This is a genomic window from Pararoseomonas baculiformis (assembly GCF_017813395.1).
In the GTDB taxonomy this organism is placed as follows: domain Bacteria; phylum Pseudomonadota; class Alphaproteobacteria; order Acetobacterales; family Acetobacteraceae; genus Roseomonas; species Roseomonas baculiformis.
This window is the reverse complement of the sequence record NZ_JAGIZB010000006.1, coordinates 1-110,299: the sequence shown is the minus strand read 5'-3', so window position 1 is coordinate 110,299 and position 110,299 is coordinate 1. Positions and strand designations below refer to the sequence as shown.

Genomic DNA, 110,299 nt, shown 5'->3' with positions numbered 1-110,299 from the left:
GGCACGGCCCGCACCATCTCCGTGTCCACATAGCCCGGCGCCACGGCGTTCACCGTGATCCCGACGCGAGCGCCTTCCTGCGCCAGCGCCTTGGTGAAGCCATGGATGCCGGATTTGGCGGCAGCATAGTTCACCTGCCCATACTGGCCGGCCTGGCCGTTGATGGAGCCGATATTCACGATCCGGCCGAATTTCCGGGCCGTCATCCCATCCCAGACCAGCTTGCACAGGTTGAAGCAGGAGCCGAGATTCGTATCGATCACGTCGTCCCACATCTTCCGGTCCATGCGCTTCATCGTGTTGTCGCGCGTGATGCCGGCGTTGTTCACCAGGATCTCGACCGGTCCCACCTCCGCCTCGATCCGGCGAAGGGCATCTGCGCATTGCTCCCAGTCCGAGACGTCGAATTTGTAGGTCGGGATGCCCGTACGCTCGGTGAAGGCGCGGGCCGCCTCCTCATTCCCCGCATAGGAGGCGACTACCGTTCGTCCAGACCGCTGCAGGTGTTCGCTGATCGCGGCCCCGATACCACGCTGACCACCGGTGACGAGTGCGATACGTGCCATTCGGAGGGCCCCTTTTCCGCCATTGGTCTCCCAATTTCCAAGCTGACCCTCCCGATACGCCCCATCAAGAGACAAGCGCGCAACATCGCACTGCACAAAGCCGATTTTGCGCAATATCCCGTCTTGCGCCGGTCGGGCCGCCCGGAAAGGGCCGGGAAAATCACCGGAAGGCACAAGGAGTTCTGGCCTTGGCCGCCCGCGCGGGTGTAGGACGCCGCCCGCTAAGACCCGCTCCTTCAGGATCACGTCATATGGATACCCCGATCGCCGCCGTGCTCTGGCCCGACCATGCACGGCGCGACATGGCCGCCCTGACGCGGCTGATGGCGCATCTGGAGCGCTGCTGCCTGGAGATGGGGGCCGAGGACGCGGCGGCCCATCTTGCCGAAGCCGCGGCCTGCCTGGCGCATGAGGGCGCCCAACGCCGCCTGGCGGCCTGAGATTATCTGAGCGATCTGCTGGTTCCCGGAGAGGGCTCTGCCCTCTCCGGACCTCACCCGCCAAGGGCCTGAGGCCCTTGGAACCCCGTCTGGCTGCCGCGGATACGATGCAAGCAGGGGTTTCTGAGCCCTTATCCTGCCCTTGCAGTCGCCTCCGGTCATCGACCGGAGGCGCACCGTCAGCCGGGCTTTTCCAAACATCTAAAAGAAGATGATGGTGAGGGGGCCGGGGAGAGGAAGAATTCCTTCTTCCTCTCCCCGGGACAGACCACCGCTACCCGATCAAGGAAACAGGCGGGATCAGGCCTCCATCCCCGCTGTCTTCAGCAGGGTGGCGAAGGCCAGCTGCATGTCGTGCAGGCTCTGGTTCGGCTCCACATCCACCCATTCGTCCAGCGAGTGTGCTCCTGCCCCTGCCCCGGCGGAGAGGGCGATGCCCGGGATGCCCAGGGAGATGGGGATGCTGGCATCGGTGGAACTGGCCACTGTCTTCGGCGCGAAGCCCAGCGCCTTCGCGGCCGCCATGGCATGGGCCACCAGCTCGCTGCCCGTGTCGATCGCCCCGGCCGGGCGGTCGCCGATCTTCTTCCACTCCACCGTGACCGGGCCCTTGGCCGTGCTGCGGGCGGCATTCTCGCCCTCCACCGCCTGCTCCACGATCTCCTTGAAGGCGCGGTCGATGCGGGCCAGTTCCTCGGCGCTGTCCGAACGCAGGTCCACCTCCAGCCACACCTCGTTGGGGATGGAGTTCACCGAGGTGCCGCCGCCGAGCACGCTGGCGCTGAAGGTCGTGCGCGGCTGCTTCGGCACTTCCATCCGCGAAAGCCCGGCCATCGCCTCCGCCAGCGCGAAGGAGGGGCTGACCAGGCCGAAATCCATGAAGCTGTGCCCGCCGGGGCCCCGGAAGGTCAAGCGGTAGCGGAGCGAGCCCGTGGCGCCGGAGACGATGGTGCCCATGCCCATGGGCCCTTCTACCGAGATGAAGGCGGCGATCCGCCCGGCATAGCGCCCCTTGGTGAAGAGGAAGCGGATGCCGCGCAGGTCGCCCAGCCCTTCCTCTCCCACATTCCCCACGAAAAGGATGTCGTGCTTCGTCCTGATGCCCGCCGCATCCATGGCGCGGAGGAAGGCAAGGTTCATCGCCAGGCTGCGCGTGTCATCGCCAATGCCCGGCGCGTAGAGCCGCGTGCCCTCGCGCCGCACCTTCAGGTCGGTGCCGGGGGGGAAGACCGTGTCCAGATGCGCCGCGACGACGACCAGCTGGCCATTGCCCAGCCCCCGCCGCAGGCCCATCACATTGCCCTCGGCATCCATCTCGCAGTCCTCGAGGCCGGCCTCGCGCAGCATCTCGAGATAGGCCTTGCCGCGCTCCTCCTCCTGAAAGAAGGGGGCGGGAATCTCGGTGAGGCGGATGGTCTCCTCGACAAAGCGCTCATGCCCGGCCGCGAGGTGCCGCAGCGCCTCCTGATAGGCTTGGCTCTTCATCACCTGCTCGACCATCGGCATACCCCTTCGCGGAACGGGGTGCCCCATGCGACGCGCGGCGCGCCTTGTCCAGATGGGGCCGCCGCCGCGCACGCGGGGCATGCGACCAAAGCGCGGGCCCGGTGTTCTGCTCATTCAACCGGTGATCACGGAAGAAGCCATGAGCGAGGGCGTCCTCGACCAGCCATGCAGCCCCGAGATGGCGGAGCAATACGCGGCCCTCGGCCGCTTCGTCACGGTGTTCGAGGACACGGTGAACCTGGTCCGCACCGCGACGATCGGGCTGCTCGCCTCCAACCGCCGCTCCGAGAAGCTGGTCAGCATCGCCTTCCACAGCAGCGTCATGACGGCGGCGCCGCTGTTCCAGGTGTTCCGGGCGGTGGTGGGGCAGATCGCGACCGATGAGGCGTTCGGCTACCCGAAGCAGCAGGGCCAGGACATTCTTTCCGTGATGAACCAGATCGCCGGCGCCTTCGACGCGATCCAGCAGACCCGGAACAGCCTGCTGCACGGCACCTGGGAGGTGGGCTGGTGCGGCGAACCCGGGAACGGCCTGGCCGTCTTCTCCGTCACCCGGCTCAAGCCTTCCCGCACCGGCCTCAGCCGGGCCGAAGTGCCCTCCAGCCCGGAGGAGCTCACGGAATGGGGCGACCGCTGCGTCGCCCTGCAGGTGCTGATCGAGCGCGTGGTCCAGGCGGTGGCCACCCATCCCGTGCCGGAGCTGGAAAGCCTCTTCACCAGGACCGAGCAGGGATGGCTGCCCAGCACAGGGCGCGAGGACCCGTCCTAGAGCCCCATCGCCCGCCGCGTCGCCTCGAAGAGCGGGTTCCCCGGCTCGCCGAAGTCGAACACCAGGTCGAAATGGTTCGATCCGGGCCGGGGCGGCACCAGATCCGCCGCGCAGCCCGCGCCGCGCAGCGCGGCGGCGAAATCCACCGTCTGCCGCTTGAACTCGGCCGTCTCGGTGTCGCCATGGGCCAGCACCACCGGCAGGCCGGAGGGCAGGGGAAGCAGGGCTGGGCTGTTCCGCGCCGCACCCTCGGCATCCAGCGACATCCAGCCATTGATATGCGTGTGCGGGATGGGCGTGAGGTCGAACAGCCCGGAGAGCAGCGTCGCCCCCGCGATGGGCCGCGCCGGTAGCCCCATCCCCGCCTGCCATCCCGGCGCCATCAGCATCGCGGCCAGATGCCCGCCCGCGCTGCTGCCGGCCACATGGATGCGGGACGGGTCGCCGCCGAAGCGCGCGATGTTCCCATGCACCCAGGCCAGGGCACGGCGGCATTCATCCACGATCCGGTCCAGCCCCGCCGCCGGGGCCAGGCTGTAGTTCACCGACACCACGCATGCCCCCGCCGCCACGAAGCCGGGCGCCATGGAACCGGAATCCGCCGCGTCCAGCGCGCGCCAATAGCCGCCATGGATGAAGACCAGCACCGGCGCGGGGCCCGAGGCGGCGGGATAGACATCCAGCCGCTCCGGCTCGCCCGGCCCATAGGCATGGGTGGACCAGGGCAGCACCGCCTTCGCCGCATCCGTGCGCGCCCGGTATTCCGCCAGGATCTCCAGCACATCCGGCGTGGTGGCGCGGGCATTGTACTCGCGGTCGAGCACTGCCGCATCCATGCCGCGATACAGGCTCACACGCCGATCCAGGCGCGGACGCGCTCATGCTCGCGGTCCAGCTCCGCGCCCGTGCCTTCCCAGACCGTGCGGCCCTTCTCCAGCACGGTGTGCCGGTCCGCCAGGCGCCGCAGCGCGGCCAGGGTCTTGTCGATCAGCAGGATCGCCTGCCCCTCCGCCTTCAGCGCGGCCAGGGTCGCCCAGATCTCGGCGCGGATCACGGGCGCCAGCCCCTCCGTCGCCTCGTCCAGGATCAGCAGATGCGGGTTGGTCATCAGCGCGCGGCCGATCGCGAGCATCTGCTGCTCGCCGCCCGAAAGGGTGCGGGCCGATTGCCCCGCACGCTCCTTCAACCGGGGGAACAGGGCGAAGACCCGCTCCAGCGTCCAGGGATGCGCCGCCTTCTCCCGGTCCGCGGCGGTCGCGACGAGGTTCTCGCGCACGGTCAGCGTCGGGAAGACCTGCCGCCCCTCCGGCACCAGCCCGATTCCCCGCCGTGCCACGCCCTCGGGCGGCAGGCCGGAGACGACGGCGCCCCGGAACTCCACCCGCCCGCCGCGCGGCGGGTTCAGCCCCATGATGGCGCGCACCGTGGTGGTCTTGCCCATGCCGTTGCGGCCGAGCAGCGTCACCACCTCCCCCCTGCCGATACGCAGGTTCACGTCGAACAGAACCTCCGCGCCGCCATAGCCCGCGCGCAGCCCTTCCACGAGCAGCATCAGACGCGCTCCTCCTCGGAGAGATAGGCGGCGCGCACCGCGGGGTCCTGCCGGATCTCATCGGGCGTGCCGGAAGCGATGCAATGGCCATAAACCAGCACGGAGATGCGGTCGGCCAGGCTGAACACCGCATCCATGTCATGCTCCACCAGCAGCATGGGGATGCGCCCCTTCAGCCCGCGCAGAACCTCGGTCATGCGCAGGGATTCGCTGGCGCCCAGCCCGGCCATGGGCTCGTCCAGAAGCAGCATGCGCGGCCCGGAGGCCAGCGCCACGGCCAGCTCCAGCTGCTTGCGCTCCCCGTGCGAGAGATCGGCCACCGGCAGGCTCCAGCGCGCGGGGGGCAGCCCCACCCCTTCCAGCGCGGCCCGCGCCGGCCCGCGCAGCCGCGCATCGCCGAAGGCATCGCGCCAGAAGCGGAAGGAATGGCCGGCGCGGGCCTGCACGGCCAGGGCCACATTGTCCTCCGCCGTGTCGTCCTCCAGCAGCTGCGTGATCTGGAAGCTGCGGGACAGGCCGCGGCGCACGCGGGCCGGGGTGGAAAGCCGCGTCACATCCTCGCCCAGGAAGAGGATGCGGCCCGCATCGGGCGTGATCTCGCCCATGATCTGGCCGATGGCGGTGGTCTTGCCCGCGCCATTCGGCCCGATCAGCGCGTGCAACTCGCCCGGCATCACCTCGATCGAGAGGTCGTCGGTCGCCGTCAGCCCGCCGAAGCGCTTCACCAGGTGCTGGACGGAGAGAACCGGTTCAGCCATGGGCCGCACGCTCCGCCACGGGATCGCCGGGTGGAAGTTCCCCGGATGGAAGTTCCTCGGGTGGAAGCGGCTGCGCCTGGTGCTGCCTGGGCCGCCCCGCCAGCCGCCGCAGCCCGCCAAGGATGCCGCCCCGCGCGAACAGCACCACAAGCAGCAGGATCGGGCCGAGGATGAACTGCCAGTGCTCCGTCAGTCCGGAGAGCGTGTATTCCAGCGAAACAAGCGCCGCCGCCCCGACCACCGGGCCGAGCAGCGTGCCCAGCCCGCCCAGGATCACCATCACCATCAGCTCGCCGGACTTGGTCCAGTGCATCATGTCCGGCGAGACGAAGCGCAGGTAGTTCACCATCAGCGCGCCCGCCATGGCCGCGCCCATGCCCGCGATGGTGAAGGCGGCGAGCTTGTAGGGATAGGTCCGCACCCCGATCGCCGCCATGCGCCGCTCCCCCTGCCGCACCCCGGCGAGGATGCGCCCGAAGCGGGACCGCCCGATGCGGTCCATCAGGAAGAGCCAGAGCGCCAGAAGCCCGAGCGCGATCCAGTAGAGCGTCGCCGGATCGCGCAGGTTCATGCCCAGCACCGGCACCACGCGGCGGATGGCAAGGCCATCATCCCCGCCATAGGCCTTCAGCGAGACGAAGAGGAAGTAGAGCATCTGCGCGAAGGCGAGGGTGATCATGATGAACTGCACCCCGGCCGTGCGCAGCGACAGCGCGCCGATGATGGCCGCCCCGATGCCGCCCGCCAGGATGGCCACCGGCATGGTCACGAGCAGGTCGTTCGAACCGGGGATGAGGCCGAGGAAGGGCTCGCCCGAGGCGTAATGGGCATAGAGGATGCCCACCGCATAGCCGCCCAGCCCGAAATAGGCCGCATGCCCGAAGGAGACGAGCCCGCCCTGGCCGAGGATGAGGTTCAGCGAGGAGGCGGCGATCGCGTAGATCGCGATGCGCGTGGCCAGGCCCACCGTGGCCGGGCTGCCCAGCAGGGGCGCCACCACCGGCACCAGCGCGGCCAGCGCCAGCAGCAGCACGGCCCAGAACCGTTCGTCGCGCCAGAGCCTATGCATGGGCGGGAAACAGCCCGCGCGGCTTCACCAGCAGCACCAGCGCCATCAGCAGATAAACCCCCATCGAGGCGAGCCCCGCCCCCAGCGCATCCGCATCCGGCCCCGCCATCACCTGCCGCAGCAGCCCCGGCACATAGGCGCGCAGCAGCGTGTCCACGACGCCCACCAGGATCGCGCCGAACAGCGCGCCCCGCACCGATCCGATGCCGCCGATCACCACCACGACGAAGGTGGTGATGAGGATCTGCTCCCCCATGCCCACCTGCACCGAGAGGATCGGCCCCGCCATCACCCCCGCCAGCCCCGCCAGCAGCGCGCCCAGCCCGAAGACCAGCGTGTAGAGCAGCCGCACATCCACCCCGAGCGCCCGCACCATGTCCCGGTTCGTGGCGCCGGCCCTCACCAACATGCCGATCCGCGTGCGCTGGATCAGAAGGTAAAGGCCCAGCGCCACCAGCAGCCCCACCGCGATGATCAGCAGGCGATAGACGGGATAGTCGATCCCGGGCAGCACGCGCACCGCACCGCGCAGCCCATCCGGCACGTTCACGAAAAGCGGCTGCCGCCCGAAGAGCAGCACCATGCCCTCGTTGAAGAACAGGATCAGCCCGAAGGTGGCGAGAACCTGGTCCAGGTGGTCGCGCGCATAGAGCCTTCGCAGTGCCAGGTATTCCACCGCCATGCCTGTGAGCGCGGCGGCCGCAAGCCCCCCCAGCAGGGCAAGCAGGGCGGAGCCGGTGGCGGAGGCCGTGACCGCCGCCGCATAGGCCCCGACCATGTAGAGCGAGCCATGGGCGAGGTTGATCACGCCCATGATCCCGAAGACCAGCGTCAGCCCGGCCGCCAGGAGGAAGAGCGTGACGCCAAGCTGGACGCCGTTGAGCAGCTGCTCCAGCAGAAGCGCCACGCGGCCCTCCTCAGAAGCGGCACTGGGACGCGTAGGCGTCCCCGTGGTCGGTCAGCACCTTGTCCTTCGTCACCAGCGCGGGCTTGCCGTTGACGTTCTCCACCTTCAGCGCCCACCAGTCCTGCACCGGGTGGTTGTTGGCGCCGAAGGAGAACTTGCCGCGCGTGCTCTGGAAATTCGCAGGCTTCATGGCGCGGTAGAAGGCCTCGGTGTCATCCACCTTGCCGCCCGTGCCCTTCAGCGCGGCGCCGATCGCCAGCGCCGTGTCATAGCCCTGCTGCCCGTAATAGGTGGGCATGCGGTTGTACTTGCGCTGGAAGGCCTCGACGAAGCGCTTGCTGGCCGCGTTGTCGAAGTCGCTGTTCCAGTGGCTGGTCACGTTGATGCCCAGCGCGCTCTCGCCCACCGCGTTCAGCGTCGTGCTGTCCATGGAAGGGGAGGCGAGGGTCATCGGCACATTCGCCAGCAGCCCGGCCTGGACATATTGCCGCAGGAAGGCGATGCCGAGCCCGCCCGGATGGAACTGGTACACGCCGTCCGGATTGGCGGCGCGGATCTGCGCCATCTCCGCCGCGTAGTCGGTCTGGTCCAGGCGGGTATAGACCTCGCCCACCACCTGCCCCTTGTAGAGCCGCTTGAAGCCGGTGATCGCATCGCGCCCGGCCTGGTAGTTCGGCGCCAGGATGAACATGCGGCGCTGGCCGAGATTGGTGGCCAGCTGCCCCGCGCTCTCATGCAGGCTGTCATTCTGCCAGGCCACGGACCAAAAGTTCTTGTGGCACTCCCGCCCGGCGAGGTTGGAGGGCGAGGCATTGGGCGAGACATAGATGCCGCCCGCATCCAGCACGTCCGGCGCCACGGCGCCGAGCACGTTGGAGAAGACGATGCCCGTCAGCAGCTTGATGCGCTCGTTCTTCATGAAGCGCTCAGCGATCTGCTTGCCCTGGCCCGGGCGCAGCGCGTCGTCCTCCACCATGACCTGCACCTGGGTGCCGCCGAGGGTGCCGCCCTCCATCTCCATGGCCAGCAGGAAGCCGTCCCGGATGTCCTGGCCAAGATAGCTGCCCGGGCCGGAGAGGGAGGTGATCATGCCGATCTTCAGCGGCGCGCCCTGCGCGATGGCGGGGCGGGCAAGCGTTGCGGCGCCGAGCCCGAGAGCGGCGCCCGAGGCCAAAAGGCCGCGGCGATGCAGAACCATGGAAGCCTCCGTGTCGTTTTGTTGAAGCCTAAAATAGTTTTCGCGCGTCAGTCCACCCGCGCTTTCGAAACCCGGACGAGTTCCCGCTTCGCCTCGAAATCCGCAGCCACCAGCGCCACCGATGCCTCCGGCGTCGCGGCATGCACCGTGTAGCCATTGGGCGTGAGGTGCCGGTCGCGGATCACCGGCTCCTCCAGCGCGGCGGCCACGTCCCGCTGGGTGCGCGCCAGCAGCGCGGGCGGCGTGCCCGCGGGTGCGAAAAGTCCGAACCAGGTGCGTGGGTCGATCTCGGGATAGCCCGCCTCGATCAGCGTCGGCACGTCCGGCAGTTGCGGCAGGCGGGCGGGCCGCCCCACGGCCAGGGCGCGCAGCTGCCCCGTCGCCAGGAATTCCCGTGCCGAGGCCACGCCCGCCAGCGTGCCCTGCACCTCGCCCGCCACCGTCGCCAGCACCGCCGGCGTCAGCCCGCGATAGGCCACCTGGGTGATCTCCAGCCCCTCGCGCGCCTTCAGCGCCTCGAACAGAAGATGTGGCTGGCTGCCCGGGCCGTAGGAGCCGTAGTTCAGCGCCCCCGGCCGCGCCCGGGCCGCCGACACCAGCCCCGCCATGTCCCGCACGGCCACGCCCGGATGCACCAGCACCATCTGGTGCACGTCCAGAAGGTAGGAAACGGGAACCAGGTCCCTCATCGGATCATGCGGCAGCCGCGCATGCATATGCGGGTTCGCCGTGACCGAGGCGTCCGAGGTCATCAGCAGCACATGCCCGTCCGGCTGGGCCTTCGCCACCGCATCCGTGCCGGGGATGGTCGCGCCGCCCGGGCGGTTGTCCACCGTGACGGTCTGCTTCCAAACCGGCGTCAGCCGGTCCGCCAGGGCCCGCGCCAGCGCATCCAGCCCGCCGCCGGGCGGGTAGGGCACCACGATCCGCACGGGGCGATCCGGCCAGGCAGGCTGGGCCAGCGCCGGGGCGGCCAGCAGGGGGGCGGCGAGGAAGAGGCGTCTCGGGATTGGCATGGCCGGGACAGGTTATGCAGGTTCCAGGCCGGGCCATAGGGGGAAGGGCGGCAACCGGGAAGGAGAGGCAATCCTCCCTCCCGGATCCTCTCGTCTTTCCCTACCGGGCCACCGCGAAACGCGGGGCTGGGATCATCACCAGCCCAGATGCCGCTCCAGCGCCGCCAGCGTGGCCGCCGGCGCCTCCAGCTTCGCCAGATGCCCCACGCCCTCCTGCACCTGCAGCGCCGCGCCCGGAATCGCGTCCGCCAGGGCGCGGCTGACATCGGGCGGGTTCACCCGGTCCTCGCTCCCCACCAGGATGAGGGTGGGCGCCGCGATGCGGGGCGCGAAATCCAGCGTATCGGTCACGTCGCTCGCCCGCGCGGAGCGGAGCAGGCCCTTCGCATGGGTGGCGGAAAGGGTGTGGCGCACCCATTCGCCCACGCTTTCCGCCGTGCCGGGCGCCACGAGGTTCCGCCACCGCTCCCGCGCCAGGGCCATGCCGCCGGCCGCGATGGTGTCGCGCCGCATCGCGAGCATGCGGTCCCGCTCCGCCTGCGGTTTCCAGCGCTGCCCGCGGGAGGAGCCCAGCAGCGCAAGCCGCCCGACCCGCGCCGGATGCTCCGCCGCCATCACCGCCCCGATCATGGAACCGAAGGATGAGCCGACGACATGCGCCCGGGAAACGCCCAGCGCATCCAGCAGCGCGACAGCCACGCGCGCGTAATCGGCCGCTACCGGAGCATCCGAGGCAAAATCGGCGGAGAGCCAGTAGCCCGGCGCGTTCCAGGCGATCACCCGCGCGCGGCGCGCCAGGGCGGGAAGGATGAAGCGCCAGCCCGTGGAGTTGGAGCCGATGCCATGCATCAGCAGCACCGTCTCCGGCCCCTCGCCCGCTTCCATGAGGGAAAGTCGCCCATGCTCCAGCCCCAGCGCCGCCGCATCCAGTTCGGCGAAGCGGGTTTCGGGAAGGGGAGGGGCCTCGGTGCCGTCGGGGTGGCGGATCACAGGCTCGCCCAGCCCTCGGGCGGCGTCTTGCCCGGATGCAGCGTGCCGCAATGCGGGCAGGTCCGCTTCTCCTCGCTGGCATAGAACTCGGCATAGAGGGGCGGCAGGTCCTTCACGATGTCCTTCACCACCAGCTCGATGCGGTGGACCCGGCCGTTGCACGTGAAACAGTACCACTCGAAGGCGTCCTTCACGCCCTCCGGCCGGCTCCCCTCCACCACCAGCCCCACGGAGCCGGGCTGGGGGCGCTGGGGCGAATGCGGCACATGGGCGGGCAGCAGGAACACCTGTCCCTCCCGGATCGGAATGTCCTGGATCCTGCCATCCAGGTGCACCTTCAGCACCATGTCGCCGCGCAGCTGGTAGAAGAACTCCTCCACCGGATCATCGTGGAAATCCACGCGCTGGTTCGGGCCGCCGACGATCTGCACCACCGTCTGCGCATCCTCGAAGAGCAGCTTGTTGCCCACGGGCGGCTTCAGCAGATGCTCGTTCTCGGCGATCCAGGCCTTGAAGTCGAAGGGCTTGCGCATGGCGGCTACTCCGCCGCCTGGCGGGCGGGGAGCCTGAGGCCGCAGCCGGCGAAGGCGGCGCGGGTGGCGGCGCGCTCGGCCTCGGTCAGCGGCAGCATGGGGCGGCGCACCGGCCCGCCGGCCTGGCCCAGCAGCTCCATCCAGTATTTCGTGTGCGCCTGCGGCTTGCCGCCCGGCCTGGTGGAGCGGATGGCCTGCCGCACCGGCGCCAGGCTCGCGAAGACCCGCCGCGCCTCCTCCGCCCGCCCGGCGAAGGCGAGATCCGTGTATTCCCGCATGCGGGTATCCGCCGCCGTCTGCAGCATCGCGGGGGGCGAGGAGCAGAGATAGAGCCGCCAGCCCAGCTCCAGGATGTTGTCCAGCCACTCATCCTCGCTGGCCGTGCTGACCAGCAGCGCATCCCCGGCCCGGCGGGACAGCTCCGCATACATCTCGCGCGGCACGGAGTACTTGATGGCCACCACGCTCGGGTTCTCCGCGATCTTCAGGCAGAGATCGGGGCTCATCAGGTAGCCGCTGTCCGGATGCGACCAGAGCGCGATGCCCAGCCGCGTCCGCTCGCTGATGTGGCGGTAATACGCCACCAGCGTCTCGTCCCGGTCATGCAAGAAATGCAGCACCGGGGCGTGCACCACGATGAAATCCGCCCCGCATTCCTCGGCATGGGCGGCCAGCTCCAGCACCGTATCCAGGTTCTGGTCGGAGCAGGACATGATGGTGCGCTTCCCCGTCTCCCGCGCCACCTCGGCGGCGATCGAGAAGGTCCGCTTCCGCTCCGCCACGGACATGGAGAAGAACTCGCCCTGCTTCCCGGCGACGAAGACCCCGTCCACCCCCAGATCGGTGAACCAGTGCCGGAGATTCCCGCGGAACCCTGCCTCATCCAGGGAGAGGTCATCGCGGAAGGGCGTCGGCGCCGCGCACCAGATCCCCCGCAGATGCGCCCGGGCGAATGCCTTCGCCCCGGCCCGGTCATAGCTCCCGCTCATCGCACCGCCTCCCGCTCAGGCCGGGGAGCCTATCGGCAGGGAAGCCCTCCCGGAAAGCCCATCTGAACCTTGGAGCCTTCCAAGGTTTCTGCCCAGGGTTCCACATTCCAGATGCAACCCGCGCCTCGCCGCGCCACTATCAGGGGCTGAACCGGAGGTGCCGTTGGACGCGATCCTGCTGTTGCTCGAACTGGCCGGCGAAGCCGCCCTCCTCCTCTTCGGGCTGCACCTCGTGCAACGCGGGGTGGATCGCGGCTTCGGTGCCCAACTCCGCCGGGTGGTGGCGGTGACCCTGGGCTCCCCGCTCCGCGCCTTCTTCGCCGGCCTCGGCATCACCGCCGCGTTGCAGAGCAGCACCGCAGCCGCCCTGATGGTGGGCGGCCTGGCCGCGCGCGGCACGCTGGGGCTGGAACCGGCCCTTGCCGCCATGCTCGGCGCCAATATCGGCACGGCGCTGATCGTGCAGCTTCTCTCCTTCGACGTCCGCGCGGTCTTTCCCGCCCTGATCCTGCTGGGCTGGGTCGCCTATCGCCGCCCGTTCACCCGCCAGCGCGAAGCCGGGCGCGCCATGATGGGCCTCGGCCTCATGCTGGCCGCCCTGCACCTCATGCTGGAAAGCATGGCGCCCCTCCAGGCCTCCCCGGCCTTCCGGGAGGTGCTGCACCTGCTGGATGGCGCCCCCGCCCTGAACCTCATCGCCGCCGCCCTCCTTGCCTGGGCCATGCATTCCTCCGTCGCCGCCGTGCTGCTGGTCGGCTCCCTCGCCGGGGCCGGCGTGCTGGGGCCCCAGGCGGCGGTGGCCATGGTGGTGGGCGCCAATCTCGGCAGCGCCATCACCCCCGTGCTCGCGGCCCGCGGCGATGCGCAGGATCTCTCCCGCCAGCGCATGCCCATCGGCAACCTCGCCAACCGCATCGCCGGCGCGGCCCTGGCCATGGCCCTGCTCGGCCCCTTCACCGATGCCCTGCGCGCCATCGACCCGTCCCCGGTGCGGCTGGTCGCCAACGCCCACCTCTCCTTCAACCTCGTCCTCGCCCTGGCGACGCTGCCCTTCCTCGCCCCCTTCGGGCGGTTGCTGACCCGCCTTCTCCCCGCGCCTCCCGCCGCCGCCGATGCCGCCGCCCCGCGCTACCTGGACCCCGAGGCCGTCTCCACCCCCGCCGTGGCACTGAGCAACGCCACGCGCGAGGTCCTCCGCATCGCCGACGAGGTGGAGGCCATGCTGCGCGACGCCGCCGCCGCCCTGCGCGGCGGGGATCCGGACCGTGCCAGGGCCACCGCCCGGCGCGACGACGTGGTGGATGGCTTGCACCGCGCCGTGCACGCCTATCTCGCCACCCTTCCGCGCGAAACCCTGGCCGACCCGGAGGTGGCACGGCTGGAGCAGATCCGCGACGTCACCATCATCCTCGAACATGTGGGCGACATGGTGGAACGCGGCCTGGCCCGGCATGCCAGCCGCGCCGCCCGCCGCGGCACCGCCCTGCCGCCCGCCCTGGCGGAGGAACTCGCCGCCCTCCACAGCCGCGCCATCGCGCAGCTGCGTCTGGCCTTGGCCGTCTTCATCGGCCAGGACCTCGGCGCCGCCCGGCAACTGGTGCTGGAGAAGGAGGCCTGGCGGCAGGCCGAACGAGCCGCCGCCGCCCGCCTCGGCCGCAGCGCCGACGAAGCCTCGGCCGCAACCGCGCGGCTCGCCCTCGATGTCACCCGGGACCTCAAGGGCATCGCCGGCCATCTCGCCGGCATCGCCCATCCGCTGCTGGAACGCGAGGGCATGCTGCGGGTCAGCCGGCTGCGCGCGACGCCGGCTGCCTAGGGTTCGGGTAGCCCTGGGGAAGCGCCGTCCCGAGAGCCAGCGGCACGGGGGCCGTGCCGGTCCCCTGAGGCCACGGACCTCAGGCGCATCACCGCCCCAGCACTGCCAGCAGCGCCGCCACCTTCTCCGGCGGCAGCTTGCGGATGGAATCAGCCAGCCGGTTGGCCAACTCCGTCGCCTCGGGCGAGAGGCCGCCCGTATTCAGCACGACGCGCGGCCGCGAGATCTGGGCCAGGCGCCGCAGCTCGTCCGCATCGTCCCAGATCAGTCCGAGATACTCGCAGACCTGGTGCACCAGCCCCACCGAGGGCGCGCCGCGCCGCCCGTGCTCCAGCGCGGAGAGATAGGCGGAGGAAACCTGCATGGCCGCCGCCATCTCGGCCAGGGTCACGCCCCGCACCTCCCGCCACTGCCGCAACCTGGCGCCGAAGGGCGTCATGCTAGCGGCGGCGGCGCAACAACAGGTGCACGGCGCCCGTATTGGCGCGATGCGGATGCGCCGCACCGAGGATGAGCGGCCGTAAGGAGGGCAGGTTCAGCCAGTGCGGCAATTCCCGGCGTAGGATGCCGCCCTCGCCGCTGCCCTTGCCGGTGACGATGGCCACGCAGCGCACGCCATCCGCATGGGCGCCGCGCAGGAAGGCGATGGTGGCGCCATAGGCTTCCTCGGCACGGCGCCCATGCAGGTCCAGCGTGCGTTCCGGGCGCGTCTTGCCGCGGCGCAGCTCGCGCCAGCGCTTGTCGTCCATCCCCGCGCCGGGTTGGCCCACCATCACGGGCGGAATCACCGGCGGGGCTTTCGGCCGTGCCGGCGCGGGCGCTGCGGCGGGCGGCGGGGCCGGTTCGGGTGGCACGGCGGGCGGAGGCGGCGGCGGTGCCTCGCGCCCCGGCAGCGCCTCCACCGCGTTCAGCGAGAGATAAGCCTGCCAGAGCGCCTTCTCGGCGGAGGAGACAATGCGGGCGCGGCGGGCCATCAGTCCGCCGGGTTGGCGATCTCGCCCGGCCTGGCCACGGGTTCCCGCGCCGCGACGGGGCGCGGATCGGCAACCTCCGAGAGAAGGGTCTGCGCGGCGGGCTCGTCCTCCACCAGCACCACATGAAGGCGCCGCGGCCCATGCGCGCCCAGCTCCAGCGTCTGCTCGATATCGGCGGAGCGGGAGGGACCCGTCACGAACATGATGTTGCGCGGCATGAAGCCGCCCGAGGGCTCCGCCCCACCGCGTTCCGCCCGCAACCGGTCCCAGGCTTCCTCATAGGCCCCCACGATCGCGGAGGCGCGGATCACCGCGATCTCGGTCTCCGGCAGCAGGTTCAGCGTGGTCGGGCGGGACGGATCGGAGGGGAACAGCAGAGTCCCCGTCTCCGCCACCGCGGCCCAGGCATGCTGGACCGAAACCGCGTCATCCGCCCGTGCGCGCCGCGCCTCGAATTGCAGCATCGGCCGGTCGGACCAGGGCAGCTCCACCAGCTCCGGATGCGGCGCCATGACGAAGCGCGGCTCCAGGTTCTGCGCGGCCAGGTAGTCCGCCACGGCCGCGGGCACGGAGGCGGCATCCGGCACGCGCTCCACCGTGCCGAACTCCTTCTCCACGTTCCGCACGAAAAGGGCGATCTGCTCCGGCCGGGAAACGCGGGACCGCGCGGGGATCAGGTGCCGCGGATGCGTCGCCAGCCGCCCGTCCAGCATCGCCTTCTGGTCGGCGGGCAGCGGCCCGCGCTTCAGGCCGCGCCGGATGGCGCCGAGGATCTCGTCGCGGCTGCTCATCGGCGCCTCTGCATCGCGGCATAGCGCGCCATGAAGGTTCCCCCGGGTTCCGGCGCCGGAAGGTCGCGCCCCCTGGTCCAGCCCTTCGCCAGCGGCAGGCTGCGGAACCGCCCGGAGCCGCGCCCCAGCAGCGCCAGCGCGCCCATGCCGATGCGGGACGCGGCGCGATACCAGCCCGGCCGGCGCGCGAACCAGGCCCAGACGCCCAGGCCGCGGCGGAAGGTCCGGGGCGTCAGGTGCCGCTCGAACTCCCGTTCCCGCCAGTGCCGCATCATCTTCGGCAGCGGGATCTTCACCGGGCACACGCTCTCGCAACGTCCGCAGAAAGTGGAGGCGTTGGGAAGGTGCCCCGCCTTGTCCACCCCCACCAGCGAAGGCGTCAGCACGCTTCCCATCGGCCCCGGATAGACCCAGCCATAGGCATGGCCGCCCGTCACGCCATAGACGGGGCAGTGGTTCATGCAGGCCGCGCAGCGGATGCAGCGCAGCATGTCCTGGAACTCGGTGCCGACCATGTTGGAGCGGCCATTGTCGATCAGCACCACATGGTACGCCTCCGGCCCGTCCAGGTCGGCCTGGCGGCGGATGCCGGTGGAGAAGGTGGTGTAGACCGAGAAATCCTGCCCCGTCGCGCTGCGCGCCAGAAGCCGCAGCAGCGATGTGCAATCCTCCAGCGTGGGCACCACCTTCTCGATGCTGGCCAGCGCGATATGCACGCGCGGCAGCGTCTGCGTCAGGTCGCCATTGCCCTCATTCGTGACGATGACGGAGGAACCCGTCTCGGCGATCAGGAAATTGGCGCCGGTGATGCCGACATCGGCGGCCAGGAAGCGCTCCCGCAGCTTCTGCCGCGCCTCCACCATGATGTCCCGCCGCTCGTTGAACACGCGGTCTTTCGGCAGGTCCGTATGCGCCGCGCGGAAGCGCTGCTCCCAATCCTCCCGGTTCAGGTGGAAGGCGGGCGCGATGATATGGGAAGGCGGCTCCTTCACCAGCTGCAGGATGTACTCGCCCAGGTCTGTCTCGACCGGCGTGATCCCGTTCGCCTCCAGGTGCTCGTTGATCCCGATCTCCTCCGAGATCATGGACTTGCCCTTGGTCACCGTCCTCGCATCGGCGTCGCGGCAGATCCTCAGCACGGTGGCCCGCGCCTCGGCGGCGTCCCGGCACCAATGCACCTGGCCGCCATTGGCCACCACGTTCCGCTCGAACACCTCCAGGTAGTGGTCCAGGTTCGCGAGCGTGTGGTTCTTGATGTCCCGCCCGATCTCCCGCAGCCGCTCGAACTCCGGCAGGGCGGCGACGGCCATGCTCCGCTTGGAATGGAAGCCGGAGCCGCCGCGCTTCAGGGCCTTCTGCAGCCCCGGATCCGCAAGGGCCCGGGCGGCGCGACGCTTGAAGTCTGGGGAGGTGAGCGCGACCATGCCCCCTATCTAGCGCGGCACCCCCTGCGGCGGAATGGCCCCCTGGTGCGGGAATTGCTTACTATGCGCCCCGTTCAGACCATTCGAGAGTTCCCGATGCACCGCCGCTCCCTGCTCGCCGCCTCGTCGCTCCTGGCGGCCCCCGCCTTCGTCCCCGGCCTGGCCCGCGCCCAGGGCGCCTCCCGCGCCGGCACGCTGCGCGTGGTGCCGGAAACCCTGACCACCATCCTGGACCCGCATTTCACCACCAGCTTCACCACGCGGGACTTCTCCTACCTCGTCTACGACACGCTGCTGGCGGTGAACGACAAGTGGGAACCCACTCCCCAGATGGCCGAGCGCTGGGAGGTGAGCCCAGACGGGATGGAATACCGCTTTACCCTGCGGGAAGGCCTCACCTTCCATGACGGCACCGCCGTCACCGGGGAGGACTGCGTCGCCAGCCTCCGCCGCTGGGGGGCGCGCGATGCGCTGGGCGGTACCATGCTGCGCGCCACCGAGACCCTGGACGCCCCGGATCCGCGCACGCTCCGCATCAAGCTGAAGCAGCCCTTCGGCCTTGTCCTCCAGGCCCTGTCCAAGCCCGGCGCGATGGTCCCGATGATCATGCCGAAGCGCCTGGCCGAGACGCCGCCGAACCGTCCGGTCACCGAACCCATCGGTTCCGGCCCCTACAGGTTCGTGGCCGCCGAATACCGCCCTGGCGATCGCATCGTCCTCGTCCGCCATGAAGGCTACAGGCCGCGCACCGAGCCCTCCGCCTGGGCCAGCGGCGCCAAGCGCCCGACCTTCGATCGCATCGAGCTGATCGCCATGCCCGATGTCTCCTCCCAGGTCAGTGCCCTCTCCACCGGCGAGGTGGATTACCTGGAACGCCTGCCCGCCGATGTGCTGCCCATCCTCCGCCGCAACCGGGATGTGAAGGTGCAGGTCGTCTCCCCCTTCGGCTACCAGGGGCTGATGCGCTTCAACCACCTGCAGCCACCCTTCAACGACGTGCGGGTGCGCCGCGCCGTGATGATGGCGGTGGACCAGGCCGACTACCTGCCCGGCGTCGCCGGCCTGCCGGAATACGGCCGCGAATGCCGCTCCATGCTCGGCTGCGGCACGCCCTACGAGACCACCGCCGGCATGCCGCTGAAGCCGGACATGGAGGCCGCGCGGCGCCTGCTGCGGGAGAGCGGCACGGATCTTTCCAGGCCCGTCGTCATCCTCCACCCCGCCGACGCGCCCGGCATCGCGTCCCTCGGCCTCGTCACCCAGGACCTGCTCACCCGCCTCGGCTTCACGGTGGACCTGCAGAGCATGGACCTGAACACCTTCTTCGGCCGCCGCACGCGCCCGGAGGGCTGGAACCTCTTCCACACCACCAACACCGTGCCGGACATGCAGACGCCGCTGCAGAACCCCTACATGGACGGCGCCGGCGCCCCCGCCGGCTTCGCGGGCTGGCCGCAGGACGAGGGCGTGCAGCAGGCCCGCGCCGCCTTCGCCGGCGCGACCAGCGAGGAGGAGCGCAAGCGCGCCGCCGAGGAAGCGCATCGCCACGCGGCGGAAGCGGGCTTCTACATGCCGCTCGGCCAGTTCGTCGCCGCCTCCGCCTGGCGCGCGGAGCTGACCGAGGTGCCGATGGGCCCGGCCATGTTCCTCTGGAACATCCGGCGGGGCCGCTGATGCTCAACTTCTCCGACTGGCTCGACCTTGTTCCCAAGGTCGAGCTGCATTGCCACATCGCCGGCGCCATGCGCGCCACCACGCTGCACGAGATCGCAGGGGCCAATGGCGTGCGCCTGCCGCGCCCGGCCGAGACGCTCTACCAGTGGCCGGATTTCTACGGCTTCCTCGAAGTCCTCCGCCTCGGCGCCCTCGCGGTGCGGCGGCGGGAGGATTTCGAACGCGTCGCCTATGAGTGCATCGAGGACATGCACCGCCACGGCAATGCGCGGCATGTCGAGATCTTCTTCAACCCGCACTACTACACGCCCAATGGCGCGACCTATCCGCTGATCATGGAAGGCCTCGCCGCCGGGCTGGAGCGCGCCGAGCGGGACTTCGGCGTTTCCTCCCTGATGATCGCCTGCATCGACCGCAGCGTCTGCCTTCCCAGCGAGGCGCTGGAGATGCTGGACTGGATGGCGGCCCACCCGCATCCCCGCGTGGTGGGCATCGGGCTGGACGGCGCCGAGCGCGCCGGCCCGCCCCTGGTCTGGGTGGAAGCCTGGCGCCGCGCGGGCCGCGCCGGTTACCGCCGCACCGCCCATGTCTGCGAGGACAACCAGACCCTGTTCGAGGGCCCGCCCGCCCATATCACCCATTGCCGCGATGCGCTCGGCTGCGACCGGCTGGACCACGGCTACAACATGCTCGCCGACCCCGCGGTCGTGGCGCGCATGGCGCGGGAGGGCACGCCCTTCACCATGGCCTGCTGGTCCTCCATCCTGCCGAACCGCATCCCGCGGCTGGACCGCATCCGGCGCATGTTCGAGGCGGGGCTGAACATCGTGCTGGGCACGGACGACCCCACCATGTTCGCCACCACCATCGGCCATTCCTGGCGCCAGGTGTTCAACCACACGGGCTGGGGCATCGCCGAGGCGCGCAGGCTCAGCCTTGCCGGGGTGGAGGCCTGCTGGCTGCCGGAGAGCCGGAAGTCGGCGCTGCGGGCGGAATTCCAGGCCGCGCTGGACGCGCTGGTACCCGCGCTCGATCCCTCGGACCGCAAGCTGGATCTCGCGATCGAGCGGCCGCGCCCGGACTGGGGCTGACGGCGCGCCGCTTGCGCGCCTCCGGCGCTGGGCTAGAGTTCGGGAAGACACGGCGGATCAGGAAGTTGAATGGGCATGCCTTCGTCTCCTCGGGAACGCGAGGCGAATGGGCAGCGCGACGTCGGCGCCGTCGTCCATGCCGTGGCGATCCTGCGCTACATCGCCACCGCGCCCGCGCCGCTGGGCGTGGCGGCCATCTCCCGCGGCACGGGTGTCAGCGTCAGCACCTGCTTCAACATCCTCCGCACCCTCTCCCGCGCCCGCTTCGTCTCCTTCCACGAGGACGACAAGACCTATGCCCTGGGGCTGGGCGTGGCGGAGCTGGCGGCCGGCTTCCTCGGCATCAGCCATGCCGAACTGCTCCGGCCGGAGCTGAAGCGGCTGGCGCTGAAATACGGGATGCTGATCGTCCTATGGCGCGTGACGGAGGATGGCCACATCGTCCTCGCGGACCGCGCCCACAACCCGCTCGGCGTCCGTGTGGAGATGTCGGTCGGCATCCGCCTGCCCATGCTCATCGGCGCCGTGGGCCGCTGCATCGCCGCCGCGCTGGACCTGCCCGAGGACGAGCTGCGCCGCCGCTTCGCCGCGCTGCGCTGGCAATCCCCGCCCAGCTTCGAGGCCTATCGCGCCGAGGTGCAGGTGGCAGGCGCGGCGGGCTGGAGCATGGATGACGGCCAGCTCTACCGCGGCGTGGTCACCATCGCCTCCATCGTGAAGGATGCCTCCGGCCAGCCGCGCTTCGGCCTCAGCGGCATCACCATCGCGGCCCAGCATGAAGCCGCCATCTTCCCCCTGCTCGGCGAGGAACTGCGCGACCTCGCCAGCCTCATGGAAAAGACCCTCTTCCCGCGTCCAGGCGGCATTCAAAATGGAGAATAGCATTCCTGATTAGGAATGACATCGCGCGCGGGCTGAAGCAGGATCGCCCGATGTGAACCGGCCGGACAAGGCCGGCCAGGAGGGAGAAGCGATCATGAAGAGGTTCGACCGCCGCACGGGGCTGCGGGCTGGCGCGCTGGCCCTGGGCGGCCTGGCGATGCCGGGCCTGCTGCGTGCCCAGGGCGCCTGGCGGCCCACCCAGACCATTCGGATCGTCGTGCCCGCGGCGGCGGCCGGCACCACCGATATCATGGGCCGCCTTCTCGCCGCCTTCCTGCAGGAACGCCTGGGCCAGCCCGCCGTGGTGGAGAACCGCTCCGGCGCCGGCGGCACCATCGGCACGGCGGAGGTGGTGCGCGCCCGGCCGGATGGGCACACGATCCTCGTCGGCAATATCGGCCCGCAGGCCATCGCCTACTCGCTGTTCCGCAACCTGCCCTACCGGCCGGAACAGCTGACGCCGGTCTCGAACATGATCCGCGGGCCGAACGCCCTGATGGTGCACCCTTCCGTCCCCGCGCGGACCGTGCCGGAATTCGTGCAGTACCTGAAGGAGAAGCAGGGGCGCCTGAACTACGCCACCTCAGGCCCCGGCCAGTCCGGGCATCTCGCCAATGTCTGGTTCCAGCAGCTCACCGGCACCCAGGCCACCGCCGTGCATTTCCGTGGCGCCGGCCCCGCGATGCTGGGGCTGATCGCCGGGGATGTGGAATTCTCGGTCGATAACCTGACCACCGCGGTCGAACAGATCCGCGGCGGCAAGGTGCGCGCCCTCGCCGTTACCAGCGCGGACCGCAACGCCCAGATCCCTGAGCTTCCCGCATTGCGGGAAACCATGCCGGAACTCGCGAACTACGACGTGAGCACCTGGTTCGGCGCCTTCCTGCCCGGCGGCGCGCCGGAACCGGTGGTCACCACGCTGAACGGGGAGATCAAGGCGTTGCTGGAACTGCCCGCCACCAGGCAGCGCTTCGCGGAAATGGGCGGCGTGCCCGCCTATGGCACCCCGGCCGAATACGCCGCCTTCGTCCGGGCCGAGACCGAGAAATGGGGCAATGTGGTCCGGCGCGAGGGGCTGCAGCTGGACATCGGCTAGAAAACGGGCTGTCGAACGGTACCGGAGGCTGGCGAAGCCCCTGGTACCGGATGACCTCCCGGCGCGGAGATCGGACCGAACCCGGCAGGCCCGCTCCCCGTCAGGTGAACCGGCGCCGCACCCCGGCAAGTCCCAGGAGACCCATGCACAGGAGCGCAGCACTGGCGGGCTCCGGCACAGCAGTCGTATCCACCCGGGTCACCGTCACGATGCCGCTGGACTCGCACCAGGGTGACTCAAAGCAGCCTAGTGGACCATCGGAATGGGCCAGCAGGTTGTATCCCTGCACGCCGAGGCCAACAAACGGGCCGATGTCGACCTGCACGTCGTTTTCCTGGTTGTTCAGGTAGAACCCGCCGAACAGGCTGGCGAAGGTACCACTGCCCCCGCGCCCGATGCTGATCGCAGCCGCAAAGCCACCGTCGGGGTGGCGAATCTGCAGGATATCCTCCAGGTCGTAGTCCCAGACGACCCGCGGGCCAGACCCGTAGTCGGTGACAAAGCGAATGCCGAAGGCTTCCATCCCGTCCGGTGCCGAAACCTGGTCGGGCCAGGTGTTGCTGCCGCTGTTCAGGGTGAAGTTGAAGCCTCTGTCCCAGACATCGTCCCGCACCACCATCTGTGCGGAGAAGGTGAGGTTGCCGGGATGTGGCCCTCCGCTGGGACCCATCGTCGGCCCCACCTGCGTCCAGTTCACGATCACGGCCGCGTCGGCCGGCATGGCCGCGCCACTCCCCAACGCCATGCAGGCTGCCAGACAAAAGGCGAGGCCGGATTTGAGCACCCGCCCGGTTGAAAGCGTCATTCCTGTCGTCCCCCTCGCAGCCGCGCCGACCCGCGCCGCTCCAGAAAGACTCACCGGTGCAAATTCAGGACCAGTTCTGGCGGAGTAGAATGTTCAAATACTTGCCGGCCGTACTTCCAGCCTGGCAGCCGTGACCTGTAAAGTATTTCACGACGATCTATCCGCCGCGCCCTTGCCAGCGCTGTAGGCGGGCCCGTCCCGATCGCCAGGCTCCAGGTGATGCCGTCGGGGTTCCGACAGGCCCGGGGGAGAGAATCCCTTCTCTCCCCCGGAGCCATCAGGCCGGCACGAGCGGGCACCCGCCTTCCGAGAGGGGGCGGAAGGCCTCGGCCGCCGGCGTGGTCTTCACAAGCTTCAGAAGGTCCCAGGGCCCGCTGCTCTCGGCGGGCGCCTTGGCTTCAAAGAGATGCACGTCATGCAGGTGCCGGCCATCGATGCGGATGCTGCCGGCGCCGAAGGCATCGTCATCCGTCGGCATGCGGCGCATCACCTCCAGCACCGCGCGCCCGGATTCCTTGGCGCGGGCGGGGCCGATCTCCGCCACCGCCTTCAGGTAGTGCGTCACCGCCGAATAATTCCCGGCATGGGTCTGGTTCGGGTAGTTGTCCGGCGTCTTCGGCAGCACGCGCCGCGTGAAGGCGCGGGTGCGATCATTCAGGTCCCAGTAGAAGCACTCGGTCAGCAGCAGGCCCTTCGTCGTCTCCAGTCCCAGCGACTTCACGTCGTTGATGAAGCCGATGGTGCCCAGCAGCTTCTGCCCGCGGGACACCAGGCCGAACTCATGCGCCTGCTTCACGCAGTTGATCAGGTCCGCGCCCGCATTGGCGAAGGCCACAACCTTCGCGCGGCTGCGCTGCGCCTGCACGAGGTAGGAGGAGAAATCCGTCGTGCCGGGGAAGGGGTGGCGCACCGTGCCAACCACCTTGCCGCCTTCCGCCTCCACGAATTTCGTGACGTCGCGCTCCATCGAATGGCCGAAGGCCATGTCGGCGGCGATGATGAAGAAGGTATCCGCCCCCGCCCGCACCGTCGCCACGCCCGAGGAACGGGCGAGCATGTAGGTGTCGTAGGTCCAGTGGATCGTGTTGGGGCTGCAGGCCTTCGCGGTCAGCTCCGATGTGGCGGCACCGGTGTTCAGGTGGATCTTGTCCCGCTCCCGCACCAGCCCGTTCAGGGCCAGCGCGATGGAGGAGTTGTTCACCTCCAGCACCACGTCCACCCCGCCCCTGTCGAACCATTCGCGCGCGACGGTCAGGCCCACATCCGCCTTCTGCTGGTGGTCCGCCTGCACCACCTCCACCGCGATGCCGCGCTGGAGAAGACCGGAATCCTCCACCGCCTGCCGCACGCAGGCCACGGCGGTGGGGCCGGAAAGATGCCGGTAGGGACCGGAGAAATCCCCCAGCACCCCAAGCCGTATGGGCTGCGCCTGCGCCCTTGCGGCGCGGCCGGCCAGCGGGACCACCGCCGCGCCCGCGAGAAGTTGCCTGCGATGGATCATTCCCGTCGTCTCCCTCATGCGTGGTGGCGTCGCGCCGGTTGGTCCCGGCTTTTCACGCGGCGCCGCCGGAAGACCCGGCGGCGGCCGGCAGGCTAGACCGGATCCCAGGAGAACACGTCCGGGCTGCGGTCCAGGGGCAGGAACTGCCCGCGCAGAGCCGGCATGGCGTGCTCGGCGATCAGCTCCGGCGTCCAGCCCTCGCTGCGATGGCTGCTGCGGATCGGCCGTGGCTGGCTGAAGAGGAAGATCTCGTTGTTGCGCGCCGCGAAGACCTGCCCGGTCACGTCCTTCGCCGCATCGCTCGCCAGGAAAACGGCCAGCGGCGCGTTCTTCTCCGGCGTCATCCGCTTCAGCTTCTCCACGCGCTCCTTCTGCTCCGGCGTCTCGGCCGGGATGGAGCTCGTCATGCGGCTCCAGGCGAAGGGCGCGATGCAGTTGGAACGAACGCCGAAGCGCTGCATGTCCAGCGCGATGGACTTGGACAGCGCCACGATCCCCAGCTTCGCCGCCGAGTAGTTCGCCTGCCCGAAATTACCGATCAGGCCCGAGGTGGAGGTCATGTGCACGAAGGCACCCGAACCCTGGGCCCGGAACGGCTCGGCCGCGGCGCGGGAGACGTAGAAGCTGCCGTTCAGATGCACGTCGATGACCGCGCGCCACTCCTCCGGCGTCATCTTGTGGAAGATCTGGTCCCGCAGAATGCCCGCGTTGTTCACCACGATGTCCACGCGCCCGAAGGCATCCATGGCGCTGGCCACGATCCGCTTCGCGCTTTCCCAGTCGGCCACGCTGTCGGTGTTGGTCACCGCCTGGCCGCCGCGCTGCTCGATGATCGCCTTGGTCTGCTCCCCCGGCGTGGCGGATTGCTCGCCAATGCCGGTGAGCGAGGCACCGATGTCGTTCACCACCACCTTCGCGCCGGCCAGCGCCATGGCCAGCGCGATCTCCCGCCCGATCCCGCCACCGGCGCCGGTGACGATCGCGACCTTGCCTTCCAACATGGGCATTCTTCGGTTCTCTCTCAGGCCGGGGTGAACATGGGGATGGGCTGGCCGCCCTCGCTGTCCACGAAGGTCAGGCGCACAGCCTGTCCCACCTGCAGCGCCTCGAAGTCGCAATCGACGATGTTCGTCATGATGCGCGGCCCCTCGGCCAGCTCGACATAGGCGATGACATAGGGCGTCTTCGCCCGCATCACGCTGTAGGTGTAGATCGTGCCCTGGCCGCTGGCCGGCACGAACTCCACCTCTCCCTCATCGTCGAAGGGATCGACCGGGCGCGGCGGGTAATGGTGCTTGCCCGTCTTCGTGTTGCGCCCGATCAGCAGCTTCCCCTCCTTCGCCGCGTCCCAGAACACGCGGGTGGACGGATCGGGGGTGGGGGAGGGCGGCACGCGCCGCGCGGTCTGCTCGCTCATCGCTGTCACTCCCTCTCCAGCACCAGCGTGGCGCTGCCATGTCGCGTTCCCAGCGATCCGCCCGTGCCATGGGCCAGCGCGAGGTCGCAATTCTTCACCTGCACCGCCGGATGCGCCTCCCCGCGCAGCTGTCGCACCGCCTCGATCACCTTGGTGATGCCGCCGCGGTTCGCCGGGTGGTTGTTGCAGAGCCCGCCGCCATCCGTGTTGAAGGGCAGCTTGCCCACGCCGCTGATCAGGTTGCCATCCTGCACGAAGCGGCCGCCCCCGCCCTTCTCGCAGAAGCCCAGATCCTCAAGCTGCATCAGCACGGTGATGGTGAAGCTGTCATAGATGCTGGCGTACTTCATGTCCGCCGGCTTCACCCCGGCTTCCTCGAAGGCACGGGCTCCGGAGAAGCGGGCGCCGCTATAGGTCAGGTCCAGCTGCCCGCCCATCTGGTGCTTCAGCGCCTCGCCGGCGCCGCGGATGGTCACCACGGGGCGCTTCAGGCTGCGCGCGATCTCCGGCCGGGTGACAACCAGCGCACCGCCGCCATCGGAGATGACGCAGCAATCCAGCCGGTGCAGCGGGTCCGCCACCAGGGGGGAGTTCACCACCTCCTCCACCGTCACCACCTTGCGCAGCATCGCGTGCTCGTTGTGCTGGGCATGGTGGCTGGCCGCCACCTTCACCCAGGCCAGCTGCTCGCTGGTGGTGCCGAACTCATGCATGTGGCGCTTGGCGCACATGGCGTACATGTTCGCCACCGCCGCGCCATAGGGGTATTCGAACTGCACATCCGGCTGGGTGGGGTTGCCGGCGCGCGGCGCCGTGCCGGTCGCCTGCCCTTCCGAGCGGGGCCGCCCGGCCAGGGTGATCAGCGCCACGTTGCACCTGCCCAGCGTGATCGCCTCGGCCGCATGGCCCACATGCGCCAGATAGGAGCTGCCGCCGATATCCGTGGAATCCACATGCCGCAGCCGGTCCAGGCCGAGATAGTCGGCCATGCTGAGCGGTCCCATGCCGGGCGCGTCGCCGGCACAGAAATAGCCATCCACATCGGCCCGCGTCAGCCCCGCATCGCGCAGCGCGCCGAGCGCGACCTCGGCATGCAGCTGCGCGGTGCTCTTGTCCTCGGCCTTGCGGGTCGGGTGCTCATAGGCACCGGCGATGCAGGCCTTCCCTCTGATGCTCAAGCGCGCTCTTCCCTCTCTCTGTATGCCGTCATTCCACCACCATCCCGCTCACCCGCGCCACCTCGGCCCAGCGGGTGATCTCCTCGCGGATGAAGGCGGCGAAGGCCTCGGGCGTGGTGCCGCCCTGCGGGGTCAGGCGCGGCGGCTCGGCCGCGAATTCCCGCATCTTCGCGATCCATTCGGGGTCGCGCGCCACCGCGTCGATCTCCCGTCCCATCCGCGCGATGATCGGCGCGGGCGTGGCGGCGGCGGCCTGCACGCCGAACCAGGCGGTGGCATCGAAATCCGCGATCCCGGCCTCGTGCAGCGTGGGCACCTCGGGCATCACCGGCGAACGCTCCCGGCTCGTCACGGCCAGCGCCCGGATCTGCCCATTGCGGATGAAGCTGAGCGCCGAGGGGATGTTGTCCATCCCCAGCTCGATCCGGCCCGCCACCAGTTCCGTCAGCATCGGGCCGGAACCGCGATAGGGCACGTGCTGCAGCTTGATCCCGGTGCGGGTCGCCAGGAATTCCATGCAGGCATGCGGGCTGCCGCCAGAGCCGGAACTGCCATAGTTCAGCCGCCCGGGCTGGCGCTTCGCCGCCGCGATCATCTCCTGCGCGTCGCGGATCGGCTGATCCTTCGCGGCAAGCAGCACATTCGCCACGCGGATCACCAGCCCCACCGCCGCCAGATCCTGCGGCTTGTAGGGCATGCGCGGCCCATAGACGGCATAGTTGATCGAGGCCGTGCCGATGGAGGCCATCAGGAAGGTGTAGCCATCCGGATCCGATTTCGCGACCGAATCCGCCCCGATATTGCCGCCAGCGCCGGCCCGGTTCTCCACCACCACCGTCTGCCCCAGCCGCGCGGAAAGGCGCTCGGCCAGCAGCCGCCCGATCAGGTCCGTCGTGCCGCCCGGCGGGAAGGGGATGATGAGGCGGATGGTCCGCCTGGGCCAGCCGGAATCCTGCGCCGTGGCCGGGCCGGGAAGAGCCAGACCGGGAAGGGCCAGGGCGGTGCTTCCCGCCAGCAGGCCACGACGCGTCAGATCGATCGCCATCTCGTTCTCTCCTCCCGGCGGGAGGCCTTGTTCACGGCCTCTTCCGCCCCTGTTTCAGCCGGGCAACTCCAGCACGTTCTTCGCCAGGATCCCGCGCTGGATCTCGGAACTGCCGCCATAGATCGTGGTCGGCCGCGCCTCGATGAACTGGCCGGAGGGATGCAGGTCCCGGTTGCCGCCCATCGGCTCCAGCAGCCCGGCATTCTCTCCCGCGATCTCCAGCATCAGCTCCGTGATGCGCTGGAACAGCTCGGCCTGGTGCAGCTTCAGCATCGAGACATCCGCCCCCAGCGTCTCGCCCCGGCGCAGGATGGCCACATAGGTCTCGTAGAGGTCCTTGTGGTCCTCCAGGTCCATGCGAAGCCTGGTGTAGCGGTCCTGGAAGTCCGGCTCGTCGAACACGCCCATCCGCTCGGCCAGCATCTTCAGCCGCGCCAGCGCATAGCCGGATTGCCGCGGGGAGCCGAGGAAGATGCGCTCGAAGCCCAGGAGCGCCTTGGCCATGCTCCAGCCCTTGTTGGGCTCGCCCACCAGGTTCTCGCGCGGCACGCGCACATTGTCGAAGAACACCTCGCAGAACTCGTCATGCAGGCCGAGATTGATGATCGGCCGCACGGTCACGCCCGGCGATGTCATGTCGATCAGCAGGAAGCTGATCCCCTCCTGCTTCTTCCCGCCCTTGTCGGTGCGAACCAGGCAGAAGATCCAGTTCGCGTCGGTGGCCAGCGTCGTCCAGATCTTCTGGCCGTTCACCACGTAGTGGTCGCCATCCAGCACCGCTTCCGTGCGCAGCGAGGCCAGGTCCGATCCCGCGCCCGGCTCGGAATAGCCCTGGCACCAGATATCCTCGCCCGCCAGGATGCGCGGCAGGAAGCGCTGCCGCTGCTCCTCCGTGCCGAAGCGGATCAGCAGCGGCCCCAGCATGATCACGCCATGGTCGGGCAGCCGCGCCACGCCATGGCGCTCATACTCCTCGATCAGGATGATCTGCTTCGAGGCGCTGAGGCCCATCCCGCCATATTCCCGCGGCCAGCCCGGCGCCACCCAGCCCTTGGCGCGCAGCTTCTCGAACCAGGCCTTGCCCTGGTCCCAGTGCAGCCGGTGCGCCGGGTTGCGCAGCTCCGCCGGAAACTCGCTCTCGACGAAGCGCCGCACCTCCGCGCGGAAGGCCTCGTCGCTCAGAGCATTGAGGTCGGTCATGCCTCGTCCTCCCGCGCCTCGGCCGCGAAGCGCCGCCGATGCAGCGCCGAGGGGCCGAATTGGTTCGCCAGCACCATGGTCTTCCGGAGATAGAGGCCGATATCCGCCTCATCCGTGTAGCCGATCCCGCCATGCAGCTGGATCGCCTGCCGCGTCACCAGCATCGCGGCATCCGAGGCGCGCGCCTTCGCGCGGGAAACCGCCGCGCGCCGCGCCGCGCGGTCCGCCCCGCCATCCAGCAGCGCCGCCGCCGCCTCCACGCTCGCGCGGCTCAGGGCAAGCTGCACCTTCAGGTCCGCCGCGCGATGCTGCAGCGCCTGGAAGCTGCCGATCGGCTTTCCGAATTGCTGCCGCGTCCGTAGATAGTCCAGCGTCAGCGCGAAGGCCTGGTCCATCACGCCCAGCAGGCAGGCGGCGGTGGCCAGCGCCGCCTCGTCCAGCGCCAGTTCCAGCGCCCCGCCCACATCCTCCGCGATCACCTCGCCGCCCGCCGGGCGCAGCGTGCCGTAGAAGGCGCCATCCTGGGTCTTCTCCAGGGTCAGGTCCGCGCCCTCGCGCGGCTGCAGCCGAAGCGACAGCCGCCCGCCCTCGCGCACCGGCACCAGGAAGGCCTGGGCACCGCCAGCCTGGGGAATGAACACCCGCGCCGCATCGGCCGTGCCCGACGCCTCCAGCATGCCGGCGGCTTCCTGCCAGGCCGTCAGCACCAGCTGATCGCCCCCAAGCAAGGCATCCAGCGGTCCCTCCGCCCCGGACGCCGCCCCGGGCGCTGCGAGTAGCGCGGCGGAGAGTGCGGCCGGGATCAGCGGCTCCGGCGCCAGCGCCGCGCCCATCTCCTCGGCCAGGGCGCAGAACTCGCTCATTCCCAGCCCGGCGCCGCCCCGGGATTCCGGCACGCGCAGCCCGATCCAGCCCTGCTCGCCCATCTGCCGCAGCACCGCCGGGTCGAAGCCCGGTTCCTTGAAGCGAAGGGCGCGGATGCGCTTCCGGTCGCCCCCGCGCGGCGCGATGCCTGCCGCGCTCTCACGGATCATGCGGATGGACTCCGCCCGCTCCTCCACGCCCTCGCGTTCCAGAACCTCGCTCATCCGAACACCGCCGCGCCGTTGTTCACCACCACCACGTCGCGCTCCACCACCCGCGCCCGGAAGGCGCCGCTGCGCCAGATCTCCGTGCGAATGGTCTCGCCCGGGAAGACCGGGGAGGAGAAGCGCAGGGACATGCTCTTCATCGATCCCGCCTCGTAATGCCCGAGCTCCCGCAGCAGCGCATGCGTCACCACGCCCAGGGTGCAGAGCCCGTGCAGGATGGGCCGCGGAAAGCCCGCGCGCGCCGCCACGTCGGGATTCGAATGCAGCGGGTTGTCATCGCCGTTCAGCCGGTAATACAGCGCCTGCTCCGGCCGGGTGGGCAGGTCCACCGTGATATCGGGCGCGCTCTCCGGGATGGGGTTCACCGGCTTCACTGGGCCTGATGGGCCGCCGAAGCCGCCATCCCCGCGCAGGAAGGTCGTGCTGCCCGTCACGGCCAGCAGCGTGCCATGGGTGTCGCGCAACTCCTTCTCGGAGTAGAGCAGCGCGCCCTTGCCCTCGCCCTTGTCCACCAGCCCCGTCACCCGCGTGCGGCCGATGATCTCGCCTTCGATGGGCAGCGGCGCATGCAGGGCGATGGACTGCTCGCCATGCACCACCTTCACCGCATCCACCCCCGTCTCGGGATTGGAAACCCAGAAGCCCGGATGCGCCAGCACCACGGGCATGGAGGGCAGCACGCGAAGCGCCTTGTCCTGGTCCACATAGTCCAGCTGACGCTTGTCCATCGGGTCCTGCCCAAGCCCGACGGAGAGCGCGTAGAACACCACGTCCCGCGGGGTCAGGCGCTGCCGCACCTCCGGAATCCGGTAGTTCAGCAGTTTCTCATATTCGATCACGCCGCATCCTCCGCGATGTCGATCACCGCATCGGCCGCGAAGGCGCCCTGGCCCTCCGGCATGGCAAAGACTGGGTTCAGGTCGATCCCCGCGAGCCTCGGCCCCGCCTGGTGCGCGAAGACCGAAAGCCGCGAGAGCATGCGCGCCAAGGCCGGCACATCCGCTACCGGCCGCCCGCGCGCGCCCAGCAGCAGCGGCGCCCCGCGGATGGAGCGGATCATCGCCTCCGCCTCCGGCTCCCCGAAGGGGCAGCGGCGGAAGGACACGTCCTTCAGCACCTCCACGAAGATGCCGCCCAGCCCGAACATGGCCACCGGCCCGAAGACGGGATCGCGATGCACCCCCAGGATGCACTCCACCCCGCCCGAAAGCTGCTTCGCCACCAGCACGCCCTCGATCCGCGCATCCGGCGCGGCGCTGGCGGCCCGCTGCAGCAGCAGCGCGAAGCCGTCCCGCACCGCCGCGGCGTCGGAGACACCCAGCAGCACGCCGCCGATCTCCGACTTGTGCAGGATGTCCGGCGAAAGGATCTTCAGCACCACCGGGAAGCCCAGCGCCTCCGCCGCGGCCACCGCCTCATCGGCCCTCGCGCAGGCCCGCTCCGGCGCGGCCTCGATCCCGGCCCTGGCCAGGATGCGCTTCGCCTCCGCCTCGCTCGGCGTGGTGGCCGGTAGCCCGAAACCGGGCAGGGCAGGGGGCGGCGCGGGCCGGTCCGCCGCGAAGGCATCGCCGAAGCGCCCCATCGCATGAATCGCCGCCACGGCGCGGGACGGATCGGCGAAGACCGTGAACCCATCCTCCTCGAATTCCCGGATCTGCGGTGGGTCCGCCAACACCGAAAGCACCAGCAGACGGTCCGGATAGGCCGCCCGCAGCCCCCGCAGCTCCTCCCGCAGCCGCGGCGTGATGGAGGGCGCGCCGCCCGCATGGGTGAAGAACAGCAGGATGGAGCCATAGCCCCCATCCCGGATCAGCGAATGCCCGAACCGCGTGACGAGGGAGAGGTCGTTCAGCACCTGCGCCGTGCAATCCACCGGGTTCGCCGGCGCGCAGAAGGGAAGGTCGCGCCGCAGCACCGCCTGCGCATCCTCGGGCATGGGCGGCATGGGCAGCCCCGCCGCCTCGGCGGCATCGGAGATCAGCACCCCCGCCCCGCCGCTCACCGTCAGCACGCCCAGCGTGTTGCCGGCGGGATAGACCTTCCGCACCGCCAGCCGGGCGACATCCAGCAGCTCCTCCGTGGTCCGCGCGCGCACCACGCCGAATTCCGCCAGCACCGCATCCGTCACCGCGTCGTCACCGGCGATGGAGGCGGTGTGGGACCGGGCGGCGGCGCTGCCCACCTCGCTGCGCCCCACCTTCATCATCACCACCGGCTTGCGATTCCGCCGCGCCAGGTCCAGCGCGGCCAGGAAGCTCCCGGCATCCCGGATCCCCTCGGAATAGGCGGCGATCACCTCCGTGCCCGGGTCCTGCGCCATCCAGCCGATGAGGTCGCCGACATTCAGGTCGGCCTCGTTCCCCGTGGTGACGCTGCAGGAGATCCCCATCCCCTCGTCCCGCGCCATGCTGAACAGATGCATCCCATAGGCGCCGGACTGGCTGGCGATGCCGATCGGGCCGCTGTTCGGGTAGCCCCGCTCCAGGGAGGAGGTGAAGGTGCCGTAGAAGCCGTTCGCCGTGTTGAACAGGCCCAGGCTGTTCGGCCCCAGCAGCCGCATCCCGTGCCGCCGCGCGATCTCCAGCAGCCGGGCCTGCGCCTCCGCCCCTGCCTCGCCCAGTTCGGCGAAGCCGGCGGTGAACATGATGGCGGCCTTGGTTCCGCGCTCCGCCAACTCCCGCGTGGCCTGCTCGGCCGAGGCGGCGGGCACGGCGATGATCGCGGCGTCCGGCGCCTCCGGCAGCTCGGCAATGGAGGCATAGGCCCGCAGCCCCTGGATTTCCGGGCGGTTCGGGTTCACCGGCAGGATACGGCCCTGATAGCCCCGCTCCAGCATGGCCGCGATCGGCCGCCCCCCGATGCGGGAGGCATCGCCAGAAGCCCCGATCACGGCGACGGAGCGCGGCGCCAGCAGCGCGGACAGCGCATCCAGGGGCAGGCCGGGGCTGGGTTCCGCGTAGGGCAATGCGTCCATTCCTGTCCTCGGAGGAAGGCCATGGCACGGCCCTCATCCGCTCCTCCCATTCCCTCGCCTTTGCGGCGTTGCGGGGGAGACTAGCCAGCTTCGCGGAGGCATTCAACGCCGTGAAAGGCATTCAAGATAGGAAAATGCATCCCATGGGAGCTTCGGCGCGGAACCGGAAACGAAAAGGCCGCCCTCCCCGGCAAAGGGGAGGGCGGCCTTTCGAAAGCCATCTCCGGAAAGGCCGGAAGCAGCGCCCCCGGGGCCGGAATGCTCAGCCGGCGATCCGCACGGCCCGGCTGCCCGTGCCGGAATACATGGCCTGGTCACGGGCCAGCGTCTCCGCCTCCACCCGCTTGGCCTCCCGCGCGCGGAACTCCGCTAGCTCCGCCTGCGCCGCATCGCCGGCCCGGATCCGGGCCCGCGCGCGGCGGCGCGAAGGCCCGCCCGCCGCCCAGGCGATGAAGGCGCCCAGCAGGAAGGCCAGCGCCGAGATCAGCAGCACGGCCAGGGCCAGTGGCGTCTGCCAGGTCAGGTCGAAGGGCCAGAGCCCGACGGAAACCGGCTGCATGTTCGACACGGCGAACAGCACGAGCAGGATCAGGAGCGGGATGATCAGCAACCAGCGCCACATGCGGCGGGAACTCCTCAGTCAGCCGCCCGCACGGGGGCGGACCGGCGGGGTTGCTGCAATGGGCCCCCATTCACCCGTTCGCGCAACTCCTTGCCCGGCTTGAAATAGGGAACGGCCTTGCCGGAAACCGCAACGGCCTCGCCCGTGCGCGGGTTGCGGCCCGTGCGGGCATCGCGCTTCTTGGCCGAGAAGGCGCCGAAGCCGCGCAGCTCCACCCGGTCCCCACGGGCGAGCGCGGTCGTGATCTCCTCGAAGATCGTGGCGACGATCAGCTCCACATCCGGCTGGCGGAGGTGCGGGTTGGCCGCCGCCAGTGCCGCGATCAGTTCCGACTTGGTCATCGGGCGCGCGGATCCCCCAGCCTTCTCAATGACGGTAAGGCTGCCAAAGCGCCCAGGCGCCGTCAACGCCCAGCCCGCCGCCAACCCCTTCTGAAATCAGGCTTTTCACCGAATCGCCCAGCACCGTGGCCGCCGCGGCACCAAAGGCTTCGCCCAGGGCGGCGCCGAAGGTGCGCTCCCGCAGGTCCCGGGCGCGCAGGTCCCGCACGGGTAGCCCGGCATCAATGCCATGCGTGCCCGCCAGATGGGCCCGCGCCTCCTCCTCCCCGCCAATGGCATCCACCAGCCCGGCGGAGAGCGCCTGGCGCCCGGTCATGATCCGCCCATCGGCCAATGCCCGCACCCGCTCCTCCGGCATCCGCCGGCCCTCGGCCACCATGCGGACGAACTGGGAATGCAGGTCCTCCACCACGGCGCGCAGCGCGGAACGGCCCTCGTCGCTCAGCGGGCGGAAGGGGCTCGGCTGGTCCTTCAGCGGGCCGGAGGTGATGGCCTCCGCCCGCAGGCCCAGCATCCGCATCGCCTCCTGCGCATCGAAGGATTGCAGCAGCACGCCGATGGAGCCGGTCACGCTCCCCTCCCGCGCGAAGATGCGCTCGGCCGGCATGGCGATCATGTAGCCCGCCGAGGCCGCGGTGCCCCCGAACACGGCGACCAGCGGCTTGGCCTGGCGGAAGCGGGCCAGCGCGGCGTGCAGCCCCTCGCCCCCGGCCACGGTGCCGCCGGGGCTGTCCACCCGCAGCACCATCGCCCGCACCGAATCGGATTCCGCGGCCTTGTCGATGGCCTCCAGCAGCTTGCGGTCATCGGTGATGGTGCCGGAAACGGTCAGCCGCAGCACATGCGGCCCCCGCAGCCCACCCAGCCCCGGCGCATCCAGCCCGGCCCCGGAAAACCCCAGCGCCAGCACCCCCAGCAGCGCGACCACCGCCAGCCCGCGCCAAAGGGCCCGGCTCCGCTTCAGCCGCCGCCGGTCAAGCAGCAGGTCGGCCTCCAGCCCGCCGGCGGAAGGCGGCGGCCCTGCCTGGGCCGGCTGGGCCTGGGACTGGGTCTGGGGGGATGGCGCGGGCCAGGGGGACGGATTTGCCATGGCCTGTCTATGCGGCAGCACGGCCCGCCGCGCCAGCACGTTGCATGAAGCGTTCCGGAACGCGCGCTTCGTCACGTGACATGGGATGGCCCCGGGCCCTACCATGGAGGCGCCTCGAACCGGAACAGCCACCGGGCGTTCTGAAATCCCCGCAACGTGGCCAGCCCGCGGGGCGGACTGAAACCTGACCGGGACCACGCCCATGCGCCCCCTCCTGCTTGTCCTGCCAGCGCTCTTCCTCGCCCTTTCGGCCACCCCCGGCATGGCCCAGGCGCAGCTCCGTTCCCGCGCCATCGCCAATGCCGTCACGCCCCCCTCCACCGGGAACGCAACCTGCGACGACGCCGTGGCTGCCTGGCGCGCCTGCATCTCCGCCTCTCCCAAGCCCCCCGCGGACAAGGCCCAGGCGAATACCGAGGTGGACAAGTTCGTGCGCGACGTCTTCGACGCCCGCGGCCCGCACCGGGACGACCTGATCCGCGCCTGCGGCCCCACCGCTTCCGGCTATCGCCAAATGGTGGAGAACGGCACCTGCGCCGCCAACATCACCGGTGCCCGGGACGACCAGGCCACCCGCGTCGGCGCTCCCGCCGGCGCGGTCGCGGCCCAGCGCCGTGCGCAGCGCTGAGGCGCCCGGAAGCCCTCGGCCCTTCCCTTAACGAAAAGGGGCCTCCGGCATGTGCCGGAGGCCCCTTTTCCGTCTCCGCCGCGGCCCCGCTCAGGCCGCCTGCTTCGTCCGCGCCAGCCCCAGCCGGTCCCACACCGCCACCAGCGCCCGCGCCAGATGCGCGATCTCGGCATCGCCATGCAGCGGCGTGGGGGTGATGCGCAGCCGCTCCGTCCCGCGCGGCACGGTTGGGAAGTTGATCGGCTGGATGTAGATGCCGTGCTCCTCCAGCAGCAGCTCGCTCGCCTGCCGGCAGAGCGTGGCATCGCCCACCATCACTGGCACGATATGGCTGGGGTTCTCCATCACCGGCAGCCCCTCCGCCCGCAGCGCCGCGCGGGTGGCGCGGGCGCGCTCCTGATGCGCCGTCCGCTCGCTGTCCGAGGCGCGGAGATGCCGGATGCTCGCCAGCGCCCCCGCCGCCACGGCAGGGGTGAGGGTGGTGGAGAAGATGAAGCCCGGCGCGAAGGAGCGGATGGCGTCGATCAGCACCCTGCTGCCCGCCACATAGCCGCCACCCACGCCATAGGCCTTGCCCAGCGTGCCCTCGATCACGTCGATCCCCACGCCGTCCCGCGCCGCCACCCCCGCGCCGCCGGGCCCGTAGAGGCCGACCGCATGCACCTCGTCGATATAGGTCAGCGCGTTGTGCCGGCGGGCCAGCTCGGCGATCGCGCGGATCGGCGCGATGTCCCCGTCCATCGAATAGACGGATTCGAAGGCCACCACCTTCGGCGCCTCCAGCGGCAGCTCGGCCAGCAGCTCGGCCAGATGCGCCACGTCATTGTGCCGGAAGATCCGCTTCGGCCCGCGCCCGTTCCGGATGCCCGCGATCATCGAGGCATGGTTGTCCGCATCCGAGAGGATGGTGGCGCCCAGCAGCGTGGCGAGGGTGGAGAGCGCCGCCTCATTCGCCGTGAAGCCGGAGTTGAAGACCAGCGCGGCCTCCTTGCCATGCAGGGAGGCCAGTTCGGCCTCCAGCGCCACATGGTGCCGGCCCGTGCCGGAGATGTTGCGCGTGCCGCCCGCGCCCGCCCCATCCTCGCGGATGGCCGCGATCATGGCCTCCTGCACCTTCGGGTGCTGGCCCATGCCCAGGTAGTCGTTGCTGCACCACACCGTGACCGGCCGCCCATCGGCGCGCAGCGCCCTGGGGAACTGCCCGGCCTGGCGGGCGAGGGTGAGGAAGTGGCGGTAGCGCCCCTCCGCGCGCAGCGCGTCGAGATGGGCGGCCAGGAGGGCGTCGTAGTCGGGCATGGCGGTGATATGGGGCCGGCGTTCGTGTTTCGCCCCTGGGGTTAGGCCCCGGCCGCGGCGGAATCAATGATCCCGATCAAGCCATGGGCTTTCCGTGCGAAAAAGGGCCGGGACATCCTCCCGGCCCTCTTGGCCGCCTCAGGCGGCCTCGACGCACATGGCAACGCCCATGCCGCCGCCGATGCACAGCGTCGCCAGGCCCTTCTTCGCGCCCTGACGCTTCATCTGGAACAGCAGCGTGGTCAGCACCCGCGCGCCCGAGGCCCCGATCGGATGGCCCAGCGCGATGGCCCCGCCATTCACGTTCACCTTGGCCGGATCCCAGCCCAGGTCCTTGTTCACCGCGCAGGCCTGGGCCGCGAAAGCCTCGTTGGCCTCGATCAGGTCCAGGTCGTCGATGCTCCAGCCCGCCTTCTGCAGCGCCTTGCGGGACGCCGGGATGGGGCCGGTGCCCATGATGGAGGGATCAACCCCCGCGGTGGCCCAGGAAACGATCCGCGCCAGCGGCGTGATGCCGCGCTTGGCCGCCTCCGCCCCACGCATCACCAGGATCGCCGCCGCGCCGTCATTGATGCCGCTGGCATTCCCGGCGGTGACGGAGCCCTCCTTGTTGAAGGCCGGGCGCAGCTTCTGCAGCACCTCCAGCGTCGTCTCGGGCTTCGGATACTCGTCATTCTCCACCACCGTGTCGCCCTTGCGGCCCTTCACGGTCACGGGGACGATCTCGTCGCGGAAGCGGCCGGCCTTCATCGCCTCGCCCGCCTTGCGCTGGGAACGGGAGGCGAACTCGTCCTGCTGCTCGCGGGTGATCTGGAACTTCTCGGCCACGTTCTCGGCCGTCTGGCCCATGTGATAGCCGTGGAAGGCATCCCACAGCCCGTCCCGGATCATGGTGTCCACCATGGCCAGGTCGCCCATCTTCTGCCCGGCGCGAAGCTGCGCGGCATGGGGGGCCTGGGTCATGCTCTCCTGCCCGCCGGCCATCACGATGGCCGCGTCGCCGGTCGCGATCTGCTGCGCCGCCAGCGCCACGGAACGCAGGCCCGAGCCGCAGAGCTGGTTGATCCCGAAGGCCGTCCGCTCCACCGGGATGCCGGCCAGCACCGAGGCCTGCCGCGCCGGGTTCTGCCCCGCCGCCGCCGTCAGGACCTGGCCGAGGATCACCTCGTCCACCTCCTCCGCCGAAACCCCGGCGCGTTCCAGCGCCGCCTTCATGGCGATGGCGCCCAGTTGATGCGCTGGAAGGGTGGAGAAGACCCCGTTGAAGCTGCCCACCGGCGTGCGAGCGGCGGAAGCGATGACGATGTCGTCCATGGGAGGCATTCCTCTGACGTTCGTTTGGCCCGATGGTGCGCGCTGGGCCCGGGGCACGCAACAGGTAGGGGCTCGGGTGGCCTTATGGGAGGCGTCGCCTCCCCGGGCCGCAGCATTCGGGCCCGCGGATATGCCGGAAGCGGCGTTTCCCCGGGGCCGCTAGTCCGGCAAGCTCCCATCCGCCTTCAGCACCTCTCCCGCCAGATACAGGCTCCCGCAGATCAGCACCCGCCCCGGCGGTCCCCCGATCCCGGCCAGCGCATCCGCCACGCGCGGCCCCACCCGCGCGACGCCGCCGGAAGCCGCGACGATCTCCTCCGGCTCCACGGCCAGATGCTGCCCCGGCTCCGCCACGGCCCAGATGCTCGCGGCATGGGGCAGGAGCGGCGCCAGGAACTCCGCCACTGCCTTGGACTTCTTCATCCCGACCACCAGGTGCAGCGGCCGGTCGGACCAGCCCCGAAGCTGCTCCGCCAGGGCCTGCCCCGCGCCGGGGTTGTGCCCGCCATCCAGCCAGAGCTCCCACCCCTCGGGCAGGCCCGCGGCCAGGGTGCCCTGCAGGCGCTGCAGCCGCGCGGGCCAGCGGGCGGCGGCCAGCCCCCGGGCGATAGCCTCTTCGGTCAACCAGGCCGGGTTCCAGGCGCGCAGGGCGGTGATGGCGATGCCGGCATTGTCCGCCTGGTGCGGGCCGGGCAGGGCAGGGCGCGGCAGGCGCAGCGTGCCGCGCGCATCGCGGTAGAGCAGCCCATCCCCCGCCCATTCCGCCTCCCAGTCCCGCCCTCGGGCGAGAAGGGGGGCGCCATGCCGCGCGGCCTCCGCCTCCAGCACTTCCAGCGCTCCGGGCGGCTGTGTGCCGGTGGCGGCGGGGATGCCGGGCTTGATGATCCCGGCCTTCTCGGCGGCGATCTTCGCCAGCGTGTCCCCCAGGAAATCCATGTGGTCCATGGAGATGGAGGCAATGGCGCAGGCCGCCGGGCGGTCCACCACATTCGTCGCGTCGAAGCGCCCGCCCAGCCCCACCTCCAGCACCAGCAGGTCGGCCGGCACCCGGCTGAACAGCAGCAGCGCCACGGCCGTGGTGATCTCGAACACGGTGATGGGCTCGCCGCCATTGGCGGCCTCCACCTCCTCCAGCGCGGCCGCCAGCACCTCCTCCTCCACGATCCGCCCGGCCAGGCGGATGCGCTCGTGGAAGCGCACCAGATGCGGGGAGGTATAGGCATGCACCCGCTGCCCCGCCGCCTCGGCGATGGCCCGCAGGAAGGCGCAGGTGCTGCCCTTGCCGTTGGTGCCGGCCACATGGACCACGGGCGGCAGGCGCCGCTCCGGATTGCCCAGAGCATCCAGGCAGCGCTGCAGGCGGTCCAGGCTGAGGTCGATCAGCTTCGGATGCAGCGCGTGCAGCCGGTCGATGATCCTCTCCGCCCGGCCGGCGCCGGGTTCGGCCCGCAGGCCCGCCGGGGCGCCCCAGGGAGTGGAAGTGCTGTCAGCCATGGCCGGCATCCCGGTTCGTGTCGGGGCCGGCATCCCCGGCCGGTAATGCCCCGCGCCGGGCGCGGGGCCGAAGCGCCCTATTCGGCGGCCGGAACGGGCGCCGGGGCCGGCGGCGCGGCGGGCTCCTCCGCCACGGCCGGCGCGGCCGGGCGCAGGAAGCCGATCAGCCTCGCCAGCGTCGCCTTCATCTCCTGCCGGCGCACGACCATGTCCAGGATGCCGTGCTCCAGCAGGTATTCCGCCCGCTGGAACCCTTCCGGCAGCTTCTCGCGCACGGTCTGCTCGATCACGCGGGCGCCCGCGAAGCCGATCAGCGCGCCGGGCTCGGCGATCTGGATATCCCCCAGCATGGCGAAGCTGGCCGTCACGCCGCCCGTGGTGGGGTCGCAGAGCACCACGATGAAGGGCAGCCCCGCCTCCTTCACCATGCGGGTCGCGATCACCGTGCGCGGCAGCTGCATGAGGGAAACCGCCCCCTCCTGCATTCGCGCCCCGCCCGAGGCGGTGAAGACGATCAGCGGCGCATCCTGCAGCACCGCCAGCCGCGCGGCGGTGACGATCCCCTCGCCTACGCCCGCGCCCATGGAGCCGCCCATGAAGGCGAATTCGAAGGCCGCGGCCACGGCCGGCCTGCCCTCGATGGTCCCGTGCGCGACGGCGATCGCGTCATCCATGCCCATCTTCTGCTGCGCCTCGCGCAGCCGGTCCCCATAGCGGCGGGAATCCCGGAAGCGCAGCGGGTCCGCCGGGGCGCGGGGCAGCTCGATCCGCTGCCAGCCCGGGTCGAAAGTGTAGTCCAGCCGCCGCTGGGCCGAGATCCGCATGTGGTGCCCGCATTTCGGGCACACATGCAGGTTCCGCTCCAGGTCCTGGTGGAACACCATCTCCCCGCAATGCGGGCACTTGATCCAAAGGTTCTCCGGCACGTCGCGCTTGGTGCCGAACAGCGTTTGAATCTTGGGCAGCGCCCAGTCGGAGATCCAGTTCATCCGTAACCCTATCCGCTGCCCATCCACGGCCCCGGCCCCGCCGGAGGCGGGCCACAGGAAACCGGGCCGGCCTTCCGCCCGCGGGGCGCCAGCGGGCGGGACGTAGGCGCGTCGGGCCGGGCAGCGCAAGAGGCCTTCCCGCCCGGCATGGCCAAACCTCGGCCAGGGCATGGACCAATCCGGGCCTTGTCGCGTTATCCTGCTGCCCATGGCGTCCGATGACCCCTACCAGACCCTCGGCGTGAGCCGGACCGCGGATGCGGAGGAGATCCGGAAGGCCTTTCGCAGGATTGCGAAGGCCAACCACCCGGACCTCAACCCCGGCGATGCGGCGGCGGAAGCCCGCTTCAAGGCCGCCAACGCCGCGCATGACCTTCTCTCGGACCCCGCGAAGCGCGCCCGCTTCGACCGGGGCGAAATTGATGCCTCCGGCCAGGAGGTGCCCCCCCGCGGCTATTACCGGGACCATGCCGAAGCCGACCAGGGTGCCCGCTACCGGGGGACCGGCGCGGGGGCCGACCCGTTCGGCGGCATGGGTGGCGGATGGGGCGGCGCCGGCGGCGGCGCAGGCCTCGACCCGGAGGATCTCGAGGAGATCCTCGGCATGTTCCGCGGCGGCGGCATGGACACGGCCCCCCGCCGCGGCCGCGATGCGCGCTACCGCCTGGCCGTGGATTTCCTGGATGCCGTGAACGGCGCCACCCGCCGCCTCAACCTGCCCGATGGCCGGGACCTGGATGTCCGCATCCCGCCGGGGCTGGAGGATGGCCAGGTCCTCCGCCTGCGCGGGCGGGGCGGGCCAGGGCTGCAGGGCGGCCCTGACGGCGATGCCCTGATCGAGGTGGAGGTCCGCCCCCACCCGTTCTATGCGCGCGATGGCCGGGACCTCCGGATGGAGCTTCCCGTCACCCTTTCCGAAGCCGTGCTGGGCGCCAGGATCCCCGTGCCCACCCCGCGCGGCGAGGTGATGCTCACCATCCCGCCCCGCTCGGATGCCGGCACGCAGATGCGCCTGCGCGGCCGCGGCGTGGCCGCGGCGGGCGGCAGCCCCGCCGGCGACCTCATCGTCACCCTCCGCCTCGTGCTCGGCACGGTCGATGACCGGCTGGCCGAGTTCCTGCGCGGATGGAAACCGGAGAACCCCACCGATCCGCGAGGCGAGATGCGGAGGCGTGCATGATCACCTTCGAGGCCGTGCTGCTGCGCGTCTCTGGCCTGGATCCCGCCCGGCTGGAAGCCTGGATCGCCGAGGGCTGGGTCCGCCCCGAACGGCACGAGGGCGGCTATGTCTTCCAGGAGATCGACGTGGCCCGATGCCGCCTCATCCTGGAACTGCACGAGGATCTGGAGGTTAACGAAGCCGCCATGCCCGTCGTGCTGAACCTCCTGGACCGCCTGCATCAGGCCCGCCGCCAGCTCCGCCGCGTGGCGGAAGCCCTGGAACAGACCCGGGCCCAGCATGGCTGAGGCAGTGCTCCCCGATCTCCCGGGCAGCGTCGGTGCCCTCTCCGCCGCGCTGCTCGGCTCGGCCCTCGATGTCGCGGGCCTCGCGGTCATCATCACGGATGCCGCGCTGGACCCGCCCGGCCCGTCCATTCGCTACGCCAACGCGCATTTCGAAGCCATCACCGGCTATCCCGCCGCCGAACTGCTCGGCCAGACGCCCCGCATCCTTCAGGGCCCGGGCACGGACCAGGCCGAGCTGGATCGGCTGAGGAGGGATCTGCGGGAAAGGCGGCACTTCATCGGCGCCACGCTGAACTACCGCCGGAACGGGGAAGCCTATCGGAACCAATGGGTGGTGCTGCCCATCCTCGGCCTCGATGGCGCCGTCACGCACTGGCTCTCCATCCAGCGCGACGTCACGCGGGAAGGGCAGCCCCATACGGGCGCCGAAGCCCTGCGCCAGCGCACCGAAGCCCTTCTGGGGAGCATCCGCGCCATCGCCGCGCGCACCCTCACGGCGCCGGAGGAGGAACGGGCCTTCGGAGGCCGCCTCGCCGCCCTCGGCCGGGCGCAGCGCCTCGCGGGCGCCGATCTCTCCGCCCTGGTGAGAGGTGAGGTCGAGCCGCTGCGCCACCCTGGCGCCGCTGCCCGGACCGGGGGACCGCCCGTGTCCCTTCCGCCGGGCATCGCCGAGCCGCTCGCCCTCGCCCTGCATGAGCTCGCCGCCCATTCGGCGCGGCAGGGTGCACTGGCCTCCCCCGAAGGCGATCTCTCGATCACCTGGGCGCTCGAGGGGGAAGGCCCCGAGCGCCATCTCCGCCTCCGCTGGGCCGAGCGCGGCGGCACGCCGCCCGGCGGCGCCTGGCCGATGATCGAGGAGGCCCTCGTCTTCGCCCTGGGCGGGCATGCCAGACTCGGCACCGAGGATGGCGGCCTGACCTGCGCGATCAGGCTGCCCCTGGGGGGATGATCCGGGCGGCAGCCCGCCTCAGTTCGCCGCCCGCCGCGTGCCCAGATAGTCCCGCACCGTCTGCCACGCGACCGTCTGCAGGAAGCGCGCCGTCTCCGGCTCCAGCCCGGCCGTGTAGCGGTTCCCTTCGGGCGAGGTGCCGAAGATCGCGGCATAGGTGGTGGTCGCCGCCAGATAGGTGCCGGCCAGGCTCGGATGCCGCTTGTCCGCCACATAGAGGTTCAGCTCCGGCCGCTCCCGGATGCTGCGCGCGAAGGCAAGGCCGGCGGGGATGACGAGGGCGTCGTTGTCGTTGCCCGCGCGCGTATAGGCCTCGGCCAGCTGCTCGGTCATCTCGGGCTTGTCGGCATAGGCCCAGGACATGAAGAACACGGGCTTCGCCCCGTGGCGCCGCACCGTCTCGCTGTGCCGCTTCGCATAGTCGGTGAAGACGCTGCCCAGGCGCGGATGGATGGGGCACTGGCTGCAATCCATCATCACCGCGATGTCGAACAGCCGCGCGCGGTTGTTGAAGACGATGTTGTTGTCGTTGTCGAAGGAATAGGAGCCGAGGGCGTTCGGGCGGAAATAGGATTCCACGTCATGCCACTCGAAGCCCGATCCGCTGATGGTGACCGAAACGCCGGAGAAGGGCCGCCTCTCGCCCGCGCCGGTGATCAGGCTGCGCAGATGCCCGTGCATCGAGTTGTTGTAGTAGAAGAAGCTGTTCCCGATGAAGATGGCCGAGGCCGGCCGCTCATCCAGCGCCTGCACGCTGGGCCTGGTCTGCTGCGCCTGGGCGGCGCCTGCGCCGAGGAGCAGTGCGGCGGCGAGCACGAGCCGGCGCGCGATGGTGATCCTGGACATGAATCTTTCCTCTCCGATGCGCGCCTTCGCGCACGCTCCGGGGGATTAAGGAACCGCGCCGCCCGGCCGTCCAGGGCCTTCGCGCGGCCCTGGTGGCGGGCCTATCCTCCGCACCGGGCCATGCCCGCCCCCGAGGGAAACCCGCCGTGAAACTGCCCGAACTGCCCTTCACCGCCGTCCACTGGGATGCCCTCCCGGCCAGCGAGCATCCGGGCGAGACCGGCTCCGCCACCTGGCGCACCCTGAACAACGGCGATGTGCGGATGCGCGTGGTGGAATACACGCCGGGCTACCTGGCCGATCACTGGTGCGACCGCGGCCATGTCCTCTACGTGCTGGAGGGCGAGCTGAAAACCGAGCTGAAGGACGGCCGCGTCTTCACCTTCGGCCCGGGCCAGGGCTACACCGTCTCGGATTTCGGCGATGCCGCGCACCGCTCCTCCACGGAGACCGGCGCGCGGCTCTTCATCGTGGACTAGCCCGCTATCGCCAGCGCCGCGGGCCGAGGCCGAGGGAATCGGAGCCGCTGCGGCCATCCCCGGGCGCCTGCGCCGCGTCCCCGCGATAGCCGAAGGACGAATCATCCCGGCGGTCATCGGCCTGGCCCTGGTCCCGCCAGCCATCGTGGCGGTTGCCATCGTACCGGCCGCCATCCGGGCGGTACTCGGCCGAATCCTGCCGGCGATCCCGGAAATCCCAGCCATAGGACCGTTCGCCCGGCTGGATGGCCTGGGGCGGGTAGGGCGAGCCGTAGAGGCGCCGGTCATCATAGCGCCGGTCATCAGGGCGCCGGTCCTCGAAGCGCCGCTCGCCGAAGCGGTCATAGGGCGATCCATAGGAGCGGTACCGGGGATCCGGCTCCCGCCAGGAAAGGGAGCCGCCATCCGGCCGGCCCGGCGGCACGACATAGGCACCGCTCGCCGGGGGCACCACATAGGTCGTGTAGGGTGCGACGGGCTGCCCATAGGTGGGCTGCTGGTAGTAGCTGCCCGCGTAGTACTCGCCCTGCAGCTCCGGCGCGCAACCCGCGAGCAGGGAGCCGGCTATGGCAATGGCGGGAAGAACCCTGATGCTGCGCATGGCGGCCTCCGCGGAATGAGACGTCTCCCCAGCGAAACGCCCCACCCCGCGCGCAGTTTTGGAGAGAGAAACCGGCGGACTTATGGCCCGATTGTGGTGCTCGTCATGATCATGGGCGGCCACCGCGCGGCGGCGGCTCCTGCGCCGAGTTGAAGCGCACCCAGCCCGGCACCTGCGCCTCCAGGTTCACCTCGCGCCATTTCGGGTGGCGCGGCGGCTGGAGAAACCGCTCGAAGCGGCTGTGCAACGCATCCACGAAGCCCGCCACCTTGCGGAACCGCTCCGTTCCCGGTGCCCAGGCATAGACAGCCATGACGGCACCCACCGCCAGCGTCTCGACCGGCGCATCCTCGGGGATCAGCGCGGGATACTGCTCATGCGTGAGGCGGGAGGGCAGGTAGGTCTCCATCAGCGCCGCGGCCATCGGCAGCGGCAGGAAGCGCAGCCCCGCATCGGCCGTCAGCCCTCCGAAGAGCCGCGCCGGCTTGCCCGCCACATAGACCAGCGCCGCGATCTCCCCGCGCTTCAGCCGCTCCAGCGCCGTGTCCTGCGGGTCATGCACGAATTCGGGCGCAATCCCCAGCGCCTCGAAGATCAGGGAGGCGGTCATGGCCGTGCCGCTGCCCGTCACGTCCACGTTCACGCGCTGCCCCGCGAGATCCTGCACGCTCCCGATCCCCGCGCGCACCAGCACATGCACCTCCTCGTCATAGAGCTTGGTGATGTACTGGATCATCTGCGCCACGCCGGGAAACATCCGCCGGCTGCGCACATAGGCGAGCGCGTCGGACTGCACGATCCCGATATCCACGCCGCGCACGAACATGATGTCCGAGATGTTCTGCACCGAGCCCCGCCCGATGATGGGCAGCACGCGCAGCCGCTCGCCATCGTCCAGCACCGCCGCCAGGTCCGCGGCGATGCGGATATAGGTCCCGTCCACCCCGCCCGAGACCACCCCCACCGTGCCCGCATTGGCCCGCGCTACCATCGCCGCCAGGCTGGCCCCCTGTGGCGCGGACGGCGCCTGCGCCTCCGCGTGCCGCAGGGCGGGCAGGGCAAGGGCGCCCGCCAGCAACAGGCCGCGCCTCGTCGGGGTGATGGTCATCCTCACGCTTCTCCCTCTTGGCGGCTGGTGGCCGCTCATCTTCCCCCGGGCAGCCGGCGCAGAAGGGCCGCCGCCGACGGATCGCCCATCTGGATGGCGCGGCGATACCAGCTGGCCGCCTGCGCCGGATCCGGGCGCAGGCCGCGCACCCGCAGCTCCGCCAGCACGGCCGGGTCGTAGCTGCGGCCCATCCCCGTGGCGGCCGGGGCACTGCCCGCCGTGGCCGCGCGCTCATAGAGCAGCCGCGCCGCCGAGACGTCGCCGATCGCCATCAAGGAGTCCGCGCGCCGCACCAACGCTTCCAGCAGCGCCGGCGACAGGGCCGCGGATGGGGGAGATGGCGGGCGAGGAGCCGCGGGCGCGGGCCCGCTCCGCACCGGCGGGGCCTCCGGCCGGGCCTCCGGCGCGGGGGCGGCCTGCATCGCCGCCGGCGGAGCCTCTGGCCGCACCATGTCCTGGGCCGGTGCGGCCCGCTCCGGTACAGCCGGGGCTTCCGGCTGAACCCCTTCCGGCGCCGCCTCAGCCTGCACCGCTGCCGGCGGCGTTTCCGGCGCCGTTTCCCTCGCGGCCGGAGCTTCCGGAGGAGCGACCTCCGGTCGAACCCCTTCCGGTGCAGCCTCAACCTGCGCCGCAACCGGCGGAGGCTCTGGCACCCTGTCCTCCAGGGCCGGAGCGGCCTCCACAGGCAAGGCCGGAGCCTCCAGCTGAGCCCTCTCCAGTTCGGCCTCGACCTGCGCCGCTACGGACGGCGTCTCAGGCGCCATCGCATCCGAGACGGGCGCGATCTCCGCCGGTCCAACCGTGGATTCCAGCTGAGCGCTCTCCAGCGCGGCCTCGACCTGCGCCGCTACGGACGGCGTCTCAGGAGCCATCGCATCCGAGGCGGGCGCGATCTCTACCGGCCCGACCGTGGACTCCGGCTGAGCCGTTTCCGGCGCGGCCTCAACCTGAGCCACCGTCGGCGGAGGCTCTGGCGCCCTGTCCTCCGGGGCGGGCACGGCCTCCACCAATCCAGCTGGAGCTTCCGCCAGAGCTTCTCCCGGTGCGGCCTCGGCCTGAACCGACACGGGCGGAGGCTCATCGGCGGGCTGCGCCTCTCCCCGCACCGGCGGAGCCTCTGCCGAAGCATGGTCCGCTCCGGGTCCGACACCCGCCGATGCCGCTGGCCCCTGCGGCTCGATGCCCTCCGGCTGCACATCCGCGCTGGTGAGCCCGGCCTGCATGGAAGGAATGGGGGCTGCGGCCACGGGCTCCCCGGGCGGAAGATCCGCCCGCATCATCTCCTCCGGCCCGGGAATGGCCGATGGGTGCTCCTCCGGCACGGCCAGCGGCACGGCAGCCGGCAGGGGCGGATGCTCCGGACGTGGCAGGCTTCCGGGCAGGGCAGGGGCCGGCGGCTCCGGTGGTGGCGCCATGGCCGCGACCGTCAGCGGCAGCGAAGCCGCTGCCGGTCCCGGGCGCTCCGGCGCGACCGCGGGCACATCCTCGTCCTCCCCTGGCAGCGCGGCCGCGACGGGCGGTTCCGGCGGGGACGGAACAGCCGCCTCGGGAGCCGGGGAGGGCGTCGTCAGCCTCTCCAGGAGCGGCAGGGCGGGCCGGGGAGGAATCTCAGGCTGAGGCACGGACAGGGCCGCCGGGGCAGGCGGCTCCGCGACGGAGCGCTCGACGACCGGTGTCGGCGCCGGCGGGGGCACCTCGGCCAGCTGCCGCCCGGCCGGACCCCTGGCCCAGACCCATCCCAGGCCACCGCCGGCCAGGACCAGCACGGCCAGCAGCCAGGGCAACATCCGCCCGGGCCGGGATGGCGCGGCGACCTCCGCCAGAACAGGCGGCTCGATCGATGCCACCTGTTCTGGCCCGGCTTCCACCGGCACCGGCACCGGCACCGGCACCGGCACCGGCACCGGCACCGGCACCGGCACAGGCGGTGCGGCCGCTGCCGGCACGGCTTGCGCCACCTCCACCGGCACAGGCGGTTCAGCCACGGCCGGTACGGGCGGATCGGCCCGCACCGGCACAGGGGGTTCGGCCAAGGCCGGCACGGGCGGGCTGGCCTGCGCCGGCAAGGGAGGTTCGGCCACGGCCGGTATGGGCGGCCCGGCCTTCGCCGGCGCGGGCGGTGCTGCCTCTGCAACCAACGCCCGTGCGGGCAGGACAGGGCGCGGCGGCTCCGGCTTCCTGGGCAGCTGCTTCACGCTATCCAGAAGCGCCCGGACCCGATCCATCCAGCCTGTATCCTGCCCGGGCGAGGGCTCGGTCGCGAAGGCGGAATCCAGGATGACGGTCAGTCGCCAGAGATCCGCCTCGGACAGGGACCGATAGACCACGGGCGGCACGGGCGCCCTCGGATACCGCGCCCGATAGGCGCGCAGGAAGCGCTCGGCGGCCTCCGGAACCGCATCCGGCGCCACATCGACCAGCGCCACCCCGTAGTCCCGGTGCAGAAGGGCAAAGCGAACCGTGCCGGGTGGATATCCCGCCTCGCCTCTCAGGCGGATCGGTGAATGCACCTCCCCACCCCAGGCCTCCAGATGCGTGTCGGAACGCTCATCCAGGCGGGGGTGGGTGGCCATCATGACCGCCCGCATCCCTCAGCAACCCGGGATGCAGGCGGGCCGGAAACCCGGTCATACGGGTTGGCGGGGCGGCTGTGCTTCAGGGACAAACAGGCCATGATGGGGAGCTACCATGCCATTCTGATGGCGACCTTAGCCTAATTTAATAGAACGGGTCGATGACGCAGAGCCCCAGCGACCTGTGCCCCATAAGCCTCACCCGCGCGCGCCGCGAACCCCCTCGGCCAGGGCGCGAACGCCATCCAGCACGGCGCGCACCGTGCCCTTGGTCGCCCGCCCCTCGGCATCCAGCGTTCCCGCCAGGATCTCGATAAGGGAGGAGGCGACCACCGCCCCATCCGCCACCTTCACCGCATCCGCCGCCTGCTGCGGCGTGCGCACGCCGAAGCCGATCGCGATCGGCAGGTCGGTCGCCGCCCGCACCTTGGGGATGGCCGCCGCCAGGTCCGCCGTATCGGCCGAGCGTGTGCCGGTGATGCCGGTGATGGCGACATAGTAGATGAAGCCGCTGGCACCATCGAGCACGGTGGGAAGCCGGCTCTCCAGCGTCGTCGGCGCCACCAGCCGCACCATGTCCAGCCCATGGGCGAAGGGCTGCACCTCATCCGCCTCCTCGGGCGGCATGTCCACGATGATCAGCCCATCCACGCCGGAGCAGCGGCAATCCTCGCAGAAGCGCTCGGGGCCATAGGCGAGGATGGGGTTGAGATACCCCATCAGCACCAGCGGCGTTTCCTCGTCGTCGCGCCGGAAGTCGCGCACCATGGCCAGCGCCCCGGCGAGCGAGCCGCCCGCCTTCAGCGCGCGCTGCCCGGCCTTCTGCACCGTCGGCCCATCGGCCGCCGGATCGGTGAAGGGCACGCCGATCTCGATCAGGTCCGCCCCCGCGCCGGGCATGCCGCGCAGGATGGCCATGCTCGTCGCCGGGTCCGGGTCATAGGCCTCGAGGAAGGGCATCAGCGCTCCGCGCCCCTCGGCCCGCAGCTTGGCGAAGCGCCGGGCGATGCGCCCGCCCGGCACCGGATCGACGCAACCCGCCGCCGCGGGTTCGATGGTCGTCGTGCTCACAGATCCACCCCCATATGATGGGCCACGGTGAAGATATCCTTGTCGCCGCGCCCGGAGAGATTCAGCACGATGATGCTGTCCTTCGGCATGGTTGGCGCGCGCTTGATCACCTCGGCCAGGCCATGGGCGGATTCCAGCGCGGGGATGATCCCCTCCAGCTTCGAGCAGAGCTGGAAGGCATCCAGCGCCTCGTCATCGGTCGCCGCCGTGTATTCCACGCGCCCGATCTCGTGCAGCCAGGAATGCTCCGGCCCGATGCCCGGGTAATCCAGGCCGGCGGAGATCGAATGCGCCTCGGTGATCTGCCCGTGCCGGTCCTGCAGCAGATAGGTCTTGTTCCCGTGCAGCACGCCCGGCGCGCCGCCATTGATCGCGGCGGCGTGCTGGCCGCTCTCGATCCCATGGCCGGCCGCTTCCACGCCCACCAGCTTCACCTCGGCATCGTCGAGGAACGGATGGAAGATGCCCATGGCGGAAGACCCGCCGCCCACGGCGCAGACCACCACGTCCGGCAGCCGACCCTCGATCGCCAGGCATTGCTCCTTCGTCTCGTCGCCGATCACGCACTGGAAGTCGCGCACCATCTGCGGATAGGGCGCGGGGCCGGCGACGGTGCCGATGCAGTAGTAGGTGTCGTGTACATTCGCGACCCAGTAGCGCAGCGCCTCGTTCATCGCGTCCTTCAGCGTCGCCGCGCCGGATGTCACGGCATTCACCTCCGCGCCGAGCAGCTTCATGCGGAACACGTTGGGCCGCTGCCGCTCCACATCGGTCGCGCCCATGAAGACGGTGCAGGGAAGGTCGAACAGCGCGCAGGCAGTGGCCGTGGCCACGCCGTGCTGGCCGGCGCCGGTCTCGGCGATGATGCGCGTCTTGCCCATGCGCTTCGCGAGCATGATCTGCGCGAGCACCGCGTTGATCTTGTGCGCGCCGGTGTGGTTCAGCTCCTCGCGCTTGAAGTAGACCTTCGCACCGCCGAGATGCTCCGTCAGCCGCTGCGCGTACCAGAGCGGGGAGGGGCGGCCGACATAGTCCTTCAGCAGCCGTCGCCACTCGCGCTCGAACTCCGGGTCCTTCCGCGCGGCCTCGTAAGCCTCCTGCACCTCGGTGATGTTGGGCATCAGCGTCTCGGCCACGAAGCGGCCGCCGAAATCGCCGAAGCGGCCCCTGACGTCGGGACCCATGCGGAGGCTGTTGGGAAGAGGCTTGTTCACGGCGGGGTTTCCCGTCTCTGGCTGGCCCGGAAGAAGGGCGGCGAGTCCTTTAGCGCGCGGCGGAGATGTGGTCACGCCGCCGCTTTGCGAGGGGGCCATCGAAGGGCGGTGACGCCCAGCCCCGCCAGGATCAGCCCCATGCCGGCCAGGCGGATGGGCCCGAAGCTCTCCCCGGTGACCAGATGGGCTGAAAGCGCCCCGGTGATGGGCACCAGCAGGGCGAAGGGTGCAACCGTGGTGGCGGGGTAGCGGGCCATCAGGAAACCCCAGATCCCGTAGCCCACCGAGGTAGCGAGGAGCGCCACGTAGAGGATCGCGGCAATCCCGTTCAGGTTCAGGCCGGCCAGCGCATGGGTGATCTCCGCCGGGCCCTCGATCAGCAGGGAGAGGGCGAGGAGAGGCAGGATCGGCACGATCCCCAGCCAGGACATGAAGGCCAGCGGCCCGCCGGGGGAGGAGCCCGCGCCGCGCAGCAGGACATTTCCGAAGGCCCAGCTGGCCGCCGCCGCGAGGCAGAGGGTGAGGCCGAGGCTCGTCATCCCCGCCGTGCCGGCGGTGGTGCCGATCAGCGCCAGCCCGGCGAAGGCGATGGCCATGCCGGCGACGGAGCGGGCCCCGGGCCTTTCCCGCAGCATGGCGGCGGCGAAGAGGGCGGTGAGGAAGGCCTGGGATTGCTGCGTGACCGAGGCGAGGCCCGGCGGCATGCCCGCCGCCATGCCGGTGAAAAGCAGGGCGAACTGCCCGACAAAGAGGAACATCCCGATCGCCAGCATCCGCCCCAGCGGGATCTTCGGCCGGGGCAGCCAGAGGGCGGGGATGGCAACCACCATGAAGCGCAGGGCGGCCATCAGCAGCGGCGGCAGGCCGGATTCCAACCCGATCCGGATCATGACGAAGTTGAAGCCCCAGAGCGCGGTGGTGAGGAGCGCGAGGGCGATATGGCCCGGCTTCATGCCCCCTGCGCCGCGTGGAGGAAGGCCGCGATGCGGGCAGGGTCCTTCACGCCCCGGGCCTTCTCCACGCCGGAGGAGACATCGACGCCAGGGGCGGCGGTGGCGCGGATGGCGCCCGCCACATTGTCCGGCGTGAGGCCGCCGGCGAGGAGCCAGGGGCGGGGGATGGGGCGGTGGGTGAGGAGGGACCAGTCGAACACCGCCGCGTTGCCGCCGGGGATGGTGGCGCCGGGCGGCGGCTTGGCGTCGAGCAGGAAGCGGTCCACCGCCGGGGCATAGGCATCGAGCAGGGCGAGGTCGGCTTCAGTGGCGATGCCCAGCGCCTTCATCACGGGGCGGCCGAAGCGGGCGCGGATGGCGGCGCAGCGCTCCGGCGTTTCCTCCCCATGGAGCTGGAGAATGTCGAGCGGGACGGCTTCGAGCGTGGCGGCGAGGGTGGCGTCGTCGGGATCGACGAAGAGGCCGACGCGGAGGGGGGAGCCCTCGGCCGGGAGGCGGGCGGCGAGGGCGGCGGCCTGGGCCGGGGGGATGGCGCGGGGGGAAGGCGGGAAGAAGACGAGGCCGATCATGTCGGCCCCGCCTGCCACGGCGGCGTCGAGGCCGGCGGGGTCGTTCAGGCCGCAGATCTTGGTCAGGGTCATCGGTGCAGGCTTGCCGCGATGGCGGCGGCGGCGGCGGCGGGGTCGGGGGCGGCGGTGATGGGGCGGCCGATCACCAGCCAGTCGGCGCCGGCATCGGCGGTTTCCTCAGGCGTCGCGATACGGGACTGGTCGCCGGCCGCGCTGCCGGCGGGGCGGATGCCGGGGACGACGAGGAGGGGCCCGGCGCCATGGGCGGCGCGGATGAGGGGGACTTCGCGAGGGGAGCAGACCAGGCCGTCTGCGCCGTTTTCCAGGGCCAGGCGGGCGAGGCGGAGGACCTGCTGGGCGGGGCCGCCGGAGACGCCTGTCGTGGCGAGGGTGGCGGCGTCGGTGCTGGTGAGGACGGTGACGGCGAGGATGGCCGGGCGGTTGGGGCCGAATTCATCGGCGGCGCGGCGGGCGGCTTCCACCATGGCGGGACCGCCGGCGGCGTGGATGGTGAGCATGGCCGGGGCGAGGGCGCAGGCGGAGCGGACCGCGCCGGCCACGGTGTTGGGGATGTCGTGGAACTTGAGGTCGAGGAAGACCGGGCGGTGGCGCGCGATGCGGGCGACCGCGGCGGGGCCGTTGGCGACGAAGTATTCGAGGCCGAGCTTCAGGCAGCCCGCGTGGGGGGCGAGGGCGGCGGCCCAGGCCTCGGCCTGATCGGGGGATTGGGTGTCGAGGGCCGCGATGATGCCGGCGCGGTTGGGACGGTCGATCATGGCGGGGGCCTCCTCAGCCGCCTGGATAGCCGGGCGGCGGGGGAAGCGGGAGGCATGGGCGGGCATGGCGCCCCCGCGTGAATCGGGGTTTGGATGCGCGCCGCGTCCCGGCGGGGGCGCGGCGCGCGGGGCATCAGAGCTCGCCGCCCTTGCGGCCGGCCATGGCGCCGAGGCGCAGGCGGAGGGCGTTGAGCTTGATGAAGCCCTGGGCGTCGAACTGGTCGTAGGCGCCCTGGTCTTCCTCGAAGGTGACGTGCTTCATCGAGTAGAGGGAGTTGGGGCTGCGGCGGCCGGTGACGATGGTGTTGCCCTTGTAGAGCTTGAGGCGGACTTCACCGGTGACGCTGGCCTGGGAGGCATCGGCCATGGCCTGGATCATGCGGCGTTCCGGGGCGAACCAGAAGCCGTTGTAGATCAGCTCCGCGTAGCGGGGCATCAGGCTGTCCTTGAGGTGGGCGGCCTCCCGGTCGAGCGTGATGGATTCGATGGCGCGGTGGGCGGTGTGGAGGATGGTGCCGCCGGGGGTTTCGTAGGCGCCGCGGGACTTCATGCCGACGAAGCGGTTTTCCACCAGGTCCAGCCGGCCGATGCCGTTTTCCTTGCCGAGGGCGTTCAGCCGGGTCAGCAGGGTGGCGGGGGACATGCGTTCGCCGTTGATGCCGACGGCGTCGCCGCGCTCGAACTCAATGACGATTTCCGTGACCTTGTCCGGCGCATCCATGGGGGAGAGGGTGCGCTGCCAGACGATCTCGGGCGGTTCGTCCCACGGCTCCTCAAGCACCTTACCTTCGGAGCTGCTGTGGAGGAGGTTGGCGTCCACGGAGAAGGGGCTTTCGCCGCGCTTGTCCTTGGCGATGGGGATCTGGTGTTCTTCGGCGAACTGGATGAGGCGGGTGCGGGAGGTGAGGTCCCATTCGCGCCAGGGGGCGATGACCTTCACGTCCGGCTTGAGGGCGTAGTAGGCGATTTCGAACCGGACCTGATCGTTGCCCTTGCCGGTGGCGCCGTGGCTGACGGCATCGGCGCCGACCTTTTCGGCGATCTCGATCTGGCGCTTGGCGATGAGGGGGCGGGCGATGGAGGTGCCGAGGAGGTAGCAGCCTTCATACTGGGCGTTCATGCGGAACATCGGGAAGACGAAGTCCCGCGTGAATTCCTCACGCAGGTCGTCCATGAAGATGTTCCCTTCCTGGATGCCGAGGAGGCGGGCCTTTTCCTTGGCCGGGCCGAGTTCCTCACCCTGGCCGAGATCGGCGGTGAAGGTCACGACCTCTGCGTTGTAGGTGGTTTGCAGCCATTTCAGGATGACCGAGGTGTCGAGGCCGCCGGAGTAGGCGAGCACGACCTTTTTGACGTCCTTCACGCGCATGGTGAGGAAAACCTTCCCGCTGAATTGGGTGCGGGCGGGCGGGGTGCCTGCCGCGGGGCGGCGTGCGTTGCCCGCGGCGGGAACGCCGCGCGTTCCGCCTGTGGGCGGGGTGTGCCGCAGCGGGGCGGCGGGGGCAAGGCGTGGGCGGGATTCATGGCCAGGCCAGCCGGACGGTGCGGGGGATGCGGGTGCGGCCGAGGGCGGCTTTTGCGAGCCAGGACCAGCTTTTCAGGTGCTGGCGGAGGGCCTGGAGCGCGTGCTTGGCGGGGGTGAGGGGTGAGGGGTGGGGGCGGGAGGCGGGCGAGGGTTTCGGACAAAAGGGGATCCGGCAGGAGCCAGGGCGGGCCGTTGAGGGCGGTGCGGAGGCCGAGTTTGCGGATGAGGAGAAGGAGGGGCATGCCGCCGAGGCGTGCCGCGCGGCGGGTGGCGCGGCAGATGGCGTATTCGATCTGCCGCAGGGGGTGGTTGGGGGCGGCATCGGTCAGGGCTTCGAGCAGGCGGTGCCAGAGGCCGGCGTGCGTGAGGCGGCGGAAGAAGCGGGCGACGGTATCGGGCTTGCCGTAGTGGCCCGGGAGGTTCTTCCAGGGTTCGCCCGGGGTGTGGGCGAGGTGGAAGATGGCGTTCATGCGGGAGCGGAGATCGGCGATGCGGCGGCCCTGGGGGGAGCGGGGCAGGACGTAGGGGAGGAGGGCGTGCCACTGGAGGTCGGTGAGGGGGGCGAAGGGGTGGGGTGGGGTGAGGCGGGAGGTGGTGTGGGGCATGTGGACCTCCCGCAAGATAGGGTTAGGATGTGAAGGAATTTAGTCCTTGTGTCAAGTCGTGGGTGTCCCACTACCACGAAGCCGTGAGAGCACCGAGCGGACAATTTTGGTGAGACGATGAGCATTGAAAACCGTATTCGGTGGTAGAGCTGACTTTGCGGGCAGCCTCAACTTCCATAGGCTACGGTGTTCGGGGCCCTTGCCGCCATATGTAGTTACAAGGCCGTTTGCGTATCAGGTAAATCGTGGGCTATCGCCCAAACCACCATATTGATTGACGGAGTGCTGCTTTGATATCGACGTCGATTGATGATATAAAGGAGCGGCTCTCGCTGGCCTATTTAACCTCTCTCGCAGCGAGAGTGGGCTGCTCGGTTACCGAGGTGAATGGGCCTGATAAAGCGAGCGTGGACGCGCTGGTCAGGCCGGTTCTGGGGTCCCGAAATCAGATCGATGTTCAGCTTAAAGCTACTTCCACCAGTTCTGTTGCAAATGGCGAAATTTTCTATGATTTAAAAATGATAAATTATTCGCACCTCAGGGCACCAAGCACCAATCCGCACTATCTGATGATTCTACAGCTTCCTGCGGACGAAACGGCTTGGATTAAGGTCACGCTCCCGGAACTTCTTATGCGGGGCACGCTTTACTTTGGCAACCTCCAAGGCCTGCCTGCAGTGCCAAATACTTCGAAAAAAAGAGTTTTCATTCCGTGCTCGCAGGTGATGTCAGAGCACACGATGCAGCAGTTGATCGTGGCGGCGCCTACAATTATCGGCTCAGCAAGGATTTAACTGCCATGGTCTTCCATCTGGATCATCAGCTAGTCCAAGCGCTTTCTCCGCTGGCGGTTGCAGGGTATCTGCGCCAAAATGGCTGGGAAGCTTCTAATCCGTATGGTTCTTACGGACGGATTTTCCGTCGCATGAATGAGGCTGGTGAGAACGACGAAATTCTGATTTCAACTAGTCAGGAAGTAAGTGACTATGCTACCGTAATGAGTGTGTTTGTTAATGACTTGGCGGAAATTGAAGGTCGCCCTCCAAGCGAAGTGCTGGAAGATCTCACCCTTACCAGTTTCGATGTTGTGAAGCTGCGTGCTGCTGATGCCGATGATATCGGCTCAATATCGCTGGACACGAGTATCGATCTTCACCAGCAAGCTCGGGAGATTTTGATCGCGGCTGCAAACGTGGCGGCGGCACCACAACCAAGAGCGTACTGGCAAGGTAGACAATTTCAGCTAGTGAACGCTTACGCTGACTCTCTTAGAGTTGGGCAGACCCAAAGGGGTAGCTTCGTTGTACCTATCCTTTCACCTTGGCAATTTTCTATGCCGGCCGACAATAATCAACCCTTGCTGTCTTTCGAGCATCCATTTGGCCGCAGGTCCACACGGGTTCTGGCAGAGGCGCTTAAGGCAACCAGACAGGCAATCGATGCGGTGATGGTTGATGGCGTGAAGGTAGCCTTCTCGCGGGCGGTTAAGGCCGGTGTGAGTGCTAATCTCTGTCGTGCATTGGGGCGTATCGCATCCATTACGGATGGGGTGCACGTCTCGCTCCAATGGAGCACCACTAAACCCGAACGGTTAGTAGCTGATCTGCGTTTACATCGCGACGACGCATCGGTACTTCTCGAGGCGAGTCGTATAATGACCGAAATCAGCCCGATTCCCGACACAAAAATCACCGGCATCATTCAAGAGATAAAAAGCCGATTAGATGCTTGGGATGGGGTTGCGATAATTCTTGCCAATATTGATGGTGCCCTTCGAAAAGTGAGGGTTGGGTTTACCGATGAGCAAAGAGAGAGAGTTTTTGCTGCGGGTAACGAAAAATCCTACGTCTCTGTTTTTGGGGAATTGAAGATATCAGGGCGCCAAATGGAGTTGCTAAATTCCAGAGATTTCTTCGTCTATCCGATCGAAGAGGATGATGAAGATGCTTCTGAACAGGAGCATTGACTGACGTAATTCAGAAAACAACACACCTATTCTGATTGCTGTGGTTGAACTGTGCGTTGATAAGCTGCCCGCCAGCAAACAAAAACTAAAGGCGAAGAATAAATCTTTCGCATTAAACCTGCTGTGGCACGTATTTCAGGGGTCCGGGGACCAAAAGTCCCCGGCGGAGGGTGCGGGAGGCGGCGCCTCCCGCGGGCCACATTCCCTACGCCTGAGATTCTGCAGCCCCCGGCCTGACCCACCGCACCAACCCCGGCACCCCCACCCATTGCAGCGCCGCCGAGGCCACGACCATCAGCGCGACCACGGCCACCACCGCGTCCCGCGCGTGAAAGGGGTCTCCGCTGGGGGTGGTGGTGGGGAGGGCGAGGGCGATGGCGAGGGCCACGACGTTGCGGCCGGAGCCGCCGGCCATGAGGCATGCGGCCTTCCAGGAGGGGACGCAGCCCCCGGCCTCACACGGGACCGGTGGTGAGTTGGGGTGGGCCAGGGCGGCCCAGGAGAGCGTGAACTGGATGGCCCAGCAGAGGGTCATCAGCGCCGCCGCCGTGAGGGCGAGGGTGGCCCAGGGGAGGGACTGGGCGCCTTCCAGGGCTTCGGGCAGGGCGCGGCCCATGAGGAAGAAGAGGGCGCCGGTGAGCAGGGCGTCCAGCGCGCGCCAGAGGTCGTTGGTGACGCGGTGGGATTCTTCCGAGGCGATGGAGATGTTCGCGCCGTCCCTTGAGCGGATCCAGACGAGGGTGAGGCCGGCGGCGATGAGGGGGGCGATAGGGGAGGCGCTGACCGCTTCGCCCAGGGCGGCGGCGGCGAAGGGGGTGGCGAGGGAGAGGGCGGTTTCGGTGGCCGGGTTGTCCAGCCGCTTGCGGAGGGCGGCCATGGCGAGGCCGAGGGCGACGCCGGCGGCGCAGCCGATGGTGAGGTCGTAGATCAGGGTTTCGGCGATGGCGGCGAGGCCGGGGAAGGGGCCGCCGACGGATTTGGCCGTGAAGATGGAGAGGGAGACGCCGAGGAGGGGGGCGGAGGCGAGCTGGGCGGAGAGGGATTCGGTCAGCGCCGGGGGGAGGCGTTGGTGGAGGCCGGATTCGAGGAGGACGCGGGGTTCGGCCACCGCTGCCGCGACGCCGATGGCCATGCAGGCGACGGGGTCCAGGCCGGGCATCAGGAGGTGTGCGGCGTATCCGCAGGCGGCGGTGAGGGCGAGGGTCCAGGCCGCGCCCATGGCGACGCCGCGCCAGGCGGTGCGCTGGAGGAGGGTGGGGGAGAGGTTGGTGATGCCCGCGTAGAGCAGGGGCGGGAGGATGAGGCCGAGGAGGATGAGGGGGTCCACCCGGATTTCGGGGAGGGGGCCCGGGAGGAGGATGGAGGCCAGGCCGCCGGAGAACCAGGCGATGGAGGGGGGGATTTTCGTCAGGCGGGCCAGGGCGAGGAGGAGGGCGACCGCGACAATGGTGAGGGCGACGAAGCGGGTTTCGGCCAAGGTATGGGGTCCGTTCTGGCCTGGGGCGAACGGGGAAGGGGTGTGGTGGGTTTGGGTGTGGCGCGGGGATTACCCACGCGCTTGTCATGATCCGGCCGATGGCGCGGCGGTGCGCGTGCTGGAACCTTCCTGCTTCGGTGACCGTTCGATGACGCGAAGAATAAAGTTGCGGGAGTGACGTCCGTGATGCCGATGCTGGCGAGGCTGTTCCGGGACCTGGCTTTCTGGATGCGGACGCCGCCCTTGATGCGGCCCCTGTGGAGCGAGCGCTGGTAGCTGGCCGGACCTTGCCCCGGGGCGGGTGGCCCCGGGGTTTGCGTGTTCAGGCGGCAGGGGCCGGGGCTTTGCGGGCGCGTTCGCTTTCGGTTTTCAGCTGGCCGCAGGCGGCCATGATGTCCTTGCCGCGGGGGCGGCGGACGGGGGAGGCGTATCCTGCGTCGTTCAGGATGTTGGCGAAGCGTTCGATCTGGGCGCGCTTGCTGGTGGCGTAGGGGGAGCCCGGCCAGGGGTTGAAGGGGATGAGGTTCACCTTGGCGGGGAGGCCGTGGAGGAGGCGGACGAGTTCGCGGGCCTCGGCTTCCGAATCATTCACGCCGTCCAGCATCACGTATTCGAAGGTGATGCGGCGGGCGTTGGAGGCGCTGGGATAGCGGTGGCAGGCCGCCATCAGTTCCTTGATGGGGTATTTGCGGTTGAGCGGGACGATTTCGTCGCGCAGCTCATCCGTGACCGCGTGGAGGGAGACGGCGAGGTTGACGCCGAGCTCGGCGCCGGCGCGGTCCATCATCGGCACGACGCCGGAGGTGGAGAGGGTGATGCGGCGGCGGGAGAGGGCGATGCCCTCATGGTCCATGGCGATCTTCAGGGCGGTGGCGAGGTTTTCGTAGTTATAGAGGGGCTCGCCCATGCCCATGACGACGATGTTGGAGAGCAGGCGCGGGGCTTCGGATTGCGGGGTGGGCCATTCGCCGTAGCTGTCCCGCGCGGCCATGAACTGCCCGATGATTTCGCCGGCCGAGAGGTTGCGGACGAGCTTCTGGGTGCCGGTGTGGCAGAAGCGGCAGGAGAGGGTGCAGCCGACCTGGGTGGAGATGCAGACGGCGCCGCGGTCTTCCTCAGGGATGTAGACGGTTTCGACCTGCTGCTTGTCCCGCATCTGGAAGAGCCATTTGCGGGTTCCGTCGGTGCTGGTCTGTTCGGTGGTGATGCCGGGGCGGCCGATGGTGAAATGTTCGGCGAGCTTGGCCTGCATCGGCTTGGCGATGCTGGACATGGAAGTGAAGTCGCGGACGCCCTGGTGGTAGATCCAGTGCCAGATCTGCTTCGCGCGGAAGGGCTTTTCGCCGAACTCCACCACCGCCTGGGTCAGTTCTTCCCGCGACAGGCCGACGAGTTCGCGGCGGCCGTTCTCATCCACCTGCGCCGGGGGGGCGAAGAGGGCGGACTTGGCGAGGATGCGGGTGCGCTCGGCCTCCGTGAGGGAGTCGGCGGGGGCCAGGGCGATGGGGGTTCGGGCGTTCATGTTTTTCTGGGGCCTCAGCGGGCCGGGCACTCGCGCGAGATAGCCTCGTAGGCGGCGGTGAAGCCGGACAGGGAGAAGGTCTCGGTGGTGCTGCGGTTGTTGGCGGCGGGGGATTTGGCGACGGCTTCGCGGCCGGCCTTGAAGGCGGCGACGACGGCGCGGCCTTCGCGGGCGAAGGCGTTGTCGCCGGAGGTGAAGAAATCGAGTTCGGTGGTGCCGACTTCAACCTTCACCTCGGCATTGCGGGGGAAGGCGCGGCCGATCTGGAGGGCGACCTGGTCCCGACCCTGGGGGCGGTGGGTGATGGTGAGGAGGGCGTTCTGGCGGCCTTCCATGCGGGTGAAGGCGTAGCAGACCTTGTTGCGGCCTTCCTGGTGGGTGGCGGCCGTCCAGTCGTTGAAGGTACCGAGGCGCTGCGGGCGTTCGGACCCGCCCTGGGCCGGCTGCGCGCCGCGTTGCTGGGCGAGGGCCGGGGCTGTGACGAGGGAGAGGGCCGCGAGGACGAGGCCCTGGGCGGCGAAGGTCTTGCGGATCATGGCCCCGCAGATAGTCCTCCTGCGGGGCTCGCTTCAACCGCCATGGCGGCATGGCCGGGGCGTTTCCTTGCCGGGGGATGGGGAGGGGGCGCCAACGCGGGGCGCTGAGATGCGTTGAGTCCTCTCCACCAGTCCTGTTCGTGGAGGGAGAAAGAAGTGGCAGCTCCGCAGATCCGAGACACCGAGGCCGAGGGCCGGATCATTGTTTCCGGTCACCAGACCGATGTGGGCGATGCCCTGAGGACGCATGCGACGGAGCAGGCGCGGCGTCTTTCGGCCAAGTATTTCGACGGCGCCGAGGACATCACGATCACCTTCTCTCCCGGAGGGAAGGGGGCGGGGTTCGGCTGCAATGTGCGTGTTCATGCCGCGAAGGGGTTGTTCTTCGACGGGCATGGGGAGCATTCGCGCAACGCCTATACGGCCTTCGCCTCGGCACTGGAGCGCGTGGCGAAGCAGCTGCGCCGCCAGAAGCGGGTGATGCGCGAGGACAAGCCGGTGAATGCGACGAAGGAGGGGCTGTTCTAGGCGGCGTTGTCCCCTGGAGGTCGCCGCCTTTTCCGGCGGCGGTACCCGGGCGTAGGGCGCCCGGGGTGGCTGCGATCATCTGATCTGTCGGCTTCGGTTGCCTGATTGCGATCCGGTGCAGCATGGGCGTGGACCATCCATGCCCATGCCGGATGGTGCGCATCCGGAGGGGTGGTGGGCCTCGCCCGAGATGTTTCCCGCGGCAAGAGGTTCGGCATCGTTCTCCGGGAGGGATCCGGGGATACGGTCGGTTGGGAGCCGAAACAGTCTTTATCACGAAAATGTGAGGTGCTACCGTCCCATGCGACGCGATGCCCCGATTCGAGACGGTCCGGGCTGAGACGGCAGCGGATCTGCAGGAGGATCGGATGGCACTTACCAGGAGTTTTTTCTACTTTCTGTCTCTGGCTGAGGGCGGGCAATACCAAGCATCTGACCCCTACCTTATTAGTTCAACCTTGACCACAAACGGAACGGCCGAAAACGCGATACTTGGTGATCAAGTTAACGAAACTTTCAGCGTGGACGGCATATCTCTTGCGTCATTTTCGGATCCTTTGGCTTATCTCGGTACGAATGACATTGATCAGACCGCCGTGATAGGTAAGCTTTCAGATGGTCGGATCGTTCTTTTCAGTAACGATGCCGGGATTGGGAATTATTATTTATCGATTCGTGCGCCAAATCTTGAAAAAGAGCAAAACCAGTACGACTTCGAGAATGACCGTCCGATCAACGTGACCTGCTTTGCCCTAGGTACGCGGGTGCTTACCGCGCGGGGCGAGGTGCCTGTGGAGGCGCTTTCCGCTGGGGATCTGGTGGCGACCTTCTCCGGGCAGGGGGCGGCGCTGAAGCCGGTGGCCTGGATCGGACGGCGGCGGGTGGATGTGGCGCGGCATCCGGAGCCGCACCGTGTGCGGCCGATCCGCATCCGGGCCGGGGCGCTGGCCGAGGGCGTGCCGCACCGGGACCTGGTGGTTTCGCCGGAGCATGCGCTGTTCCTGGACGGGGCGCTGGTGCATGCGAAGACGCTGGTGAACGGGGCCACCATCCTGCAGGAGGCCTGGGATGCCGTGACCTACCTGCATATCGACCTGGGCTGCCATGACGTGGTGCTGGCCGAGGGGGCGCTGGCCGAGAGCTACCTGAACGATGACGGGCGGGCGAGCTTCGACAATGCGGCGTCCTCGCCGGTGGTGGCGCTGCGGCCGGGCGGGGCGCCGGTGCTGCCTCCCTATGAGCCCTGTGCGCGGTTCCTTCGGCCGGGCGCCGAGGACAATGCGGCGCTGCTGGCGATCGCGGCGAAGCTGATGGCGCGGGCCGAGGCGCTGGGCTGGCGCTGCACGCGCGAGCCGGAGCTGCAGCTTCTGGATGGGCGCGCGGTGCTGCCGGAGCAGGAGGGCGGCGTGTATCGCTTCGCCGTGCCGGCGGGGGTGGCGAGCCTGCGCCTGGTTTCGCGCAAGGGACGGCCTTTCGGGACGCTTCCGGGTTCGACCGATGGGCGCTGGCTGGGCGTGCAGCTGCAGGGGCTGGGCTTCGCCATGGCCGGTGGCGCCGAGACGGCCGTGCCGCTGGACCATGCGGGGCTGGCGGAGGGGTGGTCGCATCCTGAGCGGCGGGGCGATGCGGTGCGGCGCTGGACGACCGGGGATGCGGAGATGGCGCCGGCCCTGGCGGGGCTTTGCGCGGCCGGCGGCACGCTGCGGGTGCGGATAGCCCAGGCCGGGGCGTTCTGGGAGCGGGCGACGGAAGAGGTGGCCGGGCTGGCGGCGACCGGCTGAGGACGGCGCCGGCACCGGGAGGCACGGCCAAGGGTTGTGCCGGGCCCGTCGCGGCGTTCCGTGGCGGGCCATGCCGCTGGTTGCAGGCGGTGGCCTGGGCGGGGCGGCGGGGCTAGAGGCCTGCCCTTGGCCGCCCGCCGCGGGCGGCCATGCGGCGTGGATGGTGCATGGCGAGGATCCGGCGTTCCAGCGAGAGTGACCTGCCCTTTCTGCTGGCGATCTGGCGCGGGGCGGTGCGGGCCACGCATGGCTTCCTGAGCCCCGCGGATTTCTTCCGGATCGAGCGGCTGGTGGCGGAGGACTACCTGCCGCGAGGCGGGTTCTGGGTGGCGGCGGATGACGGGAACCGGCCGCTCGGCTTCATGGGCATGACGGGGGCGCATGTGGATGCGCTGTTCGTCGATCCCGCCTTCCACGGGCAGGGGATCGGGCGGTTGCTGCTGGGGCAAGCGCTGGAGGAAGCGGGTCCCGTGACGGTGGATGTGAATGAGCAGAACGGGGAAGCCCTGGGCTTTTACCGGAGGATGGGCTTCAGGCCCTTCGGGCGTTCCGAAACGGATGGGGAAGGGCGGCCCTATCCGCTGCTGCATCTGTGGATGGACGGCCCGGCCCATCAGGGATAGCGGCCGCGCTCCATGATCTCGAGCGTGTAGTCGCGGTAGGTCATGCCCAGTTCCTCCGCCCGGGCGAGGCGGCGAAGGGCGATTTCGCGGGGCGGGGTTTTCCAGGCCTTCCGGTGCGCCTTGCGCCAGGCAAAGAGGCGCCAGGAGGCGCCGGGGTCCTCTTCCAGGGGTGGGCCGCCATTATGGCCGGTGCCGGGCTGCATGGGCTGGTCCCTCGCGGTGGCGGGGCTGGGACAAGCAAGGATGGGGCCGGGGCGCATCTTCCGATTCCGGCGCCGGCCCCCTATTCCCCGGAGCATGACGGACGCCACCGACGCCCAGCTCGCCGCCCAGTACGAGGCGCTTCCCTATCCGGCCCGCGATCCGCGGGACGAGGCGAAGCGGTTGGTGGTGGGGAGTCCTTCGCATCTGGCGGAGGTGGATCACTGGGTTTTCGGGGCACGGCGGGCGGCGGAGCTTCCGCTGCGGGCGCTGGTGGCCGGGGGCGGCACCGGGGATGGGGCCATCATGCTGGCGCAGCAGATGGCCTGGGCCGGGCGACCGGGCGAGGTGGTGTGGCTGGATCGCTCGGGCGCGGCGCGGAAGGTGGCGGAGGCGCGGGCGGCGGCGCGGGGGCTGGAGAATATCCGCTTCGTGGAGGGCTCGATCCTCGACCTGCCGGATCTCGGGCGCTTCGACTACGTGGATTGCTGCGGGGTGCTGCACCACCTGCCCGATCCGCTGGCAGGGCTGAGGAATCTTTCCTCCGTGCTGGCGCCGGGGGGCGGCATGGGGATCATGGTCTATGCGCCGCATGGGCGCACGGGCGTGTACATGCTGCAGGACGCGCTGCGGATGATCGCCCCGCCCGGGGAGGCGCCGGCGGCGCGGGTGGACCTGGCCAAGCGGGTGATGCGGCACCTGCCGGAGACGGCCTGGCTGCGGAAGAACCCCTGGATCTCGGACCACCTGCCCCTGCCGCAGGGCGGAGGGGATTCCGGCCTGTATGACCTGCTGCTGAACCCGCGGGATGTCGCCTTCACCGTGCCGCAGCTGGATGCGCTGGTGCGGGACGCCGGGATGCGGATTTCCTGCCTGGTGGAGCCGGTGCGCTACGATCCGGACTTCCTGCTGCCGGACCCGAAGCTGCGGGCGCGGACGGCCGGGATGGGCCTGGTGGAGCGGGCGGCGCTGGCGGAGGCGCTGGCGGGGAACATGGGCATCCACATCGCCTATCTGGCGCGGGCGGAGGAGCCGGAGCTGCGGGCGGACTGGGGGGATGCCTCGGCCGTGCCGCTGCTGCGGGGCGGGGATGGGGCGAGCTGGGCCAGGGGGATCCGGGGCGGAAGCCTGCCGATCACCTATGACGGGCTGCGGATCAACCTGCCCGTGCCGCCGCTGTCGGCGGCGATCCTGGCCCGGATCGACGGGAAGCGGAGCCTGGGCGAGGTGGCCCGGGCGGTGGAGGAGGGCGGCGCGGCGCCGGCCGCGGTGGCGCGGGACATGGCGGCGCTCTGCGCGGCGATGGAGAAGGTGAACCGGCTGCTTCTCACCGCGCCGCGCGGGCCATGAGCTCCGCGATCGTCATTTTCGGGGCGGCGGTGCGGCCGGATTCGCGGCCGAGCGAGACCATGCGCCGCCGCGTGACGGCGGCGGTGGAGCTGGGGGAGATGCTGGGGGACACGCCGATCTTTGTTCCCACGGGCGGGGTGGGGCGGCATGGGCCGGCCGAATCGGCCGTGATGGCGAAGCTGCTGCGGGACTGGGGGATCGATCCCGCGCGGATCCTGGAGGAGCCGACGGGGGTGGATACGCTCTCCTCTGCCCGCGCCGTGGCCGCGCTGCTGCGGGGGCGAGTGGAGCGGGTGCACCCGGTTTCCTCGGGCTACCACCTGCCGCGCTGCGCGATGCTGCTGCGGCTATGCGGGCTGCGGACGGGCAAGGGGCGGGCGGCGCGGCCCGGGCCTGGATTCGCGGAGTGGCGCTGGCGGCTGAGGGAGGTGCCGGCGCTGCCCTATGACGCGGTGCTGGCGGTGTGGCACCGGGCCTTGCGGAAGGGGTGAGGCATGCCCGCGGGGAGGGGTTTGCCCTTCCCCGTGGTGAAGGGCCCCCGGACCGCGCCTATGCGGCCGGGACAGGCGGCCCCGGGTGGCCGCGGCATGGCGGGCGAGGCGGAGCGGTGCCTCGCCCGGGGAGAGCCTCAGCTCTCCTCGTCGTCGTTGGTCTCGACGCCGATTTCCTCGCCGAGATCCTCGTCCTCGTCCAGGTCGTCCGTGTCCTCGGCCACGTCCGCGTCGGCGTCATCCACCTCCACGTCGTCCACATCGGCTCCTTCCACGGCGGCGGGGCGCTTGCGGACCTTCTCCTCCGGCAGGGGGGCGGCGGCGCGGCGGGTGCGTGGCTGCTCGGCCGGCTGTTCCGTGCCGCATTTGGGGCAGGCGGCCGGGGACTTGTTCAGATCGTAGAAGCGGGCACCGCAGGCGACGCAGGTCCGCTTGAGGCCGAGTTCGGCAAGGGCCATCAGGGAAGCCTCGGATGGGTCCGGGCGGGCCGCGGACCGGGGTGTGCGAAAGGGCGGCGCCGATTGCCACGCGTGCCCCGGCGTGTCAAACGCGGGGCCGGTTTTTTCCAGCGCAAGTGGCGTCAATGCCCCATCTTTCCGAGCACCCCGCCCCGATGCGCGCCGCTTCCCCGGAAAGGGGCTTGCGGGGGCGGCTGACCGTTCCCGGGGACAAATCCGTTTCTCACCGCGCGCTGATGTTCGGGGCGCTGGCGGTGGGGACCACCGAGATCACCGGGCTGCTGGAGGGTGAGGACGTGCTGCGCACGGCCGCCGCCATGCGGGCCCTGGGCGCCGAGGTGGAGCGGGTGGGCGAGGGGCACTGGCGGGTTGCCGGGCGCGGCGTGGGCGGGCTGGTGGAGCCGGCCGATGTGCTGGACATGGGCAATTCGGGCACGGCGGCGCGGCTGATCTGCGGGTTGCTGGCGGGGCATCCGATCTTCGCCGTGCTGACGGGGGACGCTTCCCTGCGGAAGCGGCCGATGAAGCGGGTGACGGAGCCGCTTTCGGCGACGGGGGCGCGGTTCTCGGGCCGTTCGGGCGGGCGGTTGCCGCTGGCGGTGGAGGGGGCGGCCGATCCGATGCCGCTGGATTACGTGGTGCCCGTTCCCTCGGCCCAGGTGAAGTCGGCGGTGCTGCTGGCCGGGCTTTGCGCGCGGGGCATCACGCGGGTGGAGGAGCGGGAGGCCACCCGCGACCACACGGAGAACATGCTGCGGCATTTCGGCGCGGTGGTGCGGGTTGAGGCCGATGGGAACCGGCGGGTGATCGAGCTGGAAGGGCAGCCGGAGCTGCGGGCGGCGCCGGTGGTGGTGCCGGCCGATCCGTCCTCGGCCGCTTTTCCGCTGGTGGCGGCCCTGCTGGTGCCGGGAAGCGAGGTGACCGTGCAGGGGGTGGGGCTGAACCCGCTGCGGACCGGGCTGTTCACCACGTTGCGGGAGATGGGGGCCGATTTCTCCGTCTCGGGCGAGCGGGTGGAGGGTGGCGAGGCGGTGGGCGACCTGACGGCCCGTTTCTCCGCGCTGCGGGGCGTGGATGTGCCGGGGGACCGGGCGCCTTCGATGATCGACGAGTATCCGGTGCTGGCGGTGGCCGCGGCCTATGCGCGCGGGGTTAGCCGGTTCCGGGGACTGGCGGAGCTGCGGGTGAAGGAGAGCGACCGGCTGGCCGCGACCGTGGCGCTGCTGGCGGCCAATGGCGTGCGGGCCGAGGTGGAGGGGGATGACTTGATCATCGCCCGCGATGGCGCGCCGGTGCCGGGCGGCGGGGTGGTGGAGACGCATATGGACCATCGGATCGCCATGTCCGCCCTGGTGATGGGCTTGGCTTCCGAGCGGCCCGTGGCGGTGGACGACACGGGCTTCATCGACACCTCCTTCCCGGGCTTCGTCTCCATGATGAACGGGATGGCCGGGGAGGGCGTGATCGCCCCCGCGGAGGAGCTGGCATGAGCGCGACCTCGCCCGATGCGGCGACCCCGGAGGCGCTGACGGCGCCGGTGGTGATCGCCGTGGACGGGCCGGCGGCGGCGGGCAAGGGCACGCTGGCGCGGCGCCTGGCGGCGGAGCTGGGGCTGCCCTACCTGGATACGGGGCTGCTCTACCGGGCGGTCGCGCGGCGGGTGCTGCTGGCGGGCGGGCTGCCGACCGATCCGGCGGCAGCCGAGGCGGCGGCGCGGAACCTGCTGGCCGAGGACCTGCAGCGGGGGGACCTGCGCGGGCCGGATGTGGACCAGGGGGCGAGCCAGGTGGCGGCGCAGCCGCCGGTGCGGGCGGCGCTGCTGGACTTCCAGCGCAGCTTCGCGGCCCGGCATGGCGGGGTGATGGATGGGCGCGACATCGGCACGGTGGTGTGCCCGGATGCGCGGGTGAAGCTGTTCGTCACGGCATCGCCGGAGGCGCGGGCCCGGCGCCGCTGGCTGGAGCGGCAGGCGAAGGGGGAGGCCATCCCGCTGGAGGAGGTGGCCGCGGAGATGGCGGTGCGGGACGCGCGGGATGCGGCGCGGGACGTGGCGCCGATGAAGCCGGCGGATGACGCGGTGCTGCTGGACACGACCGAGCTGGACGCCGAGGCGGCGTACCGTTCCGCCTGGACGCTGGTGCAGGCGAAGCTGGAGGTCTGAGGGCTTCCGGCGGTGCCGCAGGACGTGCTGCCCCTGGAGGTGCCGCCGGACTGGGACGATGCGCTGGGGCGGATCGCGCAGGGTGCGTTCCGGCGGGTGATGGTGCTGGGCCCGGCCGATGCGGGGAAGAGCAGCTTTTGCGGGCTGCTGCTGGAGCGGGCGGCCGCGCCGGGCCTGGCGCTGCTGGATCTCGACCCCGGGCAGAAGCAGGTGGGCCCGCCGGGCTGCGTGACGCTGGGGCGGCCGGCGCCGGGTGGCGGGCTGGCGCTGGCGGGGCTGGCCTATCTGGATGCGCTGGAGCCGCTGGCGGGCTGGGAAAGGCTGATGCGGGGCGGCGCGCGGCTGGCGGATGGGGCCGGGGCGGGGCTGCTGGCGATCAACACATGCGGGTTGCTGCGCGGGCCCGGGCGGCGGCTGAAGCGGGCGGTGATCTCGGCGCTGCGGCCGGACCTGTTGGTGGCGATCGGGGATGACCGGGCGATGGACGCCGTGCTGGCCGACCATGCCGCCCTGCCGGCGGTGAGGCTGGCGCGGCCGGGGCTGGCGCGGCGGAAGGGCGAGGGGGAGCGGCGGGCGCTGCGGCGCGCGGCCTTCCAGGCCTATTTCGAGGGGGCGCCGGCCTGGACCCTGCCGCTTCAGGGGCTTTGGACGGAGGGCGGGGCCCATCCGCCGGCCGGGCGGCTGGTGGCGCTGGCGGATGGGGGTGGGGCGGACTTGGCGCTGGGGCTTTCCGGCGGGCTGGACGGGGCGGGGGGCCTGGTCCTGCGCGCGCCGCGGCCAGGGGGTGTGGTGGCCGGGCTGCGCTGGGGCGGGCTGGGGCTGGATGCGGCGTGGTCGGCCCACCGCGAATCATGAAAGGCTTGCCATTCCGGGGGATCGGGGAGTAAAGGCACCCTCGCGGCCGAGGGCTCATGCTCCCGGCCGCGTACCCATATGCTGGGTGCATCCCCCCATCGGCCCGGAGCTCCGGGCAAGACGTGCCATCCCGGCCAGCCTTGGAAAGGGCGGCGAGAAGGGGGTGGGGCGCAGGACCCTAGGCTGGCGCCTCTCGTGCCGGCCATCCAGGAACAGATCGCTACATGGCTTCTGCCACCACCCTCGACCGGGATTCGTCCACCATGGGCGCCGGCGGCGAGGATTTCGCCTCCCTTCTCGACGCCACGCTGGGCGCTGACACCGGTTTCGCCGGCTCGGTCGTCACGGGCAAGGTGATCCGCATCGATGACGACGTCGCGGTCGTCGATGTCGGCCTCAAGAGCGAGGGGCGCGTGCCCCTTCGCGAGTTCGCTCCCCAGGGCCAGAAGCCCGAGGTGAAGCCGGGCGACCTGGTCGAGCTCTTCGTTGAGCGCTACGAGGACCGTGACGGCTCCATCGTGCTGTCGCGCGAGAAGGCGCGGCGCGAGGAGGCCTGGACCAACCTCGAGAAGCAGTTCCAGGCCGGCGTGCGCGTGAACGGCGTGATCTTCGGCCGCGTGAAGGGTGGCTTCACCGTCGACCTCGGCGGCGCGGTCGCGTTCCTTCCGGGTTCGCAGGTCGATATCCGCCCGGTGCGCGATGTCGGTCCGCTCATGGGCTCCCCGCAGCCCTTCCAGATTCTCAAGATGGACCGCGCCCGCGGCAACATCGTCGTGTCCCGCCGCGCGGTGCTCGAGGAGACCCGGGCCGAGCAGCGCTCCGAGCTGATCCAGGGCCTGAAGGAGGGCATGGTCCTCGACGGCGTGGTCAAGAACATCACCGACTACGGTGCGTTCGTGGACCTGGGCGGCGTCGATGGCCTGCTGCATGTCACGGACATCGCCTGGCGCCGCATCAACCACCCGAGCGAGGCCCTGACCATCGGCCAGCCGGTGAAGGTGCAGGTGATCCGCTTCAACCCGGAGACCCAGCGCATCAGCCTCGGCATGAAGCAGCTGATGGCCGATCCGTGGGAGGGCGTGGCCGCCAAGTACCCGGTGAACGGCAAGTTCTCGGGCCGCGTGACGAACATCACCGACTACGGCGCCTTCGTGGAGCTGGAGCCGGGCGTCGAGGGCCTGGTGCACGTTTCCGAGATGTCCTGGACGAAGAAGAACGTCCATCCGGGCAAGATCGTCGCCACCTCCCAGGAGGTCGAGGTGCTGATCCTGGACGTGGACGAGCCGAAGCGCCGCATCTCGCTTGGCCTGAAGCAGGCCCAGGGCAATCCCTGGGAGGTCTTCATGGAGCAGAACCCGCCCGGCACCGTTGTCGAGGGCGAGATCCGCAACATCACCGAGTTCGGGCTTTTCGTCGGCCTGGCCCCGGAGATCGACGGCATGGTCCACATGTCCGACCTCTCCTGGGATCTGGCCCCCGAGCAGGCGATGGCCAACTACAACAAGGGCGACATGGTGAAGGCCAAGGTCCTTGATGTGGACATCGAGAAGGAGCGCATCTCCCTCGGCATCAAGCAGCTCGAGGCCGACCCGGCCGCCGAGGTGCTGGACAAGGTGCGCAAGGGCGATGTCGTGACCTGCGTCGTCACCAAGGTCGAGAGCAACGGCATCGAGGTGAAGGTGGACGAGGTCCTCACGGGCTTCATCCGCCGCGCCGAGCTGGCGCGCGACCGCAACGACCAGCGCCCCGAGAAGTTCGCGATCGGCGAGAAGGTCGATGCGAAGGTGACGGCCGTGGACCGCGCCGCCCGCCGCCTGGCCCTGACCATCAAGGGCAAGGAGATCGAGGAGGAGCGCGAGGCCGTGAAGGAGTTCGGCACCTCCGACAGCGGTGCCTCGCTGGGCGACATCCTCGGTGCGGCGATCCGTCGCCGGAACCTGTCCAGCGACGAGTGATCCTCGCGCCGCGAGCGATCGAATGGAGGGCCGCCCCGGTTGGGGCGGCCCTTTTTCGTTGGAGATGACGCGATGAGGCGCTTCGGGGTTCTGCTGCTGCTGGCCGGGCTGCTGGCCGGGCTGCTGCCGGTGCAGGGCGCGCGGGCGCAGCCGCTTTCGATCGGGCCGGCGCAGCTGGGGCCGCCGGGGAGCGGCGCCGTGGCGGAACTGCACCTTCCGGATGGGCCGGGCCCCTTTCCCGCCGTGGTGCTGCTGCACGGGTGCTCGGGGATCACGCCCAACATGGCGCGCTGGGCGGCGCGGCTGACCCGGTGAGGCTATGCCGCGCTGGTGCTGGACAGCTTCGGGCCGCGCGGCGTGGAGAACCTGTGCGGCGAGGCCGGGCGCGTGCCGCCTGCCCTGCGGGCCGGGGACGCGCTATCGGCCGCCGCCCATCTGCGGGGCCGGCCGGAGATCGATGGAAGGCGGGTTTCGGCCATCGGCTTCTCGCATGGGGGCAGCGCGGCGCTGGCCGCCGCCCTGCCAGGGCAGGTGCAGCGGAGCGGGGCGGAGCCCTTCGCCTCGGTGGTTGCTTTCTATCCCTGGTGCCCGGCCGGTGGCTCGCCCCTGGCGAGCCCGGTGCTGGTGCTGATCGGGGATGCGGATGACTGGACGCCGGCGGAGCGCTGCGAGCGGCTGCGCGATGCGTGGCGCCCGGCCTTCGGGCGCCTGGCGCTGCATGTCTATCCCGGTGCCACCCATGCCTTCGACGCGCCGGGGCGGGAGCGGATCTATTTCGGGCACAGGCTGCGGCATGATCCTGCCGCGACGGAGGATGCGGCGGAGCGGGTCCGGCGGTTCCTGGGAGGGTGAGAGGTGGCCCGCGGGTGGAGCGTTGCTCCCCCTTGCATCCCCTCGCCGGGCCGCCCCTCGATGACGTGACCTGGCTGGTAGCGGCATGACCGCTCCCGGGCGACCATCGCCTCCTCTTTGGCCATCGGGTTCGGCCTGAGGGGAAGCCTGGCAGCCAGTCGGGCCTTCCAGCGTTGGTCCTGACGCGGCCGATTGTAACGGGCCGCGAAGGCGCCATCCCTCCCGCCAGGGCAGGGGTGCCAGCAGCAGGGACCGTGATGCCCGACCTCGACAGGATGGTGAAACGGCAGCAGGTCCTCGCGGATTTCGGCGAACTCGCCCTTTGCTCCCTGGACCTGGACAGGATCCTGGCCGAGGCCTGCCGGCTGGTGGGAGACGCGCTCGGAACCGGGCGCGCCAAGCTCCTCGAGATCCTGCACGCCGAAGGGCAGTTGCTCGTCCGGGCCGGGGTTGGCTGGGATCCCGGCATTGTCGGCAGGCTGCGGATGCCCATGGAGGAGCACAGCTCGGAGACCTTCGCCATCGCGGCCGGCGAGCCGGTGATCTCGCGGGACATCGGCAAAGAGGATCGCTTCGACGTCCCGCCCTTCATGAGGGAGGCGGGCGTGGTCGCGCTGGTGAACGTGCCGATTTTCCTGCCGGGCGGGCGGGCCTTCGGGCTGCTGCAGGTGGACGACACCAGGCCGCGCGACTTCGGCGAGGACGAGATCCAGTTCCTGCGCACCTACGCCAACATCCTCGGCCCGGTTATTGACCGTCTCCTCCTGGCGCGGACGCTGCAATCGACAGAGGAGCGGTTCCGCCTGATGGTGGAATCCGCTCTCGACTACGCCATTTTCCTTGCCGACCCGCAGGACCGGATCACCGACTGGCTGCCCGGGGCACAGGCCGTCTTCGGCTGGACGGCGGAGGAGGTGGGCGGCCAGCCCGCCGCGATCACCTTCACGCCTGAGGACCGGGCGAGCGGCCAGGACAGGTGGGAGACCGAGACGGCCCGCAAGGAGGGCGTGGCCCCGAATATCCGCTGGCACATCCGCAAGGATGGCAGCCGCGTCTTCATCGAGGGGTCAACCCGTGCCCTCCGTGATCCGGACGGCACCCTCATGGGCTTCCTCAAGATCGGACAGGACGTCACCGCGCGGCGTGACGGCGAGGAGCGCCTCCGCGAGAGCGAGGAGCGGTTCCGGCAGTTCAGCGAGGCCTCCTCGGACCTCATCTGGGTCCGCAACGCCGGGAGCATGGAGTTAGAGTATCTCAGCCCGGCCTTCGAGACGATCTATGGGGGGAGCCGGGAGGCGGTCCTGAAGGGCGGCACGGTCCAGCGCTGGGCGGAGCTGGTCCACCCCGAGGACCGGGAGCGGGCGCTTTCCATGATCTACCGGGTCCGGGCCGGTGAGCGGGTCATGAACGCCTTTCGCATCATCCGGCCCTCCGATGGCGAGACCCGCTGGATCGAGAACACGGATTTTCCGCTGTTCGACAACAAGGGCCGGGTGCAGCGCATCGCCGGGCTCGCCAAGGACGTGACCGAGGCGCGGATGAGCTCCGCCCGGCTGCAGGTTCTGGTCGAGGAGCTCCAGCACCGGAGCCGCAACCTTATCGGTGTCATTACCTCCGTCGCCTCGAGGACCCTGGGCGAGGAAGGGGGCGCCGCGGACTTCCAGGCGCGGCTGCAGGCCCTCAGCCGGGCGCAGGGCCTGCTCAGCCAGTTCGGCAGTGATACGGCCGAGGTCGGGGCGCTGGTCCGGGGGGAGTTGGAGGCCCATACGGAGGTCCGCCCGCCCAAGGTGGCGGTTTCCGGCCCGAGAGTGCTCCTGACGGCCCGGCAGGTGCAGAACTTCTCCCTCGCCCTGCATGAGCTGACCACCAACGCCGTGAAATACGGGGCCCTGCGGGATGAGGCCGGGCAGCTCTCCGTCACCTGGGCGGTGGACTGGGACGAGAAGGGGCAGCGCCGCCTGACCCTGGACTGGATCGAGAGCGGGGTTGACCTGCAGCCCGACAGGATCACCCGGCGCGGCTACGGCCGGCAGCTGATCGAGAAGGCGCTTGCCTATGCGCTCCGGGCCAGGACGGAGTTCGTGCTGGGGGAGGATGGCGTGCGATGCCGCATCCAGCTTCCTCTGGAGTGATCCAGTTTGTGGTGCTCCCCGGGAAAAGCTGCGACGCCCCTCCTCCTGTTCCTGGATCCGCATCATGAAGACCGAACGCTGATGTCCAATGCCGCAGGACCATTGGCCGGCCGCCGCATCCTCGTCGTCGAGGATGAGTACTTCATCGCGGAAGCGATGGAGGAATGGCTGATCGGGGCGGGTGTGGAGGTCGTCGGGCCTGTGCCCGGCGTCGAGCAGGCGCTCAGGCTGATTGGCGAGCCAGGGAAGGTTCTGGACGGGGCGGTGCTGGACGTGAATCTGGGCCGCGGCGAGACAGCCTACGCTATCGCGGACAGGCTGAACGAGCGCGGCGTGCCCTATCTCTTCGCCACCGGCGATGTTCGCATCACCGATGCTCCCGAGCACCGGAGGCGCCTGCGCCTGGAGAAGCCCCTGACGAGGCAGCAGCTGATCAGGCAGGTCGAGAGGCTCCTGGCTGGCTCGCCGGGGCATTCGGACTGACGATGCCGGCTGCGGGTGGGCGGTGAGCACGGCCCATTGCGCCCGGGCCTGCGCCGCCCCAGGCGGGTTCTTGTTGTTCAGGCTGCGACGGGAGCCCCTGGGCAGGATGGGTCCGGGGTGGCGGTTGCCGCCCGGGTAGAAGGGGGGGGCAAGTCCTCCTGCCGAGGGGTGGCTCGACAGACCGGGGCCAGACGGCGTCTGATCCGGGTATGCAAAGCAAGCCCCGCATCGCGATCCTCGGCCTCCATCTGGAAGTGAATGCCTTTTCGCCGCTGACGACGCGGCGGGATTTCGAGGCGCAATCCTGGGTGGAGGGGGAGGCGATCACGGAGCAGTCCCGGGCGGCGGTTTCGGCGTTGCCGGGGGAGTTCCCGGGTTTCTACGCGCGGATGGATGCGACGGGGCCCTGGGAGCCGGTGCCGCTGATCGTTCTTGCGGCGCCGCCGGGCGGGATGATGGAGCCCGGGTTGTTTCCGGAATTCCTGGCCATCGCGCGGCGGCGGCTGGAGGCGGCGGGGCCGGTGGATGCCGTCTATGTCGGTTCCCACGGGGCGAGCCGGTCGGTGGAGGAAGAGGATACCGACGGCGCGGTGCTGGCCATGCTGCGGGATGTGGTGGGGCCGGATGTGCCGGTGGTGGGCACGCTGGACCTGCACTGCAATGTCTCGGACCGGCAGGCGGAGCTGGCGGACCTGCTGATCGCCTATCGGACCAACCCGCATGTGGACATGCGGGAGCGGGCGATGGATGCGGCGGATGCGATCCGCGCGCGGCTGGGGGGCGAGGCCCGGTTCGAGACGCATTTCATCCGGCTGCCGATGGTGGCGCCGAGCGTGACGCTGCTGAGCAGCGGGGACCTGCCCTATGCGCAGGCGATCCGGGAGGCGGCGCGGCTGCGGGAGGGGGATGGGGATCTGGTGGAGGTATCGGTCACCGGGGGCTTCGTGTATTCGGATATCCGGAAATGCGGGCTCTGCGTCTGGGCCTCCGCGCGGGCCGGGCAGGGGGCGAAGGCGCGGGTGGCGGCAGAGGCGATCGCCGCGCGGCTCTGGGCCGGGCGGGAGCGGTTCCGGCGGGTGCTGGTGCCGCTGGAGGATGCGGTGGCCGAGGCGGTGGCGACGGGGGAGGATGCGGGCCGGCCGCGGCTGATCCTGGCGGATGTGGCGGATAATCCGGGCGGGGGCGGGGGCGGGAACACCTCTGCCCTGCTGGCGGCGCTGCACCGGACGGGGGCGCGGGGCGTGGTGCTGGGCGTCTTCGTGGACCCGGCGCTGGCGGCCGAGTGCCATGCGGCGGGCGAGGGGGCGCGGATCGAGGCCGTGTTCAACCGCGAGCCCTCGGCCTTCGCGGAGACCTTCCGGGCCGGCGCGGTGATCCGGCGGCTTTCCGACGGGCATGGGGTGGGGCGCCGGGGGACGCTGGCCGGGCGTGCCTTCCAGCTGGGGGCGGCGGCCCTGCTGGAGCTGGACGGGAGCGGGGTGCTCGTCGTCCTGGGTTCGCTGCGGCGGCAGTTCCTGGAGCCGGCCATGGCGGAGATCATGGGGGTGGATCTCGGCGCGGCGCGGACGATCGTGGTGAAGTCCCGCGGGCATTTCAGGGCCGGGTTCGACGAATTGGCGACCGATGACCGCATCCTGGAGGTGGATGGGCCGGGGCTGGTGAGCCCGGTGCTGTCCCGCTTCACGTTCAACGGGCTGGCACGGCCGGTCTTTCCATTGGACGAAGGGGCGGAATGGGCGGCGGCAGGGGTGGCTTGACCCGGCCGGGGTGCGACCCGACTTTCCACGGCAGCCCCCTTTTCGGGATACGGAACAGATGAGCGAGAACACCAAGGCCGTCAGCGATGACAGCTTCAAGACCGATGTGCTGGAGGCCCAGGGCCCCGTGCTGGTCGATTTCTGGGCGGAGTGGTGCGGCCCGTGCCGCATGGTCGGGCCGATCCTGGACGAGATCGGCAAGGACTATGCGGGCAAGCTGACCGTCGCGAAGGTCAACATCGACGAGAACCCGATGACGCCGAACCAGTATGCGGTGCGCGGCATCCCCACCATGATCCTGTTCAAGGACGGCAAGCCCGTGGACACGAAGGTGGGCGCCATGCCGCGCGGCCAGCTTCGGGCCTGGGTGGACCAGGCGATCGGGGGCTGACCGGCTTGCGGGCCGCGCGGGTTCTCGGCCTTCTGCTGGGCCTGGGGTTGGCGGGATGCGCCGCCCCCGTGGCCTCGCAGGAGGTGGTGCGGAGCGAGCGGGCGGATTTCCGGGTGGCGGAGTTCGCGACGGGGCTGGAGCGGCCCTGGGGCGCGGCCTTCCTGCCGGATGGGCGCCTGCTGGTGACGGAACGGCCCGGGCGGCTACGCATCATCGGCCGGGACGGGGCGGTTTCGGCCCCCGTGCCCGGCGTGCCGGATGTGGTGGCGCAGGGGCAGGGCGGGCTGCTGGACGTGGCCCTGGCACCGGACTTCGCCTCCACGCGGCAGGTTTATTTTTGCCTGGCGGGCGCCGCTGAAGGCGGGGCGCTGACACGGCTGGTGAGCGCCAGCTTCTCGGCCGACATGGCGCGGCTGGAGCGGGTGCGGACGCTGCTGGATGCGACCCCGGCGCAGTCCTCCGGGCGGAACCATTATGGCTGCCGGATCGTCTTCGGGCGGGACGGGAAGCTCTATCTCTCCACCGGTGACCGCTACAGCGACAAGGAGCGGGCGCAGCGGCTGGGGGACCTGGCCGGGAAGGTGCTGCGGCTGGAGCGGGACGGGCGGCCGGCGGAGGGGAATCCCTTCATCGGGCGGCAGGGCGCGCGGCCGGAGATCTTCACCTATGGGCACCGGAACCCGCAGGGGCTGGCGCTGAACCCGGCCACGGGCTCGATGATCGAGATCGAGTTCGGCGCGCGGGGCGGGGACGAGGTGAACCTGCTGCGGGCCGGGGCGAATTACGGCTGGCCCATCGTGTCCTACGGCACCGATTACGATGGCAGCCCGATCGGGACGGGGCGGGCCACCGCGCCGGGGATCGAGGAGCCGCTGCGGCACTGGACGCCGGCCATCAGTCCATCGGGCGGGAATTTCTATGCGGGCGATGCCTTTCCGGGATGGCGGGGGAGCCTGTTCCTGGCGGCGCTGCGGCCTTCCGGGCTGGTGCGGCTGACCATGGATGGGGACCGCGTGGTGGGGGAGGAGCGGCTGCTCTGGAACCGGACGCGCTTCCGCCAGGTGCTGCCGGGGCCGGACGGGATGCTCTACATCCTCACGGATGAGGCGCAGGGGCGCGTGCTGCGGCTGGAGCCGGCGGGTTGAGCGAGCTGCTTGAACTCTCGGCGCCCCTGCCGGGTGGTGGGGCGCAGCCGCTTTCGGATTACCGGGGCAAGGTGCTGCTGGTGGTGAACACGGCCAGCCGCTGCGGCTTCACGCCGCAATATGCCGGGCTGGAAGCGCTGCAGAAGCGATATGGCGAGCGGGGCTTCCAGGTGCTGGCCTTTCCCTGCAACCAGTTCGGGAAGCAGGAGCCGGGCGACGCGGCGGAGATCGCGAATTTCTGCACCACGAAGTACGACGTGACCTTCCCTGTCTTCGCGAAGGTCGAGGTGAACGGCGCCGGGGCCGACCCGGTGTTCCGGCACCTGAAAAAGGCGGCGCCGGGAGCGCTGGGGACCGAGGCGGTGAAGTGGAACTTCACCAAGTTCCTGGTGGACCGCGAGGGACGGGTGGTGGCGCGCTACGCGCCGGCCACGGCACCGGAAAGGCTGGCCGGGGATATCGAGCGGCTGCTCCAGGGGTGATGGGGGCGCGCTTGGGCTGATCTTGAGGGGGCGGTTTGTCCCGGGGAGAGGAAGAAGGAATTCTTCCTCTCCCCGGACCCCTCACCATCATCTTTTTCTATCAATGGAGAGGTTCGGCTGACGGTGCGCCTCGGGTCCATGACCCGAGGCGACTGCAGGGGCAGGATGAGACCCCAGAAACCCCTGCTTGCATCGTATCCGCGGCAGCCAGACGGGGTTCCAAGGGCCTCAGGCCCTTGGCGGGTGAGGTCCGGAGAGGGCAGAGCCCTCTCCGGCAACTGGCAGCCCAGGCTTCAGGCGAAAGCGATGCCGTAGTGCTCCGGGTTCTCGCTGCGGATCTGTTCCGCGGTGAGGTTCCACATCTCCTCGGAGTTGGCGAGGGCGAGCACGACCGTGCTGCGGGAGGTGCCGGCTTCAAGCCGGGAGAGCCAGACGTCGCGGCTTTGCCCATCGACGGCGCGGTTGAGGGCGTTGAGGTAGAGGTTCTCGACGAAGGCGCCGTTGTCCAGGGCGCCGTAGCGGGCCTGGAAGACATCGGTGCTGGTGAAGACGTTGGCGATGTCGAGTTCGGTGGCGCCGATGGTCATCTGGCCGCGCCAATGGGAAAGGCCGCCGATATCCGGCGCGCGGTCGAAGGCGGCGGTGTAGAGGCGGGCGAGGAAATCCGCCTTTTCGCTGAGTTCCCAGATGCCGGCGGCGAGGGTTTCGGCCGTGGCGTCGCGGCCGAAGCTGGAATCGGCGAGGGCGGTGACGAAGCCGGCGCGGGAGACGGCGCCGGCGTTGAGGTTGGCTGTCCAGCTGGCGTGGTTCGCCGCGTCGGTGCCGTAGCCGAAGAGATTCCGGTGGATCACCTCCACGAAGTCTCCGTTCGACAGGCTGGCGCCGAAGCGGGTGGAGAATTCGGTGCTGGTGACGAGGGCTTCGGCGAGGCTGGTCAGGGTCATGCCGGTCTCGACAGCCCTGGCGGAGCCGCGGAGGCCGAACTGGTCGGGCGAGCGGTCCAGCGCGGCCTCGTAGAGGCGGAGGATGCGGGCGGCCGTGTCCTCGGCATCGAAGACCATGCGGCCATCGGCGTAGAGGGCTGTCTCGACATTCACCCATTCATCCGTGCCGGTGGCGTGCACGCGCCCGGTGGCGATGCCCTCGGCGGAGTAGATGTCGCCGCGGCGGCCCAGGCCGCGCAGGTCCACCACGTCATAGCCGGCGCCGCCATCCATGGCGTTGCTGCCGGTGCCGCCCTGCAGCACGTCGTCGCCGGTATAGCCCATCAGCGTGTCGTCGCCGTCCAGGCCGATCAGCAGGTCGTTTCCGGCCATGCCGGAGAGGAAGTTGTCCAGGGCGTTGCCGGTGATGCGGTCGGAGCCGGTGCCGCCGATCGCGTCCTCGATCTCCGCGCCGAAGGCGATGGCGAGGTTGTAGGTGAGCCCGCCGACATGGCTGAAGGCGCCTTCGCGGAGGTCGATGGACTGGCTCATCGCGTAGCCAGAGAGGTCCAGCGTGTCGCGGCCGCCCGCATCCCAGATGGCAACGACAGGGGCGTGGTTGACGCTGAAGTCGAAGACGGGGCGGCCGGCGGTGCTGTTGAAGCCATAGACCGTGTCGTCCACGCGGGTGGTCATGTCCGCGCCGTACTTGGCCTGGATGGCGGCGATGTCGTGCAGCAGGGGCGTGGAGCCGTAGCGGAGATGGCCGGAGGCATCGCGATGCCAGGTGCCCGATCCGTCCGCATCGGCGTCGAAATAGGACATGACCGTGTATTTGCGGGTGTCCTGCGCGTAGCGCGCATCCAGGGCGTAGTTGATGTCGCGGTTCTCATCCGCGTTGTAGAGCCCGGGATGCGAGAGGCCGAGGGAGTGGCCGATCTCGTGCACGATGGTCTGCAGGCCGTAATACCCGATCTGGAAACCGGGATCGGTGTTGGTGCTCCAATTGGAGGAGAGCCAGATCTGGCTGGGTTTCAGCGGGTAGTCGCCGGGGCCGGTGATCGGCACGGAGGAGGAATCCGTGGCGTAGGTGCCGTCCCCCGATGTGGTGCGGGTGCGGCCCAGGGTGATGGCGGCGGAGCTTTCCGGCAGGCTGTCCGGGTCGGCGCCATCGGGATCGAGCGGGATTTCCACGATGGACGGGGCGATCAGGTCGTCCCAGAGGGCGAAGGCCAGGCGGGCCTGCTGGAGCAGGGTGGGGCTAGGGGGCAGCCAGCCCTCGGCCTCGGTGTCGAGCGGGGTGTAGCGGATGGTGGGGATGGTGAAGGTGATCTCACCATCGGGGGCGGGCTGGTGGAGATGGACGCCGGGATAGCCGAACCAGCCCCACTGGCTCTCAAGCTGCTCGATGACCTGGGCGAGTGTGAAAACCGGCTTGGTCGTGCCAGCTGCTTCCCCCGGGAGGCTCATGCCCGCATTCTCCGCTTGTTATGGCGGGGCGAACGGATAAGGCCGGGCCGGAGGAAGCACAACCGGTGCGTGTGTTTCCGTTAACGACTTCTTCGAAGCGTTGCGTTCCTGCCTCAGGCTGCCTTGGCGCCGCCCGGCCGGGGGACGGAGATGACGAAGAGGCGGTGGTTCGCGATGTCGATGTTCCGGCGGGCCTTCTCGTTCCAGACGCGGTCGGCGGTCTTCACGTCGTGATAGGGGCCGTAGCTCTCCTCGGTGCCCGGCTCGAGGGTGGAGAAGCTCGCGTCGGTGAAGACGCCGCCCCAGATGAAGTGGAGCTGCGGGTAGGAGTTGTCGGGCATGGCCTCGGCTCGGCTGGGGGTGATGCGATGCAGCACATAGTCCCGGGGCGCTGATTCCCCAAGCGGCGGCGCGCTGCCCCGGGCAGTTGGTTCTTATTTTGTTCTTGATGGGGGCGGATTCGGCCTCATATCCATGGCCAGGTCGGAAGGGATGGTCATGGAGCTGCGGGAGAAGCTCGAGATCCTCGCGGATGCGGCGAAGTACGATGCCTCCTGCGCCTCCTCGGGCACGGAGAAGCGGGACAGCCGCGACGGGGGGCTGGGCAGCACGGAGGGCATGGGGATCTGCCATGCCTATGCGCCGGATGGGCGCTGCATTTCGCTGCTGAAGGTGCTGCTGACCAATGCCTGCGTTTTCGACTGCGCCTATTGCATCAACCGGGCGAGTTCGAATGTGCGGCGGGCCCGGTTTTCCGTGCGCGAGATCGTCGGGCTGACGCTGGACTTCTACCGGCGGAACTACATCGAGGGGCTGTTCCTCTCCTCCGGCATCATCCGCTCGCCGGATTATACGATGGAGCAGATCGTGCGCGTGGCGCGGGAGCTGCGGGAGGTGCACGGCTTCAAGGGCTACATCCACCTCAAGACCATTCCCGATGCTTCGCCGGAGTTGCTGGCCGAGGCGGGGCGGCATGCGGACCGGCTTTCGATCAATGTGGAGCTGCCGCGGGCGGAGAGCCTGAAGGCGCTGGCGCCGGAGAAGGATGGGCGCGCGATCCGGGTGGCCATGGCCGGGCTGCGGATGCGGATCGAGGAGGCGCGGGAGGCGCAGGGCGAGGCCGCGCGGGTGAAGGTGGCGATGGGCGGCGGGCGGCGGGCCGTGGCGCCCCGCTTCGCGCCGGCGGGGCAGTCCACCCAGATGATCGTGGGGGCGGATGCTTCCACGGATGCGGTGATCCTGGATACGAGCTCGGCGCTTTACGGGTCGTACCGGCTGAAGCGGGTTTATTTCTCGGCCTATTCGCCGATCCCGGATGCGTCCGCGGTGTTGCCGCCGGTGGCGCCGCCGCTGGTGCGGGAGCACCGGCTCTACCAGGCGGATTGGCTGCTGCGCTTCTACGGCTTCAGCGCGCCGGAGGTGATGGCGGGCGGCGAGGGCGGGATGCTGGACCTGGAGGTGGATCCGAAGCTGGCCTGGGCCCTGAAACATCGCGCGGCCTTCCCGGTGGATGTGAACCGGGCGGAGCGGGAGATGCTGCTGCGCGTGCCGGGGCTGGGGGCGAAGACCGTTGACCGGATCGTCGCGGCGCGGCGGGTGCGCTCCTTCCGGATGGCGGATCTGGCGCGGCTGCGGGTGAACCTGCGGAAGGTGGCGCCCTTCGTCACGGCGGTGGACCACCATCCCCGCGCGGGGCTGCTGGACCGGGCGGATCTGCGGGCGCTGCTGCTGCCGCGCGACGGGCTGGCGGAGCGGGCCGGGGTGGCTGCGGCGGGGATGCTGGCGCGGCCGGTGCAGCTGCCGCTGTTCGGGGGCGCGCATGTTTAGCGTGCCGCTTTCCGCCCCGGATGACTTCGAGGGCTGGCGCGCGGCGGCGCGGGGGCTGGTGATGGCGGGGGTGCGGCCCGCCGATGTGGACTGGCGCGTCGCGGGGGACCCGGTGCCCCTGTTCGGCGGCGGGCCGCCCCCGGCGCCGCCCGAGGGGGCCGAGGCGCCGCGCGTGCCGCGCGACTTCCCCGACCTGGCGCGGCTGGTGGCGATGCACCGGGATGGGGAGCGCTTCGCGCTGCTGCATTCGCTGCTGCACCGGCTGCAGGCCGAGCGCGGGCTGCTGGAGGATGCGGCGGACCCGGAAGTGGCACGGGCCCAGGCCATGGCCCGGGCGGTCCGGCGGGACGCGCACAAGATGCATGCCTTCCTGCGGTTCCGCGAGGTGCGGGTGGAGGATGGCGTGCCCGCCATGCCGCTGCCGCCGCCCCCGCCCGTGAATGTGCCGCGCGATCCTGCCCGGCCGCGCAACGCGCGGAGCGTGGCGTTGGCGCTGCGGGACCTGGGGGTGCTGGAGGAGGAGGAGCCCGGCGCGGCCGGGAAGGAGGCGGTGGCGGCGCCCATGGCGCCTTCCGCGCTGCCGGATTCGCGCTTCGTGGCCTGGTTCGAGCCGGAGCACCACGTCCTGCGCGCGGAGGCGGGGTTCTTCATGCGGCGCTTCGCGAGCCTGCGCTGGTCGATCCTGACGCCCGGGCTTTCGGCGCACTGGGATGGCGGTGCGGTGCGGTTCGGGCCCGGCGCGCGGCGCGCGGACGCGCCGGCCGAGGATGCGGCGGAGGGGCTGTGGCGGGCCTATTTCGCCTCCATCTTCAATCCGGCGCGGCTGAAGCCGGATGCGATGCGGGCGGAGATGCCCAAGAAGTACTGGCGCAACCTGCCGGAGGCGCGGGAAATCCCGCGGTTGATGGCGGAGGCGCCGAAGCGGGTGGCGGAGATGGTGACGCGGGGCGCGACGCCGGCCGCCGAGCGGCGGCAGCGGGCCGTGCACCTCCCGGCGCATCTGCGGGGCGTGCCGGACGTTCAGCCGGTCATGGCTGCCGACCTGCCGACCGAGAATGGCGACTTCGCCGAGGCCCAGGCCGCGCTGCGGCGCGACCTGCTGGCGCGGAATGACCTGCCCCCCTGGGTGGCGCATGCGACCCAGCCGGTGATGGGTGAGGGGCCGCGGCACCCGCTGCTGATGTTCGTGGGCGAGCAGCCCGGGGATGAGGAGGATATCGCCGGGCGGCCTTTCGTCGGGCCCGCGGGGCGGCTCTGGAACAAGGCGCTGGAGGAGGCGGGCGTTCCGCGCGGGGAGGCCTATGTCACCAATGCGGTGAAGCACTTCAAGTTCAAGCCGACGGGCAAGCGGCGCCTGCACCAGTCCCCCGATGCCGGGGACATCACCTTCTACCGGCCCTTCCTGCAGCGCGAGATCGGGATCGTGCAGCCCCGGCTGATCGTGACGCTGGGGGCGACGGCGCTGCGCGCGGTGACCGGGCGCGCGATGCCGGTGACGAAGATGCGGGGTTCCCTGCTGCGGGACCCGGAGGGGCGGCCTTTCTACCCGACCGTTCATCCTTCCTACCTGCTGCGGATCCCGGATCCGGCGGGGAAGGCGCGGGAGTATGACCGCTTCGTCGAGGATCTGGGGCAGGCGGCGGCGACGGCGCGGGGAATGGCGGCGGGGTGAGGGGGCTGCCGGCGGGGCCTCGATGGACCGCCAGCCAGCCCTGCGCGGCAGCCTGGAAGGAAAGGTTGATCGGGGGGCCGGGGGCGGGAGGTCCTTCCCTCCCCCGGGGTGACCCTCAGAGCGTCTCCAGCACGAAGCGCCCGTTGGTATAGACGCAGATATCGCCCGCGATGGTCATCGACCGGCGCGCGATCTCCTCGGCGGTGAGGCCATCGACCGTCATCAGGGCGCGGGCGGCGGCGAGGGCGTAGTTGCCGCCGGAGCCGATGCCGATGACGCCGTCCTCGGGCTCCATCACGTCGCCCTGGCCGGTGATGAGGAGGGAGCGGTCCTTGTCCGCCACGGCGAGCAGGGCTTCGAGGCGGCGGAGATAGCGGTCCGTGCGCCAGTCCTTGGCGAGTTCGACGGCGGCGCGCTCGAGCTGGTCGGGGAAGCGTTCCAGCTTGGCTTCCAGGCGCTCCAGCAGGGTGAAGGCATCCGCCGTGGCGCCGGCGAAGCCGGTGATGACCTTGCCGCCGGCGATGCGGCGCACCTTGCGGGCGTTGTTCTTGACGACGGTCTGGCCCATGGAGACCTGGCCGTCGCCGGCCATGGCGACCTGCCCGTTCTTGCGCACGCAGAGGATGGTGGTGCCGTGCCAGCCCAGGGGGTCGTGGGATGAGGTGGTATTCAGGTTCATGATGGGGGCGATGTGGCGATCCGGTGCGCGTGGCGCAATCCGGCCGGTTTCGTCCTGGCGCATGGCACCCCATCTGCCGCGTCATTGATGCATTCGGGCGGTTGATGAGCGCGGCGGGAATCAGCGCGACGGGGCCGTTCGGCCCGCTGGGTGGCCCGAGGCTGCCCAGGGCCGCGCGGCGCGGGGCGGGGCGGCCTGGGGGCTGGCGTGGGGCCGCGCTGGCGCTTTCGCTCCTGCTGCACCTGGCGCTGGGGTGGTGGCTGCTCTTTGGCGTGGAGCGCCGGGCGGTGGAGGAGCCGCCGGCCGCGCCCTCGGCGATGGATGTGGTGTTCGAGGGCGGGAGCGCGGAGGAGAGCCCGGGGCCGCCGCCGGACTTTGTGCCGGCGCCGGAGGAGCCGCCGGGGCAGGAAGCGCTGCCGGTTCCGCCAGCCCCGGTGCCGCGCCTGGCGGAGCCGCCGCCGGTTCCCGCGCAGCCGGAGTTGCAGGCGCAGCCTGTGCCGGCGCCGCCCTTGCCTGCCCCGCCCCTGCCTGCCCCGCCGGTTCCGCCGCCGGTGGCGCAGGCCCCGGTGCCGGTTCCGCCGCCGCCCGCGCCCCTGCCGCCGGTACCCCCGGTCGCGCAGGCGCTGCCGCCCGTGCCGCTGCCGGCGCAGCCCTTGCCTTCCGACATGGCCCTGCCGCCACCCCCGCCCGCGGCGGAGGCACCGCGCCGGACGGAGATGGCAGCGCTTCCCATGCCTCCGCCGCCCATGCCCGAGCCACCGGCCGCGCCGCCCGAGGCCGCGGCCGCGCGGCCAGCGCCGACCCCGCGGCAGCAGCAGGCGCAGGCGCGGCCTCGGCCCGCGCCTTCCAACCCCTTCGCCGGGGCGCTGGATCTGAGCCAGGGCGGGCCGATCTCCCTGGGGCGGCCGGCGCCGCCGGCTTCGGATCGTGCGGCGCGGCGGAACCAGGATTCCGGCACCGCCACGGGCCGGGCCGAGCGTGGCACGCCGAGCCCGGAGATGCGGTTCAAGGGCGCCGATCCCGGGGCGTCGTGGTGGGCTTCCGTGGTGGGGTTCGCGAACAGCCGCAAATACTATCCGCGGCAGGCCGCGATGATGGGGGAGGACGGTTCGACCACCGTGCGCTTCATCGTCCATCGCGATGGGCGGGTGACGGACCTCCAGGTGATCCGGCGGTCCGGTTCCTATCTTCTGGACGCGGCCTGGCTGGGCGTGTTCCGCGGGGCCACGCTTCCGCCCTTCCCGCCGGGAACGCAGGGGGACAGCACGGAGGTTGAGTTCACCCTCAACTACGTCCTGCGCGGCTACTAGGCGCCGGCGCAGGTTACAATCGGGCCGGGTTTAACACCCTTGGTTCCACCCCGGCCCGGCGCGGTCTAAAGGACCGGCATGGATGCCTTTGCCCGCCGCGCCGAGATCAGCCGCGAAACCTCCGAGACCCGGATCCATCTGAGCCTCAACCTGGATGGGACCGGGCGGGCGGAGATCGCGACCGGGATCGGCTTCCTGGACCATATGCTGACCGCGCTGGCGCGGCATTCGATGGTCGATCTCTCGGTGAAGGCCGCGGGCGACCTGCATATCGACTTCCACCACACCACCGAGGATGTGGGGATCGTGCTCGGTCAGGCGATCCGCCGGGCCCTGGCCGAGAAGCGCGGCATCCGCCGCTATGGCCAGGCGCTGGTTCCGATGGACGAAGCGCTGGCCGAATGCGCCATTGATATTTCGGGCCGGCCTTTCCTTGTGTGGTCCGCCAGCTTCCCGCGCGACAAGGTGGGGGAGATGGACACGGAGCTGTTCGAGGAGTTCTTCCGGGCCGTGGCCATGAATTCCGCGATGACGGTGCATCTGACGCAACGGGCCGGGACGAATGCGCACCATATCGCCGAGGGGCTGTTCAAGGCCTTCGCGCGGGCGCTGCGCATGGCCGTGGAGGCTGACCCACGGGCGGAGGGGACGATCCCCTCCACCAAGGGAATGCTGGAGGCGTGATGCGGATCTTCACCGTTCACGCCCGGACGGGGGAGAAGCCGCGCACGCGGCTGGTGCCTGAGGCCTTCTCCTTCTGGGCCTTCCTGTTCGGGCCGTTCTGGCTGCTGTGGCGCGGGTTGTGGCTGGCGCTGCTGGGATATGGGGTGCTGGCCGTGGCGATCGCCTTCCTGCCCGATCCGTGGGAGGGATGGGCGGGGCTGGCCTTGCACCTGCTGCTGGGGTTCCACGCCTATGACCTGGAGCGCTGGACGCTGCGGCGGCGGGGCTATGCGGAGCATGGGGTCGTCGCGGCCCCGGACGAGGACATGGCGGTGTTCCGCCTGGTGCGGGCGCGCCCGGAGCTGGCGCGCGGGGTGATGGCATGAGGCTGGCGGTTGTCGATCCGGGTTCGGGGAACCTGGCTTCCGTGCGGCGCGCCTTTCAGCGCGCGGCGCAGGAGGAGGGCATGGACCTCGCCATCTCCGTGACCACGCAGGCGGAGGAGGTGCTGGCGGCGGACCGGGTGGTGCTGCCGGGGCAGGGGGCCTTCGCGGCTTGCGCGCGCGGGCTGGCCGCGCTGCCCGGGATGGAGGAGGCGCTGCGGGAGGTGGCGATCCGGCGCGGGCGGCCTTTCCTGGGCATCTGCGTGGGCATGCAGATGATGGCCGAGCGCGGGCTGGAGCACGGGGTGACCCCGGGCCTGGGCTGGATCCGCGGCGAGATCGCGCCGATGGACCCGCGCGGCGGGGCGGGCGAGCCGCTGCCGCTGCCGCAGATGGGCTGGAACGCGCTGGAGGCCCATGGGGCGCATCCGCTGCTGGATGGGCTGGCGGGGGATGCGCATGCCTATTTCGTGCATTCCTATGCGCTTCGCGGCGGGCTGCGGGAGGAGCTGCTGGCCAGCACCGGCTATGGCGGCGAGGTGGCTGCCGTCGTGGGGCGGGACAATCTGGCCGGCACGCAGTTCCATGCCGAGAAGTCCGGCCCGGTGGGGCTTCGCATCCTTCGGAACTTCCTGCGCTGGGCGCCCGGTTAGCATGATGAGCCAGGTGGCGCATGAATTGTCGGTGGAGCGGGTGGTCGCGCTGTCCGACGCTGATTTGGAAGACCTGTGCGAGGCAACCGATGCCGCCATCATAGAGGGTGGCGGATTCGGCTGGGTGGCGCCCCAGGGGCGGATGGCGCTGGCGCGGCATTTCCGCGGCGTGTTGCTGGTGCCGGAGCGCGAGTTGTTCGTCGCGCGGCTGGACGGGCATTTGGTGGGATCGGCGCAGCTGGTCCGCCCGGCGCGGAACAATGAGGCGCTGGCCTGGGCCGCGCAGCTGACCCATGCCTATATCGCCCCCTATGCGCGCGGCTACGGGCTGGCGCGCATGATGGTGAACCGGGTGGAGGAGCGGGCGGCGGCGCTGGGGCACCGGGTGCTGAACCTGGATGTGCGCGAGACGCAGAGGACCGCGATCGAGCTCTTCGAGCGGTTGGGCTACATCCGCTGGGGCACGCACCCCGCCTATGCCCGGGTGGAAGGGCGGACGGTGGCCGGGCATCACTACTACAAGACGCTGGAGCCGGTGCGGGGACGCCCGACCGAGGCGCTGTTCCCGCAGGACCCATGATGGACTTCATCCCCTATCCCGCCATCGACCTGAAGGGCGGGCAGGTCGTGCGCCTGAAGCGCGGCGACATGGCGCAGGCCACTGTCTATGGCGACCCCGCCACCCAGGCCCGGGCCTTCGACCAGGCGGGCTTCCCCTGGCTGCATGTGGTGGACCTGGACGGGGCCTTCGCGGGCAAGCCGGCCAATGCCGAGGCGGTGCGGGCCATTCTTTCCGCCACCACCCGGCCGGTGCAGCTGGGCGGCGGCATCCGCGACATGGCGACGGTGGAGGCTTGGCTGGGGGCGGGGATCGCGCGGGTGATCCTGGGATCCGCCGCCGCCAAGAACCCGGATTTCGCGCGCGAGGCCTGCCGGGCCTTCCCGGGCAAGGTGGCGATCGGGATCGATGCGCGGGACGGGTTCGTGGCGACCGAGGGCTGGGCCGAGACGGGCACGCTGACGGCGCTGGACCTGGGGCTGATGCTGGAGGATGCGGGGGCTGCCGCCATCATCCACACCGATATCGACCGGGACGGGATGCTGGGCGGGGTGAACGTGGCAGCGACCGCGGCGCTGGCGCAGCGGCTCTCCACCCCCGTGATCGCGAGCGGCGGCGTGGCGGGGCGGGCGGATCTGGAAGCCCTGCGGGCCACGGGGCGAATCGCGGGCGTGATCATCGGGCGCGCGCTTTATGACGGGCGGCTGACGGCGGAAGAGGCGCTGGGGGCGGGCTGAACTTTACTGGCGCCTCTGTGGCCTCCGGGGAGAGGAAGAAGGAATTCTTCCTCTCCCCGGACCCCTCACCATCATCTTCTTCTATCAGTGGAGAGGTTCGGCTGGTGGTGCGCCTCCGGTCCATGACCGGAGGCGACTGCAAGGGCAGGAGCAGGGGTAGAGACCCCGTGTTGCACCGTATCCGCGGCAGCCAGACGGGGTTCCAAGGGCCTCAGGCCCTTGGCGAGCGAGGTCCGGAGAGGGCAGAGCCCTCTCCGGGAAGCGGCAAGTCCTGGCTTGGCAGGTGTTACCCGGCCACGAGTTCCGAGAGGCACCGGGCTTCGGTGCGGGATTCCGTGCCGGAGGCGCGGGCGGCGGCCCAGGCGACGCGGGGAGTGCTGGCTTCCCGGTAGAGGACGAGGTCCAGGGCGCAATGGGTGCCCTGGTAGAGCCAGATTTCCGCATTGCCTTCCGGGCGGCGGCGCGTGGGCTGTCCGAGGGTGGCCAGGACGGAGTCGGGGGTTTTTCCCACCAGGGCTGCGACGCTGCCCGGCGCGGCCTGGCGCGGGGCGATGTTGCCCGTGGCGACGCGCCGGAGGCCGGGGGGCGTGGGGGCTGAGGGAGGCGGGCTTACGCCGGCGATGCTGGCGCGATGGCTTTCCAGCACCTCTTCCAGCACGCGGCTGGCGGCGCTGTCAGGGCCGGCCGGGGCGCATGAGGCGAGGGCGGCGGGCAGGCAGGAGGCGAGCAGGCAGGCGCGCAGGACGGCGCCGGGCGACGCGGGCTTGGCCGGTCCCATGGCTCGGGGGTTTTTCTTGGCTGGAGTGGTGGCCGGGTGGGCGCGCGGGGAAGGCGGCGTGGGGCCGCCTTCCCCGCGCGCCCGGCTTGGCTCAGTAGCGCTCGGGCGCCAGGTTGGGCGCCGCGTATTGCGGGGCCATGGCCGGCTGCGGGGCGGCGGGGGCGCCCATGGGGGCGGAGGCCTGGCCTTCGGTCAGCATTTCCATGCGGCCGGAGAGCTGGCCGCCCTCCTCGACCGAGAGCTTGCGGGTGCGGGCGACGCCCAGCACGCGGCCCGTGGCGCGGATGGTGAGGGAGTTGCGGGCGGTGAGGGTGCCGTCGAACACGCCGGCGATCTCGGCGTCGTCCACCTGGACCTCGCCCTTGAAGACGCCGGAATGGGTGATCTGCAGTTCCTGCGCCTGGATCATCTGGCTCTCGACCGTGCCGTCCACCACCAGGCGCTCGGCGTCGGTGACGGTGCCCTGGAGGGAGATGCCCTTGCCGACCACGAGCGTGCGGCGCTCCGCCGGGGCGGGGCGGCCGGTGGGGCGGGGCGGCATGGTCACGCCCGGGGCGGTGGCGCCCTGGGGCGCGGTGGGCTTGGGCGGCAGGCTCATGGCAGGGTCCTTGGGTGCTTGGCCCGGAGTGGGACGGAAGGGGGGCACGGCCAGGTCAGGGTCGCGCGAGACCGGCACGGTCGCGGGCTCGGCCTCGGTGGGCCCTGTTTCGGCGGGCCGGCGGCGGAAGACGGACATGGCAGTTCCCCCTGCGCGATGCGATCATGGGTGGCGCGGCCGCCGGACGGTCACGTTGACCGGCGCGGGCATTGGCCTGGGCGCGGTGGGATCCCCTCCCCGCTTCGCGCTCGCCGAGTTCCGGCTATCACGGGCAGGAGACGGGGCACAACACGCCGTTCGCGACTCGTCGTTGATAAATCCGCCAGCGGTCCGCTTTATCGCGGCGCGGCGCGTGGTATGGCGGCGGCGACGGGGACGCCGGCCGGGTTGGCCGTGCCGCCCTGGGCAGGACCGGGAATGGCCCGGGGCAGGGGAGACGGGCATGGCGGAGCGGCGGGCGCTGGACATCCTGGGCATCGGCAACGCCATTGTGGATGTGGTGGCTTCCGCCACCGAGGCGATGCTCCGGGAATGGGGCATGGCCAAGGGCGGCATGATGCTGATCGACACGGCGCGGGCCGAGGCGATCCATGTGGCGGTGGGCCAGGGCGTGCAGACCGGCGGCGGCTCGGCGGCCAATACCTGCGCGGCGGCGGCCATGCTGGGGGCGAAGGTGGGCTATCTGGGCAAGGTGGCGGATGACGCGCCGGGCCGGGCCTTCGCCGAGGACCTGAAGGGGCTGGGCATCCATTTTCCGACCGCGCCGCTGAAGGGGGGCGACCCGACGGCGCGCTGCCTGATCCTGGTGACGCCGGACGGGCAGCGGACGATGAACACCTATCTCGGCGCCTGCGTGACCTTCGGCGAGGCGGATCTGGACCAGGAGGCGGTGGAATCCGCGGCGGTGACCTATCTGGAGGGGTATCTGTTCGACCCGCCGGCGGCCCAGGCGGCTTTCCGGCGCGCGGCGGCCCTGGCCCATGGGGCCGGGCGGCAGGTGGCGATCACGCTTTCGGACAGCTTCTGCGTGGGGCGGCACCGCGAGGCGTTCCGCGACTTCATCGTGCGGGACGCGGACATCGTCTTCGCCAATGAGGACGAGGCGCTTTCGCTGTTCGAGGTGGGGGACGTGGAGCTGGCGACCCAGGCCTTCCAGGCGACCGGCCGGCTGGTGGCGCTGACGCGGAGCGAGAAGGGCAGCCGGATCATCGCGCCCACGGGCGAGGTGATCGAGGTGCCGGCGGTGCCGACGACGCTGATCGACAGCACCGGGGCGGGCGATGCCTATGCGGCCGGTTTCCTGGCGGGCCATGCGCGGGGCCTGCCGCTGGCCGAGTGCGGGCGCTGGGGCAGCGTGGCGGCGAGCGAGGTGATTTCCCATTTCGGCGCGCGGCCCCAGGCGGACCTGCGGCGCCTGGTCGGCGCCTGACGGAGGGCGCGGGCGGCGGTTGCGGGGGCCAGGGTTCGAATCGGGGGAGCGATCCGCGCCCTGGGGCGGCCCCCCCGGGCGGCCGCATTGAGCGACCCCAACCCGCGCGCCCCCCGGAGCGTTCGGGATCCGATGAAGGAGACCCCGATGAACGCGAAGATGCTGGCCGCCACCCTGGCGGCCGTTCTGGTGGCCGGCCCGGCGCTGGCCCAGGGCCAGGCCCCCATGCAGCCCGGCGATCCGGCGCTGCGCGAGATGGAGCGTGCCCGCGCCAATCCCGGCGGGACCCCCTGGGTGCCGGCGCAGGACCGCAATGCGGCCGAGGCGGATTATGAGGGTGTGGAGAATGCCCGCGGGCTGCTGGCCGAGGCGCGGGCGGCACTGACCCGCCGCCGCATGGGCTTCGCGATCGAGGCGCTGGAGCGGGCCGAGACGCGGTTGCTGACCAATTCCGTGGTGGCGAGCGAGGCGGGCCGGCCGCAGAGCAGCGCGGCGCTGAGCCAGATTTCCACGGCGCGGCGCCTGGCGGCGCAGGGGGATGCGCGTTCGGCGCTGAACGCGCTGGACCGGGCCGAGGCGGCGCTGCCCGCCACGCCCACGGGCCCCGGCGCGCGGCCGCTGCCCCCGGGCGTGCCGACGGCGGTGGATGCGCCGGCCCGCGGGCCACGGCCGCGCCAGGGCGCCCGGCCGGCCGTGCCGCCCGCCCCGCCGATGGGCTACCCGGCCCAGACAATGCCGCGCGGGTGATTTGAAGGGGGCGAGGCCCGCTTCCCCCGCATGGGCGGGTGGCGCCCGGGCATCGCGTAAACCCTCGCAATCCCCGGTGCGGCACGCTATCTGTGCGCCGCAACACGCCGAACCGCCGAAGAACCGATCCTATCGCTGGCCCCGCCGCCCGAAGCGCGCGGGGCCTTCCATATGGTCGGATTGGTCAGGTCTTCGGGCGGAGGCCGCTTTTCCGGTGGGAAGGCGAAACGGGCGCGGTGGACTCCCTGGCATTGATCCCTGGGGCCGGCATCGCGCGAAGCGCCGGGGCGACCCGGCGCGAGGTATAGGAACATCGCGCGGTGACACAGAACATCCGCAACGTGGCGATCATCGCCCATGTCGACCACGGCAAGACGACGCTGGTGGACAATCTTCTCAAGCAGGCGGGCGCCTTCCGCGCCAACCAGCAGGTTGCCGAGCGGGCCATGGACCGCAACGACCTGGAGCGCGAGCGCGGCATCACCATTCTCGCCAAGTCGACGGCGGTGGAGTGGAAGGGCACGAAGATCAACATCGTGGACACGCCGGGCCACGCCGATTTCGGCGGCGAGGTCGAGCGCATCCTGTCCATGGTGGATGGCGCCATCGTGCTCTGCGACGCGGCCGAGGGGCCGCTGCCGCAGACCAAGTTCGTGCTGACCAAGGCGCTGGCCCGCGGGCTGAAGCCGATCGTGGTCATCAACAAGGTGGACCGCCAGGACGCCCGCGCGGACGAGGTGCTGAACGAGGTGTTCGACCTCTTCGCCGCGCTCGGCGCGACGGATGAGCAGCTGGACTTCCACACCATGTTCGCCTCCGGCCGCCAGGGCTGGGCCGACATGTCGATGGACGGGCCCCGCAAGGACCTGTCGCCGATGTTCGACCTGATCCTGAGCCACGTGCCGGCGCCGAAGGTGGACGTGGACGCCCCCTTCGCCATGAACGCCTCCATCCTCGAGGCCGACCCCTTCCTCGGCCGCATCCTCACGGGCCGCGTGGAGCAGGGCGTCGCCCGGGTGAACATGCCCGTGCGCGTGCTGCGCCAGGACGGCACGGTGGTTGAGAGCGGGCGCCTGACGAAGCTGATGACCTTCTCCGGCCTGGACCGCGTGCCGGTGGACGAGGTGCATGCGGGCGACATTATCGCCATTGCCGGGCTTTCCGACGCGACGATCCCGGACACCATCGCCTCCCCCGAGGTGACGGAGCCGCTGCCAGCCATTCCGGTGGATCCGCCGACGCTGACCATGACCTTCCGCATCAATGACGGCCCGCTGGGTGGCCGCGAGGGCAAGAAGGTCACCAGCCGCCAGATCCGCGACCGGCTGTTCAAGGAGATCGAGGGCAACGTCGCCATCAAGGTGAAGGTGTCCGAGGAAGTGGACGCCTTCGAGGTGGCGGGCCGCGGCGAACTCCAGCTTGGCGTGCTCATCGAGACGATGCGTCGCGAGGGCTTCGAGCTGACCATCGGCCGCCCGCGCGTGCTGACGCAGGTGAACCCGGAGACCGGCGAGAAGGAGGAGCCCTTCGAGGAGGTTCTCGTCGATGTGGACGAGGGCTACTCGGGCGTGGTCGTCGAGAAGCTGTCGCTCCGTAAGGGCATGATGCAGGACATGCGTCCCTCGGGCGGTGGCAAGGTCCGGCTGACCTTCCACATCCCGTCGCGCGGCCTGATCGGCTACCACGGCGAGTTCATGACGGACACGCGCGGCACGGGCATGATGAACCGCCTGTTCATCGGCTATCAGCCCTGGGCCGGGCCGATCGAGGGGCGGATCAAGGGCAGCCTGATCTCCAACTCGGACGGCGAGGCGGTGCAGTACTCCCTGTTCGCGCTGCAGGAGCGCGGCGCGCTCTTCGTCGATCCGGGCGTGAAGGTCTATGTCGGCATGATCCTCGGCGAGCATTCGCGCGAGAATGATCTCGACGTGAACCCGATCAAGGAGAAGAAGCTCACCAACATCCGTGCCGCTGGCAAGGACGAGGCGCTTCTGCTGGTGCCGCCCCGCCGCATGAGCCTTGAGCAGGCGATCGCCTATATCGAGGAGGATGAGCTGGTGGAGGTGACGCCTTCGGCGATCCGGCTCCGCAAGCGCTACCTGGATCCGCATGAGCGCAAGAAGCACGCCCGCCGCTCGGAGAGCGAGGCGGCGTGAGGACGAGGCCCGGGGAGAGATCCCCGGGCCTTTTTCTTTGGGCTACGTTCGAAGCAGAATCAGACGTAAAGCTGGGCCCTGCTGTAAGCCGTTTCCTTGTATCCCAGCATATCAAGGGAGGTGAGCCCAACCCGGTAGCCTGCCGCCGTGAGACGCTCTGCCATTTCTATCTTGCCGGACCGCGGAATGTTCGCGTGCTCTACCAGCACCAGTTGCGGGGCGAGCGCCACCAGGTCAATCGTTCTCAGGATTTCCAGATCATAGCCTTCTGCATCGATCTTCAGGACGTCCACAGGCTGCCCTTTTGTGCTCCTCAGGAGTGTTTCGAAAGAAATGGTCGGGACTTGCCGTTCGACGATTTTGCTCTCCAGGTCGGGATGCCATCGACGGGCCTGTAGGAGGACATCCCGGCTGAATGAGGAGTGCAGGGACATCGACATGGAATTCGCTGTGGACATATCGACGCTGTAGATGGTGCTGACGCTATCGGCTTTGCCGATGGCTGCCTCGACAAGCGTGACATCCGGATAACGGGTGTAGTTGTCCTTCAGTCTCGCAAAAGCCTCTGGGATGGGCTCGACCATGATGCCGCGCCAGCCGAAGTCGCGAATGAAGGGGAAAATGGGGTCGTGGGTTACCCCGTCATTTGCCCCGATACCGATGAAGAACGGCCGAGGTGTGGTCAGCATCAGATGCGCAGCCAGCACGGCAAAGCCCAATTCAATAGACTGGTCTGGCGAGGAGATCAGATGGGGCGGTCGCCATCTGAGCGAATAGCCACGCCGTGCGAGCTGCGTATTCACTAGCGTGCGTAGCCGGTGCGTCATGCCAGACATATTGTGCCTCAACTCAACATATCTAGATCGTAATGTCTCAAAATGAGCGCATCAAGCAAATAAGTCCAGCAAAGTACTTCTCGGAATCGGGAACTATCCTTCGTCACTCTGGGGGTGGCAGAACGGCAGAATTTCGATGATGCCTGCGGAATGGAGTACAGCCGGAGCCGAGGAAGACATCTCCGGTCCCGTTTCGCCCCGTGGTTTTGAGGGAAACGGGACCGCCTCACTCCCACTGCCCTGGTGGCTGCCTCTTTCCCGGCGCTAGGCTGGGCGCAAAATTATAGCGGGGCCGCGCAGGTGCGCCGGCCGGCCCTATGCCATGATGAATGCCTTGGGGCGAGGAAACGGGCAGGTGCCGAAGGAGAGCAGAGCGGAGTCCGCCTATGCGTGGTGGAGGCTGGGCGCGGCGGTGCTTCTGGCGACCATCGGGGGGATCGGGCTCTGGTCCATCGTGGTGGCGCTTCCGGCCGTGCAGGCGGAGTTCGGCGTGGACCGGGCCGATGCGTCGCTGCCCTATACGCTGACGATGCTGGCCTTCATGGTGGGCGGCGTGTTCATGGGCAGGCTGGCGGACCGGTACGGCATTGTCCTGCCGGTGGTGATCGGCACCCTGGCCCTGGGTGCGGGGTATGTGGCGACCGCCTTCGCCCGGGAGCTTTGGCAGTTCGGGCTGCTCTACGCGATCCTCATCGGCGGGCTCGGGAGTTGCGCGGTGTTCGGCCCGCTGGTGGCGGATACCTCCTTCTGGTTCGACCGGCGGCGCGGCATCGCCGTGGCGCTCTGCGCCAGTGGCAACTACTTCGCCGGCACGGTCTGGCCGCCGGTCCTGCAGCATTTCATCGCCACCCAGGGCTGGCGCACGACGCATATCGGCATCGGCCTGTTCTGCGTGGTCACCATGCTGCCGCTGGCGCTTGCCCTGCGGCGGCCACCGCCGGTGCAGGCCTCCGGCGGTGCGGCGCGGGCGGCGGGCGGGCTGGCGCGGCTGGGAATATCCAAGGGGGCGCTGCAGTTCCTGCTGATGCTGGCGGGGCTGGCCTGCTGCGTCGCCATGGCGATGCCGCAGGTGCATATCGTCGCCTATTGCGCCGATCTTGGTTACGGGCCGGCGCGGGGGGCGGAGATGCTGTCCCTCATGCTTGGCTTCGGCGTCGTCAGCCGCCTGGTTTCCGGCGCCATCACGGACCGGGTGGGGGCGCCCCTCATGCTGCTGCTGGGATCGGGGCTGCAGGCCGTGGCCCTGATGCTGTTCCTGCAGTTCGACGGCCTGGTGGCGCTCTACGTGCTTTCGGCGATCTTCGGCCTGTTCCAGGGCGGGATCGTGCCGAGCTACGCGGTGATGGCCCGGCAGTTCTTCCCGCCGGCCGAGGCGGGGCTGCGGGTGAGCTTGGTGCTTTCCGCCACGCTGGCGGGCATGGGGCTGGGCGGGTGGCTTTCGGGCGCCATCTTCGACGCCACGCTGAGCTACCGGCTGGCGATGGTGAACGGCATCGCGTGGAACCTGCTCAACCTGGCGATCGCCGGCTGGATCGTGCTGCGGCTGCGCGCGCGGCCGATGGGCATGGCAGGGCAGATCGGGGCCTGAGAGGAGGCCCTGCCGCCCGATGGCACGGGCCCTGAGGCGGCGGTAGCATTCCCCGGCAAGCAGGGGAGGAATGCATGGGCAGGCTTGAGGGCAAGATCGCCTGGGTGACGGGCGCGGGCAGCGGCATCGGCCAGGCCGTGGCGGAGCGCTTCGGCGCCGAGGGCGCGACGGTGGTGCTGACCGGGCGCCGCCGGGACAGGCTGGAGCAGGTGGCGGAGGCCATTCGCGGCGCGGGCAGCAAGGCCGAGGTGCAGCCGGCGGACCTGACGAAATCCGCGGAGGTGCAGCAGGCCGCCGATTGGATCAGCGGGACCTTCGGGCGGCTGGACGTTCTGGTCAGCAATGCCGGGGTGAACGTGACCGGGCGGAGCTGGGCGAATCTCACGCCCGGGGGGATCGACGAGCTGATCCAGGGCAACCTTGCCTCTGCCTTCTATGTCGCGCGCGCCGTGCTGCCGATCATGCGCGCCGCGGGGGGCGGCACCATGATCCACACGGCCTCCATGGCCGGGCGCAACCTGGGCGGGGTGAGCGGCCCCGGCTACCAGGCGGCAAAGCACGGCGTTGTGGCGATGAGCCACAGCATCAACATGGAGGAATGCGTCCACAACATCCGCAGCACCGTCTTCTGCCCGGGCGAGGTGAACACGGAAATCCTGCGCAAGCGGCCTAACCCGCTGAGCCAGGAGGATCTGGACCGGATGCTGCAGCCCGAACATTGCGCGGACCTCATCCTCTACGCCGCGACCCTGCCGCCAGGGGTGACGATGAACGAGGTGTGGCTGACGCCGACCCATAACCGGGGCTATGTCGCGGCCCTGCAGCGGCGGCTGTGACTTCGGGGCGCTTGTTCTGATCCTGCGGTGGCGGTTTGTCCCGGGGAGAGGAAGAAGGAATTCTTCCTCTCCCCGGACCCCTCACCATCATCTTCTTTTGGAAGTTTGGAGTGGTTCGGCTGGCGGTGCGCCTCCGGTCCATGACCGGAGGCGACTGCAAGGGCAGGATTAGGGGCAGAAACCCCTGTTTGCATCGTATCCGCGGCAGCCAGACGGGGTTCCAAGGGCCTCAGGCCCTTGGCAGGTGAGGTCCGGAGAGGGCAGAGCCCTCTCCGGGACGTGCCGCACGGCTATTCCGCGGCGACCACGACGGGCTTGGGAGCGGCACTGGCCCAGAGTTCGGGCCGCAGTTCCTCGGGGCGGTCCGGGAAGAGGAAGGCGCAGGCCAGGGTGATCGCGCCGAAGGCGGCGAGGACCATCATGGTGACGCTAAGGTTCCCGAAGGCGTCGTGCAGGTAGCCGATGACGGGGGAGGCCGCGGCGGCGCCGAGGAAGCCGACGAAGAAGCGGATCGAATAGAGCTTCACGCGGAGGGCCGGGGCGACGTAGCGGGCTGTCATGGTCTCGTTCACCGTCACCTGGCCGAAGATGGCCGCGGCTGCGATGGCGGCCACCGGCAGCACGGCCCAACCCTGGAGGAAGGAGAGGGAGAGCAGGGCGGGCACCAGCGCGATGGCGAGGGGCAGGAAGACCCGCTTGAGGGTGGTGCGGTCGATCACGCGCCCGACGGTGAACTGGGTGAGGCCGCCGAAGAGGGTGGCGGTGAAGGCCAGCGCCCCGACCATGGGGAGGAGGCCGGGGCTGTCGGCCATGCGCTCCTGCATGAGCTTCGGGATGAGCAGGGTGAAGGCGTTGAAGACGAAGCCCGCGGAGACGGCCATCAGCAGCAGCGAGATCACGGCCTGGCGGACGACGGGGCGGGGGATCTCGGGGAAGGGGCGGGTATTCTTGGCGTGCTGGCGGGCGTCGTAGGGCGGTTCGCGCAGCCACATGATTCCAAGGGCAAGGACCGCGATGCCCGGGACGATGAAGGCCCAGCGCCAGCCGGCCTGTGCAACCAGGAGGGCGGTGATCACGGGGGCGGAGGCGACGCCGAGATTGCCGAAGACCCCGTTGTTGCCCATGGCGCGGCCCACGCGGTCACCGGCGGCTTCCACCAGCATGGCGGTGCCGATCGGGTGGTAGATGGCGTTGAAGAGGCCGGCCAGGGCGAGGGCGGCGGCGAGGCCCCAGGGGCCGGAGACGAGGCCGGCGAGCACGAGGCAGCCGCCGACGCCGAAGAAGAAGGCGGCCATGAGGGCGTGGCGGCCGATTTTGTCGGCCAGCCATCCCATAGGGAGGGAGCCGGCGCCGTAGAGCACGAACATGCCGGTGCCGAGGGCGATGACGGGGCCGTATTCGTTGCCGAAGACGGAGGCGTTGGTGGCCACCATGCCGAGCACGGCGGTGGCGAGGATGAGCAGCATGTAGTGGCAGACCAGGTGGGCGGCGTTGATGAACCAGATCTGCCGCGTGGCGGGGTCGCGGGGCATTGGCGTTTCTCCTCCGCATCAGATTAGGATGGCTGGATGGAGACGTTGGGCCAGAATCTGTCGCGAGCCGGCCAAGAACCCGTCTCCCGGCCCACCATCCCGCAGGACGCGGTGGATCGGCCGCTGGCGGCGTTCCGCCGCGACTACACGGAGGGGGAATCCACCGGGCGGCACAACCATGCGCGGGCGCAGCTGATCTATGCCTTGCGCGGGGTGATGCGGATCACGACCGATGCGGCGAGCTTCGTGGTGCCGGCGGGGCGGGCGCTCTGGGTTCCCGCGGGGGAGCCGCATTCCGTGGCCATTGTCGGGCTGGTGGCGATGCGGGCGCTGTTCCTGCGGGAGGATGCGGCGCGTGCCGGGCCGCGGGGGGTGGCGGTGCTGGCGGCTTCCCCCCTGTTGCGGGAGCTGATCCTGGCGGCCTGCGACGAGCCTCTGGAATGGGACGAGCATGGGAGGGGCGGGCATTTGGCGGCGCTGATGCTGGACGAGATCCGGCGGGCGCCGAGCCTGCCGTTCGGCGTGCCCGAGCCGCGGGAACCGCGGCTGGCGCGGCTGGCGGCGGCGCTGCGGGCGGATCCGGCCTGCCCGCTTTCCCTTGAGGAATGGGCGGAGCGGATCGGGGCTTCGCCGCGCAGCCTCTCGCGGCTTTTCCGGGCGGAGACGGGGCTGTCCTTCGGCGCCTGGCGGCAGCAGCTGCGGTTGGCGGAGGCGGCGGCGCTGCTGGCGCAGGGGATGCCGCCGGCGCGGGCGGGGGCGGCAGTGGGCTATGCCTCCGCCCCGGCTTTCGGGGCGGCGTTCCGCGCGGCCTTCGGGGTGACTCCGGCGGAGGCGCGGGGGCGGGGCTGAGGCATGGTGCCAACCTTCCGGCGTTGTCATGCATGGCGGGGTTAGCGGCAGCGGGTGGCTGATGTATCCCGGCGGCGCGATGAAGGCTGCCCGCGGGTGGTCCTGGAGGCGCTCCTGTCCTTTCCTCTCTCCATTCCGGTTTCGCGGGCGCCCTTTCCGGGCGCTCTGGCATGAGCGGCGTGCCGCAGGGGGCGGGGCCCCTCGCGCTCTGGCCACGTTGGGGGCGCTGGGGGCTGGTGGTGGTGCTTTCCGGCCTGCTGGCGGCGGTGCTGGGGGCTTTGGGGGCGCCGGCCTACCAGCTTCTGGGTCCCATGCTGGGCTGCATCCTGGTGAGCGTGGGCGGGGGCGGGCTGGCGCTGCCGCGCCGGGCCTATGTGGCGGCGCAGGGCATGGTGGGGTGCCTGATCGGCACCATGGTCACGCCGGGCATCCTGCAGACCTTCCTGCATGACTGGCCCATCATCACGGCGGCGGTCCTGGTCACGCTGGCGGCGAGCAGCCTGCTGGGCTGGCTGCTGGGCGTGCTGAAGGTGCTGCCGGGGACGACGGCGGTGTGGGGCACGGCGCCGGGCGGGGCTTCGGCGATGGTGGTGATGGCGGAGGCTTTCGGGGCGGATGCCCGGATGGTGGCCGTGATGCAGTATCTGCGCGTGGTCTGCGTGGCCGGCTCGGCGGCGCTGCTGGCGAGCCTTCTGGGGGTTCGGGCGGACGGGGCGGGGCAGGGGGTCGAGTGGTTCCCGGCGATCCGGGCGCTGCCCTTCATGCTGGGGCTGGCGCTGGCGCTGGGCGGAAGCTGGCTGGGGCGGCGCTTCCGCATTCCGGCGGGGCCGCTGCTGGTGCCGATGCTGGCGGCGGTGGTGCTGCGGGCGACGGGGATGGTGGAGATCCAGGTGCCGCCCTGGCTGGGGGCGCTGTGCTACGCGCTGATCGGGTGCAGCATCGGGCTGGGCTTCACGCGGGCGGCGCTGGTGCAGGCGGCCTCGTCCCTGCCGCGCATCCTGCTCTCGGTCTTCGTGCTGATCGGGTTCTGCGGCGCGGCTTCCATGGCGCTGGTGCCGCTGATGGGGATCGACCCACTGACGGCGCTGCTGGCGATGAGCCCGGGCGGGCTCGATTCCGTGGCGGTGATCGGGGCGGCGAGCGGGGCGGACCTGTCCTTCGTGATGGCGCTGCAGACCATGCGGCTGGTCGCGGTGGTGCTGCTGGGGCCGGCGCTGGCGCGGATGGTTTCGCGCTGGGTGGAGCGGCGGGGATAGGGCGCCGCCCGCCGCGTTGCGGGCGGCCGCGCCGGGGCGCAAGCTTTCCCCAAAGCCGCCCGCAGGGCGGGGAGGAGGAAGATCATGTCCATCGAACGCCGCGCCGTGCTGGCGGCACCGTCGCTTCTCGCCCTGGGAGGGGCCGCCATGCTTCGGTCCGGCCTGGCCCATGCGCAGACCCCGCCCGCCGAGATCGCCCGCATCCTCGCGCCTTCGGGCACGCTGCGGGTGGCGATCAATTTCGGCAATCCGGTGCTGGCCCAGCGCGACCCCGCCACCGGGGCGCCGCGCGGGGTTTCGGCGGAGCTGGCGGCCGAGCTGGGGCGCCGCCTGGGGCTGCCGGTCCAGTTCGTGACCTATGACAGCGCGGGCCGGGTGACGGATGCGGGCAAGCAGGGGGCCTGGGACCTGTGCTTCCTGGCGATCGACCCGGTGCGGGCGCAGGGCATCCTGTTCAGCGCGCCCTATGTGGTGATCGAGGGCACCTATCTCGTGCTGCAGGCTTCGCCGCTGCAGGCCATCGGGGATGTGGACCGGCCGGGGCAGCGCGTGGCGGTGGGGCGGGGCAGCGCCTATGACCTCTATCTCACCCGTGCGCTGCGCCACGCGGAGCTGGTGCGGGCGCCGAGCTCGCCGGAGGCTGTCGAGTGGTTCCGGCGCGACCGGCTGGACGCGGCGGCGGGGGTGAAGCAGCCGCTGGTGGATTATGCGCGGGCGAACCCGGATACGCGGGTGATTCCGGGGCGCTTCATGGTGATCGAGCAGGCGGTGGGCATCCCGCAGGGGCGGGATGCGGCGCTGCCCTGGCTGCGCGCCTTCGTGGAGGAGATGAAGGCTTCCGGCTTCGTCGCGCGCGGGCTGGCGGCGAGCGGGCAGGCGGATGCGGAGGTGGCGCCGCCGGCGACCTGACCCCCCTTCCTCAGCCCAGGAGCTGGCCGGCCAGCCAGATGGCCGCCAGCCCCGCCGCCATGCCGGGCAGGAGGCGCTGGCCGGTGGCGAAGAAGGCGATGAGCGCGGCCGCCACCCCCGCCAGGCGGGCGGGGATGGGCCAGGGGCCCGGGGAGAGAAGGGCGAGGACGACCCAGGCGGCCAGGGCGGCCTCGCTGACGGCCGTGGCCCAGGTGATGGCGGGATGGCCCGGCGGCAGGCGCCAGGCGAGGGCCATGCCGAGGCCGCGCAGGGCGAGCATGGCCGCGATGGCGGCGAGGAGGGGTGGCCAGCCCTGGTGCATCAGCGGCGCCGCAGCAGGAAGGCGGCGGTGCCGCCGATGAGGGCGGCGCCGAGGATGCCCCAGGCGGGCGGGGTGCCGGCGGGAAGCAGCAAGGCGAGGGGGGCGGCGGCCGCTCCGGCCAGGGAGGCGCGCCAGGGGCCGCCGCGGGCGAGGCCGGCCGTGACCATCAGCGCGAAGTAGAGGACGTTGGCCATCAGCAGCAGCCGCAGCACGGTGGGGGAGAGCTGGCCCGCTATGCCGTAGCCGAAGGCGGTGGTGAGGAGGCCGGTGGTCCAGGCGGCGAGGGCGAAGCCGAGGAACCAGGGGGCGCGTTCGGGCGGCGCCAGGCCGGGCAGGCGGCGCATGGCGGCGGCCCAGGGCGTGATGGCCACGAAGGGCACGCAGAGCGGGGCGAGGCGGCCGCGCACCAGCGGGGCGAGGGCGGCGGCCATGGGCAGGAAGCGGGCATTGGCCATGATGGCCCCCGCGACAGCCGCGGTGCCGGCGCCGGGATGGGCGCCGAGCAGGACCATCTGCCCCGCCATGCCGTAGACTCCGGCGGAGGAGGCGAGGCCCCAGCCCAGGCCGAAGCCGGAGGCGCGCACCGCCGCCCCGAAGGCGATGAAGGTGGCGGCCATGGCGATGGTGTGCGCGCCCAGCGCCTCCCAGGCGCCCAGGCGGAAGGCGGGGTGCATGGGGCGAGCCTGCCATGGCGCGCGACGGCGGGCGACCCGGGGCCTGGCAGGGCGGGGCCGAGCAGGATGGGGCCGCGCAAGGTGCTTGACCCGGCGCGGGCGCGGGCGGAAATCTTCGGCCCATGCAACAGACCGCGACACCCGATGTCCTCGTTGTCGGCGGCGGGCCGGCCGGATCAACCGCGGCGGCCCTGCTGGCCCAGGCCGGGCGGGACGTGGTGCTGGTGGAGAAGGAGGCGCATCCGCGCTTCCATATCGGCGAGAGCCTGCTGCCCCGGAACCTGGACATCCTGGAGCGGCTGGGGATGCTGGAGGCGGTGCGCGGGATGGGCGTGCACAAGCCCGGTGCCGAGTTCGTCTCCGACCGCACCGGGCGTTCCTGCCCCTTCCCCTTCGCCCATGCGCTGAACAAGGCGCGCACCCATGCCTGGCAGGTGCGGCGGTCGGATTTCGATGCGGCGCTGTTCGCCAATGCGCGGCGCGTCGGGGCCACCACGCTGGAGGAGACGCGGGTGACCGACATCGCCTTCGCCGGGCCGGGCGAGCGGGCCAGGGTGACGGCGAGGACGAAGGAGGGCGTGGAGCTCGGGTTCCGCCCGCGCTTCGTGCTGGATGCCAGCGGGCGCGACACCTTCCTGGCCGGCAAGCTGCGGCTGAAGGAGAGCAACAAGTACAACAACACCGCCGCCATGTACGCGCATTTCAGCGGGGTGGAGCGGCGCGAGGGGGAGCTGGACGGCTACATCTCCATCCATCTGGCGGAGGATGGGTGGTTCTGGCTGATCCCGCTGCCGGGCGACGTGATGAGCGTGGGCTTCGTGGGCAACCAGTCCGCCTGGAAGGGGCGGAAGGGCAGCGCGCAGGAGCTGTTCCTGGCGCGGATCGCGAGCAGCCCGACGGTATCGGCGCGCACGCGCGATGCGCGGATCGTCTCCGAGATCTATTCGACCGCGAACTACTCCTATCGTGCCAGCTCCGGCTCGGGCGAGGGCTACCTGATGATCGGGGATGCCTTCGGCTTCGTGGACCCGATGTTCTCGACCGGCGTGCTGATGGCGATGACGGCGGGGGAGCTGGGGGCGGAGGCGGCGGATCTGTGGCTGGACGATCCGGTTCGCGGCGCCGCGCGGTGCCGGGCGGTGAACAAGGAGCTGGCGCAGGCGATGGACCGCATCGGCTGGCTGATCTACCGCATCAACGACCCGGTGATGCGCAGCCTGTTCATGTCCCCCAAGAACACGCTGTGGATGCGGGACGGCATCATCAACATGCTGGCGGGGAACCTGGCGGGCGGGCGGTTCGGGGATCCGCGCGCCATCGTGCCGATCCTGTCCTTCAAGGTGGTGTACCACACGCTGTCCTGGCTGCACCGGCGCGGCATGGGGCCGGAGATGCCGGAGGCCGTGCCCGCGATGGCGGCGGCGGAGTAGGGCTTTCCGGCCGGGCCGGGTGAGGTTCCGTTCATGTGGCCCGGCGGTGGCGATCCGCCTCCCATGGGCGGTGTTGCTGCGCTAAGATGAAGATGACCTGAACGGGCAGGCCTGCCAGGCTTCATCGGTGGGTCTGGGTGCCGCGCGGGGTGGGCCAGGGCCGGATGGCACCTGCCCGCAAGGAGCCCCGTTGATTTTTTCTCGTAAGATTCCTGGCGCGCAGCCGGTCGGGCCGGGACGGAAGCCGGGAGCGCCGCCGCTGTCCTGGCAGCTGATGCTGCTCGTCTCGGCGGTGGCGCTGCCGCTGACCCTGTTCAGTGCCGGCTCGATCTGGAGCCAGTATGGGGAGGACCGGGAGAGGGCGGAGGCCCAGCTTGTCGCCCAGGCGAGGACCCTGGCCCAGCTGGTGGACCAGGAGTTCGAGCGCACCAGGGCCGTTGCCCAGACGCTGACCGCTTCCGCGGCGCTGGGGCGCGGCGACCTGGACGCGTTCGACCGCGAGCTGCGCGCGGCGCGCGATCTTCTCTCCGCCGGCCTGCCGAACGGGGTATCCCCGGTGATGCTGCGGCTGGTGCGGCTGGATGGCATGAAGCTGCTGGACACGGCCTGGCCGCCCGGTGTGCGCCGGACGGAGAGGGTGCCGATGCTGCCGCATCTGGCGGCTGCACTGGCTTCCGGGCGGGTCGAGATCTCCGACCTGTTCGTTCCGCGGAAGCTGAACCTGCCCTTCATCTCCGTGGTGGTGCCGGTCTTCCTGCCCTGGGGCCAGGCCGAGGGGCGCGCGGGGGCGGTGATCGGCGTGACCCTGCCGCGCGAGCGCTTCGCCTCGGTGGTTTCGGCGGCGGGATTGCCGGCCGCCAGCCTGGCCTCGGTCCAGGACCGCAGGGGGATGACGGTGGTCCGCTCCTACCGGGACGGGGAGACGGTGGGGCGGGTGATCTCGCCCGAGGCGCTGTCCGCCATCATGGGGGGCGAGGCCGGGGTCGTGCCGAGCGGGCTGCGCACGCTGGAGGGTGTTCCCTCGGCCATGGCCTTCGCCCATGCGCCGGACAGCGACTACACCGTGATGCTGGAACTGCCGGAGGATGTCTTCCAGGCGCCGCTGCGGCGAACGCTGCTGCGGTCGCTGCTGACCGGCGGGGTGATCCTGGCAATGGGGCTGATGGTCGCGCTGCTGGTGGCGGGGCGGGTGGTCTCGGCGCTCGGGCGGGTGCCGTGGCTGGCGCCTCTCGCGCCTCCGGGCGCGCTTGCGGAAGTGGGACGCTTCCGCACCACGGGGATGCGGGAGGCGGATACGCTGGCGCAGGCGCTGTCGGTCCAGCTCGGCGAGCGGCAGCGGGCGGAGCGGGCGTTGCGGGACAGCGAGGCGCGGTTCCGGACCCTGGCAGATGCCATGCCGCAGATGGTCTGGTCCGCCGATCCGGATGGGCGGCACACCTATTTCAACGCGCGGTGGCATGCCTTCACGGGGATCGTGGGCGGCCAGTTCCCCGGGGGGGATTGGCTTTCCCTGGTTCATCCCGAGGACCGGGAGCGGCTGACGGCACGCTGGAGGCATTCCCTGGAGACCGGGGAGCCCTATGAGATGGAGTACCGGCTGCGGCGGCATGACGGGGTGCATCGCTGGGCGCTGGCGCGCGCGCTGCCGATGCGGGATGCGGCCGGGCGGATCGTGCAGTGGTTCGGTTCCTCGACCGACATCGAGGAGATCGTCCGCGCGCGGGAGGTGATGGCGCGCAGCCGGCTCGAGCTGGAGCAGCAGGTGGAGGCGCGCACGCGGGCGCTGGACGCCGCGCGGGCCGAACTGGCCCAGGCGCAGCGCATGGAGGCGCTAGGCAAGCTGGCGGGCGGGATCGCGCATGACTTCAACAACGTGCTGCAGGCCGTGCAGGGCGGGGCGGCGCTGATCGAGCGGCGGCCCGATGATGCGGAGCGGGTGCGGCGGCTGGGCCGGATGATCCTGGAGGCGTCCGGGCGCGGCATGACGATCACGCGGCGCCTGCTGAGCTTCGCGCGGCGCGGCGACCTGCGCGCGGAGCCGGTGGATGCGGCGATGCTGCTGGGGAACATGCGCGAGATGCTGGCCCATACGCTGGGGAGCGGGGTGGAGGTGCGGGTGCATGTGCCGCCCGGCCTGCCGCCGCTGCTGGCCGACCAGGGGCAGCTTGAGACCGTGCTGGTGAACCTGGCGACGAATGCGCGGGACGCGATGGCCGGGCATGGGCTGCTGGTGCTGGGCGCGGCGGAGGATGTGGTGCCGGCGGAGAGTGCGGCGGGGTATCCCGCGCGGCTGGCCGCCGGGCGGTATCTGCGGCTTTCGGTGGCCGATACGGGTTCGGGCATGGATCCGGAGACGCTGGCCCGGGCCTCGGAACCCTTCTTCACCACCAAGCTTGTGGGCAAGGGCACCGGGCTCGGGCTTTCCATGGCCAAGGGCTTCGCCGAGCAGAGCGGCGGCGCGCTGGTGATCGAGAGCGCGCCGGGGCGGGGGACGCAGGTGGCGTTGTGGTTCCCGGTTTCCAGCGAGGCACCAGCGGGGCGGGAGGCCGCGGAGCCCGGCCCGCCTGCCCTGCCCTTGCTGCCGCCGGAGGAGCGGCGGCGGATCCTGCTGGTGGATGACGAGGCGCTGGTCCGCTCCCTGCTGGCCGAGCAGCTGGAGGCGGCGGGCTATGCCGTTTCGGTGGCCGGATCGGGGGCTGCCGCGCTGGAGATGGTGGAGCAGGGGGCGGCGCCGGAGCTGCTGGTGTCGGACCTGTCGATGCCCGGGATGGATGGGCTGGCGCTGATCCAGGAGATGCAGCGGCGGCGGCCGGGGCTGCCTGCGGTGCTGCTGACGGGCTTCGTGACGAATGCGGCGGAGATCGCGATGGGGGGCGCCCTGGACGGCAGCTTTTCCCTGCTGAGCAAGCCGGTGGATGCGGGGCGGCTGGCGGACCGGATCGCGGTGATGCTGGAGGCGGCGGACGGACGGGCGGCGGTGGAATAGGCGGGCGGCGCGTCCTGGCCCGGGCGTGCCCCGGTGCGGGGCCGGTGTGGGGCCGGTGCGGCCAGGGGAGGGGAAGGATTGACGCGGGGCGGGTGGTTCCACACATCGCCGTGACATGCGCGCCCTCCTTCTCTCCTCCGCTCTCCTCCTCTCGGTGCCGGCCCTGGCCCAGGCGCCGGCGCCGGCCGATCCACCGACGGCCACGGCGGCGGAGGCAGGATTCCGGGTGATCAACCGCACGGGGCAGGCGGCGAATGCGCTGCATGCCGTGCGCAGCGGGCGGCCGGACTGGGGCGGCAACCTGCTGCCGCGCCCGTTGCCGAACAATGCGGGCTACCGGCTGCGGAGCAATCCCCAGGCCGGGTGCCGCTTCGACCTGCGGCTGGTGCTGGAGGACGGGCGGGAGGCGGTTTCCCGCAACGAGGACATCTGCGCGCAACGGGACGTGACGCTGGACGGAACCAATCTGGCGCCGGCGGGCGCGGTTGTCCGGCCCTCTCCGGAGCAGCCGACGGCGCCGCAGGCGATCCCGCGGCCGGGGGTGCGCGCCTCCACCGGGACGGGCTTCCTGGTGGCGGGGGAGCGGGTGCTGACCAACCGGCATGTAGTGGACGGGTGCGACCGGGTGCTGGTGCGCGGCCCGGACGGGCGCAACCACGCCGCCGTGCCGCCGGCCCGCACCGATGCGCGGCTGGACCTGGCGCTGCTGGCCGTGCCCGGGCTGAGCGGGCCGGTGCTGTCCTTCCGGCAGGACCCGCCACTGCGGCGGGGCGAGGGGGTGGTGGCCTATGGCTACCCGCTGTCCGGGCTGCTCTCCTCGGATGCGAAGCTGACGCGCGGCGAGGTGAACGGGCTGGCGGGGCTGCGGGACAACCCGGACCAGATCCAGATCAGCGCCCCCGTGCAGCCCGGCAATTCCGGCGGGCCGCTGCTGGACATGCAGGGGAATGTGGTGGGCGTGGTGGTGTCCAAGCTGAACGCCCAGGCCGTGGCCGGGCGGACGGGGGATATCGCGCAGAACATCAACTTCGCCGTGCGGGGCGAGCGGGCCGCCGCCTTCCTGCGGGCGGCCGGGGTGGCGCCGGCCACCGCGCGGAGCACCGGCGCGGACCGGAGCGCGGCCGATGTGGGCGAGATCGCGGAGCGGGCGACCGTGTTCATCCGCTGCGAGCGATAGGCTGGTGCCGATTTCCGTGGCCTGGGCCGGGCTGCCCGCTGCCGCTTGAGAGTGGCCGCTTGACCTTGGTGGAGGGGGTGGGCTCCAAACCGCCCCCATGCGTCTTCCCCGACCGATCCTTGCCCTGCTGGCGCTGCTTCTCGCGGCGCCGGCGCTCGCGCAGGCTCCCGCCCCTGCTCCGGCCAACACTCCCGCCCCGGCCCGGGCGCCGGCCGCCACGCCCAGCGCCACGGAGGCGGAGCGGCTGCTCGGCCTGTTGCGGGACGATGCGCGGCGCGCGGAGCTGATCCGGAACCTGGAGGCGCTCTCCGCGGCCTCCCGCGCCGGGGCGGCCCCGCCGGGGGCGGCGCCTGCCGGCGCCGCGCCTGGCCCCGGGGCCGCCCCGGCGCCGGCGGCCGACGCGCCCCCGCCT

At 70.6% G+C, this 110,299-nt stretch carries 108 protein-coding genes and 1 pseudogene (1 of these 109 cut by a window edge); 51 read left to right on the top strand and 58 right to left on the bottom strand.

Going from position 1 to position 110,299, the window contains the following annotated elements; translation table 11 throughout:
* Window positions 1–566, bottom strand: partial view of an acetoacetyl-CoA reductase gene (gene phbB / locus J8J14_RS07885; RefSeq protein ID WP_209378928.1) — the 5' portion only. The gene continues 157 nt to the left of window position 1, outside the view; the window shows 566 of its 723 coding nt (coding positions 1–566); the start codon lies at window positions 564–566; the stop codon falls past the left edge of the window.
* Between the two features lie 251 nt (window positions 567–817).
* Here phbB and J8J14_RS07880 point away from each other — a divergent pair, with 251 nt between their 5' ends.
* Window positions 818–1,006 (top strand): soj family protein, encoded by a 189-nt coding sequence (locus J8J14_RS07880; RefSeq protein WP_209378927.1) that lies wholly within the window; start codon window positions 818–820, stop codon window positions 1,004–1,006.
* Window positions 1,007–1,306: 300 nt separating this feature from the next.
* Here J8J14_RS07880 and J8J14_RS07875 read toward each other — a convergent pair whose 3' ends face one another.
* Window positions 1,307–2,506 carry a M20/M25/M40 family metallo-hydrolase gene (locus J8J14_RS07875; protein WP_209378926.1) on the bottom strand — a complete coding sequence of 400 codons (1,200 nt, stop codon included), beginning with the start codon at window positions 2,504–2,506 and terminating at the stop codon, window positions 1,307–1,309.
* 145 nt (window positions 2,507–2,651) lie between these two features.
* Between J8J14_RS07875 and J8J14_RS07870 the strand changes: the two genes are divergently transcribed.
* A complete protein-coding gene (locus J8J14_RS07870) occupies window positions 2,652–3,281 on the top strand; it encodes a hypothetical protein (protein ID WP_209378925.1) in 630 nt (209 codons plus the stop codon).
* On the opposite strand, the gene J8J14_RS07865 is transcribed toward J8J14_RS07870, so the two are convergent.
* From J8J14_RS07865 to J8J14_RS07820, 10 genes are all read right to left on the bottom strand, one after another.
* Window positions 3,278–4,135: an alpha/beta hydrolase gene (locus J8J14_RS07865; protein WP_342452412.1), complete on the bottom strand. Its 858-nt coding sequence runs from the start codon at window positions 4,133–4,135 to the stop codon at window positions 3,278–3,280. The genes J8J14_RS07870 and J8J14_RS07865 overlap by 4 nt on opposite strands.
* The gene (locus tag J8J14_RS07860) at window positions 4,132–4,833 is read right to left on the bottom strand and encodes an ABC transporter ATP-binding protein (protein WP_209378924.1); all 702 of its coding nucleotides are present in this window, start codon (window positions 4,831–4,833) and stop codon (window positions 4,132–4,134) included. The genes J8J14_RS07865 and J8J14_RS07860 overlap by 4 nt, the downstream gene beginning before the upstream one ends.
* Window positions 4,833–5,591 (bottom strand): ABC transporter ATP-binding protein, encoded by a 759-nt coding sequence (locus tag J8J14_RS07855; RefSeq protein WP_209378923.1) that lies wholly within the window; start codon window positions 5,589–5,591, stop codon window positions 4,833–4,835. Before J8J14_RS07855 ends, J8J14_RS07860 begins: the two co-directional genes overlap by 1 nt.
* Window positions 5,584–6,660: a branched-chain amino acid ABC transporter permease gene (locus J8J14_RS07850; RefSeq protein ID WP_209378922.1), complete on the bottom strand. Its 1,077-nt coding sequence runs from the start codon at window positions 6,658–6,660 to the stop codon at window positions 5,584–5,586. The genes J8J14_RS07855 and J8J14_RS07850 overlap by 8 nt, the downstream gene beginning before the upstream one ends.
* Window positions 6,653–7,567 carry a branched-chain amino acid ABC transporter permease gene (locus J8J14_RS07845; protein ID WP_209378921.1) on the bottom strand — a complete coding sequence of 305 codons (915 nt, stop codon included), beginning with the start codon at window positions 7,565–7,567 and terminating at the stop codon, window positions 6,653–6,655. Before J8J14_RS07845 ends, J8J14_RS07850 begins: the two co-directional genes overlap by 8 nt.
* 10 nt (window positions 7,568–7,577) lie before the next feature.
* Entirely contained in the window at window positions 7,578–8,765 is a 1,188-nt protein-coding gene (locus J8J14_RS07840) for an ABC transporter substrate-binding protein (protein ID WP_209378920.1), read from the bottom strand.
* Between the two features lie 47 nt (window positions 8,766–8,812).
* The gene (locus J8J14_RS07835) at window positions 8,813–9,781 is read right to left on the bottom strand and encodes a Bug family tripartite tricarboxylate transporter substrate binding protein (protein WP_209378919.1); all 969 of its coding nucleotides are present in this window, start codon (window positions 9,779–9,781) and stop codon (window positions 8,813–8,815) included.
* 135 nt (window positions 9,782–9,916) lie between these two features.
* On the bottom strand, window positions 9,917–10,771 hold the full coding sequence (locus tag J8J14_RS07830) for an alpha/beta fold hydrolase (RefSeq protein ID WP_209378918.1): 855 nt from the start codon (window positions 10,769–10,771) through the stop codon (window positions 9,917–9,919).
* Window positions 10,768–11,304, bottom strand: a complete 537-nt coding sequence (locus J8J14_RS07825) for a 3-hydroxyanthranilate 3,4-dioxygenase (RefSeq protein WP_209378917.1) — start codon at window positions 11,302–11,304, stop codon at window positions 10,768–10,770. The genes J8J14_RS07830 and J8J14_RS07825 overlap by 4 nt, the downstream gene beginning before the upstream one ends.
* A 5-nt stretch (window positions 11,305–11,309) precedes the next feature.
* Window positions 11,310–12,293 (bottom strand): dihydrodipicolinate synthase family protein, encoded by a 984-nt coding sequence (locus J8J14_RS07820; RefSeq protein ID WP_209378916.1) that lies wholly within the window; start codon window positions 12,291–12,293, stop codon window positions 11,310–11,312.
* Between the two features lie 163 nt (window positions 12,294–12,456).
* On the opposite strand from J8J14_RS07820, the gene J8J14_RS07815 reads away from it, so the two are divergent.
* Window positions 12,457–14,109: a Na/Pi cotransporter family protein gene (locus tag J8J14_RS07815; RefSeq protein WP_209378915.1), complete on the top strand. Its 1,653-nt coding sequence runs from the start codon at window positions 12,457–12,459 to the stop codon at window positions 14,107–14,109.
* 88 nt (window positions 14,110–14,197) lie between these two features.
* On the opposite strand, the gene J8J14_RS07810 is transcribed toward J8J14_RS07815, so the two are convergent.
* The 4 genes from J8J14_RS07810 to J8J14_RS07795 are packed head-to-tail and all read right to left on the bottom strand — an operon-like array spanning window position 14,198 to window position 17,298.
* On the bottom strand, window positions 14,198–14,548 hold the full coding sequence (locus tag J8J14_RS07810; RefSeq protein ID WP_209378914.1) for a helix-turn-helix domain-containing protein: 351 nt from the start codon (window positions 14,546–14,548) through the stop codon (window positions 14,198–14,200).
* A 1-nt stretch (window position 14,549) separates the two neighbouring features.
* A complete protein-coding gene (locus J8J14_RS07805; protein ID WP_209378913.1) occupies window positions 14,550–15,083 on the bottom strand; it encodes a Smr/MutS family protein in 534 nt (177 codons plus the stop codon).
* Complete coding sequence (locus J8J14_RS07800; RefSeq protein ID WP_209378912.1) at window positions 15,083–15,874, bottom strand: LutC/YkgG family protein; 792 nt, start codon at window positions 15,872–15,874, stop codon at window positions 15,083–15,085. Before J8J14_RS07800 ends, J8J14_RS07805 begins: the two co-directional genes overlap by 1 nt.
* On the bottom strand, window positions 15,871–17,298 hold the full coding sequence (locus J8J14_RS07795; RefSeq protein ID WP_209378911.1) for a lactate utilization protein B: 1,428 nt from the start codon (window positions 17,296–17,298) through the stop codon (window positions 15,871–15,873). Before J8J14_RS07795 ends, J8J14_RS07800 begins: the two co-directional genes overlap by 4 nt.
* A gap of 96 nt (window positions 17,299–17,394) precedes the next feature.
* On the opposite strand from J8J14_RS07795, the gene J8J14_RS07790 reads away from it, so the two are divergent.
* The 4 genes from J8J14_RS07790 (at window position 17,395) to J8J14_RS07775 (ending at window position 22,041) form a co-directional block, all read left to right on the top strand.
* Entirely contained in the window at window positions 17,395–18,972 is a 1,578-nt protein-coding gene (locus J8J14_RS07790; protein WP_209378910.1) for an ABC transporter substrate-binding protein, read from the top strand.
* On the top strand, window positions 18,972–20,063 hold the full coding sequence (gene add, locus J8J14_RS07785; protein WP_209378909.1) for an adenosine deaminase: 1,092 nt from the start codon (window positions 18,972–18,974) through the stop codon (window positions 20,061–20,063). The genes J8J14_RS07790 and add overlap by 1 nt, the downstream gene beginning before the upstream one ends.
* A gap of 75 nt (window positions 20,064–20,138) precedes the next feature.
* Window positions 20,139–20,945 carry an IclR family transcriptional regulator gene (locus J8J14_RS07780; RefSeq protein ID WP_245215552.1) on the top strand — a complete coding sequence of 269 codons (807 nt, stop codon included), beginning with the start codon at window positions 20,139–20,141 and terminating at the stop codon, window positions 20,943–20,945.
* Window positions 20,946–21,039: 94 nt separating this feature from the next.
* Window positions 21,040–22,041, top strand: a complete 1,002-nt coding sequence (locus J8J14_RS07775; RefSeq protein WP_245215549.1) for a Bug family tripartite tricarboxylate transporter substrate binding protein — start codon at window positions 21,040–21,042, stop codon at window positions 22,039–22,041.
* A 100-nt stretch (window positions 22,042–22,141) separates the two neighbouring features.
* Here J8J14_RS07775 and J8J14_RS07770 read toward each other — a convergent pair whose 3' ends face one another.
* The 13 genes from J8J14_RS07770 to sppA form a co-directional block, all read right to left on the bottom strand.
* Entirely contained in the window at window positions 22,142–22,846 is a 705-nt protein-coding gene (locus tag J8J14_RS07770; RefSeq protein WP_209378907.1) for a PEP-CTERM sorting domain-containing protein, read from the bottom strand.
* A 277-nt stretch (window positions 22,847–23,123) separates the two neighbouring features.
* Window positions 23,124–24,347, bottom strand: a complete 1,224-nt coding sequence (locus J8J14_RS07765; protein ID WP_209378906.1) for an ABC transporter substrate-binding protein — start codon at window positions 24,345–24,347, stop codon at window positions 23,124–23,126.
* Window positions 24,348–24,439: 92 nt separating this feature from the next.
* Entirely contained in the window at window positions 24,440–25,348 is a 909-nt protein-coding gene (locus J8J14_RS07760; protein WP_209378905.1) for an SDR family oxidoreductase, read from the bottom strand.
* A 20-nt stretch (window positions 25,349–25,368) separates the two neighbouring features.
* Window positions 25,369–25,764 carry a Zn-ribbon domain-containing OB-fold protein gene (locus J8J14_RS07755; RefSeq protein ID WP_209378904.1) on the bottom strand — a complete coding sequence of 132 codons (396 nt, stop codon included), beginning with the start codon at window positions 25,762–25,764 and terminating at the stop codon, window positions 25,369–25,371.
* 5 nt (window positions 25,765–25,769) lie between these two features.
* Window positions 25,770–26,942, bottom strand: a complete 1,173-nt coding sequence (locus J8J14_RS07750; RefSeq protein ID WP_209378903.1) for a thiolase domain-containing protein — start codon at window positions 26,940–26,942, stop codon at window positions 25,770–25,772.
* Between the two features lie 28 nt (window positions 26,943–26,970).
* Complete coding sequence (locus J8J14_RS07745; protein WP_209378902.1) at window positions 26,971–27,987, bottom strand: Bug family tripartite tricarboxylate transporter substrate binding protein; 1,017 nt, start codon at window positions 27,985–27,987, stop codon at window positions 26,971–26,973.
* 54 nt (window positions 27,988–28,041) lie between these two features.
* Window positions 28,042–29,187 carry an acyl-CoA dehydrogenase family protein gene (locus tag J8J14_RS07740; RefSeq protein WP_209378901.1) on the bottom strand — a complete coding sequence of 382 codons (1,146 nt, stop codon included), beginning with the start codon at window positions 29,185–29,187 and terminating at the stop codon, window positions 28,042–28,044.
* The gene (locus J8J14_RS07735) at window positions 29,184–30,275 is read right to left on the bottom strand and encodes an acyl-CoA dehydrogenase family protein (protein WP_209378900.1); all 1,092 of its coding nucleotides are present in this window, start codon (window positions 30,273–30,275) and stop codon (window positions 29,184–29,186) included. Before J8J14_RS07735 ends, J8J14_RS07740 begins: the two co-directional genes overlap by 4 nt.
* A complete protein-coding gene (locus J8J14_RS07730; protein WP_209378899.1) occupies window positions 30,272–31,117 on the bottom strand; it encodes a MaoC/PaaZ C-terminal domain-containing protein in 846 nt (281 codons plus the stop codon). The genes J8J14_RS07735 and J8J14_RS07730 overlap by 4 nt, the downstream gene beginning before the upstream one ends.
* Entirely contained in the window at window positions 31,114–33,243 is a 2,130-nt protein-coding gene (locus tag J8J14_RS07725) for an acetate--CoA ligase family protein (RefSeq protein ID WP_245215547.1), read from the bottom strand. The genes J8J14_RS07730 and J8J14_RS07725 overlap by 4 nt, the downstream gene beginning before the upstream one ends.
* Before the next feature lie 271 nt (window positions 33,244–33,514).
* Window positions 33,515–33,874: a lipopolysaccharide assembly protein LapA domain-containing protein gene (locus tag J8J14_RS07720; protein ID WP_209378897.1), complete on the bottom strand. Its 360-nt coding sequence runs from the start codon at window positions 33,872–33,874 to the stop codon at window positions 33,515–33,517.
* Window positions 33,875–33,888: 14 nt separating this feature from the next.
* Entirely contained in the window at window positions 33,889–34,215 is a 327-nt protein-coding gene (gene ihfB / locus J8J14_RS07715; protein WP_209378896.1) for an integration host factor subunit beta, read from the bottom strand.
* Window positions 34,216–34,240: 25 nt separating this feature from the next.
* A complete protein-coding gene (gene sppA, locus J8J14_RS07710; RefSeq protein ID WP_342452411.1) occupies window positions 34,241–35,326 on the bottom strand; it encodes a signal peptide peptidase SppA in 1,086 nt (361 codons plus the stop codon).
* 181 nt (window positions 35,327–35,507) lie between these two features.
* Here sppA and J8J14_RS07705 point away from each other — a divergent pair, with 181 nt between their 5' ends.
* Complete coding sequence (locus J8J14_RS07705) at window positions 35,508–35,933, top strand: hypothetical protein (protein ID WP_209378895.1); 426 nt, start codon at window positions 35,508–35,510, stop codon at window positions 35,931–35,933.
* A 90-nt stretch (window positions 35,934–36,023) separates the two neighbouring features.
* On the opposite strand, the gene hemA is transcribed toward J8J14_RS07705, so the two are convergent.
* From hemA to accD, 4 genes are all read right to left on the bottom strand, one after another.
* Entirely contained in the window at window positions 36,024–37,229 is a 1,206-nt protein-coding gene (gene hemA / locus J8J14_RS07700) for a 5-aminolevulinate synthase (RefSeq protein ID WP_209378894.1), read from the bottom strand.
* A gap of 138 nt (window positions 37,230–37,367) precedes the next feature.
* Window positions 37,368–38,543: an acetyl-CoA C-acetyltransferase gene (locus tag J8J14_RS07695; RefSeq protein ID WP_209378893.1), complete on the bottom strand. Its 1,176-nt coding sequence runs from the start codon at window positions 38,541–38,543 to the stop codon at window positions 37,368–37,370.
* A 159-nt stretch (window positions 38,544–38,702) separates the two neighbouring features.
* The gene (locus J8J14_RS07690; protein ID WP_245215545.1) at window positions 38,703–40,037 is read right to left on the bottom strand and encodes a bifunctional folylpolyglutamate synthase/dihydrofolate synthase; all 1,335 of its coding nucleotides are present in this window, start codon (window positions 40,035–40,037) and stop codon (window positions 38,703–38,705) included.
* A gap of 77 nt (window positions 40,038–40,114) precedes the next feature.
* Window positions 40,115–41,026, bottom strand: a complete 912-nt coding sequence (gene accD, locus J8J14_RS07685; protein ID WP_209378891.1) for an acetyl-CoA carboxylase, carboxyltransferase subunit beta — start codon at window positions 41,024–41,026, stop codon at window positions 40,115–40,117.
* A 208-nt stretch (window positions 41,027–41,234) separates the two neighbouring features.
* Between accD and J8J14_RS07680 the strand changes: the two genes are divergently transcribed.
* From J8J14_RS07680 to J8J14_RS07670, 3 genes are read left to right on the top strand one after another with little or no spacing between them, the layout of a single operon-like run.
* Window positions 41,235–42,206, top strand: coding sequence for a DnaJ C-terminal domain-containing protein (locus tag J8J14_RS07680; protein ID WP_209378890.1), 972 nt, complete (start codon window positions 41,235–41,237; stop codon window positions 42,204–42,206).
* Window positions 42,203–42,493, top strand: a complete 291-nt coding sequence (locus tag J8J14_RS07675; protein WP_209378889.1) for a chaperone modulator CbpM — start codon at window positions 42,203–42,205, stop codon at window positions 42,491–42,493. Before J8J14_RS07680 ends, J8J14_RS07675 begins: the two co-directional genes overlap by 4 nt.
* A complete protein-coding gene (locus J8J14_RS07670; RefSeq protein WP_209378888.1) occupies window positions 42,486–43,442 on the top strand; it encodes a PAS domain-containing protein in 957 nt (318 codons plus the stop codon). Before J8J14_RS07675 ends, J8J14_RS07670 begins: the two co-directional genes overlap by 8 nt.
* A gap of 18 nt (window positions 43,443–43,460) precedes the next feature.
* Here the strand turns inward: J8J14_RS07670 and J8J14_RS07665 are convergent, their stop codons facing one another.
* Window positions 43,461–44,288, bottom strand: coding sequence for an SGNH/GDSL hydrolase family protein (locus J8J14_RS07665; RefSeq protein ID WP_209378887.1), 828 nt, complete (start codon window positions 44,286–44,288; stop codon window positions 43,461–43,463).
* Window positions 44,289–44,434: 146 nt separating this feature from the next.
* Here J8J14_RS07665 and J8J14_RS07660 point away from each other — a divergent pair, with 146 nt between their 5' ends.
* Window positions 44,435–44,767, top strand: coding sequence for a DHCW motif cupin fold protein (locus J8J14_RS07660; RefSeq protein WP_209378886.1), 333 nt, complete (start codon window positions 44,435–44,437; stop codon window positions 44,765–44,767).
* Window positions 44,768–44,771: 4 nt separating this feature from the next.
* Here the strand turns inward: J8J14_RS07660 and J8J14_RS07655 are convergent, their stop codons facing one another.
* The 10 genes from J8J14_RS07655 to J8J14_RS07610 all read right to left on the bottom strand — a co-directional run bounded on the left by J8J14_RS07655 (window position 44,772) and on the right by J8J14_RS07610 (window position 55,762).
* Entirely contained in the window at window positions 44,772–45,368 is a 597-nt protein-coding gene (locus tag J8J14_RS07655) for a hypothetical protein (RefSeq protein ID WP_209378885.1), read from the bottom strand.
* A gap of 109 nt (window positions 45,369–45,477) precedes the next feature.
* Complete coding sequence (locus tag J8J14_RS07650; RefSeq protein ID WP_209378884.1) at window positions 45,478–46,476, bottom strand: TAXI family TRAP transporter solute-binding subunit; 999 nt, start codon at window positions 46,474–46,476, stop codon at window positions 45,478–45,480.
* Between the two features lie 35 nt (window positions 46,477–46,511).
* A complete protein-coding gene (locus J8J14_RS07645; protein ID WP_209378883.1) occupies window positions 46,512–49,052 on the bottom strand; it encodes a hypothetical protein in 2,541 nt (846 codons plus the stop codon).
* A 195-nt stretch (window positions 49,053–49,247) separates the two neighbouring features.
* Entirely contained in the window at window positions 49,248–50,120 is an 873-nt protein-coding gene (trpA, locus tag J8J14_RS07640) for a tryptophan synthase subunit alpha (RefSeq protein WP_342452410.1), read from the bottom strand.
* Window positions 50,117–51,304: a tryptophan synthase subunit beta gene (gene trpB / locus J8J14_RS07635; protein ID WP_209379075.1), complete on the bottom strand. Its 1,188-nt coding sequence runs from the start codon at window positions 51,302–51,304 to the stop codon at window positions 50,117–50,119. The genes trpA and trpB overlap by 4 nt, the downstream gene beginning before the upstream one ends.
* Before the next feature lie 101 nt (window positions 51,305–51,405).
* Window positions 51,406–52,287, bottom strand: coding sequence for an EamA family transporter (locus J8J14_RS07630; protein ID WP_209378882.1), 882 nt, complete (start codon window positions 52,285–52,287; stop codon window positions 51,406–51,408).
* Entirely contained in the window at window positions 52,284–52,928 is a 645-nt protein-coding gene (locus J8J14_RS07625; RefSeq protein ID WP_209378881.1) for a phosphoribosylanthranilate isomerase, read from the bottom strand. Before J8J14_RS07625 ends, J8J14_RS07630 begins: the two co-directional genes overlap by 4 nt.
* The gene (pyrF, locus tag J8J14_RS07620; RefSeq protein WP_209378880.1) at window positions 52,925–53,632 is read right to left on the bottom strand and encodes an orotidine-5'-phosphate decarboxylase; all 708 of its coding nucleotides are present in this window, start codon (window positions 53,630–53,632) and stop codon (window positions 52,925–52,927) included. Before pyrF ends, J8J14_RS07625 begins: the two co-directional genes overlap by 4 nt.
* A gap of 133 nt (window positions 53,633–53,765) precedes the next feature.
* Window positions 53,766–55,001, bottom strand: coding sequence for an argininosuccinate synthase (locus tag J8J14_RS07615; protein WP_209378879.1), 1,236 nt, complete (start codon window positions 54,999–55,001; stop codon window positions 53,766–53,768).
* Window positions 54,992–55,762 carry a transposase gene (locus tag J8J14_RS07610; RefSeq protein WP_245215544.1) on the bottom strand — a complete coding sequence of 257 codons (771 nt, stop codon included), beginning with the start codon at window positions 55,760–55,762 and terminating at the stop codon, window positions 54,992–54,994. Before J8J14_RS07610 ends, J8J14_RS07615 begins: the two co-directional genes overlap by 10 nt.
* A 290-nt stretch (window positions 55,763–56,052) precedes the next feature.
* Between J8J14_RS07610 and J8J14_RS07605 the strand changes: the two genes are divergently transcribed.
* Window positions 56,053–56,556 carry a DUF4365 domain-containing protein gene (locus tag J8J14_RS07605; RefSeq protein WP_209378878.1) on the top strand — a complete coding sequence of 168 codons (504 nt, stop codon included), beginning with the start codon at window positions 56,053–56,055 and terminating at the stop codon, window positions 56,554–56,556.
* Window positions 56,557–56,561: 5 nt separating this feature from the next.
* The gene (locus J8J14_RS07600) at window positions 56,562–57,728 is read left to right on the top strand and encodes a hypothetical protein (RefSeq protein ID WP_209378877.1); all 1,167 of its coding nucleotides are present in this window, start codon (window positions 56,562–56,564) and stop codon (window positions 57,726–57,728) included.
* Between the two features lie 205 nt (window positions 57,729–57,933).
* Here J8J14_RS07600 and J8J14_RS07595 read toward each other — a convergent pair whose 3' ends face one another.
* From J8J14_RS07595 to J8J14_RS07585, 3 genes are all read right to left on the bottom strand, one after another.
* Window positions 57,934–59,205 carry a cation:proton antiporter domain-containing protein gene (locus tag J8J14_RS07595; RefSeq protein ID WP_209378876.1) on the bottom strand — a complete coding sequence of 424 codons (1,272 nt, stop codon included), beginning with the start codon at window positions 59,203–59,205 and terminating at the stop codon, window positions 57,934–57,936.
* A gap of 322 nt (window positions 59,206–59,527) precedes the next feature.
* The gene (gene rlmN / locus J8J14_RS07590) at window positions 59,528–60,727 is read right to left on the bottom strand and encodes a 23S rRNA (adenine(2503)-C(2))-methyltransferase RlmN (protein ID WP_209378875.1); all 1,200 of its coding nucleotides are present in this window, start codon (window positions 60,725–60,727) and stop codon (window positions 59,528–59,530) included.
* Between the two features lie 14 nt (window positions 60,728–60,741).
* The gene (locus J8J14_RS07585; RefSeq protein ID WP_209378874.1) at window positions 60,742–61,263 is read right to left on the bottom strand and encodes an invasion associated locus B family protein; all 522 of its coding nucleotides are present in this window, start codon (window positions 61,261–61,263) and stop codon (window positions 60,742–60,744) included.
* Between the two features lie 156 nt (window positions 61,264–61,419).
* On the opposite strand from J8J14_RS07585, the gene J8J14_RS07580 reads away from it, so the two are divergent.
* The 3 genes from J8J14_RS07580 to J8J14_RS07570 all read left to right on the top strand — a co-directional run bounded on the left by J8J14_RS07580 (window position 61,420) and on the right by J8J14_RS07570 (window position 64,195).
* Complete coding sequence (locus J8J14_RS07580; protein ID WP_209378873.1) at window positions 61,420–61,791, top strand: HPF/RaiA family ribosome-associated protein; 372 nt, start codon at window positions 61,420–61,422, stop codon at window positions 61,789–61,791.
* A 311-nt stretch (window positions 61,792–62,102) separates the two neighbouring features.
* Entirely contained in the window at window positions 62,103–63,572 is a 1,470-nt protein-coding gene (locus J8J14_RS07575; RefSeq protein WP_342452409.1) for a Hint domain-containing protein, read from the top strand.
* Between the two features lie 167 nt (window positions 63,573–63,739).
* Complete coding sequence (locus J8J14_RS07570) at window positions 63,740–64,195, top strand: acetyltransferase (protein WP_209378871.1); 456 nt, start codon at window positions 63,740–63,742, stop codon at window positions 64,193–64,195.
* Here J8J14_RS07570 and J8J14_RS07565 read toward each other — a convergent pair.
* Window positions 64,186–64,398: a hypothetical protein gene (locus J8J14_RS07565; RefSeq protein ID WP_209378870.1), complete on the bottom strand. Its 213-nt coding sequence runs from the start codon at window positions 64,396–64,398 to the stop codon at window positions 64,186–64,188. The genes J8J14_RS07570 and J8J14_RS07565 overlap by 10 nt on opposite strands.
* A gap of 94 nt (window positions 64,399–64,492) precedes the next feature.
* Between J8J14_RS07565 and J8J14_RS07560 the strand changes: the two genes are divergently transcribed.
* Window positions 64,493–65,746, top strand: coding sequence for a class I SAM-dependent methyltransferase (locus J8J14_RS07560; protein ID WP_209378869.1), 1,254 nt, complete (start codon window positions 64,493–64,495; stop codon window positions 65,744–65,746).
* Entirely contained in the window at window positions 65,743–66,237 is a 495-nt protein-coding gene (locus tag J8J14_RS07555; RefSeq protein ID WP_209378868.1) for a YdcF family protein, read from the top strand. The genes J8J14_RS07560 and J8J14_RS07555 overlap by 4 nt, the downstream gene beginning before the upstream one ends.
* Before the next feature lie 137 nt (window positions 66,238–66,374).
* Here J8J14_RS07555 and J8J14_RS07550 read toward each other — a convergent pair whose 3' ends face one another.
* On the bottom strand, window positions 66,375–66,695 hold the full coding sequence (locus tag J8J14_RS07550) for a TIGR02300 family protein (protein WP_209378867.1): 321 nt from the start codon (window positions 66,693–66,695) through the stop codon (window positions 66,375–66,377).
* A gap of 155 nt (window positions 66,696–66,850) precedes the next feature.
* On the opposite strand from J8J14_RS07550, the gene aroA reads away from it, so the two are divergent.
* From aroA to J8J14_RS07490, 12 genes are all read left to right on the top strand, one after another.
* Window positions 66,851–68,185, top strand: a complete 1,335-nt coding sequence (gene aroA, locus J8J14_RS07545) for a 3-phosphoshikimate 1-carboxyvinyltransferase (protein ID WP_209378866.1) — start codon at window positions 66,851–66,853, stop codon at window positions 68,183–68,185.
* On the top strand, window positions 68,182–68,856 hold the full coding sequence (locus J8J14_RS07540; RefSeq protein ID WP_209378865.1) for a (d)CMP kinase: 675 nt from the start codon (window positions 68,182–68,184) through the stop codon (window positions 68,854–68,856). Before aroA ends, J8J14_RS07540 begins: the two co-directional genes overlap by 4 nt.
* Before the next feature lie 12 nt (window positions 68,857–68,868).
* The gene (locus J8J14_RS24915; protein WP_209378864.1) at window positions 68,869–69,711 is read left to right on the top strand and encodes a Clp1/GlmU family protein; all 843 of its coding nucleotides are present in this window, start codon (window positions 68,869–68,871) and stop codon (window positions 69,709–69,711) included.
* 224 nt (window positions 69,712–69,935) lie between these two features.
* Window positions 69,936–71,666, top strand: coding sequence for a 30S ribosomal protein S1 (rpsA, locus tag J8J14_RS07530; protein WP_209378863.1), 1,731 nt, complete (start codon window positions 69,936–69,938; stop codon window positions 71,664–71,666).
* A gap of 72 nt (window positions 71,667–71,738) precedes the next feature.
* Window positions 71,739–71,981 carry a hypothetical protein gene (locus tag J8J14_RS07525; RefSeq protein WP_209378862.1) on the top strand — a complete coding sequence of 81 codons (243 nt, stop codon included), beginning with the start codon at window positions 71,739–71,741 and terminating at the stop codon, window positions 71,979–71,981.
* 15 nt (window positions 71,982–71,996) lie between these two features.
* Entirely contained in the window at window positions 71,997–72,518 is a 522-nt protein-coding gene (locus tag J8J14_RS07520; protein WP_209378861.1) for a dienelactone hydrolase family protein, read from the top strand.
* Between the two features lie 257 nt (window positions 72,519–72,775).
* Window positions 72,776–74,650, top strand: a complete 1,875-nt coding sequence (locus J8J14_RS07515) for a PAS domain S-box protein (RefSeq protein ID WP_209378860.1) — start codon at window positions 72,776–72,778, stop codon at window positions 74,648–74,650.
* Between the two features lie 81 nt (window positions 74,651–74,731).
* The gene (locus J8J14_RS07510; protein ID WP_209378859.1) at window positions 74,732–75,133 is read left to right on the top strand and encodes a response regulator; all 402 of its coding nucleotides are present in this window, start codon (window positions 74,732–74,734) and stop codon (window positions 75,131–75,133) included.
* Between the two features lie 209 nt (window positions 75,134–75,342).
* Complete coding sequence (locus J8J14_RS07505) at window positions 75,343–76,890, top strand: M81 family metallopeptidase (protein WP_209378858.1); 1,548 nt, start codon at window positions 75,343–75,345, stop codon at window positions 76,888–76,890.
* A 58-nt stretch (window positions 76,891–76,948) separates the two neighbouring features.
* Window positions 76,949–77,281, top strand: a complete 333-nt coding sequence (trxA, locus tag J8J14_RS07500; protein WP_209378857.1) for a thioredoxin TrxA — start codon at window positions 76,949–76,951, stop codon at window positions 77,279–77,281.
* Window positions 77,282–77,349: 68 nt separating this feature from the next.
* On the top strand, window positions 77,350–78,426 hold the full coding sequence (locus tag J8J14_RS07495; protein WP_342452408.1) for a PQQ-dependent sugar dehydrogenase: 1,077 nt from the start codon (window positions 77,350–77,352) through the stop codon (window positions 78,424–78,426).
* Between the two features lie 5 nt (window positions 78,427–78,431).
* Window positions 78,432–78,908: a glutathione peroxidase gene (locus tag J8J14_RS07490; RefSeq protein ID WP_209379073.1), complete on the top strand. Its 477-nt coding sequence runs from the start codon at window positions 78,432–78,434 to the stop codon at window positions 78,906–78,908.
* Window positions 78,909–79,201: 293 nt separating this feature from the next.
* Here J8J14_RS07490 and J8J14_RS07485 read toward each other — a convergent pair whose 3' ends face one another.
* Complete coding sequence (locus J8J14_RS07485; protein ID WP_209378856.1) at window positions 79,202–81,301, bottom strand: DUF4214 domain-containing protein; 2,100 nt, start codon at window positions 81,299–81,301, stop codon at window positions 79,202–79,204.
* 113 nt (window positions 81,302–81,414) lie between these two features.
* A complete protein-coding gene (locus J8J14_RS07480) occupies window positions 81,415–81,642 on the bottom strand; it encodes a DUF4170 domain-containing protein (RefSeq protein ID WP_209378855.1) in 228 nt (75 codons plus the stop codon).
* A gap of 151 nt (window positions 81,643–81,793) precedes the next feature.
* On the opposite strand from J8J14_RS07480, the gene J8J14_RS07475 reads away from it, so the two are divergent.
* Window positions 81,794–83,128 (top strand): putative DNA modification/repair radical SAM protein, encoded by a 1,335-nt coding sequence (locus J8J14_RS07475; RefSeq protein WP_209379072.1) that lies wholly within the window; start codon window positions 81,794–81,796, stop codon window positions 83,126–83,128.
* Window positions 83,121–84,800 (top strand): UdgX family uracil-DNA binding protein, encoded by a 1,680-nt coding sequence (locus tag J8J14_RS07465; protein WP_245215539.1) that lies wholly within the window; start codon window positions 83,121–83,123, stop codon window positions 84,798–84,800. Before J8J14_RS07475 ends, J8J14_RS07465 begins: the two co-directional genes overlap by 8 nt.
* Before the next feature lie 115 nt (window positions 84,801–84,915).
* Here J8J14_RS07465 and hslV read toward each other — a convergent pair whose 3' ends face one another.
* Window positions 84,916–85,479 carry an ATP-dependent protease subunit HslV gene (hslV, locus tag J8J14_RS07460; protein WP_209378854.1) on the bottom strand — a complete coding sequence of 188 codons (564 nt, stop codon included), beginning with the start codon at window positions 85,477–85,479 and terminating at the stop codon, window positions 84,916–84,918.
* 104 nt (window positions 85,480–85,583) lie between these two features.
* Between hslV and J8J14_RS25395 the strand changes: the two genes are divergently transcribed.
* The 6 genes from J8J14_RS25395 to hisA all read left to right on the top strand — a co-directional run bounded on the left by J8J14_RS25395 (window position 85,584) and on the right by hisA (window position 89,784).
* A complete protein-coding gene (locus tag J8J14_RS25395) occupies window positions 85,584–86,789 on the top strand; it encodes an energy transducer TonB (protein WP_209378853.1) in 1,206 nt (401 codons plus the stop codon).
* 78 nt (window positions 86,790–86,867) lie between these two features.
* Window positions 86,868–87,473: an imidazoleglycerol-phosphate dehydratase HisB gene (gene hisB, locus J8J14_RS07450; protein WP_209378852.1), complete on the top strand. Its 606-nt coding sequence runs from the start codon at window positions 86,868–86,870 to the stop codon at window positions 87,471–87,473.
* A complete protein-coding gene (locus J8J14_RS07445; RefSeq protein WP_209378851.1) occupies window positions 87,473–87,838 on the top strand; it encodes a DUF2628 domain-containing protein in 366 nt (121 codons plus the stop codon). Before hisB ends, J8J14_RS07445 begins: the two co-directional genes overlap by 1 nt.
* Window positions 87,835–88,488, top strand: coding sequence for an imidazole glycerol phosphate synthase subunit HisH (hisH, locus tag J8J14_RS07440; protein WP_209378850.1), 654 nt, complete (start codon window positions 87,835–87,837; stop codon window positions 88,486–88,488). Before J8J14_RS07445 ends, hisH begins: the two co-directional genes overlap by 4 nt.
* Window position 88,489: 1 nt before the next feature.
* A complete protein-coding gene (locus tag J8J14_RS07435) occupies window positions 88,490–89,068 on the top strand; it encodes an N-acetyltransferase family protein (RefSeq protein WP_456307508.1) in 579 nt (192 codons plus the stop codon).
* Window positions 89,068–89,784, top strand: a complete 717-nt coding sequence (gene hisA / locus J8J14_RS07430) for a 1-(5-phosphoribosyl)-5-[(5-phosphoribosylamino)methylideneamino]imidazole-4-carboxamide isomerase (protein WP_209379069.1) — start codon at window positions 89,068–89,070, stop codon at window positions 89,782–89,784. The genes J8J14_RS07435 and hisA overlap by 1 nt, the downstream gene beginning before the upstream one ends.
* Window positions 89,785–90,070: 286 nt before the next feature.
* Here the strand turns inward: hisA and J8J14_RS07425 are convergent, their stop codons facing one another.
* Window positions 90,071–90,562 (bottom strand): hypothetical protein, encoded by a 492-nt coding sequence (locus tag J8J14_RS07425; RefSeq protein WP_209378849.1) that lies wholly within the window; start codon window positions 90,560–90,562, stop codon window positions 90,071–90,073.
* Between the two features lie 91 nt (window positions 90,563–90,653).
* Window positions 90,654–91,214: a bactofilin family protein gene (locus J8J14_RS07420; RefSeq protein ID WP_408895706.1), complete on the bottom strand. Its 561-nt coding sequence runs from the start codon at window positions 91,212–91,214 to the stop codon at window positions 90,654–90,656.
* A gap of 388 nt (window positions 91,215–91,602) precedes the next feature.
* Between J8J14_RS07420 and J8J14_RS07415 the strand changes: the two genes are divergently transcribed.
* The 3 genes from J8J14_RS07415 to typA all read left to right on the top strand — a co-directional run bounded on the left by J8J14_RS07415 (window position 91,603) and on the right by typA (window position 95,492).
* Window positions 91,603–92,589 (top strand): adenosine kinase, encoded by a 987-nt coding sequence (locus tag J8J14_RS07415; protein WP_209378848.1) that lies wholly within the window; start codon window positions 91,603–91,605, stop codon window positions 92,587–92,589.
* A gap of 147 nt (window positions 92,590–92,736) precedes the next feature.
* Window positions 92,737–93,336: a hypothetical protein gene (locus tag J8J14_RS07410; RefSeq protein ID WP_209378847.1), complete on the top strand. Its 600-nt coding sequence runs from the start codon at window positions 92,737–92,739 to the stop codon at window positions 93,334–93,336.
* A gap of 320 nt (window positions 93,337–93,656) precedes the next feature.
* Window positions 93,657–95,492, top strand: a complete 1,836-nt coding sequence (typA, locus tag J8J14_RS07405) for a translational GTPase TypA (RefSeq protein WP_209378846.1) — start codon at window positions 93,657–93,659, stop codon at window positions 95,490–95,492.
* Window positions 95,493–95,551: 59 nt separating this feature from the next.
* Here typA and J8J14_RS07400 read toward each other — a convergent pair whose 3' ends face one another.
* On the bottom strand, window positions 95,552–96,181 hold the full coding sequence (locus tag J8J14_RS07400; RefSeq protein ID WP_209378845.1) for an FkbM family methyltransferase: 630 nt from the start codon (window positions 96,179–96,181) through the stop codon (window positions 95,552–95,554).
* A 502-nt stretch (window positions 96,182–96,683) separates the two neighbouring features.
* Between J8J14_RS07400 and J8J14_RS07395 the strand changes: the two genes are divergently transcribed.
* Both J8J14_RS07395 and J8J14_RS07390 read left to right on the top strand, forming a co-directional pair.
* Window positions 96,684–97,916, top strand: coding sequence for an MFS transporter (locus tag J8J14_RS07395; protein WP_342452407.1), 1,233 nt, complete (start codon window positions 96,684–96,686; stop codon window positions 97,914–97,916).
* Between the two features lie 74 nt (window positions 97,917–97,990).
* Window positions 97,991–98,752 carry an SDR family oxidoreductase gene (locus J8J14_RS07390; protein WP_209378844.1) on the top strand — a complete coding sequence of 254 codons (762 nt, stop codon included), beginning with the start codon at window positions 97,991–97,993 and terminating at the stop codon, window positions 98,750–98,752.
* 290 nt (window positions 98,753–99,042) lie between these two features.
* Here J8J14_RS07390 and J8J14_RS07385 read toward each other — a convergent pair whose 3' ends face one another.
* Window positions 99,043–100,284, bottom strand: a complete 1,242-nt coding sequence (locus tag J8J14_RS07385; protein WP_209378843.1) for an MFS transporter — start codon at window positions 100,282–100,284, stop codon at window positions 99,043–99,045.
* A 36-nt stretch (window positions 100,285–100,320) separates the two neighbouring features.
* Here J8J14_RS07385 and J8J14_RS07380 point away from each other — a divergent pair, with 36 nt between their 5' ends.
* The 3 genes from J8J14_RS07380 to J8J14_RS07370 all read left to right on the top strand — a co-directional run bounded on the left by J8J14_RS07380 (window position 100,321) and on the right by J8J14_RS07370 (window position 103,298).
* Window positions 100,321–101,133 (top strand): helix-turn-helix domain-containing protein, encoded by an 813-nt coding sequence (locus J8J14_RS07380; RefSeq protein WP_209378842.1) that lies wholly within the window; start codon window positions 100,321–100,323, stop codon window positions 101,131–101,133.
* A 170-nt stretch (window positions 101,134–101,303) separates the two neighbouring features.
* A complete protein-coding gene (locus J8J14_RS07375; RefSeq protein WP_209378841.1) occupies window positions 101,304–102,389 on the top strand; it encodes an AbrB family transcriptional regulator in 1,086 nt (361 codons plus the stop codon).
* Between the two features lie 84 nt (window positions 102,390–102,473).
* Window positions 102,474–103,298 (top strand): ABC transporter substrate-binding protein, encoded by an 825-nt coding sequence (locus J8J14_RS07370; protein ID WP_245215537.1) that lies wholly within the window; start codon window positions 102,474–102,476, stop codon window positions 103,296–103,298.
* 10 nt (window positions 103,299–103,308) lie between these two features.
* On the opposite strand, the gene J8J14_RS07365 is transcribed toward J8J14_RS07370, so the two are convergent.
* Window positions 103,309–103,620: a hypothetical protein gene (locus tag J8J14_RS07365; RefSeq protein WP_209378840.1), complete on the bottom strand. Its 312-nt coding sequence runs from the start codon at window positions 103,618–103,620 to the stop codon at window positions 103,309–103,311.
* Window positions 103,620–104,294, bottom strand: a complete 675-nt coding sequence (locus tag J8J14_RS25390) for an AzlC family ABC transporter permease (RefSeq protein ID WP_209378839.1) — start codon at window positions 104,292–104,294, stop codon at window positions 103,620–103,622. The genes J8J14_RS07365 and J8J14_RS25390 overlap by 1 nt, the downstream gene beginning before the upstream one ends.
* A 122-nt stretch (window positions 104,295–104,416) precedes the next feature.
* Between J8J14_RS25390 and J8J14_RS07355 the strand changes: the two genes are divergently transcribed.
* The 4 genes and pseudogenes from J8J14_RS07355 to J8J14_RS07340 form a co-directional block, all read left to right on the top strand.
* Complete coding sequence (locus tag J8J14_RS07355) at window positions 104,417–105,724, top strand: NAD(P)/FAD-dependent oxidoreductase (RefSeq protein WP_209378838.1); 1,308 nt, start codon at window positions 104,417–104,419, stop codon at window positions 105,722–105,724.
* 274 nt (window positions 105,725–105,998) lie between these two features.
* Entirely contained in the window at window positions 105,999–108,710 is a 2,712-nt protein-coding gene (locus J8J14_RS07350; protein WP_209378837.1) for a response regulator, read from the top strand.
* A 115-nt stretch (window positions 108,711–108,825) separates the two neighbouring features.
* Window positions 108,826–109,887: a S1C family serine protease gene (locus J8J14_RS07345; RefSeq protein ID WP_209378836.1), complete on the top strand. Its 1,062-nt coding sequence runs from the start codon at window positions 108,826–108,828 to the stop codon at window positions 109,885–109,887.
* Between the two features lie 97 nt (window positions 109,888–109,984).
* Window positions 109,985–110,299: pseudogene (locus J8J14_RS07340) on the top strand (hypothetical protein); the annotation flags it as partial.

Bases quoted from the DNA above. Each gene is read 5' to 3' on its own strand.
- J8J14_RS07875 (WP_209378926.1), bottom strand. From the start codon at position 2,506: ATGGTCGAGCAGGTGATGAAGAGCCAAGCCTATCAGGAGGCGCTGCGG.
- J8J14_RS07800 (WP_209378912.1), bottom strand. From the start codon at position 15,874: ATGAGCAGCCGCGACGAGATCCTCGGCGCCATCCGGCGCGGCCTGAAG.
- J8J14_RS07380 (WP_209378842.1), top strand. From the start codon at position 100,321: ATGGAGACGTTGGGCCAGAATCTGTCGCGAGCCGGCCAAGAACCCGTC.
- aroA (WP_209378866.1), top strand. From the start codon at position 66,851: ATGCGCGCCGCTTCCCCGGAAAGGGGCTTGCGGGGGCGGCTGACCGTT.
- J8J14_RS07350 (WP_209378837.1), top strand. From the start codon at position 105,999: ATGCTGCTCGTCTCGGCGGTGGCGCTGCCGCTGACCCTGTTCAGTGCC.
- J8J14_RS07665 (WP_209378887.1), bottom strand. From the start codon at position 44,288: ATGTCCAGGATCACCATCGCGCGCCGGCTCGTGCTCGCCGCCGCACTG.
- J8J14_RS07510 (WP_209378859.1), top strand. From the start codon at position 74,732: ATGTCCAATGCCGCAGGACCATTGGCCGGCCGCCGCATCCTCGTCGTC.
- J8J14_RS07600 (WP_209378877.1), top strand. From the start codon at position 56,562: ATGGTCTTCCATCTGGATCATCAGCTAGTCCAAGCGCTTTCTCCGCTG.
- hisA (WP_209379069.1), top strand. From the start codon at position 89,068: ATGGACTTCATCCCCTATCCCGCCATCGACCTGAAGGGCGGGCAGGTC.
- J8J14_RS07370 (WP_245215537.1), top strand. From the start codon at position 102,474: ATGTCCATCGAACGCCGCGCCGTGCTGGCGGCACCGTCGCTTCTCGCC.
- J8J14_RS07805 (WP_209378913.1), bottom strand. From the start codon at position 15,083: ATGGCCCGCCGCGCCCGCATTGTCTCCTCCGCCGAGAAGGCGCTCTGG.
- J8J14_RS07610 (WP_245215544.1), bottom strand. From the start codon at position 55,762: ATGCCCCACACCACCTCCCGCCTCACCCCACCCCACCCCTTCGCCCCC.
- accD (WP_209378891.1), bottom strand. From the start codon at position 41,026: ATGAACTGGATCTCCGACTGGGCGCTGCCCAAGATTCAAACGCTGTTC.
- J8J14_RS07850 (WP_209378922.1), bottom strand. From the start codon at position 6,660: ATGCATAGGCTCTGGCGCGACGAACGGTTCTGGGCCGTGCTGCTGCTG.
- J8J14_RS07585 (WP_209378874.1), bottom strand. From the start codon at position 61,263: ATGATCCGCAAGACCTTCGCCGCCCAGGGCCTCGTCCTCGCGGCCCTC.
- J8J14_RS07720 (WP_209378897.1), bottom strand. From the start codon at position 33,874: ATGTGGCGCTGGTTGCTGATCATCCCGCTCCTGATCCTGCTCGTGCTG.
- J8J14_RS07550 (WP_209378867.1), bottom strand. From the start codon at position 66,695: ATGGCCCTTGCCGAACTCGGCCTCAAGCGGACCTGCGTCGCCTGCGGT.
- J8J14_RS07465 (WP_245215539.1), top strand. From the start codon at position 83,121: ATGTTTAGCGTGCCGCTTTCCGCCCCGGATGACTTCGAGGGCTGGCGC.
- J8J14_RS07565 (WP_209378870.1), bottom strand. From the start codon at position 64,398: ATGCAGCCCGGCACCGGCCATAATGGCGGCCCACCCCTGGAAGAGGAC.
- J8J14_RS25395 (WP_209378853.1), top strand. From the start codon at position 85,584: ATGAGCGCGGCGGGAATCAGCGCGACGGGGCCGTTCGGCCCGCTGGGT.
- J8J14_RS07400 (WP_209378845.1), bottom strand. From the start codon at position 96,181: ATGCTGACCACACCTCGGCCGTTCTTCATCGGTATCGGGGCAAATGAC.
- J8J14_RS07485 (WP_209378856.1), bottom strand. From the start codon at position 81,301: ATGAGCCTCCCGGGGGAAGCAGCTGGCACGACCAAGCCGGTTTTCACA.
- J8J14_RS07675 (WP_209378889.1), top strand. From the start codon at position 42,203: ATGATCACCTTCGAGGCCGTGCTGCTGCGCGTCTCTGGCCTGGATCCC.
- J8J14_RS07355 (WP_209378838.1), top strand. From the start codon at position 104,417: ATGCAACAGACCGCGACACCCGATGTCCTCGTTGTCGGCGGCGGGCCG.
- J8J14_RS07860 (WP_209378924.1), bottom strand. From the start codon at position 4,833: ATGCTGCTCGTGGAAGGGCTGCGCGCGGGCTATGGCGGCGCGGAGGTT.
- J8J14_RS07445 (WP_209378851.1), top strand. From the start codon at position 87,473: ATGCGGATCTTCACCGTTCACGCCCGGACGGGGGAGAAGCCGCGCACG.
- J8J14_RS07820 (WP_209378916.1), bottom strand. From the start codon at position 12,293: ATGAGCGGGAGCTATGACCGGGCCGGGGCGAAGGCATTCGCCCGGGCG.
- J8J14_RS07775 (WP_245215549.1), top strand. From the start codon at position 21,040: ATGAAGAGGTTCGACCGCCGCACGGGGCTGCGGGCTGGCGCGCTGGCC.
- hemA (WP_209378894.1), bottom strand. From the start codon at position 37,229: ATGCCCGACTACGACGCCCTCCTGGCCGCCCATCTCGACGCGCTGCGC.
- J8J14_RS07625 (WP_209378881.1), bottom strand. From the start codon at position 52,928: ATGACCCTGACCAAGATCTGCGGCCTGAACGACCCCGCCGGCCTCGAC.
- J8J14_RS07705 (WP_209378895.1), top strand. From the start codon at position 35,508: ATGCGCCCCCTCCTGCTTGTCCTGCCAGCGCTCTTCCTCGCCCTTTCG.
- J8J14_RS07790 (WP_209378910.1), top strand. From the start codon at position 17,395: ATGCACCGCCGCTCCCTGCTCGCCGCCTCGTCGCTCCTGGCGGCCCCC.
- J8J14_RS07615 (WP_209378879.1), bottom strand. From the start codon at position 55,001: ATGCGCGTGAAGGACGTCAAAAAGGTCGTGCTCGCCTACTCCGGCGGC.
- J8J14_RS07770 (WP_209378907.1), bottom strand. From the start codon at position 22,846: ATGACGCTTTCAACCGGGCGGGTGCTCAAATCCGGCCTCGCCTTTTGT.
- trxA (WP_209378857.1), top strand. From the start codon at position 76,949: ATGAGCGAGAACACCAAGGCCGTCAGCGATGACAGCTTCAAGACCGAT.
- J8J14_RS07690 (WP_245215545.1), bottom strand. From the start codon at position 40,037: ATGGCTGACAGCACTTCCACTCCCTGGGGCGCCCCGGCGGGCCTGCGG.
- J8J14_RS07515 (WP_209378860.1), top strand. From the start codon at position 72,776: ATGCCCGACCTCGACAGGATGGTGAAACGGCAGCAGGTCCTCGCGGAT.
- J8J14_RS07855 (WP_209378923.1), bottom strand. From the start codon at position 5,591: ATGGCTGAACCGGTTCTCTCCGTCCAGCACCTGGTGAAGCGCTTCGGC.
- J8J14_RS07345 (WP_209378836.1), top strand. From the start codon at position 108,826: ATGCGCGCCCTCCTTCTCTCCTCCGCTCTCCTCCTCTCGGTGCCGGCC.
- add (WP_209378909.1), top strand. From the start codon at position 18,972: ATGCTCAACTTCTCCGACTGGCTCGACCTTGTTCCCAAGGTCGAGCTG.
- J8J14_RS07475 (WP_209379072.1), top strand. From the start codon at position 81,794: ATGGTCATGGAGCTGCGGGAGAAGCTCGAGATCCTCGCGGATGCGGCG.
- hslV (WP_209378854.1), bottom strand. From the start codon at position 85,479: ATGAACCTGAATACCACCTCATCCCACGACCCCCTGGGCTGGCACGGC.
- J8J14_RS07570 (WP_209378871.1), top strand. From the start codon at position 63,740: ATGGCGAGGATCCGGCGTTCCAGCGAGAGTGACCTGCCCTTTCTGCTG.
- J8J14_RS07760 (WP_209378905.1), bottom strand. From the start codon at position 25,348: ATGTTGGAAGGCAAGGTCGCGATCGTCACCGGCGCCGGTGGCGGGATC.
- J8J14_RS07670 (WP_209378888.1), top strand. From the start codon at position 42,486: ATGGCTGAGGCAGTGCTCCCCGATCTCCCGGGCAGCGTCGGTGCCCTC.
- hisH (WP_209378850.1), top strand. From the start codon at position 87,835: ATGAGGCTGGCGGTTGTCGATCCGGGTTCGGGGAACCTGGCTTCCGTG.
- J8J14_RS07745 (WP_209378902.1), bottom strand. From the start codon at position 27,987: ATGGCGATCGATCTGACGCGTCGTGGCCTGCTGGCGGGAAGCACCGCC.
- J8J14_RS07505 (WP_209378858.1), top strand. From the start codon at position 75,343: ATGCAAAGCAAGCCCCGCATCGCGATCCTCGGCCTCCATCTGGAAGTG.
- J8J14_RS07655 (WP_209378885.1), bottom strand. From the start codon at position 45,368: ATGCGCAGCATCAGGGTTCTTCCCGCCATTGCCATAGCCGGCTCCCTG.
- J8J14_RS07870 (WP_209378925.1), top strand. From the start codon at position 2,652: ATGAGCGAGGGCGTCCTCGACCAGCCATGCAGCCCCGAGATGGCGGAG.
- J8J14_RS07630 (WP_209378882.1), bottom strand. From the start codon at position 52,287: ATGAAGCCGGGCCATATCGCCCTCGCGCTCCTCACCACCGCGCTCTGG.
- J8J14_RS07645 (WP_209378883.1), bottom strand. From the start codon at position 49,052: ATGATGGCCACCCACCCCCGCCTGGATGAGCGTTCCGACACGCATCTG.
- J8J14_RS07410 (WP_209378847.1), top strand. From the start codon at position 92,737: ATGAACGCGAAGATGCTGGCCGCCACCCTGGCGGCCGTTCTGGTGGCC.
- rlmN (WP_209378875.1), bottom strand. From the start codon at position 60,727: ATGAACGCCCGAACCCCCATCGCCCTGGCCCCCGCCGACTCCCTCACG.
- J8J14_RS07425 (WP_209378849.1), bottom strand. From the start codon at position 90,562: ATGGGACCGGCCAAGCCCGCGTCGCCCGGCGCCGTCCTGCGCGCCTGC.
- J8J14_RS07755 (WP_209378904.1), bottom strand. From the start codon at position 25,764: ATGAGCGAGCAGACCGCGCGGCGCGTGCCGCCCTCCCCCACCCCCGAT.
- J8J14_RS07650 (WP_209378884.1), bottom strand. From the start codon at position 46,476: ATGACCATCACCCCGACGAGGCGCGGCCTGTTGCTGGCGGGCGCCCTT.
- J8J14_RS07415 (WP_209378848.1), top strand. From the start codon at position 91,603: ATGGCGGAGCGGCGGGCGCTGGACATCCTGGGCATCGGCAACGCCATT.
- J8J14_RS07525 (WP_209378862.1), top strand. From the start codon at position 71,739: ATGAGGCGCTTCGGGGTTCTGCTGCTGCTGGCCGGGCTGCTGGCCGGG.
- J8J14_RS07390 (WP_209378844.1), top strand. From the start codon at position 97,991: ATGGGCAGGCTTGAGGGCAAGATCGCCTGGGTGACGGGCGCGGGCAGC.
- J8J14_RS07680 (WP_209378890.1), top strand. From the start codon at position 41,235: ATGGCGTCCGATGACCCCTACCAGACCCTCGGCGTGAGCCGGACCGCG.
- J8J14_RS07765 (WP_209378906.1), bottom strand. From the start codon at position 24,347: ATGATCCATCGCAGGCAACTTCTCGCGGGCGCGGCGGTGGTCCCGCTG.
- J8J14_RS07375 (WP_209378841.1), top strand. From the start codon at position 101,304: ATGAGCGGCGTGCCGCAGGGGGCGGGGCCCCTCGCGCTCTGGCCACGT.
- J8J14_RS07825 (WP_209378917.1), bottom strand. From the start codon at position 11,304: ATGCGCAAGCCCTTCGACTTCAAGGCCTGGATCGCCGAGAACGAGCAT.
- J8J14_RS07810 (WP_209378914.1), bottom strand. From the start codon at position 14,548: ATGACGCCCTTCGGCGCCAGGTTGCGGCAGTGGCGGGAGGTGCGGGGC.
- J8J14_RS07740 (WP_209378901.1), bottom strand. From the start codon at position 29,187: ATGACCGACCTCAATGCTCTGAGCGACGAGGCCTTCCGCGCGGAGGTG.
- J8J14_RS07435 (WP_456307508.1), top strand. From the start codon at position 88,490: ATGATGAGCCAGGTGGCGCATGAATTGTCGGTGGAGCGGGTGGTCGCG.
- J8J14_RS07560 (WP_209378869.1), top strand. From the start codon at position 64,493: ATGACGGACGCCACCGACGCCCAGCTCGCCGCCCAGTACGAGGCGCTT.
- J8J14_RS07780 (WP_245215552.1), top strand. From the start codon at position 20,139: ATGCCTTCGTCTCCTCGGGAACGCGAGGCGAATGGGCAGCGCGACGTC.
- J8J14_RS07385 (WP_209378843.1), bottom strand. From the start codon at position 100,284: ATGCCCCGCGACCCCGCCACGCGGCAGATCTGGTTCATCAACGCCGCC.
- J8J14_RS25390 (WP_209378839.1), bottom strand. From the start codon at position 104,294: ATGCACCCCGCCTTCCGCCTGGGCGCCTGGGAGGCGCTGGGCGCGCAC.
- J8J14_RS07880 (WP_209378927.1), top strand. From the start codon at position 818: ATGGATACCCCGATCGCCGCCGTGCTCTGGCCCGACCATGCACGGCGC.
- ihfB (WP_209378896.1), bottom strand. From the start codon at position 34,215: ATGACCAAGTCGGAACTGATCGCGGCACTGGCGGCGGCCAACCCGCAC.
- J8J14_RS07840 (WP_209378920.1), bottom strand. From the start codon at position 8,765: ATGGTTCTGCATCGCCGCGGCCTTTTGGCCTCGGGCGCCGCTCTCGGG.
- J8J14_RS07795 (WP_209378911.1), bottom strand. From the start codon at position 17,298: ATGGTCGCGCTCACCTCCCCAGACTTCAAGCGTCGCGCCGCCCGGGCC.
- J8J14_RS07695 (WP_209378893.1), bottom strand. From the start codon at position 38,543: ATGGACGACATCGTCATCGCTTCCGCCGCTCGCACGCCGGTGGGCAGC.
- J8J14_RS07555 (WP_209378868.1), top strand. From the start codon at position 65,743: ATGAGCTCCGCGATCGTCATTTTCGGGGCGGCGGTGCGGCCGGATTCG.
- trpB (WP_209379075.1), bottom strand. From the start codon at position 51,304: ATGGGTCCCGACGTCAGGGGCCGCTTCGGCGATTTCGGCGGCCGCTTC.
- pyrF (WP_209378880.1), bottom strand. From the start codon at position 53,632: ATGATCGACCGTCCCAACCGCGCCGGCATCATCGCGGCCCTCGACACC.
- hisB (WP_209378852.1), top strand. From the start codon at position 86,868: ATGGATGCCTTTGCCCGCCGCGCCGAGATCAGCCGCGAAACCTCCGAG.
- J8J14_RS07540 (WP_209378865.1), top strand. From the start codon at position 68,182: ATGAGCGCGACCTCGCCCGATGCGGCGACCCCGGAGGCGCTGACGGCG.
- rpsA (WP_209378863.1), top strand. From the start codon at position 69,936: ATGGCTTCTGCCACCACCCTCGACCGGGATTCGTCCACCATGGGCGCC.
- J8J14_RS07365 (WP_209378840.1), bottom strand. From the start codon at position 103,620: ATGCACCAGGGCTGGCCACCCCTCCTCGCCGCCATCGCGGCCATGCTC.
- J8J14_RS07835 (WP_209378919.1), bottom strand. From the start codon at position 9,781: ATGCCAATCCCGAGACGCCTCTTCCTCGCCGCCCCCCTGCTGGCCGCC.
- J8J14_RS07575 (WP_342452409.1), top strand. From the start codon at position 62,103: ATGCCCCGATTCGAGACGGTCCGGGCTGAGACGGCAGCGGATCTGCAG.
- J8J14_RS07735 (WP_209378900.1), bottom strand. From the start codon at position 30,275: ATGAGCGAGGTTCTGGAACGCGAGGGCGTGGAGGAGCGGGCGGAGTCC.
- J8J14_RS07480 (WP_209378855.1), bottom strand. From the start codon at position 81,642: ATGCCCGACAACTCCTACCCGCAGCTCCACTTCATCTGGGGCGGCGTC.